Consider the following 80,747-nt stretch of genomic DNA (forward strand, 5'->3'; position numbering starts at 1 on the left):
TGGAGTTGTAGCGCGGCATGCGCCGGGAGGTGAAGGCGAAGATGTCGGAGATGATCCGCATCGACGGCTTCGGCGGGTAGATGTAGGTGTTGCGGACCATGAACTCCTTGAGGATGTCGTTCTGGATGGTCCCGGCCAGCTTCTCGGGCGGTACGCCCTGCTCCTCCGCCGCCACGATGTACAGCGCGAGTACCGGCAGCACGGCGCCGTTCATCGTCATCGACACGGTCATCCTGTCCAGCGGGATGCCGTCGAAGAGCTGCCGCATGTCGTAGATCGAGTCGATCGCCACGCCCGCCATGCCGACGTCACCCGTCACCCGGGGGTGGTCGCTGTCGTAGCCCCGGTGTGTGGGCAGGTCGAAGGCGACGGACAGGCCCTTCTGACCGGCGGCCAGGTTACGGCGGTAGAAGGCGTTCGACTCCTCGGCGGTCGAGAAGCCGGCGTACTGGCGGATGGTCCAGGGCTGATTGACGTACATCGTCGGATACGGGCCGCGCAGGTACGGCGCGATGCCCGGGCGGGTGTCCAGGAAGTCCAGGTCGTCGAGGTCCTGGCTCGTGTACAGCGGCTTGACGGCAATGCCCTCCGGCGTCTCCCACAGGGACTCCTCCGCGCCGGTGGCCTGCTTGACGGCGGTGCTCCATTCGTAGGCGCCACAGGCGGATGCCTGGTTTCCGAGCTCGATCCCGGAGAAGTCGGGGATGGACATCAGGACACTCCCATGCGGTCGAGGGTGGCGGACAGCACAGCGACCGTGTCACAGCCCGCGAAGATGTAGGCGTCGATGCCTGCCTGGTCACGCAGGCCTGCGAGGAACACGTACGACGCCCCGGCGGTCCTCAGCTCCGAGGCCACGGTCGTGGCCTGCTCCTCGTACACGGCGTCACTGGAGCACAGGCACACCTCGCGTGCCCCGCTCTCCTCGAAGGCGCCATCAGTGACCGGCTCGATGCCGCCCGCCTGGAAGAGGTTCGAGGCGAAGGTGAGGCGCGCGGTATGCGCCGCGGCCGGGCCGAGCGCGGCCAGAAAGATCCGGGGCCGGGAGCCGGTGGCGGCCAGATGGGCGTCGGAACGAGCCCGCAGCGCCTCGAATGCCTCGTCTCGCCGCACCCGCGGCAGACCTCCCGAGAGTGGCGTGGGTGCGGGCTCGCGGACGACCGGCTTCTCGGCCAGGAACGGGAACTCGCCGACGCCGGTGATGGGTTCGCGGCGCGTGGCGAGCTTGTTGCTCCGGACTTCCCAGGTGCTGGCGAGACCCTGCCCGAGGCGTCCCGAGCGCAGGGCGGCCGCCTGCCCACCCAGATGCTCGAGCCACTGAAAAAACTCCCAGCCGGCATGGGCCAGTTCGTCCGTGAGCCGCTCCACGTACCAGGAGCCGCCCGCCGGGTCGATCACACGGGACAGGTGCGACTCCTCGATGAGGATGCTCGAAGTGTTGCGGGCGATGCGCCGGGAGAACGCGTCCGGCAGGCCGAGCGCGTGGTCGAAGGGCAGTACGGTCACCGCGCCGGCGCCGCCCACACCCGCGGCCAGTGTGGCGAGCGTCGTGCGCAGCATGTTCACCCACGGGTCCCGGCCTGTCATCATGACCGGCGAGGTGACGGCATGCTGCAGCTGAGCGCTGGGTGCCCCGCAGACCTCGGTCACCCGCGCCCACAGCCGGCGCGCGGCCCGTAGCTTGGCGATGGTGAGGAACTGGTCGGCGGTGGCCGCATAGCGGAACTCCAGCTGTGCACACGCCTCCTCGGTCGTCAGTCCGGCCTCGGTGAGCTCGCGCACATAGGCGACGCCCGTGGCCAGCGAGGACCCCAGTTCCTGGGCGGCCGAGCCGCCTGCCTCGTGGTACGGCAGCGCGTCCACGGTCAGCGCACGCAGCCCCGGGTACTCCGCGGTACACAGCCGCGCCAATGAGGCGATCGGCGTGAACGCTGAGGACGTGCCCGTGCGGGCCTCGTGGCCGAGGGGGTCGGCACCGAGGTTGCCGCGCGCCGCCTCCTTGGCGACGCCCCGGTCCTCGTACTGCCGCAGCAACTCCCGCGCGGCGGGATCCACGTCGGCTCCGGCGTCGAGGACGACGGGGGCCAAGTCGAGGTGCACGCCGTCCAGGACCCGGCCGAGCGAGGACAACGGAATGCCGTGGGCGCCGACGGCCAGCCAGAGTGACGTGACGCCGTTCTCCAGGTCGGACAGGACCGCGTCGCCGTCCGGCGCCGCATGCCACTGCCGTACGTCCCAGCCGCCGACGGTGTTCCCCTGGGCCCTGCCCCCGCGTACGAACGGCGCGAACCCCGGAAGGCCGGGGTCGGGGGCGGCGTCGCTCCCCGTATAGAGGGGCCTGGTGACGAGCCCGTCCTCCAGTGAAGTGGACAGCGCTTCTTCCGCCGCGCTTGCGGAGACCTCCTTGCCGGACTTGTGCAGGACGCTCTCCACGAGAGCCTGCCACTGCTCGTGTGAGGCGTTGGGGAACTCGCCGGCGAGCGAGAGCCCGTCGTCAGGTAGGACGGTCATGGAGGCCTTACCAAAGTCGTCGGACGTTGTTGAGTGTGCGGCCGGCCGCGTCGTCAGGGCATGGTGCTGTCAGCGGCCCAACAGCAGTTGTTCAACGCGAGACCGTGAGGTGTACACGGCCCGGCTCTTGGCCGCCTCGATGGAAGCACCTGGTCAAGACGAGGATAAGAAGCCACTCCCAAAGTGTCAACACTTTTGCTTGGCTCAGGCGGATTCTGGCAGAAGCAGGATTGATTTGCGTGCAAGCGTGAAATGCCGACAGAAAAATGTTGACAGATTCGGTTGAGGTCTCGCTATGGTGCTGGAGGCCGCACCTCGCGCACGACTCCGGCGTCGAAGGCGTGCGCCGCGCTGCCGGCGCCGTCCGCGAGAAGCTCATCGGCCCTGGTCGGCCGGTATGCCCCGACCCTCATCCCGTGCGCTGTCACATGCGCCTGGACCCGCACGCTCAGTCAGAATCGAGTACACCATCGTGCCGATAGACATCAATCGCCTCGCGCAGGCCGAACGCTTCCAGCCTCCCGGCCACCACAATGTCGGACCTGTCCATCTCTTCGGTGGTGAGCAGTACGACGGAGCCGTCACGGTGGCCTTGTCGCACTACCTCCCCGGTGGCCGCGCGGACATGTCGCCCGTGCCGGTGGAGACGCTCTACCTGGTGCTGACCGGCTCACTCACCCTCGCCGACTCCGACGGCGGAGTTCATGTCCTGGACGCCATGGACACGGCACGCCTCACGGCCGGAACCTGCCGCAGCGTCGAGAACCGCACGAACCTCGCCGCGAGCATGCTGGTGATCCGGCCGAACCCGGCGAGTCCGTCGTTCAACACGTCCGAGGTCCGGTCATGACGGGGGCGCTCGGCGAACTGCTCGTCGTCGACCTGACCCGGGCCCTGGCCGGGCCGCAGGCAGCCATGATGCTCGGTGATCTCGGCGCCCGCGTGATCAAGGTCGAGAGCCCCGCGGGGGACGACACGAGGTCCTGGGGTCCGCCGTTCGTCCATGGGGACGACGGCACCCCGGAGGCGACGTACTTCCTGGCGTGCAACCGGAACAAGGAGTCGATCACGCTCAATCTGAAGGATGCCGAGGACAAGCAAGTGCTGGCCCGGCTCATCCGGCGGGCGGACGTCCTGCTGGAGAATTACAAACCAGGCGCCCTGGAGCGCCTCGGATTCGGGACCGAGCGCCTGATGGAACTGAATCCGCGCCTGGTCGTGCTGTCGATCAGCGGGTTCGGTCACGACGGCCCGGAGGCGAGCCGTGCCGGGTACGACCAGATCGCCCAGGGCGAGGCCGGACTGATGTCGCTGACGGGGCCGGATGCCGACCACCCCCAGCGCGTCGGCGTGCCGATCGCCGATCTGCTGGCGGGCATGAACGGCGCGTTCGGCGTACTCGCGGCGCTGCGTGAACGCGACCGCACCGGCCGGGGACAGATCGTCCGCACCTCCCTGCTCGCTTCCGTCGTCGCGGCTCACGCGTTCCAGGGGACCCGTTGGACCGTGGCCGGCGAGGTCGGCCGGGCACAAGGCAACCACCACCCGACCATCGCTCCGTACGGGCTGTTCCGTTGCGCCGGCGGGAGTGTGCAGATCGCCTGCGGGAACGACGCCATGTGGCAGCGCCTGTGCGCGGCGTTCCAGATCACGGCCGATGATCCGCAGCGCTATGCCACCAACGCCGACCGCATAGCCAACCGGGACAGCCTCACCGAACTGCTCGAGGGCGTCTTCGCTCACCACGAGCCGGACGACCTCCTGAGCCGGCTCGCCGACGTGGACATCCCCGCCGGCCGGGTCCGCACCCTGGACGAGGTCTACGAGTGGGAGCAGACCCGCTCACAGCACCTTCTCGTCGACATCGAGCACCAGAACCTGGGGAAGATCACGCTGCCGGGCTCGGCCCTGCGCACCTTCGCCGTCGACGACTCGGGGACGGAGACGGAGACCACCCGTCTCGGCCACCGCCCGCCGCCGGTCCTCGACGGCGACGCCGCCGCCATCCGGGACTGGCTGGACACCTCGCCGCTCTAGTTCCGGCGCTGACAGTCCTACAGAACTGTGAACATTAGTCGCTCTCTGTCCTGTTCGTTGCTTCGATGCACGCGATCGACAGGGCAAACTGTTGACATTTATCCAAAGAAGATTAGGGTCGCGAGCAAGTCTGCGCCCGAGTCACCAGCATCTGACGACACCCATGCACAAGACGTCTGCGCCGGCTGGGACGAGCCGGGCGCGGATCGAGAAGGAGGTTCCGGTGAGAGGTATCGAACCGGTGACGGCGGCTACGCAGCTGCGGCAGGCTTTCGGATGCTTTCCGTCCGGAGTCACCGCTCTGTGCGCCTACCGCGACGGTGAGCCCGTGGGCCTGGCCGCGAGTTCGTTCACGTCCGTGTCGATGGAGCCGCCCCTGGTGTCGGTGTGTATCCAGCACACATCCTCCACGTGGCCGAAGCTTCGGGATCTGCCGCGCCTGGGGCTGAGCGTGCTGGCCGAAGACCAGGACGAGATCTGCGCGCGGCTGGCGAGCAAGGCGGGAGACCGTTTCGCCGGAGTGGAGTGGTTCGCCTCCGCAGACGGCAGCGTTTTCGTGGACGGCGCCACGCTGTGGCTCGACTGCACGATTCGCGAAGAGGTCACCTGCGGAGATCACGACATCGTCCTGCTCGAGATCAGCGGACTCAGTGTCGCTCCGGACGCCTCACCCCTGGTTTTCCACGGCAGTCGATTCCGCCGCCTGGCCATTGACTGACCAGGCAGGACGCCGTCCTTCCCGGGCGGGCGAAGCGGACCGGCACCGGCGATGTGTGTCGGACGACGGTTGTGAGGAAGTGAGGCTTGACGATGAACAACATGCATGCGCCGGGCAAGGCCGACCGGAGAGCCGATCGCACGGACGGCATCGAGTTCCAAGGCCGCGATCCCAGGAGCGCGGCCCAACACGACGCCGACGGAACTGCCGGCGGGGAGCCCCTGGCAGCGATCGTCGACGCTCCCGGCAGTGAACCGCGTCTGGGCCCGGTCCTCCTGCCGCCGCGCACACCCGGCACCACGCTCGTCGCCGTCGTCGCGGCACCGCTGAACCCGCTGGACCTTTTGATCGCCTCCGGCACCTTCCATTCCGCCCGGCACGAGGAGCCCTACGTCCCCGGCCGCGAGTGCGTGGGCATCGTTCTGGCCTCCGACCGGTACCCGCTCGGTTCCTGGGTCTACGGCGAGAGCGAGGCGTCGCCGGGCAGCCCGGGCGCCTTCGCCACGCAGGCGCTCATCGCCGACGAGGACCTCCTCCTGCTGCCCAACGGTCTCGACCCGGTGCGGGCCGCAGCCGTCGGTAACTCCGGCATTGCCGCGTACATGCCGTTGATAGAGGAAGCCGGGCTCCGTCCCGGAGAGACCGTGCTGGTGCTCGGTGCCACCGGCGCGGTGGGGCAGCTCGCCATCCAGGTGGCACGCGGATTCGGAGCGGGCCGGGTGACCGGCGCGGCACGCGATCAAGCGGCGCTGCGCGGCCTCCTCGAGCTCGGCGCGGACGCCGTCGTCGATTTGCGTGCGGACGAGGGCGCCGAGGAGCTGGCAGCGCGGCTGCTGGCGGTGGCCGGCCCCGTGGACGTCGTACTGGACGGCGTGTACGGCATGCCGCTGGAGGCGGCGCTCCGGGTGTGCGCACCTCGGGCAAGGGTGGTCAACATCGGCAATCCGGCCGGAGCGACCGCCCAGGTGCCGGCCGGGCTGCTCCGTGGCAAGCAGCTGACCCTGTCCGGTTTCGCGGGCCTGCACGTCCCGCTGCGGGACAAACGTGCGGCACTGACCTGGCTGTGGACCGCCCTCGCCCAGGGCGAGCTGAAGGTCGAGGTGCGTACCGTCGAGCTGGAGGAACTCCCGCAGGCATGGCGGGACCAGGCATCCTCGCCGCATCACAAGTGCGTCGTCCTGCCCTCCGGTGCGGACCGTCGGACCACGAAGCAGCCGGAGCCGAGCGCATGACCACGACACAAGAGACGAGCCCCGCAATGCCTCTGCGGCCGGTCGTCGACTGCGTGGTCATCGGTGGTGGCCCCGTCGGTCTGCTGAGCGCCCTCCTGCTCGGCCGCGCCGGTCTCCAGGTGTCCGTCATGGAACGCTGGCCCGAGCGGTATCCACTGCCCCGCGCCTGCACCATCGACCACGAGGCGCTGCGTATCCTCCAGGCGGCCGGGCTCATGGCCGACTACGCCCACCTGTTCGAACCCTCTCTAGGGGAGAGAGGCGGCTACGAGTTCCGCAACGGTGAGGGCGAGCTCCTGCAGGCCATCGACTGGAACCGAGCCGCGGAGTCGGGGTGGGCCAACACCAACGGCTTCTACCAGCCCGACCTGGAAGCGGCCCTGGAGGACGTGGCGGTCGCGACGCCCGGAGTGCACGTGCACCGTGGGTGGACCTTCCATGGACTGACCCAGGATCACGAAGGTGTGTCCGTCCAGGTCGCCCCCACCGAGAGCCCCGACGAAACTGTCGAAGTCCGGTCGCGATGGGTCATCGGGGCAGACGGAGCCAACAGTGCCGTTCGCTCGCAAGTCGGCCTCGAAGTCGGGGACTCGGGGTTCGAGGCCGACTGGCTCGTAGTGGACTACCAGCCACTGGTGGAGGAGCAGTGGAGCGCCTTCGTCACGCAGTACTGCGATCCGGCACAGCCGGCCACCGCGGTCAACAGCGGCCCTGGTCGGCGGCGTTTCGAGTTCATGCGCCCCGTGGACATGACCGTCGAAGAGCTCGGCCAGGACAGCACGGCCTGGCGGCTCATGGCGCCGTGGGGAGTGACATCCGAGACCGCCCGGCTGGAGAGGCATGCCGTCTACACCTTCCGCGGTCGCTGGGCGCACACCTGGCGCGAGCACAACGTCTTCCTGGCTGGGGACGCGGCTCACCTCATGCCCCCCTTCCTCGGGCAAGGACTCTGCTCGGGTCTGCGCGACGCCCGAGCGCTGACCTGGCGGCTCGCGATGGTCCACCGCCAACTGGCATCGCCGGCAGTGCTCGACACGTACGGTCCCGAACGCGCGGGACATGTCCGGGAGATCATCGATGAAGCGGTGGCGGCAGGCCGTGTCATCTGCGAAGTCGACGTCGAACGGGCGGCTGCCCGGGACGCCGCGTTGAGGGAGCGGTCACGCGACCCCGAGGCCGCCACCCGCAAGCCCCCGCACCCCCGGCTGGGTGAGCCGTCACTGACGCTGGCGAGCATGGGCACGGACGGACAGCTGGCCCCTCAGGGGCGGATCGAGGTCGACGGCTGGACGGGCCTGTTCGACGACGTCCTCGGCGGTACCTGGCAGCTCATCAGCCGTGCCGGGGACCCCGCCGGCCTGCTGAGCGAGGAAGACGCCGCTTGGTTCCGCCGGATGGGCGGCGTGACCGCTGACGTCTCGGGCCGAGGCTCCGTCCGGGATCTCGACGGTGCCTATGAGCAGTGGTTCACCGAGCAAGGATGCGAAGCGCTCGTTGCCCGCCCCGACTTCTATGTGTTCGCGGCCGGTGCGCACACCGACATCCCGTCCTTCGTCGCAGGACTGCGCCGGGCGCTGGACCCGGCATCCGCGCAGGGGCGGCCAGAGTCCGAACGGCGGAGGGTTCCAGATGGACACGCATGAGGCCGTGACGCTCACCAAGGCCACGGAAGAGGAATCACCCGACAGCGCGGCGGCGGGGTGGCGGACGGCGGCTGCGTCCGCGCTGGGTCTCGCATGCGGCCCCAGCGTGCTCACAGTGATGGCGTTCGGCGCGTTCATCAAACCGCTCGACCGGGAGTTCGGCTGGGGGGTGCCCGCCATCGCCCTGGCCGCTTCCTTCCTGAGCATCACGATCATGGTCATCTCGCCGATTCAGGGCCTCTTGGTCGACCGGTTCGGCGGCAGGCGGGTCATCCTGTACAGCTCTCCGGTCTTCGCGCTGTCGCTGATGGCGATGTACTTCCTGCCCGACAGCCTCACGGTCTTCTACCTGGCCTGGATCCTGATCCCGGCGTGCGGCCTGGGCCTGTGGCCGGTCTCCTATCTCCGGCTCACCGCGGGCTGGTTCGAGCGCAAGCTCGGATTCGCACTGGGGATCGCCAACTCCGGCATCGGGGTGGGCACCGTACTCGTCCCCATCCTCACCGCCTTCCTGATCGGGACCTTCGGCTGGCGCACGGCGTTCTTCGGGCTCGGAGTCTTCGCGCTCATCGCGTATCCCGTCGCGTACTTCCTTCTCGCCGAGCCGAGCGCGCGCAGGACGGCCGCGCAGGCCGGCGGCGACACGCTTCGGGTCGCGGCGACGAGGCGTCCCTTCTGGCTCGTGCTCGGCGCGTTCCTGCTGTTGGGAGTGATCGGTTCCAGCATCATCGTCCACCAGATCCCCCTGCTCCAGGATGCCGGTGTCTCCGAGGACGTCGCCAATCTGGTGCCCGTCGCGCTCGGGGTCGCGCTCATCGTGGCGAGGGTCGCGACCGGATGGCTGCTGGACCGCTTCAAGGTCTCGCTCGTGATGGCCATCTACCTTGTGGGCGGCATCGCCTCAGTGCTGCTGTTCGCCGCGGGACCCAACGTGGTGACGGGCATCCTCGCCGCTTCACTGGCCGGGCTGCTGATCGGCGCCGAGTTCGACGTCCTCAGCTACCTCATCCCGCGCTACTTCGGCCGGCTGGCCTTCGGCAAGATCTACGGAATCGCCTTCTCGGTGTTCCAGATCGGCTCCGCGATCGCCGCTTCGGCCGTCAGCGTCAGCCGCGACGCCTACGGCTCCTACACGCCGGCGATGCTCACCCTGTCCGTCGTCTGCGTCGTCTGCATGGGGCTGTTCCTCAACCTCGGTCCGTACCGTGACGAAGATGCGGAGGAGCACCGCGCCGAACCACCGCCCGTCCCGCTCGGCCCCGAGAACGGGATCAGCCCACAAGGAAAGCACGGAACGTCATGACGGCACTGTCACACTCGCATCCGAGCAGCGAACTCCCGCAGGCCCACCGACCGCGGCCGGGCGGCTCGTTCGACGCGACCGCGATCACCTTCGCGGCGATGGGGCTGTTCGACGCGCTGACGGGCGACCAGCGTGCGCGCGTACTGCTGCCCCACGAGGACCCCGGCCGTACGCACTGGAACTTCCTGCCGGAGTCCGGTCGCGCCGGCCTGCCACTCGGAGAGCTGGACCGTCACCAGGAGGCGCTGGCGCACCGGCTGATCGCAGAGTCGATGTCGATCCCCGCCTACGCCCGCGTGGTTCAGGTCATGACCAACGAGCACGTGCTTCGGGAACTCAACCTTCCCGTCTTCGGGCACATCGCGCCCACCTTCCGCGACGCGCGCGGCTACTTCTTCACCTTCTTCGGCCAGCCGCAGCCGGACACCACCTGGGGCTGGCGACTGGTGGGACACCATCTGTCGGTCAACGTGACGGTGGTCGACGGCGACCTGGTCAACGCCACACCCTTTCTCCTCGGTGCTGAACCGGCACGGTTCGGCCCCTTCCGGATTCTCGGCGAGGAGGAGGACGCCGCCTTCACGCTCCTGGACGGTCTCACCGGCTCCCAGCAGCAGCGGACAGTCATCCACTCCAGGCCGCCGGCGGACTTCGTCACCCGTACCGTCACATCCATCGGCGAGGTGGAGTACCCGGCGTACCACGGTGTCGGCCGCCGCGACGCGATGATCACCGACGAGGACCGCAAGGCCCTGGCCTACTTCAGGGCTCACCCCCGTGGCTGTCGGGCAGGTGACCTCTCACCCACCCAGCGCGGGCACTTCGACACCCTCTTGGCCCTCTTCGTCGAGCGTGCGCGTCCTGGGCTGGTGGGATACGAGATGGACCGCATCGCGGCCGCCGGAGGCGTCGAAAACCTGCACTTCGCCTGGGCGGGCGGCACCTCCATCGAGCAGCCGCACTACTTTCGCATCCAGGGCCCGGTCACCCTCGTGGAGTTCGACAACGCCGAGGACAACGCCAATCACGTGCACAGCGTCTGGCGCGACCCCACGAACGACTTCGGTGCCGACCTGCTGATCCAGCACCACCTCGAGCACGACCACACCGGGTCACACGAGGACCGAGAAGAAGCCCCGGGGCCACATTCCGGGGAACGAGAAGGGGAAGCCACATGAGAATCGTAGGTGTCAAGCGACCGCACGCCGACTCGGGCGTGGAGGTCGCAAGCCTCGCCGAGAAAGGCGATGTCGTCACTGTCATAGCCTCTCTGGCGGACTTCTGGGCCGACCCGGCGGGGCATCTGTCCCGGCCGCCCGCCGGCCCGGTGCTCGCCGCGGACTCGGTCGAATTGGTGCCCCCGGTACGTCCCGACGCCCGCGTCTTCTGCATCGGGCTCAACTACATGCGGCACGCCGCTGAGGGGTCCTTCCGCGACCAGGAACTGCCCCCATATCCCACCCTGTTCGCTCGGTGGACCCAGTCCCTGACCGTGGACGGCGCTGAGGTCCCCGTGCCCTCCAACGAAGAGGGCCTCGACTGGGAGGGCGAGGTCGTTGCCTGGGTGGGCACACCGCTGGTCGACGCCACTCCCGAGGAGGCCCTGGAATCCGTCATCGGCTACTCCACTTTCAACGATCTGACCTCGCGCAAGGCCCAGAAGCTCACCTCGCAGTGGATCCTGGGGAAGAACGGGGACCGGTCCGGGCCGATCGGCCCGATGATCCCAGCCGCGGAGGTCGGCGATCTCAGCCAGGGCCTGAGGCTGCAGACCCGGGTCAATGGGGTAACGGTGCAGGACGACCACACCGATCAGATGATCTACACGGTCGGGGACACGCTGTCCTTGATCTCCCACACTCTGTCCCTGCGCCCCGGCGACATTCTCGCCACCGGCACACCGGCCGGAGTCGGCTACGCCCGGAAGCCCCCGCAACTGCTTCAGCCGGGGGACACCGTCGAGGTCGAAGTGGACCGGCTGGGAGTACTGCGCAACACGGTGGTGGGCAATGAACGTCGGTCCGCTCATGACGTTCCCTCCGAGCGTCGTTTCTTCGACGGTATAGGCGCCTGAGAACTCCGAACCGGAAGCTTCGAACGACGTGGCGCAACCCGCCGGCGGGCATACTGGCTGCCCGTCGGCGGTTCCTCATGCCTCGCGCGCTGGTGAATTTCGCGTCGGCAACAAGAGTGCCGCAACCAGCGAGTGTCGACACCTCCGGCCAAGGATCACGAAAAGTGTCGGCAGCCTGATGCCCGACGTCGGCTACGGTTGTGTGTGCGCGGCTCATCCGAGCGGCCCCGAGAAACCCGAACATCATCTGGGAACGCACGAAAGGTCGGCAAAGTATGACGGCACAGCCAGTCGAGGTGGACGGCCTCGCCCACCCCGACGAGGTGAGCAGAGCCCACCACACGCTGCGGCGTGCGATCATGCACGGCGATCTGCGACCGGGCGACCCGCTGTCACAGGTCGCTCTGGCCCGGCAAATGGGGGTGAGCCGCGGTCCCCTGCGCGAAGCGCTCAGGATCCTGCAGCGTGAAGGGTTCGTCCAGCAGGAGTCGCAGCACCGCGCCCGTGTGACGACGTTCAGCAATGAGGATCTCGATGAGCTGTACGCGATGCGCATCAGTCTCGAAGCGCTCGCGATCGGCATCGCGGTTCCCCGGATGGGCGAGGCAGATTTCCAGCAACTGGACCAGCTGCTCAAGGAGATGGACGAGACAGCGCGCACGGGAGACGTCGAGCAGTGGGAATGCCCGCACGAGCAGTTCCACCGCGCACTGGTGCACCCGTCGGGCCCGCGCCTCGAACGCGAACTGACCCTGCTCTCGGACCACGCCACGCGCTATCGCCTGGCCTTCGTCTCCTGGAATCCGCTCGAGTGGCAGGCGGAGACGAGCACGCAGCACCGCACGATCGCCGAGGCGGTGAAGGCGGGTGACGCGACGGCCGCCTCGCACGCTCTGGCGGCCCATCTGGCCCGCACCGCTCTCGTCGTCCTGTCGATCTCCGCACCCTCCTACGAGCCCGTTCGCATCCGCAGGGCCCTGGCCGCGGCCGGCGTGCAGTAGCCGCTCCCGGGGCCCTGCCACGGAGACCGGTCAGTCTTCGTTGGACGCCGTCGGGAGCTTCGTCTGGATGAGGTCCATGACGGTGGAGTCGGTCAGGGTGGTGACGTCTCCGAGCTGCCGGTTCTCCGCGACGTCGCGGAGCAGGCGGCGCATGATCTTGCCGGAGCGGGTCTTGGGCAGTTCCGCCACCGGCAGGATCCGCTTGGGCTTGGCGATCGGGCCGAGGGTGGCGCCGACGTGGTTGCGTAGGTCGGCGACCAGGGTCTCGGTCTCCGCCGCCGAGCCGCGCAGGATCACGAAGGCCACGATGGCCTGCCCGGTCGTCTCGTCCGCCGCGCCGACCACGGCCGCCTCGGCGACCGACGGGTGGGAGACGAGGGCGGATTCGACCTCGGTGGTGGAGATGTTGTGCCCGGAGACGAGCATCACGTCGTCCACGCGGCCCAGCAGCCAGATGTCGCCGTCGTCGTCCTTCTTGGCGCCGTCGCCCGCGAAGTACTTGCCCTCGAAGCGCGACCAGTACGTGTCGATGAACCGCTGGTCGTCGCCCCAGATGGTGCGCAGCATCGACGGCCACGGCTCGGTGAGGACGAGGTAGCCGCCACCGCCGTTCGGCACTTCATTGGCCTCGTCGTCGACGACGGTGGCACAGATGCCGGGCAGCGCGCGCTGGGCGGAGCCCGGCTTGGCCTCCGTGACGCCGGGCAGCGGCGTGATCATCATCGCGCCGGTCTCGGTCTGCCACCAGGTGTCGACGACCGGGGTGGCGTCGGCGCCGATGTTCTTGCGGTACCAGACCCAGGCCTCGGGGTTGATCGGTTCGCCGACCGAGCCGAGGACGCGCAGGGACGACAGGTCGAACTTCGCGGGGATGTCGTCGCCCCACTTCATGAACGTCCGGATCGCGGTGGGTGCGGTGTAGAGGATGGAGACCTTGTACTTCTGCACGATCTCCCAGAAGCGGCCCTGGTGCGGGGTGTCCGGGGTGCCCTCGTACATGACCTGCGTCGCGCCGTTGGCGAGCGGGCCGTAGACGATGTACGAGTGTCCGGTGACCCAGCCGACGTCGGCGGTGCACCAGAAGACGTCGGTGGCCGGCTTGAGGTCGAAGACCGCCCAGTGCGTGTACGCCGTCTGCGTGAGGTAGCCGCCGGAGGTGTGCAGGATGCCCTTGGGCTTACCCGTCGTACCGGACGTGTACAGGATGAACAGCGGGTGCTCCGCCTCGAACGCCTCCGGCGTGTGCTCGGCGGACTGCCGCTCGACGGTCTCGTGCCACCACTTGTCGCGGGAGTCGTCCCAGGCGACGTCCTGGCCGGTGCGGCGGACGACGAGTACGTGCTCGACGATGCCGGCGCGCTCGGCGGCCTCGTCGACGGCCGGCTTGAGCGCGGACGGCTTGCCGCGCCGGTAGCCGCCGTCGGCGGTGATGACGACCCGGGCGTCGGCGTCCTGGATGCGGGTGGCGAGGGCGTCGGCGGAGAAGCCGCCGAAGACCACCGAGTGGGCGGCGCCGATCCGGGCGCAGGCCAGCATCGCGATCGCCGTCTCCGGGATCATCGGCATGTAGACGGCGACCCGGTCGCCCTTGCGCACGCCCAGCTCCAGCAGGGCGTTGGCGGCCTTGGAGACCTCGTCCTTGAGCTGGCCGTAGGTGATGGCGCGGCTGTCGCCGGACTCGCCCTCGAAGTGGATGGCGACCCGGTCGCCGTTCCCGGCCTCCACGTGCCGGTCCACGCAGTTGTAGGCGACGTTGAGCTTGCCGTCCTTGAACCACTTGGCGAACGGCGGGTTCGACCAGTCCAGGGTCTCGGTCGGCTCCTCGGCCCAGCTCAGCCGGCGGGCCTGCTCGGCCCAGAAGCCGAGCCGGTCGGCCTTGGCCTGTTCGTACGCCTCCGCCGTGACATTGGCGCTCGCGGCCAGGTCGGCGGGCGGTGCGAACCTGCGTACTTCCTTCGCGAGGCTGGCGATCGCCGTACCGTCGACGGCTGCTTCGGCGTCCCGTGATGCCGACATGTCTGCTCTCTTTCTGCCCTGTGAGGGCCCGCAGATCTTCTTGCGCGCACGAGAGGATCCCCGATCACTGACTCGCCGCGTGACACTTTGATGAATGTAGCTTGTAACCGAGTCCTGGTCCAGGTTCGATGAGCTGGCGAGCGGCCCGACCGGGCGCCTCACGAGCTCCAAGGCATATGCGATGTAACAGCTTGCTCGTAATCACCACGCGGGTATTGGCACTGACGCCTGGTAACCGGCATGCTGCTCGCAGGGCACCGCTGAAAGAAGGCGTGACCCTTCCTTGTGCCCACGGCTTTCTGCGTGTAGTGCCGCCCGATCCCGCGGACCGCGCCGCTTCCAGCCGCATTCACTGACCGCAGCCGATCGCTGTCACGTTCGACACCGATCGTCCGCCGTCGCTCGCCCCTGCCGGCGCATCCCCGGCCGGTTCTCCCTTGAGCACGATCAGGAGACATGATGGAACCATCCGGGCACTCATTCTTCGAGGTGAGGCCTGCTTATGCGCCATCACCCCGTCCGAGTCAGGACGACCACGCCTTCGCCGTCCTGCGCGCCGCCGTCGCACGTTCGCGCAAGCGTTTCGTCGTCGTCAACGCCTTGGCGTGGGTGGTGGCCGTAGGAGCTCCCACTCTTGCCGGACTGCCGGTGGGCACGGAGATCTTGGGTGAACTGACGGTCGGCATGGTGCTGTTCGCGGCACAGGCCGGTCTGCTACTCGCCTCTTCGGGGCGACTTGACCGCAGTCAGCGCGAGGCCCACCAGCAGTGGACCCACGGCCAGGCCTCCGTCTCGTTCCCAGCGGGCGGAGAGTACCGATGAGATACCGAGCCGAGCAGTTCCAGGCCGCAGAGGCCTTGGGCGCCGCACCGCTGGTGGCATTCCTCCTGGTCGTCTGCCTGGCCGTACTTCTGTATCTGCTCCACGGAGCGGGGGACCCCGATGACACCACCGACGTCTACGTGGCCGGCAGGTCACTGCGGCCCGTGCGCAACGCCCTCGCCCTGACCGGAGACTACATCTCCGTCATCACCCTGCTGAGCGTCACAGGCCTGGTGGCACTCGCCGCGCACGACGGCATGGCCATGGCCGTCAGCGGCGTCGCGGCTCTCGGAGTTCTGCTACTCCTCGCCCAACCACTGCGCAACGTCGGCCGATTCACGCTCGGCGACACGTGGAGCGAGCGCTTCCCCGGTACGCGGGCGCGGGTCGCCGGAACAGTGGCGACGCTCTGCTTCTGCTTGCCCCTCATGGTCGTACAGCTGGTCGTGGCGGGCGCGGCCGTGTCCTTCCTGCTGGGGCTCTCCGATCTCGGTGCGGCGGCACAACTCTGCACCGCGCTCATCGGAGGCATCATGATTTGCGCCTCCTCCCTCAACGGGATGCGGGGCAACAGCATTCTCCAGGCGATCAAGACGATCGTGCTGCTCCTCGCGATGGCCGTGCTGGCCGGCCAGGTGCTGGACAAGTTCGGTTGGAGCCCCAACCTCCTGCTCGACGCGGCCGGCCGCGGGGCCACGGGGTCCGCGGCCGGCGACGAAACCGGCCCTCTGCACCATGGCGGAGCCTCCGGCACTCTGTCCCAACTCTCGGCGCAGATCACTGTGGTGCTCGGAGCCGGAGTGGCCCCGCACATACTGATGCGGCTCAAGGCCTCCGAACAGGCCGATTCCGCGCGCCGCACGGTCAAGTACGCCATCGGTCTGGTCACCGTCTTCTCCGGGCTGGCCGTGCTGGTGGGTTTGGGTGCGCGCGCACTTGTGGGAGCGCAAGGCATCTCCGCGGCCGACCCGGAAGGCCTGGCCGCGGTCCCGCTGCTGGCCTTGCAGTTGGCTGCCGACGGGTCCAGCGGTGGCGCCATACTCGCTCTGACGGTCTCCATGATCTTCCTTACCAGTCTGACCGTCGTGGCCTCACTGACCTTGTCGTCGGCGGCGTCGCTCGCGCATGACATCTACGCTCCGACCGTTGGGCGCAAGCGCTCGATGACGAGCGAGATCTGGGCGATGCGCTGGTCCAGCGGGGCCGTTGGCGCGCTTGCCGTGGTGCTCGCGGTCGCACTGCAGGGCAAGAGCGTGGGCTTCCTTTCGTACTTCGCCGTCGGCGCCGCGGCAGCAGCCATCTTCCCCGCGCTCGTCCTCGGCTTGTTCTGGCCCGGCTACACACGCGCCGGCATGCTCTGGAGTGTCTACGGCGGGCTCGCCTGCTGCGTGGTGCTGCAACTCTTCGGACCGGCCGTCTCGGGAACGCCCGATTCGATACTGCCCGGCGTCGACTTCGCCTGGTTCCCACTGGAGACGACCGGGCTGGTGTCCATCCCGGTGGGCTTCCTACTCGGATGGGCGGCGAGCCGGGCATCGGCCGCCTCACCGTCAACACATCCTGGACACAGGCAATTTGAGAGGCAGGCCCTGACAGGCAACAGCAGGCTGTGATCGGAAGAAGTACGGTCCTGACCTTGGCTCCGCGGCAGGGTCAGGACATGGAGCCGCGGTCGGTGGACTCCGAACACGCTGGCCGACTTACGAAAAGATCAGTAGCTCGACGTCCTGCCAGCCGCTACGCACACCATCTGATCGCGATGCGTTCCGGGCGAATCCTCGCGCAGGGCACCCCCGGCTGAGGTTATGACAGCCGAAACTATGCGTAAGACTTTCGGTGTCGCAGCCATCGTGATCACCGGAACGCCTCGGCCAACTGGTGCTCGTCGGACTCGGCGTTGACGCCTCGTCGCGCGACACAGACCTGCGGAATCTGGCCGACGAGATCGGGGCACGCGTCACCCACCTGCAGCTGAGCACGCCCACCTTGCACCAAGTGGTCGACGAACTGGCCGAGAGCGCCCGGGGCTCTCAGGTGCGCCTTGTCACCGCGCCCAGCGGAGGGAGTGTGGCCCCTGCCCGTTCGTGGATACGACGAGTGGCCGCGGCCGTCATGTGCTGGTGTGCCGTGGGCCTCGATGCACCGTGCGAGACGCGGCCGCGACAGTGGAGGCGCTGACCGCACGGCTCCGTGAGTGAGGGCTTGGTGACGACGAGGTATCGCTGACTCGGACCGGATGCCTTTTCCCCCGCAGCCTGCACTGACGCCCCATGTGCTCATTCTCCGTCCCCGGATGAAGGTGACGGGAGGGCGACGACCCGGAGGAAGGCCTGGGTGAAGGTTTCGATCGCTTCGTCCGTCGTAGGCAGGTCGATGTCGTGGACCAGGCCGGTCACGGGGCGCAGCAGGAAATGCAGGAAGATGGGGCTGGTCATCTGCTGCGTGAGCAGGAGAAGGGGCATCTCACGAATACGGCCCGCTGCGGCCTCCTCAGCCAGCCACGATCCCACGCCCGCCAGCAGGCGAGGGGTTACGGACTGGAAGACCATCTGTACATTCGCGTCACCGGGTCGCGCGAAGACTTCCGCCAGGAGGGCCGGCAGGACGCGCGGCTCTCGCTGCAAAGCGTCCACGAGCAGTTGGTAGAACCGACGAACGGTGTCCTCCAGGTCGCCGCGCGGCCCGGCCAGGAGCGCCTCCACGTCGACGATGGGGCTATAGCGCTCGAACACGGCGCGCAGGAGCTCGTCTCGCCCCCCGAAGGTCACGTAGAGGCTCGGCACGGAGCACGCGGCTGATGATGCCACGCGCTCGAAGGTGACTGTCCCCAGTCCCTGTGTGCTGATCAGATCCGCTGTGGCCTCGATGGCGCGCTCTCTCACCGGCTTTCGTGCCCCAGAGGCGATGCCGGCGGCCTGCAGGGCCTTGTCCAGGGTGTGCCGGGTGCCACCCAGTCGACGCAGCAGTGTGCTGCGGGAGATTCCGGCTTCCAGGGCGATGTCGCGCAGGGTCACATCTGCTGCTGGCACGCCTTGTGCGGCCGCGGCTCGGAGCGTGGCGTCGATGACTTCCTGGGGAACGTCGAATGATTCAGCGGTCTGGGACTCGTTGGTACGTGGCATGTGGTTTAATGTACTATCTAATCGAGTATCAGTCCAGGATATGGTGCGCGTCTGCGAACGCCGAGCCCTTCCTGTGGTGCGTGGTGCTCAGAAAGACTCCTCATGACCAAGCACTCTGCCACGTCCAACTTTGGACGCAAGCTTGCTCAAGTGGTCCTGGGCTTGACTGCCCTGGTCACCTTGACACTGTGCGCGTTCGCACTGCCCCCGATTCACAGCGGTCCGCATCACGTCCCGATCGGGGTGACGGGTCCTCCGCAGTTCACCGAGGCTTTCCAGGAGAAGCTCGACCGGCACGCATGGGAAGTTCGCCAGTACGAGACCTCCGCTGCTGTCAAATCCGCGGTCGAATCGCGCGACATCGACGGCGGACTCGCCTTCACTGCTCAGGGTGTCGACGTTTGCACGGCGACCGCCGGTGGCCCCTCAGTCACCGGTGCGATCACTGAACTGGGAAACCGCGTCGCCGCGGAGCAGGGGGCCCGAGCCGCCGTTCATGACCTGGTGCCGTTCACCGAGGACGACCCGCGCGGCGCGGGAATTGCCGCCGCGCTCTTGCCCATGATCTTCGGCGGCATGTTCCCGACACTGTTCCTGAATGCCATATTTCCAGGGCACCGCGGTCTGCGGACCCGTCTGTCAGGGGCTCTGCTGTTCTCGCTCCTGACGGGGGCCGTCGTGGCCGCCTTCCTTCAGTTCGTCACACAGTCCGTCGACGGTGACTACGGGCTTACTGCCCTTGGGCTCGTGCTGGGCTTGACCGCGCTGTCCACGACGCTGATCGGGCTGCAAGCCTGCCTCGGAGTCGCCGGCCTCGCTCTCGGTGGGGCACTCGTGATGCTTCTTGGCAATCCGCTGTCCGGCCTGGCCAGCGGACCTCACTGGCTCCCTAGCGGCTGGTCCACGCTCGGTCAGCTGCTGCCGCCGGGTGCCGCCGGCAGTCTCCTGCGCGCCAACGCGTTCTTCGACGGCCAAGGGGGCGTTCTACCCGCCCTTGTCCTCACTGTCTGGGTCGTCGCTGGAGTCTTCCTGATCCTCGTCGCCGACCGGCAGGGACGCATCAAGCCTTCCCATGCCGCCGGTGGCCGCTATGTACCGGTCCAGCCGTAGGGGGGCGAAGTCATGTCGATCAGCTGTCCCCGAAAGTCATCGCTCCGCGCGGTTGAGCTCTGCGGCGAAGAGAGCGGACGCACTCTTCAGGATCGCGTTCGCCTGGCGCAGCTCCTCGTTCTCACGTCGAAGGACGGAGATCTGCTCGTCGTCGACAGCAACGGCGGAACCGGAGTCCCCGACGTCGGCGTGAGCCGCTGTGCGTGGCTGGTCCGCGCCGACGGGACCCAGCCCCGAGCAGCCGTCCAGCAAGCCGGACTCAGCCCCGGCCCGGTGCGCTTCCACCGCCGCTCTCGTACGGTCCTCGTCGCCGAGCGTGATCGCCGCCACCAGCTCCTCGTGTACGGCAAGGCGCTGGTCCAGGTAGTCAGTCGGAGTCGAATCGGCCTCACGGTCGGCACGGACCGTCAGTTCCGCGATGCACTGCATCGTGCCCACATACATGGCACGGGCCAGGTGGTTGCGGGTGATCGCGGCGATGCGTTCGTGCAGGGCCCAGTTGGCCTGGAGGAAGCGCTCCAGATCGCTTCGGGCGTCGCGCAGCGCGTCGAGGCACGCTTCGAGGTCCTCGGCGTCCCGATCCGTCCGGCCCCGAGCCGCCTCGAGCGCGATGAGTTCCTCCAACGAGTCACGCACGGCGATCGCGTCCGCGACCGTCGTAGCTCCCTGCGGCACCCTCAGCAGCGTCTGACGCAACCGGACCACTGGACTGACCTGTGCGACGAAAAGCCCGCCTCCGCGTCCTGGGCGCACCTCCGCGCTCCCGCGTTCGGTGAGCAACCGGACCGTCTCGCCGATGGTCGCCCTGCCGTACCCGGTCTGCTCCCGCAGTTCCTCCATGGTGGCTATGCGCTCACCAGGGCGCAGACCCCGGTTGTCGATCATCTGCTCGATGTCCGAGGCGAGACTCTTGGCCAAGCCAGGTGGTCGCGAATACATGCGAAGGATTCTAGCTCTTGACATGGGGACGGAGGCCTAGCAGGCTCAGAAGCACCCGAAACATACGGGTGGTTAAATCGAGATCTCGTGGGTGGTGTGGCCCCGCGATAGATCAGGACAAGAGGGCTCAATCCGTAGCAGGACCGCCACCGTCATGATGCAGTCCCTCGGCACGAGGCCCGTGGCGTTGAGCGATCAAGGCCCGCGGCTCCTGTGCACGACTCCGAAAGCAGGACTCCATGCTGTGTAAGGGAAGGTTCGCAGGACCGGTCGCCGGCCTGCGATTCGAGACTCCCACGTGCTCGGGCTTCACGGATGGGAACGGGACCTTCGAGTACCGGGACGGCGAGACCATCGCCTTCTTCGTCGGTGCCGTCCTGCTCGGTGCGGCGCGCGGCGCTGAACGTCTCACCGTCGCCGACATCGTCGCGAGGGTCGACGGCAACCTGGACAAACTGGCCGACCCGGGGCTGACGAACATCGCCCGCTTTCTCCAGACACTGGACCGGGACGGCAACCTCGACGACGGGATCACGCTGACGCCGGAGATCCACACGCTGGTCGGCGACCGCGTCATCAACTTCCGCAATCAGACGACGTTGGCGCCCGGGCCGGCCGACCTCATCCAGGCGTTCACCGACGACCCGGCGGTCACGGTCCTGCTCGACGATCTGAACCAGGCGAAGGCCTTCACCGATGCCACACCGCGCAAGCTGAGGTCGGCGGCCGCAGCCCGCAACGAAATCCGGCGCAACGTCCTTGGCATCCGTCGGTACCGCGACGTCAAGATCCCTACACGGAACGGGTCGTTCGTCTACGCCGACGTCTACCGTCCCGATCACGGGGGCCCCGTCCCCGTGATCATGAACTGCGGCGTCTACGGCAGGGCCTTCGTCCACCACTCGATCTGCGGCGAAGAGGACGCCGAGAAGCACGAGCTGATGGAGGAGCGGTACTTCCTGGGCAACCCCAACGGGTACGAGTACGAGAACCACGAGACCGTCAACACGGTGACCTGGATCCCTCGGGACTACGCGGTCGTGCGCGTCGACGGCCCAGGCGCCGGCAAGAGCCCGGGCACCCTGGGAATCTGGGGCATCGACGAGGCGGAGGCGTTCTACGACGCCATCGAGTGGGCCGGGGTACAGCAGTGGTCCAACGGGAACGTCGGGCTGTGGGGCATGTCGTACTACGCGGTCAACCAGCACGCCGTGGCGAGCCTGCGGCCGCCGCACCTCAAGGCGATGATCGCGATCGGGACGGACGCCGACCTCTACGAGGAAGTCGTCTACACGGGAGGGATCCTCAACGAGGAGTTCTTCCCCATGTGGTTCCAGAAGGGCATCGCACCCGCGATCTGCGGTGAGGTCGACGCCAAGGATTTCCTGGCGATGGCCAAGGACAATCCCTTCAAGGACTCCGACCCCGCCCTGGTCTTCGGTCCCCGGTCCGAAGTGCTGATGAATCCGGATCTCAGCGATGTCTCGGTGCCGCTGTGGACCGTCGCCGTGACGACGCACCCTGCCAACTTCCACCAGCTCGGCAGTAGCGAGACGTACCTGAACACTCCCACGAAGAACAAGAAGATCGACTTCTGGGAGGACTGGTTCATGAAGTCCTACCAAGCCTCCACGGTCGAGGACCACGTGGCGTTCTTCGACCACTGGCTCAAGGGCGTCGACAACGGGATCATGGACAAGCCGCCCGTGCGCCTCGAAATCCGGACCGGGCGCGGTGCTTCGTACCTGCAGGAAGAGCAGGAGTGGCCGATCGCCCGCACCGAGTACGTCAAGTGGTACTTGGACGCCCGGCCCTCCGACCTGGAGGGGGGCCTTCCCTGCGACAACGTGCTGAGTCTCGGGCGCGCGGTCCCCGATGCAGAGCGGTCCGTGGACTACTCGGCCGAGGTCGACCCGGCCGCACCGGTCGTACCGCCGGCGCCGATAGCCGGCCGGAAGGAGTGGACCACCGCGTCCTGCAGCCCCGGTGCCACCTTCGTCAGCCCGCCGCTGGAGGCGGACACCGTGCTCGCCGGCTACAGCAAGCTCGTCGTGTGGGTCTCCTCCACCAGTGAGGACATGGACCTCTTCGCGTCCGTGCGGGTGCTGGACGAGAACAACCACGAGGTCGACTTCTGCGGTCCGGCGGTCATTCCCGGCATCCCCACTGACCTCTACCCTCTGGCCAAGGGATGGCTCAAGGTCTCCCACCGCAAGCTGGACACCGAGCGTTCGACCGAGTTCCGGCCGAAGCACACCCATCTGCGTGCCGACCACGCCCCGCTGAGCAGAGGCGAAGTCGTCCCCGTGGAAGTGGAGATCATCCCGAATACGGGCCTGGTGCGGGCCGGACACCGTATCCGGATCGACATCCAGCCCTTCACCGGTGTCGGCCACGGCAGCAGGCATGCGTACGACGCGTCGTATCACGACGGTGCCCGGAACGCGATCTACACGGGCCCGGAGCACCCGAGCTACCTGCAGCTGCCGGTCCTGCCGCCCAAGGAAGCCTGACCGAGCCTCGCCAGGCAGAGGGAGGCGGCTCCACCGCCGATCAGTACTTGCCTGATAAGGCGACCTTCAGGATCACCCCGTACGAAGTACCACTCGAATCAGCAATGGAGAGTGCGATGAATATCGAGGAACTGAGCGCCCGAGCCGAAATCCACGACGTACTGCTGCGCTATTGTCGCGGTCTCGACCGGGTTGATATGAGCCTGGTCCGCGGCGCATTTCACGAGGACGCGTGGGTGCAGTTTCCGGAAAGCCTGCACGTCGGTCCCGTCGACGGTTTCGTGGAATTCCTGACGGGGGAGATGCCGCGCTTCGTTCGGACCATGCACTTCCTCGGCAACAGCCTCATCGAGTTCGACGGTCCTGCCGTCGCGCATGTGGAGACCTACCTCCAGGCCGACCACCAGGGCTCGGAGCGGCACCAGTGGAAGAACGAGACGGTCAAGCTCTGGGCCCGCTACCTCGACAGGTTCGAACTGCGTGACGGGCGGTGGCTGATCGCCCGCCGCAGGCTGCTCGTCGACTGGATGTACAAGTACCCCGCGGACGGCTGGTTCGACGATCACCCCGACGCCTCGGTAGGACGCCGTGACGGGACGGACCCCGGCCTCCAGAAGGTTGCCGGCTTCAGCGGTACGCCGCTGGGAAGTGGCGAATGGCCTGTCTGATCCGAGTTTCTCCGGAAAAGACAACCTAGGAGGTATTGGAATTATGGCGATGACCGCGAAAACGGACGTCGACCGGCCGCAGGCTCAGGAAATCCTGGCCCGCGTCGAGGATATGCAGCCCTGGCTGCGTGAGCAGCAGGCCGCCGCGGAGCGAGAGCGCCGTGTTCCCCAGGAGAGCATTGAACGTCTCGACGCCGCCGGTGTCTTCACCCTGACCACGCCGCGGCGCTACGGCGGTGCGGACTTCACGACACGCGAACTCCATGCCATCTACCGGGCTCTCGGCGCGGGATGCGGGGCGACGTCCTGGATGGTGTGGGCAGCCGCGGGAGGAAACCTGTGGAGCTTCTCCTTCGCCGACGAGGTCATGGCGTCGGTGTACGAGACGCCGTGGGTCGGTAACCGCACCTTCGCGCTGGGCGGCACGAGCCGGCGCATGTCCGGGACCGCGCGCCAGGTCGACGGCGGATGGATGGTCAAAGGCGCGTGGCCCTTCGCCACCGGCAGCGTTCACGCCTCCCACGGCTTTCTCGCCGTCTTCTATGACGCGACCGACGACGCCAAGGTCGGCATGGTTCTCGTCCCGAAGGACTCACTCGTCGCCCGGGATGACTGGGATCCCATGGGTCTTGCGGCCACGGGCAGCCAGACCATGGCGACGGATGGTGAGTTGTTCGTCCCGGACGAGCGCTTCAGCACCCCTCGGGATCTCAACGCCCGCCTCGCCGAGGCCACCGAGCAAGGAGTGGGGCCGCGCCGCGGGGGGATATCCCGCTCGATCGTGACCGGCACCGGCACGGCGCTCGGCATGGCCGATCACGCCATGGAGATCTTTCTCAGCGGGTTGGGGAAGCGGGGCATCCCTTATTCGATCTACTCCAAGCAGCTCGAGGCTCCGATCACCCATCTCACCGTGGGCCGCGCTCACGCGCAGATCCGAGCGGCGGGACGGGTCGCCGAGGCCGCGGCGGCCGAACTGGACCGACTCGACGCCGAGGGCCTGGACCCCACGGAGCGGGAGATCGTTCAGTTCCACACCGACGTCGCTTATGTCTGGGACGCCTGTGCCGCAGCGGTTGAGATGCTCTTCCATGCGTCAGGGGCATCCGCGATCATGAAACGCCAGCCCCTGCAGCTGATCGCCCGCAACTGTCGCGCCGGCAGCCTCCACGCGGCGCACACCATCGACACTTGGATGGAAAACATGGGACGCACGCTGTGCGAGGTCGAGGCCGGCCCGACCTCGACCAGCGTGCTCGAACGACGGGCCTAGGTGTGCTGTTCGGAGAGTTTCGTGACGCGGCTAGCGGGTTTTTGGCCGCCACACTGCCTGCCGTTCGCCGTCGGAGGTGTAGGGCCGCTGGTGGGCCCATTCCTCGAGCGTGTAGGTCCAGGCTATGTCCGTCAGCACGCGTTCGACGGTGATGTTCTGGGCAGCGAACCAGGCAGTGGCCCGTTGCAGGAAGCCGGCGCAGGCGGCGGCGGTTTCGTCGGCCAGGTCTTCGGTACAGGCCAGGCGTGGGTAGCCGTCCAGGGCGGTGTGCAGGTAGGCGTGTCCGGCTCCGTTGCGGTGGTCCTCGTTAGGGCTGCCGGCTGCTTGGCCACGAATCTTGTGCCCGCCGCCGTCGGGGATGCGGCCGCGTTTCTTGACGTCGATGTGGACCAGCTCGCCTGGCCGGGAGCGTTCGTAGCGGCGGACGGGCTCGCCGGTGTCCCGGTCGCAGGCGGCCAGGGAGGGCAGGCCATGGCGGTGCAGGATGCGGTGGGCGGTAGAGGCGGCGATGCCGCAGCGGGCAGCCAGTCGCACCGGGCCGATGCGGTGCTCGCGCCGTAGTCGGACAACCCGTGCCTCAAGGGCGGCCGGGGTGCTCAGGGGCTGGTGGTACGGGCGGCTGCAGCGGTCCCGCATACCCTCGGCGCCCAGTTGCCGGTAGCGGCTCGCCCAGCGGATGGCGGTGGTGTGGCTGACCTGGGAACGTTCGGCGGCCCGGAGCAATGGCCAGTAGTCGTCCACGACGCATCGGGCCAGACGCAGTCGTCCCGTTGGAGTCAGCGGGGCAATACGGTGGGAATGAGGGCCTTCTGTGTGCCGGTGAAGATGTCGCAATCCACACCGAACCCAGAAGGCCCTCACCCGTTCAAGCACCCAGCACGCGTGTCACCAACGTGCCGGGACAGCACACCTGGGCCGCCGGAACAGGGCCTGGCTCTGTTCGCCGTAGCCGGCTCTTGACGCGTGAGAGGGGTGTTCCTTGTCATCCGCTGCATCTCGCAAGTACCTTTCCCCGCTCATCACCCGCGCGTCGCCGGCATGAGGGCGTCGACGCGTACCACTACCGCGATCTCGGCCGAGTCGAGGGCACGTTCACCGGTGACATAGTCCGGGACCGGTCGCGCCTCAACAAGGACGACTACGTCGGTGCCACCGAGGACGGGGCCCTGCGTGAGGGGCATCACCGTCTGAGGCCGGCCGAGCCCGGAGAGGAGTCGCCAGTGGCCGTGATGGCCGCCGCGGCGCACCAGTTGGTCGACACGCTGGACAAGGGCGGTCGGGCCCGACTGTCCTACCCCGGGGACGCGGTCGAACGGCAGACGTGGTCCAACCCCGAGTTTCTCCACTTCGACACCGGACTGCGTTTGGAGTTCCAGCCGGTCGAGGTGCGGCGTCGCACTTGCTCTCGTCGCAGAATGCGCGTGACCGGCTCGAATCTGCGCAAGTTGGCGCGAGAGTCGGCCTCGTACTCCGACCTCTCGAACACCCGCTTCTTCAGGCTCATGCAGCCTCCTTTCGAAACGGCGTGTGAAGCTAGCTTAGAGGTATACTGTAACCGGATGCCGGTCCAGTGAAGCTGAATCCTCTCGCCGGAGAGCGAGGAGTCGGGCACCGCGACATGATGGAGGCACCGGCCCACGAAAGGTGGTGACACCACATGGAGGTGAGCGGGACGGGAAACGGTCCTGTCCTGGCCGGGGTGGCGACCGCGCTGATCGACGATCGTGGCGTCGTGGTCGGTTGGTCGCGTGCCGCAGAACGGCTGCTGGGGCGTCCAGCCGCTGAGGTCCTTCGGCGATCCGTTGGCCGGCTGCTGGCCGAGCCCGATGTCTTCGCCGGCGGTGAGCTGCCCCGGGGCGGCGATGCCGAGTTGCTCCACGACTCCGGGCAACCCATCGCCGTCCGCTATCGCACCGAGAGGCACAAGACCCTCGGACTGTCCCTGATCCTGGCCGTGGCCGTCGATCGGGCCGCCGAGATCGAGTGGGACATGGCGTTGTCGCGGGCGCTGCTGAGCCAGAGTCGCATCGGTTTCATCCTTCGGGACAAGGATCTCGCGGTGGTGCGCTCCAACCAGGTGGGCGGTGCCGTCGCTGGTCTGACGGTTCCCGTGGGCAGCCGGCTCTCCGACGTAATGCACCCGGACGACGCCGCCGGCGTGGAGGAGGCGCTGCGGGGTGTTCTGGAGACGGGCGTGCCCCTTGCCGCCCATGAGCAGCGTGTGCGGTCTGCGCGGGCACCACACGGTGACTGGTCGCTTGCCGTGTCAGCCCTGCGAACGGAGGACACGCATGGCAGGCCCACGGGGGTCGCCGTCCTCTTCACCGACGCCACCAAGCATTTGCAGGCCGATCGCCGGCGCGAGCTGCGCCACCGGGCGTCGGCGGGGATCGGCGGCACACTGGACATCAACCGGACTGCCCAAGAGATCGTCGACATGCTGGTTCCCGACGTCGCCGACGTCTCCTGGGTCAACCTCGCCGACGCCATCTACACCGGAGACGAGCCACCGAAGACGTTCGGCGGCGGCGATCTGCATCTGCGGAGGGCCGCGATGCGTATCGCGACCGGCCCGTGGCCCGCTGCACTCCTCGAACCGGGCGAGCCCATCCCTCACTTCCCCGATCTGCCCCTGGTCCGTGAGCTCCAGGAGGGCCGCACCATCATCGTGGGCCGGGCAGCCCTGGAGCGAGCGCTGGTCGATCACCCTTGGCTGCGACTCGTGGCCCCTCGCCAGGGGCACTCGATGATCGTGGCTCCGCTCTTTGCGCGCGGCCTGGTGCTGGGGGTCGTGACGGCCTGGCGTACTGAACGGGCCGAACCCTTCGAGGAGGAGGACGCCGGCCTGCTCAGCGAGATCGCGGCTCACTCGGCCTTGGGCGTGGACAATGCCCGCCGATACACACGCGAGCATCGGGCCGCCGTTGCCCTACAAGAGAGCCTGCTGCCGAAGGCGTTCACCGCCACCCGGGTCATGGAGACCGCGGGTGCGTACCTGCCCGCCGCGGGTGGGGCCGAGATCGGCGGTGACTGGTTCGACGCGATCGATCTTCCCTCGTTGCGAACCGCCCTCGTCGTCGGGGACGTGACCGGTCACGGACTGCATGCCACCGCGACCATGGGAAGGCTCCGAACCGCCGTTCAGACGCTGGCGGATCTGGAACTGTCGCCCGACGAACTGCTCGCTCATCTCGATGACTTGGTCTCCCGGCTCGCCGACGAGGCGGAACTGTCACAACGTGATTTCATCGGCGCGACCTGCTTGGTGGCTGTGCACGACCCGGTCGAGGAACGCTGCACGATTGCCTCGGCCGGCCATCCGCCACCGTTGCTGGTCTTGCCGAGCGGGGATGTGACCCCGGTGAATGTGCGGCCCGGGCCACCTCTCGGTGTCGGCGGTCTGCCGTTCGAACCCACTACCGTCGCCGTGCCATCCGGCAGCGTTCTCGCTCTGTACACCGACGGCCTGCTTAACCGGTACGGCACGGACATCGACAGCAGCACGCGTGACCTCTCGGACCGCCTTGCGCTGCACTGCCGCTCAGCCGGCGATCTGCGGCCACTTGCGCGGGACCTGATGAGCGGGGCCGCCCAACACCCACTGTCGGACGACGCCGCCCTTCTGCTCGCGCGCACGTCGGCGGTAGAGCCCGCAGACGTCGCCAACTGGGAGTTCCCGGCAGACCCCCGAGCAGTCTCTTCGGCCAGGGAGATGGCCGGAGCCAAGCTCGCGGAGTGGGGGCTGGAGGACATCAGCTTCGTCACCGAACTGATCGTCAGCGAACTTGTCACGAACGCCGTGCGTTACGCGGGTGGCCCCGTGGGGCTGCGCCTGATCCGCGGCGATTTTCTCTGCTGCGAAGTCACGGATCCCAGCAACACACAGCCCCGCATGCGACGGGCCCGTACCTCCGACGAAGGAGGCCGAGGCCTGTTCCTGGTGGCTCAAATGAGCCGCCGGTGGGGGAGTAGGTACGGCCAGAGCGGCAAGACCATCTGGGTCGAGCAGGAGCTGTCCGTGTGAAGCCGGCGTCCAGGAGTGCTGCGGCCGGCTGCCTCAGCCCTTGGCGGGCGGAGCGGGCGCGAAGCGGTCCAGGGTGGTGATCCCCGCGAACTTGTGCGGCTGCGCCCCCGCCATCAGCCTGCCGTAGTTCTCCGAGAGGGCCTCAAGATTGAGGGCTCCGTGCAAGGTGATGACCCGTGCATCGCGCCACGCTCGCTGGATCGGTTCGCTCTCCATGATGGCCGTCGAGCCGGAGTTCCGCTGCAGCAGCTCGATGGCCTCCGCACACCATTTGGCCGCGTACGCGGTCTCGGCGAGCACCCGTGCACTGAACATCTGCATGTACTCGGGATCCGCAGCCTCGCCAGCGGCGGCGGCAGCTCCCAGCCGGTCGGTTTCATCAGCGTTGGCACGCGTCATCAAGGTCGCAGACTGGATCTTTGAATGAACCTCGGTGAGCATCAGATGGGTCAGGGGCGCGTCCAACTGGTTCTTGTAGGTGGTGCCGCGGATGGGGCGGCCGGCGGAGCGCTCCAGGAACCTCTCCAGCGCACCCTGCGCGATGCCGATCGACATCCCCGCCATGAGGCTGAAGGCCCAGCCGAGCGAGGGCGCCTTCCACAACGAGCCCTTGAGGCCGTTGTCGATGTCTCCGCCGACGACGTGACGGAAGTCGACGACGCGATAGTCGGGCACGAAGAGCTCGTCCCGGACAAGGGTGATGGACACGCTGCCAGTTGCGCGCATACCGGCGACGTTCCAGTCGTTGAGGAACCGGAGCTCATCACGCGGAACCTGTACGCCCACCAGGTAAGGACCGTCACCGTCGTCGGCGATGCAACCAAGGTTCGTGTAGGGAGCCCAGAGCGAGTCACTGCCGAACGTCCAGGGACCGCCGGTGATGGCCCAGCCACCCTCGACTCGTTTCGCGCGCCCGCGAGAGGCAGGGAAGTGACTCGATCCGGCCACTCGTGGCCCGGTCCACTCGCATCCGTAGACCTCCTCGACGACGCGAGCGCCCGAGCCGGCGGGAATCCAGTTGGTGGAGGCCCCCACCCACACGGTCCAACCGGACGAGCCGTCCCACTTGGAGACTTCGGACACGACGTCCAGCTGCTGCCGCACGGTCAGCTCATCCCCTCCGAACTCAACGGGATTGCTGATGTTGAACGCGCCGGTCGCGTCCAGATCGGCGATGGTCTCGTTCGAATGACGGCCCGCACGCTCGGCGTCCAGCGCTCGCTCACGCAGGGCGGGGCCCAGTGCGCGGACGTTCTCGAGGATCTTCGTCAGCCTCTCGGAGGTGTCTCGAGTCGCAACCATCGTCGTTATCTCCTGTATGTCGTTCCGTGGGAGACAAGAGCCGGCTCGGCAAGCGCCGCCGGCTCTTGGCGGTATCTCTGGTGAGGCTTCGATGGGGACCGCGGCGACAGCGGTGGCGCTTCCCGGGGGCACGAAGCGAGCCAGGAAGTGTCTGGGCGAGGGAGAGGCAGCAGAGCCGTCGCTGAGTCGGCCGTAGGAGTCCGCAACCTGGAGCGTAGGCCTCGGCGGATAAAGTGTCAACATTAACTACGGCCTGACCATCCTATGAGCGCGAGGAGAAGTGTGCACTCGCTCATTACCCTCGCTCGTACCCGGAAAAGTGTTGACAGCGTTTGGTCCGAGGCTTGACGATGAGCCCACGTGCCCGCCCGGTCGGCGGCTCTCCAGAAGTCGCGGGACGTGACTGTGGCCCTCCTAGCGCCGGGCGGTGCGGAGCCGACGCGGGAGCGCGCCGTGAGGGCTCCGGGGAGGCGGCTGCTTCCGCTTTCCATCATCTGCTGATGCCGGTAAAGCCGTTACTGCACCGATGCGCCCTAATCTTGCCGTCGACGTAAAAGACCCAGAACGCAACATTTAGCATGAGGGACGCGAGCATGATTGAACATGACAAGGCTGCCATCGTCGAGGTCCTGAATCTCTACGGCCTGGCGCTTGACGCCCATCGCTGGGATCTGTTCGACCGCATCTTCACAGAAGACGTGGTCGCGGAGTTCGGCCCGGCCGGAGCTGCCTGGTCCGGCCTCTCCACCTTCAAGAACTCCTTCGCCGGGTTCCACGAGAGCCTGGACAGCCATCAGCACACGATGATGGGCCAGTTGGTGCACGTCGACGGGGACAGGGCAAACGCCTTCAGTTACGGCAACTGGCTCCTCGTGCGCGAATCGGCCGAGGATGGTCCGACGTGGCAGGGGACCGGGTGGTACGACGACGAGCTGGTCCGAACCGAGCATGGCTGGCTCATCCGGCACCGGGTGTGTCGACTCATGTCCTGGACCGGGAACCCCTTCGTGCCCGAGCCGCAGGCGGAGCACAAGCCCGACATGCAGACAAACGTGCTGCGTGAGCACAGTGACGCGGGGAAGGTCGCGTTCCTGAACGCGATCAAGGCCAGGTAGGCGAACCTGCCGGGGTCACGGTCCTCGTCGAGTGAGCTTCTCTCTTGACGAGGACCGGGTACGACTGCGGGCGACCCTCCGTACATGCCAGAGGCAAACCCCGCGTCCTGCCCTTCGGGCTACGGGGACTCACTGCTGCGTCCGGGCTCCGGAGTGAGGAGATAGGCGAGTGCCATGTCTCTGAGCTCGTCCGCGTACCGGTGCAGAGCCGCCTCGCCGGCAAAGCTGTCCGGACGCAGCGAGTTGTGGAAGCAGGCCCCAAGGAGGGCACGGGCCGCGGTATCGAGCGCTGCCTCCGGGACGGGGTGCCGGATCTGATCCAGGTAGGGCATCGCTGCGTCGAGGAGCAGGCGGTGGATTTCTGAGATGGTGCGGGCGCCGCGATCAAGGGCGCCGCCTGCCCGGGTGCGCAGCAGCTCGGTGAAGAGATTGCCGCCCTCGGCGAAGGAGCGGAGCAGCGAGTGAGCGTACGCAGTCAGGACGCCGGACAGCGACGGCTCGGCGGCGCGTAGCTGCTTCGCCACGTACTCCTCGCGTCGATCCAGCATGCGGGCCGTCAGGGCATTGACCAACTGCTCTTTGCCTTCGAAGCGACGGTAGATCGAGCCCACCGACATGCCGGCGCGTTCGGCGACGCCCGCGATGGTCAACTCCTCCAGGCCGACCTCGGAGGCGAGCTCCTCGGCGGCCTGCAGCATCCGAGCCAGCGTCGCGGCGCTGCGTGCCTGTCGCGGCTCCCGGTAGTGCGTGAGGTGGTTCCGATCATCAGTCACGGCACGCATGGTACCGAGGACCGCTTTGGTCATGTCTCTTGACAGGGCGCGCTGGAACGCTCGTAGTATTGCGAATGAAAGTTCACATTCGCACTCGGAGTGGAGTTCCCGGATGACTGACATGCAATCTTCGACGACAGCGGCCGTCCGGCTCGCGTCAGGACCGGCCGGACCCGGGGGCATCGATGACTTCGAGCTCTTCTACTCGCGCCGTGTCCTGAGCTTCCTCAAGGACCGGCTGGGGCGACAGACGCTGCTCGATCTGTTGGCTCCGGACATCGAAGAGGGCAATGCCTTCCTGAGGCAGAGCGCCCAGGACTCCGGAGGCAGCTTCACCTCGGGCACCACGGTGCTGGAGACGCAGGGGCTCAACGCCGGACAGTTCCTTGCCTGGATGGGCAAGGCCTTCGCCGACGAGGACGTGCTCCTCGCCGCCCAGCCCGAGCACTACGCGATGGTCAACAAGGACGACGGCTCGGTCCACGTGACCGAGAACATCGGCCCGTACATCTGCTCCTTCTACCTCGGCGACTGGGCCGCGGAGGCCATGGCTTGGGCCGCGGACGCGGACGAGCTCCTGCCTGAGAGCGCGTTTCCGCACAAGAAGGCCACCAATCTCTTCCTCGCCGACGGCACGATCGTCGGCCGGGTGCTGATCCAGTTCGGGGATACGGACGAGGGCTTCTCTTCGCATCTGACGGTCTACCTGCCCAGCTCCAGCCCGGCTGACATCCTGGAGCACCATCTCCGCCATTTCGCCGTGGAGTTCAGGAACTGGATCATGGCCGCAGCGGTCGACAGCGCCTGAGAGGGCGGCACCTCGGCCAGGGAGGCAGTGAGCGTTGGCGGCGGCGCTCGTCGCCGCCGCTCCAATCAGCCAGTTCCTCCACTGGCCGCACATCCTCGGGGCGACCATCGCAACCCGGTTGCCAACTTCAGGCCGTCATCGACGCCAACAGTCGGCTGCTCGTGACCAGCGGCAGCCGGCCACCCGGCAGCCGACATTGAGGAGGGCGCCGTGGAAGACCTGCCGCTTGACGAGTTGGGGCTGCTGCGCGGGGCAGTAGAGGGATGCGACATCCGCTACTTCAGCTCACTGCGGACGCTCGACCGGGACGCATGTCTGGTACTGCGGGCCGGTCTGATCGCCCTGATCCCGGCAGGCATGCAGCGCGACGACGAATGCCAGTACTACGAAGCCACCGCAGCAGGCCGTGAGTTCTATGCCGCCCATCTTTACGGGCTGGACGAGCATGCCGAGGGCCGAGCGAGCTCATGGCGCGACGATCCGCAGCTTGCGGCTGCGGCGCGGGCGCTGGGCAGGCTGCTGGATGCGGTCGAGCGCCCCACACAACGTGATTCGGCCCGACTCCAGCGCGGCGACGAATGAATAGGGCCAGCTTGCACGAACTGGTTCGAAGAACGTCCACTGCGGCTGAAGACCTGCCAGAGCAGACGGTCTGGCTGGGCCGGGCACGTCCAGCGACAGGCAGCGGGTGACGTGCACCGCAACCAGGCGCCCGTCTGCGTCTCGGGGTGCGGCAGCTCTCCCAGTACCTGTCGCGGCCGCGCCACATCCAGGTCCGCGAGGCAGAGCACGCCATACACCGCGCCGTGTCCGCGCCGGTACCCTGCCGCCGGCGTGAGGTCCACCGGCGTGGCCAGCGGGCCGACCGCGCGCTACCGCGAACGCTTCCCCGAGGGGATGCTGCTGGTGTTCGGCCACCCTGACGGGCTGCTCCTCGACGCCGTCAAGCCCGATCACAACCAAGTGCTCCGCTTCGGATCCGAAACCGGAACCAACCTTGCGGACACCGACGGCGAAGTACGGCGTGGCTACCACCCCGTTCGTCCGGCCGGGTACATCGCCGCCCGGCGACGTCAACCACGCAGTCAGCAGGCCGCTCCGCCTCGACGGCAGAGCGACCTGCTGACTCGTGCGCCCGCCTCAGGCGGTCTTGACCGGCAGTTGCAGGTAGGACGCGTGCTCGCCACCGGTGCGGATGATGTGCTGTCCGCTCTCGGCCGGGGTGTACTCGCGGATTCCGGGCATCATCGTCCCCAGCAGCGAGCGTCCGCTGATGACAAGACGAAGCTGCTCACCCGGGTAGAAGGTGAGCCCCACAGGGAGCAGGTCGATCTCGACGTCGACGACCTCGCCGGGCGAGAGCTTCTCGACCCGGTCGAAGCTGTGGGCGGGGACGTCATCGGTGGACAGCTTCTCGTCCAGGTGGCGCATCGAGACGCGCAGGCGTCCGTCCGATCCCTTGTACCGCAGGATCGAGCCGCCGCGTTCGGTGACGTCGTGGATCCGCGCGCTCTGGTTGGGCACGGTGAACTGCTGCAGAGGCGTGCCATACGCGTCGAGCTTCTGGACCAGGAGAAACAGGTCCATGTCGTCCGCGCCTTCCGCCTCGACCCACAGGTGCGCCTTCGGGTATCCGACCAGCACGGTCTCCTTGTCGAAGCGCGTCACGAACGACACCTCGTCCGGGTTGGCGCCGAGCGTGTAGCCCGCCGACGCCCCGTCGACCGGGGCCGTCGTCCCCAGAGTCCGCGAGCGGCCGTCCAGGTAGTACTTCGTCGGGATGACTTCTGCCGGCGGGAACTCCCCCGCAGGGATGTTGACCTGGTCGCCGCCCTGAAGGTCGAGCAGGGAGTAGCGCACGCGGGGCGTCTCCTCCCATCCGTTGTCCTCGTCCTTGAGGAAGCGGTCGAAGAACCGGCGCAGCTCCTCCCGGTTCGCCTCGTCGTAGTAGTCGGGCCACTCCTGGCTGTTGTGGATGCGCAGCCACTTGTCCTCGGACGCCATGCGGCGCCAGGCACGGAAGGTACCGGCGGTGTGCAGCGTGTTGGAGTAGCTGGCGACGACGTACGCGGGCACGTTGATGTTCTCGAACTGCGGGATCTTGTTCTCCCACAGCTCGTTCATCAGCGGATAGCGATCGGCCTCCGCGATGATGTCCTCCTTGCTGCTGTTGCCCCAGAAGCTGTAGTCCCGCAGCTGGCGGGCGAACCCGTGGTCGGGCAGACCGCCGCGCATCACCAGGTCGCGGTAGACGTCGCTCACGCCCTCCCACGGGTTGATGGCCGCCAGGTGCGGCGGCTGTTCGGCCGCGGTGAACCACTGCGACACCGCGAGATAGGAGGTTCCGCTCATGGCGACCTTGCCCGTGCACCAGTCCTGAACGGCGAGCCACTCGATCAGGTCGTAGCAGTCACGGCCCTCCTGGCGGTCCCACAGGACACTGTCGCCCTCGCAGTGGGCCACGCCCCGGATGTCCGGGTTGCAGATCGCGTAGCCCTGCGCGCACCAGTACGCGGGATCCGGGGCCTCGAACTTCGCGAGCCCGGACATGATGCCGTTGTCCAGTCCGACCAGATTGAACACGCCCATGACGCTGGCCGAGGTCCCCTGGCCCTTGCCGTACGGGCTCCACGCCACGATGACCGGGACCTTCTCGGCGTTCGCCGGCCGCAGGACGTCGACATAGATGGTGACGCCGTCACGCAGTGTGACCGCTACGTCCTTCTCGAGCACGATGTCGACGGGCAGCGGCTTGAACGGCGGCGCGATCTGGAAACCGGCCTCCAGCGTGCGAGTGCCAGGCTCGTAGTTGCTCAGGATCCCGTACCGGTCAATACCCGGCTTCAGCGGGTTCGACGGCATGAGTACCTTCTGGACATCGCTCATGGTGAGCTCCTCACATCTCTTGACCCGGAGTCCGGGGTGGCGACTCTGCGAGCGTACGACCGCCGAACGAAAAACTCAACGTCTGTTGAGATGTTGGTTTCGGGGTTAGATTTGAGCTATGACCGCGCATACGCAATCCGTCTCCACCGGGCGCCGTGGACGCCGACCGGGGACGAACCAGACCCGACAGGCCATCCTCGACGCTGCCCGCGCCCGGTTCGCAGCCGACGGCTTCACCGCGACGACGATACGGCGGGTCGCAGCCGACGCCGAGGTCGACGCGTCGTTGGTGATGCAGTTCTTCCGGTCGAAGGACGAGCTGTTCGCCGCAGTGATGTCCGTCCCAGCAGAGGCTCTGACCCGCTTCAGCAGCGCATTCGAGGGAACGGACGCCCACCTCGGTGAACGCGTGGTCCGCGCATTCTTCGAGGTGTGGGAAGTGGAGTCGTCGAGCTCGAAGCCCCTCATGGCAATGCTCCGGGGCGCCATCGTCAACGAGCAGGCGAACGACCAGCTGCGCGAGTTCCTGCAGGAGCGTCTGCTGGTCGACAACATCGCCTCGCGCGCCGTCGACGACCCGACCCTCCGGGCGGGGATCGTGTCGTCGATGCTCGTCGGTCTCATCGTGGGACGAGGAATCGTAGGCGTGGCGACCCTGACAGAGGCGGAACGCGAGACGCTGATCGCGCTGATCGGGCCCGCCATACAGAGCGTGCTGGTTCCGCTGCCGGCGGCCGCCGACGATGACGAAGACGACGCCTCTGAGGCGCCTCGAACATGACGGCGCCGGACGGCCTCTAGAGCCGGAGCAGTCGCTCGGCGTTCTCGTGCGCGATCTTCTGCTTCGACTGCTCCGGCAGGTCGGCCTCGTCGAAAAAGGTGACGGCACCGTCGTTACTCGCGAAGGGGTAGTCGACGGCGAAGAGGATGCGCTCGAGCGGGACGGTTTCGAGGCAGAACTGGAGTTGTGCCTGGCCGAACAGGCCGCTGGGTGCGATGTAGACGTTCTCGCGGAAGTATTCGCTGAATGAGCGTTCGAGCCGGGTGGCGCGCTGCGGCAGGGCCTCGTCGACTCGGTCCAGATAGAAGGGGATCATCTCGCCCCAGTGGCCCAGGATGATCTGCAGGTCCGGGTACCTGTCGAACACGCCTGAGTGGACGAGGTGCAGGAAGTGGACGGCCGTCTCCTGGTGCCACCCCCAGGCGGCGGTCTGGAGGCGGGTGGCGACGACTGGCGGCAGATCGCCCGAGTAGCAGCTCTCGGTGACCGCGAGCGGGGGGACGGCGGGATGCAGGAACATCGGGACCTCCAGGGCTGCGGCCTTGGCGAGGACCGGGTCGTAGCGCGGCGCGTCCAGGAATTCCCCGTCGGTACGACCGAAGATCATGGTCCCGACGAAGCCCAGCTCGTTGACGCATCGGTCCAGTTCGTCGGCGGCGGCCTCGGGGGCGGCGGTCGGCAGAGAGGCGAACGCGGCGAACCGGTCCGGATAGGAGCGCGTCGCCGCGGCGGCCCGGTCATTGGCCGCGCGGACGAGGTCGGGGGCGACTTCCGCCGGTACCTGCTGTGCGCCGAGGCATGAGAGCACCTGCATCGTGATGCCGCCCGCGTCCATGTCCGCGATCCGCCCCTCGGCAAGGTCCATCAGGACCTCGGCAGGGGGAGAATAGGGAAGGCCGGCCGCTGGGTCGTAGGCGGCCGCGAAGCCTGGGCTCAATGCCTGCGCGGTAGCCGCACCCGCCTTGCTGACGGCCGGATCGGCGAAGTGCTCCTCAAGAGCGATGATCTTCACAGAGTATGTCCCTTTCGAGTCAGCGCTCGTACTCGACGCCGGCGCACCAGACTCGTTCGATGTTCTGGGTGGCGCGGATGTCCGAGACCGGGTCACCGGAGACGAGCAGCAGATCGGCGCGTTTGCCCGGCGCGATCACTCCTCGGTCGTTGAGCCCGAAGTGCTGTGCCGTCATCTCGGTGGCGGCTCGCATGGCTTCAACGGTGGACAGCCTGGCGTCGACGAGCAGTTCCAGCTCATGATGCAGGCTCTTTCCGAAGGGCGGCGAAGCGGGTACGCCTGTCGCGGCGTTCGCATCGGTGCCGGCCAGCACCGGCACACCGGCCCTGTGCAGGGCGGCGACACTCTCACGCGCTGCTTCGTACGACGGGCCGGGTGCGCCGGGGCGGCTGACTGCCTCGACGGTGCCCTCCATCATCGCCAGTGTGGGTACGATCACCCGCCCGTCGGACACCGCCCGTGCCACCTCGCTCTCGGTCAGCACATGGTCCAAGGGAGCGTGGGTGAGGATGTCCGCTCCTGCCTCCTGAGCCATCCGCACGGCTTCCGCGGACGCGGCATGAGTGATCGTGCGCATCCCCTGCTGGTGCGCGGCGAGGACCAGGGCGTCCACGGTCGGCTGGTCGAACCCGGGAAGATCAATGATGATCTTGATGTAGTCGGCCCCCTCGGCAAGCCGCTGCGCCACGAAGTCTTTCGCGTCGTCCGGCCCGCTTACGAGTCCTCCGGAAGGACGCCCCATGCGCTGCGCGTGGGCACTGTCGGGTGACGTGGCGCCCACCGTGCTGCTGCGGATATCGGTGAGTCCAGGGCGCCCCCGCAGCGAGGCGACGAGACTGGCCGGCCAGGTGCCCATGTCCAGGGCAGTGGTGATCCCGTGCGCGGCGAAGGAGTGCAGCGTCGACACATCGCTGAGATGGACGTGGGCGTCGATCAGACCGGAGATCAGGACGCCGCCATGACCGTCAACGTGCCTCGCGCTTCCCGTGCCCGCGGTGGTGCCGATAAGGGAGCCATCGATGACGACGGTGCCTGGGTCCAGGAGCGTGTGGCCGTCGAAGACACGCACATTGGTCAGTACGGTGCTCCCTGCGGATCGGCTGTCGTCCGTGGAAGACCGATCGGATGACACAGTTCTCTCTCCTCGCATGTCATTGACGCCCGCCCCGGTAGCGGGGCAGGAGCCTTCGTGCGTTACCGCTGTCGATGGCGTCGCGGTCTGCGTCCGTCATGGGGCAGCGGTCGTAATGGTCGGTGAAGTAGGCGGCGCCGCGACTGGTGACGTGCGGCCAGTCGGTGCCGAACAGCACATGATCGGGGCCGAAGAACTCAAGCGTGCAGGGCAGGCTGAGCGGGCCGGCCGCTTGTGCGGTCTCCACGTGGAAGGACTTGAGGTCGGCCAACAGGTCCTCGACCGTTCGGTCGCTGTCGTAGCTCATGGTCATGGCCAGGCGATGCGCGGCGAACGGGACGAATCCTCCGCCGTGCGAGAGGACGAAGGTGATGTTCGGCCATCGGCGCACCGCGCCGTTGCGCACCAGGCTCACCGCCGTCCGCGTGGTGTCCAGCAGCGGCAATGTATGCGGGGATCCCGTCGGCCGGGGGCCCGTGCAGTTGGCAAGGGTGCACACATACCACGGCACTGCGTCGGTCCAGTTCGGCCAGCAGCGGCTCGAAGCGTGGATCACCCAGATAGGCGCCGTCGGCGTTGGCGAACAGGACCACTCCGTCGGCACCGAGGTCGTCCAAGGCGTACGCGGCCTCGGTCAGGCTGCCTTCCACGTCCGGGAGGGTGAGGGTGGCGAAGAAGCCGAACCGGTCACGGCGTCGAGCGGCCAGGTCGGCTCCGAACTCATTGACCTGTCGAGCCAGGCTCCGTGCTTGCATGTCGTCGTTGTCCAGGCGGACACCGGGCACCGACAGGGAGACAATCCCGGTTGCGACGCCATGGGCATCCATCGCCTCGAGCGCGAGATCCTCGCTCCACACCGGTGCCAGCCCGCCGGTGGAGATGCCACGCCGGTCCAGAAGAGCCTGGTATTGCGGCGGGATTACGTGCTGATGCACATCGATGCGGCCCGACGACATGGCATACCTCCGATGGTTGATGCAGGGATCGTGGCCTCAGCTGGGGGACCTCAGTGGCTGTCCGGCGTGATTCAACCGGTCAGATCAGGGGGGTGATGTGGTCGTCGCGGCCCAGCAGAGCCTTGCCGTAGACCTCGTAGTTGACGGTGGGCAGAACGACGGCGTGGCGGGCGGCCACGGCGGAGTCGCGCCAGATCCGCTGGAGCGGGTTGACGTCGGCGAAGCTCCCGGCGCCGTGGGCGAAGAGCAGATCGTTGATGGCGCTGGTGATGTTCTCGACGGCCCATCCACTGTCGGCGCGTACTCGGGCGCGGGTGGTGAGGTCGGGGTAGCCGGCCTCGGCGGCGGTCCGGTCGATGTCGTCCGCGGCCCGGTAGGCGTGCAGATGGGCGGTGTCGATCTGGAGCGACGCGCGCGACAGCTGAAGCTGGAAGGCCACCGAGTCGGACTGCGTGGTGTAGTCGGTGTACGAGATCGCCTTCTTCGCGGCCTTCTCCCGCACGATCTGCAGAGCTTTGCGTCCCAGGCCCAGCTGAGGTCCCACCAGAACCAACGTCAGAAGGGGCACGAACGCTGAGCGATACAGGGTCTCGTCGGTGTGTTCGGTGCCGTAGTCGCCGGCGATGGCGGGCGGGACGGACAGGACGCGGTGGTCGGGCACGAACACCTCATGCGCAATCAGGCAGTTGGAGCCAGAGGCCTTCATCCCGGCGACGAACCAGGTGTCCTCCAGTTCCAATTCCTGCCGTGCGATCAGGGCCAGCCCCTGGTCGACCACGTGGCCATCGGCGTCGGTGACAGGGATGCCCAGTACGGCCCAGTCGGCATGCCATGAACCGGAGTTGTAGTACCAGCGCCCCGTGACGCGGTACCCCCCGTCCACCTTCACCGTCTCCGCCGTCGGAGCGAGCACACCGGAAACCCTGTGGTCCGGGTTGTCCGCCCACACCTCGTCCTGCGCTCGTTGCGGGAACAGGGCCGTCATCCAGGCACATACATTGGACAGCGTCACCACCCACGCCGCGCCGCCGTCCGCCTCCGCGACCGCGGCGGACACGTCGAGCATGGTGCGCATCGACGTCTCGTAGCCGCCGTAGCGCTTCGGCTGAGCGATCTTGAAGGCTCCGGCCTCGCACAGCGCCTCGATACTCTCTTCCGGCACCCTCCGTTCGAGCTCGCCCTGAGCGGCGTTCTTCTCCAGGAGTGAATGCAGTAGCCGCACCCGCTCTACCAGCTCGGGGGAGTCGGGTACGGCGTGCGGGGCGGCTGACGTGTCGGTCACCTTGGTCATTGTGATCACTCCTTGTCTGTGATGCGTCGAGTCAGCGAGCGCAAGCGGCGATCTGGTCGACAATCCGAGGGCGTGGGCGCTGGTCGTAGCAGGAATGGGTGCCGAACGTCCGATGGGCGTAGACAAGGGGCGGCAGATCCGTGTGACTCGCGCCCCGTACCAACCCGAACAGCAGAAGATGGTCACCGCCCTCGACGGTTCGGTAGAGGTCGCAAGTCGCCCACCCCGCTGCGCCTTCAAGGCGCGGCAGACCGTTGTCGTAGTGCCATGCCGTCCCGCCGAATCTGTCCTGGCCGCGGGCGGCGAAGAGCATCGCCAGGTCCGCCTGACCGTGACCGAGCAGGTTGATCCCGAAGCGGCCGGCGTCCTGAATCCGGTGGAGCAGCAGAGACCGGCGGTCGAAGGCGACGCTGATCAGTGGTGGATCCAGTGACAGCGAGGCGAAGGAACTGACCGTTGCCCCGAACGGAGAGCCGTCGACACTTGTGGTCACCACGGTCACGGGCGCGCACACCGTCGTCATCAGGTTCCGGAACCGCTGGGGATCTACCGGAGCTCCGCTGTGCAGTGGGTCTTCCGGCGCCTTGATCTTCTCGTATGGCGTGGCCATGACGCGTATTCCTCTCGCGGATGCCGTGGCGTCCGGTCGAGCCGGTGCGACGGCAGCTCACAGCTCCCTTTTCGATTCCCTCGACGGTAGGTAAGGTCGGGTCCCACCGAAATCCACTCTGCGAAGCGGATGGTCCGCTACGCGAACTCCCCGGCCCCGCCAAGCACGCCTACGCTGGGTGAAGAGGTGCTTGGAGGCGAGGACGAGCGATGCGAACGGTTCACTTCGGCGCTACGCCACAATCGGGCGGTCCCATGGAGCTGGCCGGGCAGCCCCCGTGTACGTCCGACGATTTCGACGAGTATCGCGCCCGGGTCAACGACGCGTTCTATCCGGCGCGGATGGAGCTCGTCTCGCCCGGCACGCGTCTTTCCCATGCCTGGATGTCCGCAATCCGGCTGCGGCACCTCACTGTGGGCGTCGTGCGCTTCGGGGCCGACGTACTCGTCGATCCCGGTGATGTCGGCGGTTACCACGTGAACGTACCGTTGGCAGGCTCGGTCGTGTCCCGCTGCGGCTCACGGGAGATCGTCGCCACCCCCGAGCTGGCCGCCGTCTTCAGCCCGGACCAGCACACGGTCCTGCCCTCCTGGAGCGTCGACGCGACGCAGGTCTGCCTCAAGATCGAGCGAGCCGCGCTGGAGGAGGAACTCGCTCGCGTCCTGGGCCGGCCGGTGGACCGGCGCCTGCGGTTCGACCTCGGGTTCGACCTGACCGCTTCGGTGGGGCAGCGCTGGTGGGCCACGCTCAATGTCCTGCTCGACACCCTCAAGGACCCGAGCGCCGTCGCGGGACCAGGGCACGCGGCCCAGCTCGACTACTTGGAGCGCGCCTTGCTCGTCGGGCTGCTGATCGGGCAGGGCCATTCCATGACGCAGGCGCTCGACTCAAGGGCCGTCGACAAGAATCCGACGGCGCTGGGGAAAGCCGTGGACGTGATCCACAGCGCGCCAGGATCCCAGTACAACATAACGGATCTCGCCCATGCCTCCGGAGTGGGCGTACGTCAGTTGCAGAAACTGTTCCGTGATCGCTTCGACATGAGCCCGTCGGAATACCTGCGCCAGGTCCGGCTGGAAGGCACGCGGCGGGAACTGCTCCATGCTCCGACGACGGTCAGTGACGTCGCATTTCGTTGGGGATTCAACCATCTGGGGCGATTTGCCGATCACTATCGGAGAAAGTTCGGTGAGAGCCCGTCGCAGACCCTCCGCGGCGGGGGATCCGATCGCGTCTTCTGACAGCGGGAATGCACTTGGCCGCGCAGGCATCCGGCGAAGGGCCCGTCACCTTCATCAACGTATTCGACATTGCGGCGGAAGAATCAATCGACCTCTTCGTGGCCAAGTGGAAAGAACGCAGCCGCTTCACCGCGACAGCAGACGGATTCGTCTCCGCCGAGATGTTCCGCGCAATTGACTCCGCCACTCGCTTTGACCGCGTGCGAGAAACGGCCCCGGCCGAGTAATGGCGCCCGGGCGGGGCCGAAAATTGAAAAGTAGTGGCTACTCGACCTAGCAGTTGCCGCGACTGCTCCGCGAAAGGCGTACCGGTGGTCAGCGCGGTGATGGGCTTTGATCCGGGTTCTGCGCTGGTGAGGATGCCCCTGCGGCGAACGAAACTGTGATGCCGAGAAGTACCGGAAACGGCTGCTTTCTTGCCAAGCTCAAACAGGTTGCGCGTCTTGCTGCCCTGAAACTGGTCAACGTGTCGTGATTCGTAATGGAATTTCTCACCTCAGTTGTGATGTGGGCAGTTCGCGGGGGCGCCGACCGCAGTCGCCGCTGTAATCGATCAACAGCTATTGGCGCTTGTTTGTGAAAGTTTTACTTTCCTTCATGCGAGAGCGCTCGCTCTCTCAAGTCGTCGCTTCCGTCGAGACTTTGACGTTCTCTGACGGCGGCGACCGGGGCGACGGCCGGCAGCGACACCCTCGCGTCGGCGGGCGGCACGAACCGCGACGGCGCGCCGTACCAGCCGATGGTCTACGAGGCGAAGAAGGTCAACGGCACTGTCGCGCCGGGCGCGTCCACGGCCTTGCGCATCCAAGTGGACGCGGGAACGGCGGTCGGCCTGGGCCGGCAGGCGAGGGTCAGCTACGACCTCACGGGCGACGGCACCGTCGAACGGACGGAGACATACCGGTACTTCGCGACTGATCCCATGACCGGTTGGGAGACGTCCCGCGAAAGCAGCGGCCTCAAGTCGGCGACGGGCTCACTGGGGAACCTGAAGGGTGGGACGGTCCGCCTGGAGGTCTGGCCGGCGATCGGCAACGCCCCGGCAAAGCTTTGGACCGGGACGGCCGATTCGACACTGACGATCCCGTTCGCCAGTACCCGGCACATGACGTCGGCGGGGCTGTCCACACGAGGACAATGGACTGGTACCCCGCCGGCAGTGAGGATATGAACGCACTGCCTGGGCGTTTGACCTCCACCTGACTGACGCTCCGGCTGTCGTTGGGTTGAGTCGTCGACCGCTCGGGAGGTGTTGCCGTGCACGGCGCCGATCGATCCGCATCGGGGTGCGGCCCAAATCCGGCCATCTCCGATAATGCACAGCGGGGAGACCGGAAGGAGTCGGAAAGTGGCCGATACGTTCAAGCGCCGTACGCCGAGCCAGTGGGGTGAGGGGCACGCCCTCAAGGAGGAAATCCTGGCGGCTGCCGCGCGGATGCTGGCAGAGGCGGGCCGTGAGGAAGGGCTGTCGCTTCGGTCCGTAGCCCGAGAGGTCGGAATCTCGGCGCCCAGCATCTCGGCGACCCGCGCATCAGCGCCGACCCTCACAACGCCGGTTATCCGCACGGCAATGAGGGCCGCAAGCGGGCTTCCAGGACGCGTCAGGGGTTCCCCACCATGGACGGCCCCGAGCACGCCCGGATGCGCCGGATGGTGACCGCGCCCTTCGCCGTCAAGAAGGTCGAAGCGATGCGGCCGGCGGTACAGAAGATCGTCGACGATCGCATCGACGACATGCTCGCCGGGCCCAAGCCGAAGGACCTGGTCGGGGAGTTCGCGCTGCCGGTGACCAGCCTGGTCATCTGCGAACTGCTGGGTGTGCCCTATGGCGACCACGGCTTCTTCCAGCACCACAGCAATACCATCGTGCGCCGCACTTCGACGCCGGAAGAACTGCAGGCCTCGACCGCCGCACTCAGCGACTATCTCGAGAACCTGGTGACGGTCAAGCTCGCCGAGCCACAGGACGACCTGCTCTCCACCCTCGCGACCGAGCGGGTCAGCACAGGCGAGATGACTGAGCATGATGCCGCGATGACGGGTGTGCTGTTGCTGATCGCGGGCCACGAGACCAGCGCGAACATGATTGCGCTGGGCACTCTGGCACTGTTCCACCACCCTGACCAGCTTGCCCTTGTGCGGGAAACCGAGGACGCCAAGGTCGTGGCGAGCGGGGTGGAGGAAATGCTGCGCTACCTGAGCATCGTGCACACCGGGCGACGTCGCGCCGCCGTGGCAGACATCGAGATTGACGGCCAGGTCATCCGTGCCGGCGACGGTGTCATCATCGCCACGGACATCGCCAACCGGGACCCGGACGTCTTCGCCGACTCCGGCCGGCTCGACGTCACCCGCGACGCCCGCCGCCATGTTGCCTTCGGCTTCGGCGTGCACCAGTGCCTGGGACAGCCCTTGGCCCGCGTCGAACTCCAGACCGTCTACAGCACGTTGTACTCCCGGATCCCCACCCTGGCGCCGGCCTGCGGCGTTGAAGAGCTGGAGTTCAAGCACGACAGCTTCATCTACGGGGTCTACGAACTGCCCGTCACCTGGTGACCTCCTCATCTCTCTCCGCCCAGCACCAGCACACAGAGTGAGTCCAACCATGCGCGTGGAAGTCGATCAGCCCAAATGTGTCGCCTCCGGCCAGTGCGTCCTGCTGGCGCCGGATGTCTTCGATCAGGATGACGACGGCATCGTCGAACTGCTCAATGCCGAACCCGGCGATGAACTCCACTCGGACGTCAGGGAGTCCGCCGCCATCTGCCCGGCCGCGGCCATCCGTGTGGTGGAGAGGTGACCACCCCGGCCAGGCGCCGCGTCGCCATCGTGGGCGCCTCGGTGGCAGGTCTGACGGCTGCCGAGACACTGCGCCGGGAAGGGTTCGACGGCTCGATCGCTCTCGTGGGCCAGGAACCGCACCTGCCCTACGACCGGCCGCCGTTGTCCAAGCAGGTCCTGGTGGGCGAGTGGCCCACCGAGCGGCTATGGTTTGCGTCCGCTCGCAGTCCTCGAGGGGCTCGACCTCGACCTGCGCCTGGGCGTCGCGGCGGCAGCTCTGTCCCTTCCTGATCGCACGGTCACCCTGGCCAACGGTGACCGCATCGGATACGACGGGCTGATCATCGCCACCGGCGTACGACCTCGGCAACTGCCCCTGTGCGGTACTTCCGGCGTGCACGTCCTGCACGTCCTGCACGACCTGGAGGACACCCTCAACCTGCGCGACCGGCTCACGCGCGGCTGCCGTCTGGTGGTGATCGGAGCCGGCTTCCTGGGCGCGGAAGCAGCCTCCTCCGCCCGAGCTCTCGGCATGTCGGTGACCCTCGTCGAACCGGCTCCCGTCCCACTGGCTCACGCCGTCGGACAGTACGTCGGCAGCCATCTGGCCCAGCTGCACCGTGACCACGGGGTGGACCTGCGCCTGCGCAGTGCCGTCGCCGGCATCGACACGGCCGCCGGACGAGCCACCGGAGTCCGCCTGACAGATGGCACACGGATACCTGCCGACGAAATCCTGGTCGCCGTCGGCTCCGAACCGAACACGGAATGGCTCGCAGGCAGCGGACTGCGCGTGGAGGACGGCGTGGTGTGCGACGCCTACACGGCCGCAGCGCCGTGGGTGTACGCGGCCGGCGACGTGGCCCGATGGCACAACCCCGTTACCTTCTTCGTGGCCTCGCAAGGAGGCTCCCGGCCTTCGGCCCCGGTATGACTTGAGCGCCCAGTCGAGATGATCGAAAAGGTGGTGTCGCCGGTGCCGGAGGCATTGGCAGACCGCTGATTAGAGGCACGAGCGCCAATCCCTCAACCGGGTACGGCAGTCTCTTCGTAACGTGGATGCCGGCACGCTGATGCCGCAGGTGAGGCCGGGGAACAGGCGAGGGCGGGAGCGACGGTCGTGACGGACGACACTGACATCGGCGTCTATCTGGGACTGGATGTCGGCAAGGGAGAACATCACGCCGCCGCCGTCAATCGCGCCGGGAAGAAGGTGTTCGACAAGCCGCTGCCCAACAGCGAACGGAAGCTGCGGGAGCTGTTCGACAAGCTCCGGGCCAAGCACGGGACCGTGCTGGTGGTCGTCGACCAGCCGGCTTCCATCGGAGCTCTGCCCCTGGCAGTCGCCCGTGGTGCAGGCTGCCAGGTCGCCTACTTGCCCGGGCTGACCATGCGGCGGATCGCCGATCTTTACCCTGGTGAGGCCAAGACCGATGCTCGTGACGCGTTCGTCATCGCGGACGCTGCCAGAGCGATGCCCCACACCCTGCGGGCGGTCGATCCCGCCGATGAGACGGTCGCCGAGCTCGCCATGATCGCGGGCTTCGACGACGACCTGGCGGGCGAGTCCACCCGGATCGCCAACCGGCTCCGCGGCCTGCTCACCCAGATCCATCCGTCGCTGGAACGGGTCCTGGGCCCACGGATCCAGCACCCGGCCGTGCTCAGGCTGCTGGACCAGTTCGGCTCACCCGCCCAGATCCGCAAAGCCGGAAGGCGACGACTGGTCACCCTGATACGGCCGAAGGCACCGCGGATGGCCGAGCGACTGGTGGAGGACATCTTCACCGCACTCGACGAACAGACCGTCGTCGTCCCGGGCACCGACGCGGCCGCGCTGATCGTCCCCAGCCTCGCCAGTTCCCTCCAGTCCATCCTTGACCAGCGCAAACTCCTTGCCGCGAGGATCGAAGAGCTCCTGGAGGCCCACCCTCTTTCCCAGGTCCTGATCTCGATGCCCGGCATCGGGGTCAGGACCGCAGCCCGCATCCTCATCGACGTCGGTGACGGCAGCGCCTTCGCCACCGCCGGCCACCTCGCCGCCTACGCCGGCCTGGCACCCGTGACCAGGAACTCCGGCTCCTCCATCCGCGGCGAACACCCCTCCAGACGCGGCAACAAGCAGCTCAAACGGGCCTTCTACCTCGCCGCGTTCGCCTCGCTGTCCCAACCTGAGTCCCGTGCCTACTACGACCGAAAACGCCGCGAGGGCAAACACCACGTCGCAGCCCTCGTCGCACTCGCCCGCCGCCGCATCGACGTCCTCTTCGCGATGCTCCGAGACGGCACCTTCTACCAGTCGCCCACCCCGACTACAGCTTGACGAAGCCAATAGAGGCACGTTACCTTCCCGGCGCCACGATGGCCCTGCTCGGCGGGGGCTTCCTCGACGTCGTGGAGGCAGACGACGGCTGCTGCACGCCGTCGTCGGCGACGTCAGCGGACATGGCCCCGACGCCGCCGCACTCGGTGTCTGCCTGCGCATCGCCCGGCGCTCCCTCGTGCTCTGCGGACACCGCGGCGAGGACCTGCTGCATCTGATGGAACGCACTCTGACCGCCGAACGCGACAGCCAGCAACTGTTCGCCACCTGCACCCTGCTGACCCTCGATCTGAACGGCGCCACCGCCACCCTCCATCTCGCCCGCCATCAGGAACCGCTGCTCACCACTGCCGAAGGAACCCGGGAACTGACCGCCGCAGACGGCATCGCACTCGGTATCGTCCCCGGGCTCCGCAGTTGGCTCTCCACGGCCATCCCGCTGCCGGCCACCGGAGCCCTGACCCTCTACACCGACGGCCTCACTGTGTTCCGCCTCGACTGGGCCAACCGCCGCGACCACCCCTGAACCTGGAGCGACGCCTCGCCAAGGCCGGTGAGCACTGGTTTTCGGACAAGGGGCGGCGTCATGAGGGATTGAGTCGCCAGCAGACTGTTATATCCGTGCTGCGATCAACTAAATTTTGGTCTTGACCAGTTGGAACGCACGAGGAGTGATCCGCATGTCCACCGCCCAACAGGTGCCTGACATCCTCTCACCCGAGTTCGCGGTCGACCCCTATCCGGCGTATCAGGTGATGCGTGAGGACGCGCCCCTGATCTGGCACGAGGCGACGCAGAGCTACATCGTCTCCCGGTATGAGGACGTCGAGTACGTCTTCAAGGACAGGGCCGGCGAGTTCACGACCGACAACTACGACTGGCAGCTGGAGCCGGTGCACGGGAAGACGATCCTTCAGCTGAGTGGCAGGGAACACGCGGTGCGGCGTGCCCTGGTGGCGCCGGCCTTCCGCGGCAGCGACCTTCAGGAGAAGTTCCTGCCCGTCATCGAACGCAACTCACGTGAACTGATAGACGGTTTCCGGCATTCGGGCTCCGCCGACCTGGTGGCCGACTACGCCACGCACTTCCCGGTCAACGTGATCGCGGACATGATGGGCCTCGACAAGGCCGATCACGCCCGCTTCCACGGCTGGTACACGAGCGTCATAGCCTTTCTGGGTAACCTCTCGGGCGACGCCGACGTGACGGCCGCGGGGGAGCGGACTCGGGTGGAGTTCGCCGAGTACATGCTGCCGATCATTCGTGAGCGCCGCAAGCATCCGGGAGACGACCTTCTGTCCGCACTGTGCGCGGCCGAGGTCGACGGAGTCCGGATGAGTGACGAGGACGTGAAGGCGTTCTGCAGCCTGCTGCTCGCCGCAGGTGGTGAGACCACCGACAAGGCGATAGCCAGCATCTTCGCCAACCTGCTGCGCCACCCCGAGCAGCTTGCCGCCGTCCGCGCGGACCGAGGCCTGATCCCGCGGGCCTTCGCCGAGACCCTGCGCTTTACCCCGCCGGTCCACATGATCATGCGGCAGTCCGCCACCGAGGTGGCGCTCAGCGGCGGAACCGTGCCGCCCGGGGCAACCGTCACCTGCCTCATAGGGGCCGCGAACCGTGATGGGAGCCGCTATCGCCATCCCGACCGTTTCGACATCCTGCGCGACGATCTGACCACCACGACCGCCTTCTCGGCTGCCGCCGATCACCTCGCCTTCGCCCTCGGCCGCCACTTCTGCGTCGGCGCGCTGCTGGCCAAGGCCGAGGTCGAGATCGGGGTCAACCAGCTTCTCGACGCCATGCCCGATATGCGCCTCGTCGACGGCTTCGACGCGGCCGAGCAGGGCGTCTTCACCCGCGGGCCGGGGGCCCTCCCTGTGCGCTTCACCCCCGTGACCGCGTAACTCGTGCTGTGATCACCCTGATGGGCCCCGCCCGGGGCCCATCACATTCGCTCTACATCACCACCGGAGTGAACTGCACCGGCAGCGAGGTCAAGCCTCGCATCCAGAGCGACGGACGCCAGACCAGTTCCTCCGGCTCCACCGAGAGGACCAGGTCGGGCAAACGCTCCAGCAAGGTTTCGACGGCGGTGCGCGCCATCACGTCCGCCAGCAGTGGTGCGGGATAGGGACAGCGGTGCTCGCCGTTGCTGAAGGACAGGTGCGCGGAGTTTCCCGAACCGACGTGGTCATACGGCCAGATCTGCGGATCCGTGTTGGCCGCCGCAAACCCGAGCACCAGGCAGTCACCGGCCCGGATCAGCCGACCACCGAGCTGCGTGTCCCGCACCGCCCAGCGCCCGATGAAGTTCTGCGTGGGAGTGTCCAGCCACAGCACCTCGTTGAGCGCGTCGCCCACACTGAGTCGGCCTCCCGACACGTTCACGGCGAACCGCTCGTCCGTCAGTAGCAGACGCAGGGTGTTGCAGATCCAGTTGGACGTCGGCTGCTGCGCCGCCGCGATCACCGAGATGAGGTCCTGGACGATCTCCTCGTCCGTCAGGCCCGCGGAGTTCAGCAGCATGCGCGACGTGACGTCCGGGCCCGGTCGCTGCCGTTTGTCCGCCACCAGCTGCCGCAGCCGCTCGCCCACGCGTGTGTACGCCGCCACCGGGTCGTCGCCCTCCGCCGCGTCCAGCGATATGCGGAGATCGTCGACGAGCTGCTGAGTGTCGGAGCCCGACGTGGGCATCCCGCAGATCTGGACCACCGCTCGCATCGCGAGTGCGTGTGCGTAGTCCCTGACCAGCTCCGCCTGGCCGCTTCCGGCGAACGAGGAGATCAGCTGATCGGCGATGTGCTGGCATTCCTGGGCCAGCTCGAACTGGTCGACACCCTCCAGCGCGTCCGTGATCACCCCGGCTCGACGGCGGTGCTCGTCGCCCTCGGTGAACAGCACCGACGGCTGGTATCCGACGAACGGCAGCAGGGGCCAGTCCGCTGGAATTGCCCCCCACTGATTCCAGCGCCGGGAGTCCCGGGCGAACAACTCGTCGTGACTGGTCACATAGCTGACTTCGGCATAGCCGAGGATCAACCAGGCCGGGATGTCCCCGTCGAGCAGTACGGGCGCGACCGGGCCGCGTTCACGGCGCAACTCCCGGTACAGCTGTGACGGAGACTGCTGGTACTCGAGTCCCGACAGGCTCACGGCGTCGTGCTGAACGGGGCAGCCCGGGGCAGTCGGGTGGGTGGCGGAAGAACCGATGTCGGTCACGGGTTGGCCTCCTGGGCCATGGCCAGTTGGTAGACATGATTGACGAGCGTGATCAGTACGTCTTTGCCGGACTGCCGTACTCGTGCGTCGCAGTCCACCATCGGCACGTGTGCGGGCAGTGCGAGTGCCATACGTATCTCATCCAACGAGTGCCGGGCGGTGTCGTCGTCGAATCGGTTCACGGCCACCACGAAGGGTGTGCGGTGGTGTTCGAGGCGGTCGATGGCGTACCAGGAATCGTCCATGCGGCGGGTGTCCACGAGCACCACCGCCCCCAGCGTCCCCGAGAAGAGCCGATCCCACAGGAACCAGAATCTCTGCTGGCCCGGCGCCCCGAACAGGTAGAGCACCATGCGCTCGGACAGGCTGATACGCCCGAAGTCGAAGGCGACCGTCGTGGTGGTCTTCGCCGACCCCCCTTCGAGCTGGTCGACGCCGGCGCCGGCCTGTGTCATCACCTCCTCGGTGTTCAGCGGCCGGATCTCGCTCACCGAGCGCACCAGGGTCGTCTTGCCGACACCGAAGCCGCCCACCACGACGATCTTCAGGCCAGTGTCGGCCGCGTCAGCCAGGGGCGTGCGGTGGGCAGGCAGCTCAGAGATTGCGGAGTCCATGGAGCACCTCCTGAAGTAGGGCGGTATCGGGGAGGGCGGCACGCGAACGTGCCGGGCGCGGATGGCGAGCGGTGATCCGGCCAGTGTCGAGCAGGTCACCGAGCAGAATCCGTACCACGGTGATCGGCAGCCTCAATTCCGAAGCTATCTCGACCACGGCGGTCGGGTGCCGGCACAGATCGAGGATCCTGGCGTGCTCCGACTGCATCCCCGCCGTCGACTGGGACTCGCTGACGATGAGCGTCACCAGGTCGAAGGTGTCGTCGGCGCTGCTGCGTCCCCGTGTGACAGTGAAGAGACGGTCGGGGTCACCGATGTCCACCGGCTTGCGGCTCACGGCGCGCCCGTACCCGGAACCTGTGCGGACTCTCGGGGCGCGGCGCGCAGATGCTCACCGATCTGCTCGACCATCTCCGTCATCTGGTGACCCACGACGCCCGGATCGGCTTCCTCTCCGGCGAGTACGGCCAGGTGTGCCCCTTCACCGGCCTCCACGATGAACAGCAGGCCGCCGTGGAATTCGGTCATGGAGTGGCGAACCCCACCGGAGCCGTCGCCGAACTCCATCGAGGCGCCCTGGGCGAGGGCCTGGATGCCGGAGCAGATCGCCGAGAGTTGATCGGCCTGGTCGAGTGTCAGGTGCTCGGTCCAGCACAGCTTCAGGCCGTCCCGGGACAGGACCAGCGCGTGGCGGGTACCGGGCGTGCGCTCCAGAAGACTCTGCAGGAGCCAGACGAGGCTGTTGTCTGTGGTCTGCATCATGGGTGATGGGACATTGGTGCCGGACTGGCCGGTCACCTGCCCCTTCCTCCAATCTCGCTAAGTCGGGCGGAAGATGGCCGCGAGGGCCTGCGCCGCCGTTGGGGAATGATGTGGGGCTACGGTCCGACAGGAGGATCGGATTCGGGCTCGGGCTCGGTCCCGGCTCCCGCGTTCTCGGCGCCGGTTTGGCGGCCACGGTGGAAGGCGCCGAACCGGGAACCCGCGTCTCGCCTCGGACGGTTCTCGTTCGCACCGTCGGTCGCTGCTTCGGACCGGCGTTGATCGCGCTCCCGCTCCGCCTCCGCCATCGTGCGGCCGGGAGCCCGGACGGGCAGGCCGTTCGGGGTCGACGTGGTCACGCTGGGACGCCGTTCCGGCTCCGGTGACTCGGTGCGTGTCGAGCGCTGCGTGGGCAGGGTCGGCTGGCGCGGGGCTGGGGGCGGCGGGTTGCGGTAGGCCTGGTGCGGTGCAGGATCGCGCTGCTGGGCAAGTATCTGTGGAGGCAGCAGGACGACGACTCCGGTGCCACCGCGCGACGAGGGACGGTAGTTGACGCTGATGCCGTACTTCTGCGCGAGACCACCGACGACGGCGAGGCCGAGTCGAGTGCCCTGCAGCGAAGCGAGGTCGCTCAACTGGCCGGATACCGCTTCCTCTGCTCGGCGCATCGCCGCGTCCGCCATACGCAGACCGCTGTCCTCTATCGTGACGACGATGCCGGCGCTGCGTTCTTCCACGTAGACCTGTACCTCGTCGATGGGCGGCGAGAAGTTCGCGGCGTTGTCCATCAGTTCGGCGAGCAGATGCATGACGCCCTCGGCGGCGAAGCCCGAAACCGCAGCCGTGGTGGAGGAGTTCAGGCGAACCCGTTGATATGCGGCGATCCGGCCCACGGCGCCACGCAGGATGCTCTCCATGACGATGGGCTTGTTCCAGGCGCGACTGGACCGGCCGCCCATGAGCAACGCCAGCCTGTCGGCCATCAGGCCCAGCTGTGAGGTGCTGTGGTCGAGCTTCAGCAGGTCACCGAAGACCTCTTCGCTGTGTCGGTCCTGCATCTCCCTCAAATCGGCGAGCATGCTGACGGCCTTCGCCTGTACGCGGCTGAGTGCCTTGGCGGACGCGGCCTGTGCAGCGGACGCCCGCCGCTCGCTGCGGGCGAGTTCCCGGACGAAGGACTCGGCCGGTAGGCGAACGACGGGAAGCCGCGGGAGCTCGATCTCCGCGAACACCGTGTCTGCGGAACGGCCCTCCCGAAGGCGTGCGATCGCGTGGGGCAGTGTCTCCCGGGTGAGCTGTTCCAGTTCGGTCACCACCCGCTCCAGCTCATGTGCGACGTGCGCGCGCTCGTCGTTGAGCCTCGAGGCGTGCTTGACGCCTTCCTCGATCGAGGCGGCGAAAGTGTCCACGAGACGCCGCAGTTGCGGGTCGGCCGGTGGCGGCGAACTGGTCAGCGCATCGGCGACGCTCGTGCCGTCCCACAACAGCTTGGCCACCGTGGGCAGCGTCACGTTGAGGGCATGAGCGGTCTCCGCGGACTGCTGCGCCGTTTGCGTCCTGAGGCGTCCGGCCTCGGCCTCGTGTTGTGCGGTCGCACTGCGGGCTTGCCGCACCAGTCTGTGGCTGACGAGGAAGCTCACCGCCACACACGCCCAGGCGGGGACCGTCACCGCCAAGGTCCAAGCCTGAGCGTTGGACGGTCCCAGGGCGGCTGCGGCGCCGGCGGCGACTGCGCTGACCGACAGCACGGCCAACGACATGGCCAACGAAGGGCGCGGCGCTTTGGCGGGGCGCTGCTGGCTGGGAGGTGCAGGCACGGACATTCTGCGGTCCCTCGGTCCATGAGAGTGGAAGAAACAGGCGACCGATGACGGCCGCGGGCCAGGATCGGGGCCACAAGAGGAGGGTGATCTTCCGACCCGGCACGGGCTCATCCTAGTCACATAGTTGAAGGAAGTGATCCGACAAGCTGACTAGTAGCCAGGTCACTCGCATTCGTCGCGATGCCGCCACTCGAACGTATGTACGTGATATTGGTGGGGGTGTGGGTAAGCGGCGGTCTGACGTGCGGCGATGCGTCGGCTTGACGAGCCAGAGCGCTGCGGTGGGATGAAGAGAATCGTTTCTTGAGTGCACGTCCACTCATTCGAGTGAGCGATTTTCAGACAGACGATCGCGTTCCCGGCTAAAGGCACCGGTGACATCGAGCTGGTTGCGCGACTCAAGGCGACGACCACCACGGTCGTCCCGGCGCCCACGCAAGTGGCCGGTCAGCGCCGGCCGGCCGCCTGGGCGGCGCGGCACGCGCACCGCCGCGACGAGAAGGTTGAGCACGCCGCAATGGGCTGAGCGCGAGGCGCCGGTGGCAGGCGTCATGCGGATGAGGAGGCTTGAGGGAACCCGCTCAGGCTCGAGTCGGCAATCACCCGGTTCGAGGTGTAGATGAGATGTCCCGATAAGCGATGCTCGTCGAGAAGGGCGCAGACATGAGGGCAGTGCAATTCGATCAGTACGGGGATGAGGACGTGCTGGAGGTCAGGGACGTCGATGCCCCGGTCGCGGCCCGGGGCCAGATCGTCGTACGCGTGAAGGCGGCGTCGATCAATCCGGGGGAGGCCGCGATTCGAGAAGGCGTGATGGACTCGGTCTGGCCCGCCACGTCCCCTGCGGACAGGGCAGCGATTTCGCGGGCACGGTGACGGTGGCCGGCACGGGCGCGGACTGGCTCAGTCCTGGAGATCCGGTGCTGGGGTGGACGGACGAGCGTGCCGGCCACGCCGAGCTGGTGGGCGTGCCCGCCGGGCAGATCATCCGCAAGCCGCCTTCGCTCAGCTGGGAGGTGGCCGGATCGATGTTCGTGGCGCCGGTGGCGGGATACGCAAGTGTCATTGCCGTCGATCCCAGGCCCGGTGAAACCGTCGTGGTCGCGGCGGCGGCCGGCGGCGTCGGGAGCGTGGCGGCTCAACTCGCACGGAGGGCTGGGGCACTGTCATCGGTCTGGCGGGTGAGGGCAACCACCCGTGGCTGCGTGAGCACGACATCATTCCAGTGGCATATGGCGACGGCCAGGAGGATCGCATCCGGGCAGCCGCACCCCAGGGTGTAGACGCTCTGATCGATGCCTATGGCGGCGGATACCTCGATCTGGGCATCGGGGCTCGGCGTCGAGCCCCGACGTATGAACTCCGTCATCGACTTTGCGGCCGCTGAACGCCTGGGCGCCCTGAGTGTCGGATCCAGCCAGGTCATCAATGCGGAGGTGCTGGCTCACCTCGCAGTGCTAGCTGCTTCCGACGAGCTCGACATCCCCATCGCGGTTACCTTCCCTCTCGCCGAAGTACGGGCGGCCTACCGGCAGCTCGCCGATCGCCACACCTGAGGCAAGATCGTCCTTCTTCCGTAGTCGTTCTGGCTCGGCCCCGGGGCAAGAGCGCGACAGCGGCCGGCCGGCGCCCAGTGAGCGGGTAAAGAAGCGCTGCCTGGATCGGGTCCGTCACCGACGCCTAGTCCGCCGCTCGCCTCTCGGTCTCGGTCTGGCGTGCAAGGGGCTCGCACTGCGCAATCCGTGGCTGGTCAGGGGACTCATCTGCGCCGAAGTCTGTCCTTGACAGGCGGCAGGACCCGGGACTACGTTCTCTTACCACCCTAAACATACGGGTATTTAAGGTGGCGGTGGCACCGGAGTCCGATTCTGATGCTGAGGGCAGAAGGGAAGAAGCTGTGAGCGCGCTGGTAAAGCACCTGATGCATGTGTGTATCACCGTTCCGAACCTCGACCAGGCACTCAACTTCTATCGGGACGTCCTGGGATTTGAGTCCGTTTTTGAGACTCGGAACGACAAGGCAGACGGTCGACTTCTGGGATTCGACACGGACGAAGTAAGTATCAGCGCTCACCACGTACTCACTGTCGGTGCAGACGCGCAAACAGCTACAGCGATCAACCTGGTCGAGCACACTCAACCCGAGACTGTCGTCAATGGCGGCCCATACGATCAAATGAACCACGTGGGCATCACACGGCTGGCACTGCTGGTGGACAATGTCGATGAAGCGTTCGCAAGAATCCGGTCGCACGAAGGGGTCACCATTGTCTGCCCGCCCCGCGGAATTTGCATTCAGGATCCGAAAGTCCCCGTCACGTCGAGGTGGTTCAGCTTTACGGACCCATTCGGAGTGTTCGTCACGATGACCGAACCACTCCCGGACCAGTGCTGAGGAATGGAGAAGAGACTTCGTGGATCGATACGTCAACCGCCTTTTTCACGTGTGCATCGTGGTTCCGGACATCGTGAAGGCGCTCGCGTTCTACGAGGGAGTGCTGGGTCTTGAATCCATTGGGGGCCTCCGGAACGAGAAGTCGGACGGTGCGGTGCTTGGGTTTCCAGGAGAAGAGATCGAAATCCATGCCAACCACCTGCGTGGCAGGCTCAGTGAGAACGCCACCGTTATCGACCTCATCGAGTTCGTGCACCCAGAAACCTCTGTCGGTGACGGCCCCTATCGACAGATGAACCAAGTGGGCATCACTCGGATGGCCTTTGACGTTGATGATGCCGATGCGATTTATGAGCGGCTTCGGGAGCGGGGTGACGTTGAGCTCCTGGGAGATCCCGCGACGCTGCAGGCTCCTACTGGAGGGGAATTCCGGATCGTAAGCTTCAAGGATCCTCACGGAATCGTGCTTGAGCTGATCGAACATCGCCCGGCACCGGCATAGGAAAGTCAGGGCTGAACCGCTCCGTCAGCAGGGAGGCGTGGGGACGCACCGGCACCCTGCTGACGTCCAAGACCGCCCAGCATGGTGGCAACCTGCACAAGGTCCCCGCTGGTCGGGCGACGCCGACCACAACGCGGCCCGGAACGTTTTGCACCTGTACCGGACGGGCTCGCGCTCCTCCCGGCTGCCGGGAGGGCAGTCGTCAGGCGCGCGCAGCGCATCAAGCCCGCTACCGCAAGGTAAGCAGAAATCTACAGACCGCCGACATGATGTACGCGATCGGCGACAATCCCGCCGGACCGTTCTCCGCGCCGACCAGGTTCTACACCGCGCCCGAGTTCGAGGGCGTGGGTCCGGGCCAGCGGTACACGTACAACGCCAAGGCTCACCCGAGCCTGTCGCAACCGGGGAAGCTGCTCGTGTCGTAAAACGTGAACCGCATGCGTGGAGCCACCAACAGCACGGACTACCGGCCCCGGTTCCTCAACCTGGACCTGGGTACGTCGGGCGACTCGACGAACGTGGCGCTGAAAAGGCCGGCGACGGCGTCGTCCGCCGACGACGCGGGCAAGACGGCCCCTCTGCCGTCGGCCTCGGTCACGAGAATGCCGGCCGTACCACCCCTCCTCCAGCGGCACGCCCGGGCGGCCGAAAGTGTGCGGTGAGAAGTGTTATGCCGTGATCCCACACCGGTCTACGGAGGTGTAAGCGTCCCACTGAGGAGTTGAAGCATGCACTCGACCAGGCGTATCGGCCAGGGCGTCGCCATCACCGCGGCATCCGCCGTACTGGCTGCCGCGGCGACGGCCTGCGGGCCGGAGGAGCCCGCGGCGTCCGACGACTACACGCCCGGCCCGGGCCGTTCCGTGTCCGCGCCGCCGCCCCCGTCGTCGTCGGCACCGACCGGTGAGTCGACGTCGAAGGCACCCGGGTCCACGAGGCCCACGGCGTCCGCCACCTCCGGTACCAAGGCCCCGGGGGAGCAGACGGGTTTCGTCTACCCGGCGCCGGGTCAGCGCACCGGTGCGGGTGCGCTGCCGGTGCAGGCGGCCGACAGCAGCTATCTGGGCCGGCAGGACTACGGTCGTGAGGTCGCCCGGGACCTGGGCTTCTCCGGTGTGCTGAACGGGCAGAGCCTGTGGACCTACGGCGACACGCTGGTACCGGACGGCAAGGGCGGCTACCAGTTCACCGCGTCCGGCAGCATCGGGCTCGGCGTCCAGGGCGACCCGCTGAAGATCAAGGACAAGAACGTCAACGACCAGGGCTGGCCGCAGCAGTGGATCCCGCTCACCGAGGAGGAGAACAGGAACGGGGGCCTGGGCAGGTTCGCCGAGGGCGGCACCAACGTCGTCGAGTACGCGCCGAACAAGGGCCTGGTCTGGTACCTGAAGAACGACCGGGGCGAGGGCGGCAAGGGCATCCTGGGTGCGGGCGTGGCCACGGTGACCGCGTCTGCCGAGGGCGTGGTCGCACACCGTCCGCACGACATGATGTGGGAGCCGGACGAGCCGCACTGGGGGGACGTCGGCGTCACCTACAACCCCGGGGACAAGAAGGTATACGTCTACGGTTACGGCCCCGAGGGCTTCGGCCGCGACGTCTACCTGGCACGTGTGTCCGCGGAGCGGGCCACCGACGTGTCGGCCTACGAATACTGGGACCAGTCGGCCAAGTCCTGGACGGACCAGCGCTTCACCAAGGACGGCCGCTCCGGTACCCGGAAGCTGACCAAGGAGATGGCGCTGTTCTCGAACAACGAACTGGGCCAGTCCAACGCGTTCTGGAGCAACCACTACAACACATGGATGTTCGTCGCGGGCGCCAACGTCGGCTACACCGACGTCATGGTGATGACCGCGCCGAAGCTCGAAGGCCCCTGGACGAAACCGAAGACGGTGGCGTCCACCTGCCCGACCGGCAAGTGCAGCAGCATGCGGTACGCCATCGCCCCGCACCCCGAGTACGACCCGAGTGGCAAGACACTCCTGGTCACCTGGACCGACGAGAACATCGTCCACTCCACCCGTATCCGCTGGAAGTAGCCTCCCGGGCGGGCCGTGACGGGCACTGACCGAGTGACCGCGGGCCTTGCGACCCCTTCCCTCTCTCGAAGCGCCGGCCGACCGCTGCCCCACGGCGGCCGGCGCTGTCGGACAGGTGGGGCGGCGTGCCGGCGCTTCGAGTCCAAGGTCACTACGCCGTGATCACCACTGCCAGTTTCCTCGGCTCCGAGGTCCACCTCCTCACCTCGCTCATCGCCATGCGACTTCGAGCGCGTTTGGTCAGTCGCCGACGGGGACGCCGGCCATCCAGCGGGGGCCTGGTGGTACTGACGCCGAACGGGACGGCGCACCCCAAGAGGGCTGGTAACTGCCGTGCGGGAACGACTGTTCGCCTGCCTTCGCCCAGTGGCACGGTGTCCGTCCACCGCCGCTGCCGACGGTGGCGGGGCGGCTCGTACGACCGGCTGCTGGAACTGGCGTGAAAACAACAGGAACGCACACGTAACTGATTGGCTGAAGTGGATGCCCGTCCACGGCTGGGGTGACTTCTCGAAGTCTCCGCTCGCTCCGGCGCCGATGCCGGGTGGTGAGAAGGCGCTCGGATCACGCGATGCTGCGCGCTGACGTGGAAGAACCCTTCCGACTCGCGAGGGTTCTCGTACTCGCTGACGTCGCCACGGACCGGGTGACGTCCTGGGGTGATCGACGGAAGTTTCCGACACGCTTCTACCAATTCCCAACGTACGGGTGCATGCTGTCCGGCGAACAGGCCTGTGCGCCCCCACGTGTGCGCACGGCTCCCCGACTCGCACGGAGGTGTACCTCCATGTACGTTGGCACCGCGCACAGACAACGTTGTCAGAGACGCTCGTTACCAACCCTCCTCGCTGTGTTCGCGCTGCTGTGCGCGGCACTCGCCACCACCGGCGGCACGTCGTACGCTGCCGCGCCCCCCAGCGCGACGATCACCGGCCCCGGGAAGAAGTGCGTCGACGTCGACGGGGACGACTCGGGCGGCAACGGCGCGGCGGTCCAGCTGTGGGACTGCCATGCCCCTGCCCGCGATCAGCACTGGACGCACCGGTCCGACGGCTCACTGAGCACCCTGGGCCGGTGCCTGGACGTCGACAGCAGCGGCACCGCGGCCGGCACCCGGGTCCAGTTGTACGACTGCAATGGAACCGGCGGCCAGGTCTGGCGGGCCAGGGCCGACGGTTCGCTGTTCAACCCGCAGTCCGGGCGCTGCCTGGACTCCCCTGACGGCAACACCGCCAACGGCACGGACCTGCGCCTGTGGGACTGCAACGGCTCCGCCGCCCAGAGGTTCACCGTCACCAACGGCACGATCGTAGGGCCGGGCGACAAGTGCGTCGACGTGGACGGTGACGACGCAGGTGGCAATCTCAAGCCGGTCCAGCTGTGGGACTGTCTGGCGGAGGCCGCCGACCAGCACTGGACGCGCAACGCCAACGGTTCGCTGAGCACGCTGGGCCGGTGCCTGGACGTCGACAGCAGCGGCACCGCGGCCGGCACCCGGGTCCAGTTGTACGACTGCAACGGCACCGGTGCCCAGGCGTGGCAGCAGCGCGCCGACGGCTCGCTGTTCAACCCGCAGTCGGGCCGATGCCTGGACTCACCCAGTGGCAACACCGCGAACGGCACCCGCCTGCAGATCTGGGACTGCAACGGCAGCGCCGCACAGCGCTTCCGAGTGAACGCCGCCGGCGGCACGCAGACCGGGGGCTTCGTGTACCCCGCGCCCGGGCAGACCACCGGCCCCGGCCAACTGCCCCCGGCGACCACGAGGGTGGATTACCTGGGCCGCCAGGACTACGGCACCGAAGTCGCACGTGACCTCGGCTTCTCCGGGGTCGTCAACGGCCAGTCGGTGTGGACGTACGGCGACACGCTCGTCCCGGACGGCAGGGGCGGTTGGATCATCACCGCCAACGACAGCGTCGGCCTCGGCGTGAAGGACAACCCGATCCGGATCAACCAGCGCGTCGGCTCCAACGGCTGGCCGGACCAGTGGATCCCCTACACCGACGCCGAGAGCGCCAACGGTGGCGCGGGCCGCTACGGCATGGGCGGTACGAACGTCGTGGAGTACGCCCCGAACAAGGGCCTTGTGTGGTTCCTGCGCAACAACCGCGGCAGCGGCGGCCAGGGCATCGAGGGCGCGGGTGTCGCCACGGTGACCGCGGACGCGAACGGTGCCAGGGCCACCCGTGTGTCGGACGACCTCATGTGGGCAGCCGACGAACCCTGGTGGGGCGATGTCGGCGTCACCTACAACAGCCAGGACGGCAAGGTATACGTCTACGGCCACGGCGCGGGCGAGTTCAGCCGCAACATCTACCTGGCGCGCGTGCCGGCGAACCGGGCGACGGAGGTTGCCGCGTACGAGTACTGGGACCAGTCCGCCCGGACCTGGAGCACCCAGCGGCTCACCCTCGGCGGCGCGAACGGCACCAAGAAGCTGACCGACGCCCAGTCGATCTTCCCCGACCACATGCTCGGCCAGTCCAACGCGTTCTGGAGCAACCACTACAACACCTGGATGTTCGTCGCCGGTGCGGACGTCGGCTACAGCGACATCATGGTCATGACCGCGCCCAGGCTCGAAGGCCCATGGACCAAGCTGACCACCGTCGGCTCCACCTGCCCCACGGGCACCTGCGGCCTGCGCTACGCCATCGCACCGCACCCGGAGTACGACCCGACCGGCAAGACGCTCCTGGTCACCTGGACGGACGACAACGTCATCCATTCCTCCAGGCTCACCTGGCGCTGACCGGGCCACGACCGGCGAACGCGGCACGCAGCTCCACCGGACGGCGGCGACACCGTCCGGTGGGGCCTGCGTCCTCCGTGCGCGCTCGGGCGCACGAGCACGCTTCCACTCCGACGGGAACGTCGGCCGGTGTTGCGCGTATGCCGTGACCCGCCGCCTTCCCCCGAGCCCTCTCTCGCCGACTCACCCCCACCGCGCGACCGCACGGGTCCTCCCCGCGCACACGCAGTCCACCGCTCCTCTCGCTTCAGGGAGTCCACATGCCCGCAAGACATCCCGTTGCCCTGCTGACCGCACTACTGTGCGCGGCCGCGACCTTGTTACTGGCGGCTCCGGTCGCCGAGGCCAAGGCCGAGTCCGACGGCGGCGTGCGCGTCATGCCCTTGGGTGACTCGATCACCGACGGCTTCAACGTGCCCGGAGGCTACCGGTCCGATCTCTGGCAGTACCTGGCAGCCGACGGACACACGGACGACTTCGTCGGCTCGCAGTCCAACGGCCCGGCGCGCCTCGGCGATCACGACCACGAAGGGCACTCCGGCTGGCGGATCGATCAGATCGACGCCCACGCGGCCGACTGGGTACGAGCAGCGGCACCGCGCACGATCCTGCTGCACATCGGCACCAACGACATGATCCAGAACTACGATCCGGCCGGTGCCCCCGCCCGGCTGTCCGGTCTACTCGACCACCTCACCACCGCCGCACCCGGCGCCGACGTGTTCGTCTCCGACCTCGTCCCGGTGGCCGATCCGGCCGCCGAGGAGCGGGTCAGGCGGTTCAACGCGGCGGTCCCCGGCGTGGTGTCGTCCCTGGCGGCCAAGGGGCGCCGTGTGCACTTCGTGCCCATGCACTCCGCGCTGACCACCTCCGACCTGGCCGACGGCGTACACCCGACCGGCGGCGGCTACTCCAGGATGGCCGCCCGCTGGTACGGAGCCCTGGTCTCCTCGCCGGTCACCCGGTGGGAGGCGGAGAACCCGGACTACGCCAGGGTGCACCACGCCGACCTGCCGTCCAGTCCCACTGCCTCGGGCGGACGGAAGGCCGGCCACATCGACCACGCGGACAGCTACCTCGAGTACACGATCAACGCCCCCTACACCGGTGGCTACCGGATGTACGTGCGCGCCGGCAACGGCATGGGAACCCGTTGCGGGCACCTGCTGACCGTGAACGGGGAACCCGCCGGCACGGTCACCCACCCCTCCATGGGATGGGACGAGTGGACGATGACCGGTGTGGACGTCCGACTGCGTCAGGGTTCCAACACGCTGAGGTTCGCCAAGGGCGACTGCTACGCCGAGATCGACGCGATCGACTTCGCCACCCTGGGCGCGCCGACGCCCTGGATCTGAACCCCGCACGGACCGGGTCCGATCCACGCGGAGCCCACGCGGAGCCTGAACGATGACGGACTCCGTCGGCCAGGCGATGCCGAACTGCGGTTCCAGCGGCTCGGCCCGCAGGAACCGCGGTGGCCGGACTCGGTCCACGCTGTGCGCCATGTCAGAGGGAACGTATTCGGCGGCAAGCGGCTTCGGATCCACTCCGGCGCGTTCGTCGGCGCGGCGTCGAGGGGGGTGCGGCCTGGCCAAAACCTCCGCCCGCGTCTGTCGTCATTTGCTGAAACGCAGCCGCAGGGTGCTCTGGTCGCCGTCCTTCGGGTCGTAGTAGCTGAGGTACTGCGTCATTCCGCCGTCGCGGGCGTACTCCGGGTGGGCGAATAGTGCGTAGGCCGGGTCCGCGCCTTGTGTCGGTACGGTGCCGGCCGTGCGCTCCTCGCTCCACGGACCGTAGGGGGAGCCGCCCACCTGGAACTTCACGTCACTGGTGCCGTAGGGCATGAACACGTTGACGAACGTGCCCAGCGCCTCGTTCCAGAACACGGTCTGGCCGGCCGACCCGGCCGCCACGACCCGCACGCCCGCCTCTGGATCGGCCGACCAGTCGGCCTCGGTGCGAAACCGCCAGGCCGCGCGGTCGGTGAGCGAAGTGAGCGGCACACGGGCGACCCGGCAGGCGTAGTCGCAGTCGCCGTACACGTACGCATGCCCGCCGACGACCGTGACCGCGCTGCTGTAGCCCTGGCCGTCGGGGAAGAACATCGTCGGGTCGGTGCCCTCGACGCTGCCGACCGACGGGCCGTGTTCCGCCGTGAGCCTGGTGACCTCGCCACTGCGCATGTTCAGTGAGGCGATGCCGGTGCCCAGTCCCTTGCCGAGCGTGCCGGAGCAGGGCGTGCCCTCGTCGCCGCCCCGGCACAGCTTGCCGTAGAAGACGAGGAGCCGGCCGCGGGCCTCGTCGGCGACGACGGGCCCCGGCCAGAAGGCGAACGTGGCACCGCAGTACGGGTCCTCCTCGCTCGTACACCCGGTCGCCCTGTCGTGGGCGCGTTCGAACGCGGTCTCGGCGCCGGTGCGCGGGATCAGCTCGGTGGGGCGGCCGGGGACCGTCGAGAAGGCGGTGGCGGAGCGCAGGGAGATGCCGTCGGAGGCGTCCAGGTCGGTGGTTGCGGCACCGGAGTTGGAGACGAAGCCGAATGGGCCCCGCAGGGTGGTGTCGTCGAAGATCCAGACGGACCTGTCGCCGTAGCGGGCGCTCTGACCGTTGTCACGGCCGTCGACCGAGTCGTGCTGGACGAGTGGACGCGGATCGCCGATGGTCGCGCCGGGCAGAGGTGGGACGGAGCCCGAGAAGCGCGGGACGCTGTCGCCGCCGGACGGACGGGGGGACGGAACGGCCGCCGGGCCGGAGGCGGAGGACCGCCGGTGCGTCGCGGAAGGAGAAGGAGAGGGGGAAGGGGAGAGGGAAGGGGCCGGCGTGCCGGCGCGTGGAGCAGTCCCGGTGCTGGGCGTCTCCTTCCCTCCCGGCCCGTCGTCGAGTTGCGTCACTCCGATGAGCAGGCCCGCCGTGAGCACGGCCGCACCTACTGCAGCCGCTGACTTGGCGGGTGCCGTCCCGCTCCTCGCCGCACGGCCGAGCGTCCCGCCGTGTCCGATGCCCGCGTCGTTGTGCGGGGTCGGCGCATCGCCCTGCGGGAGGCCGGAGCCCGGCTCGGCAAGCCGGTCCAGAGCGTGGTGCCCCCAGGCGGACGGGTCGGCCTGGGTGAGCATCCGCGCGTGGGACTCCAGCTGAGGTGGAGGCACGAGCACGGGGATGCCCAGCAGCAGGCGCTCGGGTGCCACGAGCCGTCGACGGGGCGGCACGCACGCGGTGCAGCCGGCCAGGTGGCGGGCTATGCGCTTGCGGCCCAGCGGACTGGGACGGTCCGTGCCCGGTATCGCCTCCAGTCCGGCGCACGGCCGGGTGCGGGAGAGCGCGCGGACCACCGACCTGGCCGTGTCCAGTTGCCGCTTCATCCGCTGGATGCGCACCGCGAGATGTGCCTGGCTGATGCCGAACGACGCCGCCACCTCCTTGCGGGTCAGTTGCCCCTCGACCTCCAGCCACCAGTGGGCGAGCAGGTCGCGGTAGGGCTCGTCCAGCCAGCGGACGGCCTGCGTGAGCTGCCGCTGTTCCTGGGTGAGCGACGCCCGCAGTTCGAGCAGCGCCGCGAGGTCGCCGTCGGAGGCCGGTACGTCCCCGGGCAGCTCGGCTCGTGCCCCGCGCGCGATGCCCGCGCTGCGGCGCGCGTCGGCGAGCTGGCGCATCGCGATGCCCACGAGCCAGGAGCGGTACGAATCGGGGCTGCGTACGTCGGACAGGCCGCGCACGACGCGCAGCATCGTCTCCTGGACGATGTCGTCGACATCGAGGTCGGACTCGGCCGCACGGCCGACCACGTTGTAGACCAGGTGCAGGCTTCCGGCGAGGAGGGCCTCGACGGCATCCGGATCTCCGTCGAGCGCGGCTGCCACGACCGGACCGGCAGGGAAGGGCGGGCTGCTCATATCGTTCCTTCGAGCGGTGCTGGACGCTTCGGGGCACCCCACCGCGAGGGGACGGTGGCGTGTCGAGTCCGTAGACCGGCGACGGGCACGTGCATAACACTTTTCCTGTGGCTGTGTAAGGCCTCGGACCTGGCGTTCCGTTCGGTCGGACGAACGTCGGCGGGGTAGGAACGGAGCGCTCGGTCACCGCCTTGTCAGCGTGACGACAACGGATGTATAACGTTGTAAAACTAGCGCACGGGCTCGGCGCACTGCTCACGGTGACGACACAACCCGCACCGACCACCCGAGTCGGGCGGTTCGGGAAAGGAATGACGTGCGGGTCAGCCTCAAGGACGTCGCCGCGCACGCGGGGGTGTCCATCAAGACCGTCTCCAACGTGGTGAACAATTTCCAGCACGTCACCCCCGCGATGCGCGAACGCGTCCAGCGCTCCATCGACGAGCTCGGTTACCGGCCCAATCTGACCGCCCGGCACCTGCGGGCGGGACGCACGGGCATCATCGCGCTCGCCCTGCCCGAACTCGGCAACCCCTACTTCGCGGAACTCGCCGCGGCCGTGATCGACACGGCGGCCGAGCACGACTACACCGTGCTGCTGGACCACACCGGCGGACGGCGCGAGCAGGAGCTCCTGGTCAGTCAGGGTTTCCGGGCGAGGGTCATCGACGGACTGATCCTCAGCCCCATCGAGCTGGAGACCGAGGACCTGCGCGACCGCGCGGAGAACGTACCGCTGGTACTGCTCGGTGAGCGGGACTACGACCTGCCTTACGATCACATCGCCATCGACAACGTCGCCGCCGCCCGCGCGGCCGTCGCGCACCTGGTCGGTCTGGGACGCCGGGAGGTGGCGTTCATCGGCGCCCGGCGCGGACGCAACGAGCCCGCCCAACTGCGCGTACGCGGCTGGCGCGAGGAACTGACCGCCGCCGGGCTTCCCGTCGACGAGGGGCTCGTCGCCGCTACCGACGGTTGGGGGCACGCCGACGGTGCGGCGGCCATGACCCGCATCCTCGACGCCGGAAGGCGTCCCGACGCGGTCTTCGCCTACAACGACCCCATGGCCATCGGCGCGATGCGGGTGCTTCACGCGCGGGGAGTGAAGGTGCCGGAGGACATCGCCGTGGTCGGGTTCGACGATGTGGTCGAGGGGCGGTTCGGCGCGGTGACCCTCACGTCCGTCTCCCCGGACAAGGGGGCCATCGGCCGCCTCGCGGTGGAATCGGTCCTCGCCCGGCTCGGCGGCGCGGCCCCCGAAGCCCGCCGCGTCTGGGCGGAATACCGCCTGATCGAACGGGAGAGCACGCTGGGGCGCAGCGGTGCGAGCGAGGGCACGAGGGGCTGAAACAACGCGGTCACCGGCCGCCATCCATGCGTTCCGCCATCACCGATGGTGGCAGGTCGGGCGCGACGCCGGCACGCGTCCGGTTCCGGTGACGGCGTGAGCATACGGCAGCCTCCTCAGCGGGCGGACGCCGCCTCACGTCACTCCCCGCCCGACAGCAGCGCGGTGGCGAACGCCGTCAGATGGTCGGCCAGCACGGCGGGGTCGTCGGTCATGCCGCGCTCTAGCCGATCAGCTCGGCGTCCTTGCGCAGTACGCCACGGCGCCGCAGTTCCATGCGGGGGGCGTTGACGTAGATGACACGTGCGGAATCCGGGTGCTCGTCCAGCATGGTCACCAGGGCTGTCATCATCGGCCGCAGCAGCGCGTCGAGGTTCTCCGGCTTTTTGGGGGCCGCCGCCGACACTTCGGCCAGCAGCCAGTCGTTCTGGTCCCGGTGCACGGAGAGCAGCAGGTCCTCGCGGTCGGTGAAGTGGTCGTAGAAGTAGCGCTTGGCCACCTTCGCGCGGGCGCAGACCTCGGCCACCGTGACGTCGTCGTAGGACCGGGCGGCGAAGAGTTCGAGTGCAGCCTGGCTGATCCGTGCCCGCCGGTCGGAGGCACGTTCCTCGCGTGACAGGCCGCCGTACGTGTCGCCCCGCGGGAGTGTGGCCCGTGCCTGCTCGACCACCCTGTTCTCCTTCTCCCGCCGTGGCCTCGTGCCTCGCCGCCACGGCGCGACCGTGCTCTTCTCAGGTCCGACGATAGCCGCCGCCCGGGATGCCGGGAGGCGGCCGGCGGGCCCGAAGGGCCTGAGGAACTTACAGGAGGAGGGAACGGGTGGTGAGACACCGGCCGCGGGCCGGGAGCCCGGCGGCCGGTGCGGGTGGTGCCGCGGCCCGCTCAGCGACGGCCGCGGTTGGAGGCGAGGGACGTGCCGTAGCCCTGGGCGGTCACCTCCAGATCGCCCCGGTGGCGCTCACCGCGCGGGCAGGAGACCGTCACCTCGCGTTCCTCGCCGGGCAGCAGCCACAGGTAGTTGTCGGAGTAGCGGGCGGGCAGCACTCGGTCGCCCGAGCGGTGGTCGCGCAGCGCCAGCCGGACCATGGGTGCGACGGCACGGCCCTTGTTGCGGACCGTCACAGTGAGAGCGATCCGGCCGTCGCGCTGCGAGGTGCGGCCTCCGGTCACCTCCAGTGCGGCCCCCGAGAGGTCGTTCAGCGCCCGCACGTCCTTCGGCTGACCGTAGCGCCAGTACGTGTTCTCCGACAGCGTGCGGCCGTCGGCGCGGGCCAGGCGCAGCCGCACCAGGTGCAGGGGGTGGCCGCCGCCCGGGGCGGTCACCGTGAAGGCCGGGGCCGTCGCGGAGGCCGGGACGTCGAGCTCAAGGCGCTGCGGGTCGGCCAGCCCGCGGCCGGTCAGGTCCAGCACCTCGGCGTGGACGACGGCGCCGCGCAGCGGCTCGGCCGTGTGGTTGACCGCGAGCACCTTCCAGTCGTTCGGGTCGGCCTGCACGTGGTGCGCCTCGCAGCCCGAACGAGCGCCGTAGTAAGTGCCGTTGACGTCCAGGTCGTAGTCGTAGGTCTGCCACACGGTGCTGTGCCACGCCGGGTTGGACATCCACAGCAGCAGTCCGCTCGCGTCCTCCCACAGGCCGGAGTTCCACGCTTCGAAGATGGCCCGCATGGATTCGTAGTTGACGAACTGCGCCTTGGCGCAGAACTCCTCCAGCGAGGCGGACTCGCCGAGGCGTTCGTCGATGGCCGCCTTGTAGCTCTGCGGGTGCTGGCCGCCGCGCTCCAGCCAGTCGTGGTGGTTCCACACCAGGCCGATCGGCCATTCCTTCTCACCGCCGACCAGGTTGCGCATGCTCTCCACGACCGAGACCGTCGGGATGCCGATCTCGGTGTGGAAACCGAAGGTGCCGTGCGCGTACAGGTCGGGGTCGTAGTACCGCTTCGGGTCGACCCAGGAGTACGGGCCGCTGCCGCTGACGACCCCGGAGGCCGAGTTGCTGATGTAGGTGACCCCGGGATGCTCCTCGGTGACGGCCTTGCGGGCGCCCGCGTCGATCTCACCGGACGGCGTGCCCTCGTTGGCGCCGCACCACACGACGATGCTCGGGTGCGAGCGGTAGCGGCGGACGGTGTCGCGCACGTGGTCGAGGTAGAGGGCGTGGTTCGGCGGGTCCAGGAACCAGGCGTTCCAGAAGTCGTTCCACACCAGCAGCCCGTTCTCGTCGCAGCGGGCGTAGAACTCCTCGCGGTTGCTGCTGCCGAGCCAGTTGCGGATCATCGTGAAGTTCATGTCGCGGTGCATCTCGACGGCCGCCTCCATCCGGCCGTCGCCCATGCGGCGCAGCAGTTCGTCCCAGCCCCAGTTGCCGCCGCGGCACAGGACGCGCACGCCGTTGACGCTGATCTGGAGCTGGTGCGGCCGGTTGTCGACCGCCTTCACGTCGGTCCAGTCCTCGCCGTCGTCCGAGACCTGGACGGTGAAGGTGAGGGCGTACGCCGACTCCCACAGGAGGGAGATCCGGTCGAAGTCCTTCGCCTCGCCGAGGTCGACCCGGATCCACTGCTCGTCGGAGTAGGCGGACGACCAGCGGGTGTTGTCGTCGCCGTCGACGGCGGCCGCGGCGGTGTTGGTCGCGTTGTCGGTGGAGGAGGCCGACGCGGGCGCCCGCAGCGCGAGGTCCGTGTCCGGTGCGCCGCTGTCGGTGACCGACAGGCGCCACAGAGAAGCGCCGAAGTTGGTGGCCCGGCGGCCGGCCAGGACGCGGACCCAACGGGCGTGCTGCCGTTCCAATTCGACGACCTGCTCGAACCGGTTGGCACCGGGCTCGAAGACGACCGGGTTCTCGGAGGCGTAGTCGAACTGACGCAGCCCGACGCGCAGCGTGCGCTCGTCGCTGACGTCCTTGCCGACGGAGGCGGTGATCTCCAGGTCGTGCAGAGCGGGGGAGCCGTAGCCGTTGGGCCACCACAGCTCGGGGTCGCGCAGGCGCAGGGCGGGGAAGTCCTCCGGTGCGAAGACCATGTCGGTGCTCGCGCCGCCGTCGATCCGGACGTCCTTGCCGACGCGGGCGCCGGCGAGCCGGGCCACGACCCGCACCGTCCGGGCGTCGGACGCGGCGTTGCGGACCGGCACGGTGAGGGTGACCTCGGCGCGGGAGCGGTCCGGCAGCCGGGGCAGGGCCGTGTCGACGTGCGGGTCGCCGACGACGGCGTCGCCGGTCGCGCGCAGCCGTACGTGGTTCCAGATGCCCATGACCCGGTCGCGCACGGCGGGCATCCAGTCCCAGCCGGTCACCGCCAGGTAGGTCGGTCCGTTGCGCATCATCATGCCCGAGCCCGCGTCGGCGTAGGACACGCCGTTCGATCCCCGGTCGCCCGGACTGCCGGGGAAGGGCATGTGGTCCATGCGGACGGCCAGTACGTGCTCGCGGCCGCCGGCGAGCTGCTCGGTGACGTCGAACGCGCCGCGGGCCGTGGGGTGGGCCATCTCGCCCACCTTGGTGCCGTCGAGCCAGATCTCCGCAGCGTGGTTGATGCCGTCGAACTCCAGCCAGACGCGGCCCCGGCCGCGGGAGGTGAGGCCGCGCGGCACGGAGAACATACGCCGGTACCACCAGGCCGACTTGCCGAGCGCCTCGGGTATGCGCAGGTTGTCCATGCCCTTGACCGGGTCGGGCAGATGCCCCTCGGCGACCAGGGAGGCGAGGATCGTGCCCGGGACCTCGGCTCGCAGCCAGCGGTCGGTGTCCACGCCGGGCGCGGACAGCTTCGCCCCGTCGTCGGTGCCGGCGAACTCGTCGAGGGTCACGTTCCAGCCCGACTCGATCGGCACGGTGCCGTCCTGGTCGAGCTTCAGCGCGGGCACCGGCCGGGCACCGCTGGTCCACTCGGTCCAGCCGCTCGCCGCGGGGCGGCGGGCGGGTGCGGTGCCGTGCACCTGGAAGGCGTTCAGGCCGAGCGGGTTGTCGTTGGACAGACCGGTGCCGACCATACGGACCCAGCGGGTGTCCACCGGCTCGTCCAGGGTCACCTCGACGGTGCCGCCCTGGTCCGTGGTGCCCTCGTACACCGGCTGCCACCGCTTCCCGTCCGGGGACACCTCGATGCGGAAGCTGGTGGCGTAGCTCGACTTCACCTCCCAGCCGGTCGTGTTGACGTTCGGGTTGCTGTCGTCGGCCGGCTCGAAGACGGCGTCGCCCTCGGTCGCCTCGAAGACGAGGACGACGGAGGTCACCCGGCAGGTGCCCTCCAGGTCGACCGCGACCCACTGCGGATCCCCGGTGCCGTCCGCCCGCCAGCCGCTGCCCGTGACACCGGCCCGCCCCATGCGGTCGGTGACGAAGTGGGCGGGGGTGGCGGCGTACGCGGTGGAGGACACCTGTACGGGCCGGTAGAGCGCGAGATCGGCAGCGGCCGCCTCGGCGCCCGCGGTGGGAACCGCGGGTGCGGCCGAGGCACGGCCGGGCAACGCGCCGGCCAGGCTCACACTCGCCAGCACCGTCGCCGACGCGGTGAGGAAGGTGCGGCGCGAGTGGTCCGGGCCCGGTGTGGCGGCGCCTGCCTGTGCTTGGTCTTCGCGCATGGGTACTCCTCGGTGAATGGTTCGGATGCGGTAAGGAGTGGGGGGTGAGAAGACGGAAGTCATGGTTCGCGCGGGGGAGACGGTGGTGACCGGCGGCCTCCCTACGATGGCCGGTGCCGCCGGTCACCAGTCGCGCCCCCGTGCGGGGGAGATAATGGTGTCCGGCGGCCTGCCCAAGGGCGAGGGCCGCCGGACACCACCGGCCTCAGCCGGCCGTCTCCACCCGGACGCCGGCCAGCCAGCCGCCCCAGCCGTCCTCGGGGCGGCTGTCGGAGAAGCGCAGGTAGAGGCCGTCGCCGTCACCGGCCGCCTGTTCGCGCAGGTCGGCGATGTCAAGGCCGCGCTGCTCCCGGTTGGACTGGAACATCACCGGGTCGGGCTCGCGCAGGACGGTCGTCCAGTGCGTGCCGTCGGTGGACGCCTCGACCAGGAACTGGTTGGCGATGTCGAGCGTCACCGTGCCCCGGCTGTCGGCGGGCACGGGCAGCCGGTAGGTGAAGGACCGGTCGGCGTCGGCGTACCGGGCCAGGGCGTCGGAGCCGTCCCCGGTGACCTGCGAACCGTCGTCCGCGACGAGGACACCCTGCTCGGAGTCGGTGCCCGGTTCGATCTCGGTGACGTCGCCGACGACGCGGGCGCTGCCCTGCCCGGTGACGTGCCAGCCGTCCCAGCTCGCTTCGGCCCGGATCCGCCGGGTGCCGGGGGCCGCGTCGTCGGCAGCGGTGACGCGGACGGTGACCGTGGCGGAGCCGCCCGGCGCCAGGTCGCCGACCTGTGCGCGTGCGGGGTCGGCGGTCCAGCCGGAGGGCACGGTGACGGCCAGCTCGGGTGACAGCGTCGTGTCGCCGGTGTTGGTCAGCTCGACGTCCACGGAGGCCGTCGTGCCGGGACGCAGGGCGACGTCGGCGACGTCCACCTCGACCGGCGTCGGGGCGATGGCGTCCCGCGTCAGCAGCTCGGCCTCGGCGAGCGACACCTTCTGCTGCCCGTCGGCGGTCACCATCCGCAGCCGGTACTCCCGCATGCTCGCCGGGTGTTCGACCTTGAAGGGCCGGGTCTGGTTCCGCCAGCGGAACTCCTCGCCGCTGCGGCGGTCCAGCTCCGTCCAGTGCGTCCCGTCGTCGGAGCCCTCCAGCACCCACCCTCGCGGGTCCTGGTCGGCGGACGCGTCGGAGGAGGTGAGCGTGTAGTACGTGACGCCGGTGTCGTCACCGCCGTTGACGCGGTAGCGGACCTCGGGATCGTCGCCGGTGAGCGCGGCGGCGGTCTTCGAGGTGTTGTCGAACAGGGCGGTGACGTCCGCGCCGGTGGAGGACGAGGCGGTGCCGCGGTCCTCACCGGTCACGTCGTGCAGCGGACGGGGACGCTCGCCGGCCGCGGTCGGCGAGTCGGGCACGTCGTTCTCGCCGGTGCCCCAGGAGGACGGCTTCTCGCCCATGGTGAAGCGCAGCCTGCCGCCGTCGGCGATCTCCTCGTGGGAGATGGCCGTGGAGGTGTGGCGCTCGCCGTCGACGGTCAGGTTCTGCACGTAGATGTCGCCCGTGCTGGTGCCGGGCGCCTCGATCACCAGCTTGCCGCCGGGCAGACGCAGGGTCGCCTTCTCGAACAGCGGGGAGCCGATCACGTACTCGCCACTGGACGTCTGCAGCGGGTACAGACCGAGGGCGCTGAGTACCCACCAGGCGGAGGTGGCGCCGTTGTCCTCGTCACCCGGGTAGCCCTGCCCGATGTCCGAGCCGAGCCAGCCGCGGTCCAGCGCCTGCCGGACCAGCTTCTGGCTCTTGGCGGGCTGCTGGGTGTAGGTGTACATCCAGGGGATGTGGTGGGAGACCTGGTTGGGGATGCTCCACTGACCCAGCCGCAGGTCGCGGGTCTCGCGCATCTCGTGGATGGCGCCGCCGTAGGAGCCCGGACGGTCGGCCTTCTCCGGCGTGGAGAAGAACTCGTCCAGTTTGTCCGCGAGCCCCTTGCGGCCGCCGTACAGCTCGGCCAGGCCCTGGCCGTCGTGCGGGGCGGGGAAGGCTTCGTTCCAGCCGTTGGCCTCGGTGTAGTCGTGGTCGTTGCCCCACGTGCGCGGGTCGTAGCGGCCGGGCGCGGTGGTCCACTCACCGTCCGTCGACTTGCCCTGGAAGAAGCCGGTGGCCGGGTCGTACAGGTCGGTGTAGCCGGCGGAGCGGGCGCGGAAGTACTCCGCCTCCTCCCGCAGGCGCTCCCGCTCCTTCGCCGGGGTGCCGCCCTTCTTCGCCATCTCCTCGGCCATCGCGGCGATCGCCGAGTCGTTGACGTAGCCGTCCAGGGACCAGGAGAAGCCCGCGGGCACGTCGTTGGGGACGTAGCCGAGGAACGTGGAGCGTTCCAGGTTGTCGCGGCCGACGCTGCTGTCCGGGGGACGGACGGTCGCGTTCTTCAGGGCGGCGTCGTAGGTGTCCTTCGCGTCGATCCCCGGTACGCCCTTGGTGTAGGCGTCGGCGAAGGCGGCGTCGGAGTTGGTGCCGGTCATCACGCGGGCGTAGCCGGGGGAGGACCAGGGGGAGACCCAGCCGCCGTCGCGGTACTGCTGGACGAAGCCGTCGACCAGTTCGCCCGCGGTGTCGGGCCAGAGCAGGGAGTAGGCGGGCCAGGCGGCGCGGAAGGTGTCCCAGAAGCCGGTGTTGACGAAGACCTTGCCGTCGGCGATCTTCGCGCCGGTCTCGGTCGGGCTGCTCGCCGGCGGCGTCCAGGAGCCGGAGGACTGCACGGCGTGCTGGTAGCGGGGCTTCTTCTTCGTGCCGGTGTTCTCGTAGCCCGAGTTGGGATACAGGTTCATCCGGTACAGGTTGGAGTAGAGCGTGGTCAGCTGGTCCTCGGTGCCGCCCTTGTCGACCTCGACCACGCCGAGCCGCTCGTTCCAGGCGGCCTTGGCCCGTGCGGCGACCTTCTCCAGGGAGTCCTTGGCGCCGATCTCCAGGTCCAGGTTCTTCTTCGCCTGGTCGACGCCGATGAGGGAGGTGGCGATGCGCAGGGTGACGGTGCGCGTGTCACCGCCGTCGAACGACACGTAGCCGGTCGAGGGGCGGTTGCCCTCGGTCAGCATGCCGCTGTCGGTCACGGGCCGGTCGAACGTGCCGTACATGTACATGCGGCTCATGCCCGCCGAGATGGTGCGGACCTCCGACCAGCCGGAGACGGTGCCCGCGTCGGCGTCGATCGTCAGACCGGCCCGGTCGTCGACGTTGTCGAAGACCAGCTTCCGTCCGCCCTTCTCGGGGAAGGTGAAGCGGAGCAGCGCGGCGTGGTCGGACGGTGCCATGTCGGCCCGCAGGCCGTTGGTGAAGGTGACGCCGTAGTGGTGGGGGAGCGCCGTCTCGTCCTCGTGTCGGAAGGCCAGCGCCCGCGCCTCGCGGCCGGCGTCCGGGACGCCCTCGGCGGTGGAGGGCATCACCTGGAAGGTCTGCCGGTCGCCCATCCAGATGCTGGTCTCGTGGCTGGCCGCGAACGCCTGGATCTCGGGCAGGTTCCGGTCGTTGTTCTGCTGGTGGTAGCTGTACAGAGTGCCCAGGGAACCGGCGTCGGTCACCGGGGTCCAGAAGTTGAACCCGTTGGGTACGGCCGTCGCCGGGAAGTTGTTGCCGCGGGAGTATTCGCCGCTGGACTGGGTGCCGCGGGTGGTGACGACCCAGTCGGCGGGGGAGGAGCGGTGCGGCTCGGCCGGCCGGTCGTCGAGGGAGATGTCGTCGAGCCAGCCGCCGACGTCCGACGGCCCGTCCGGGCCGTCGTAAGTGACCAGGATCTTGTCCACCGTCCGACCCGCCGCCACCTCGCCGACGGCCGCCGAACGGCGGTTCCACTGGAGCGGGGAGACGGTCTTGGCGTCGCCCTGGGCGCGGGCGGTCAGCCGGTCGCCGTGCTGGTCACGGACGTTCAGGTCACTGAGCCGTGATCCGTCCGTGAACTGCAGGTCCACGGCGACATAGGTGCCGGCATAGTCGACCTTCTTCTCGTCGAAGTCCGGGAAGAGCAGGTAGGACAACTCGCTGTGTCGGCCTATCCGCACGTCCACGTCGGCCACGACGGTGGTGGCGTGGGCGGCCCCGTCGGCCTCGTGCCGGGCCGCGTAGTGAAGCGCGTTCAGCCCCGTGAACCCGACGTTGGCCTTGGCCGCATAGGTTCGGTCCGGCCCGTCGTCGACGACGGTGCGCAGTCCCGGTTCGCCGGAACCCGGTTGGACCACGCCCAAGACGTCGGGGCCACCACCGGGGCGGGTGGCCGGACTTCCGTCGGGCGCGGGATCGTCCGGCTCGAACGAGGTGTGCCAGTCCGCCGTCTTCTTGGCGGCGGCCACCGACGGGAGCGAGGAGGCGCCGGCGCTGCCCACTGCCGGACCGGTGAGAAGGGCCAGCCCCAGGAGACCGACCGTCAATCTGGAACGCTTGCGGTAACGATTGGGCCGCAACGGATGCGATGACATGGGACCCCCACAGGCGTGCGGTGGAAGCACGCCTGACAACGTTGTCAGAATATGGATGCCTCAGTTTTCACGGAGTCTCGGGTGCGAGTCAAGAGGTGTGCAGTGCCTTGAGGAGTGGAGGGACGCTCCAGGTTGTCGTGAGTAACTTCTCGTCGAAACCGGCGTTTTGGGGAGCGCTTGAGCTGTTGGTGCTGCGCACTTGCGGTGGTTGCTTCCCCATTTGACCGATCGGGTAGCGGCTGGGTGGATGGACGGCGTGCGAGTAAGGTCACAGGTCGATCAAGTGTCCGGGTCTTGTGTCGAACTGGACCGCAGGCGTGGGCGACTCTTGTCCGGAACGCGTGCGGTTCCGCTAGCAGCTCAAGACACTGAGGCCGACCGGCCCGCCACATCGTGCTCCCGGTTCTCGCAGGCTGCTCGCGTCCTCTGCGCTGGGGGTTTACAGCTTCTTGTAGCGATGTAAAACCCTCTTGCGGTACACCGGGCAAAGCTCCGACGCCGGGGGTCGGCTGGTTGCGTTCGTCGTTCGGCTCCCCGATTCCCTTTCAGCGTTCGCCCGGATCGGGGTCACCATGCAGCGCGCCACTCTTCGTCGTTTTCTCCTCACCTCGAACCGCTCCGGGTTCGGTGGAGGTGATGATGCCTCGCTGCTCGTCGGCGGGCTCCTGGCCATACTCTCGCCCTCGACGGCTGTCGCCGCCCCCGTCTACGGGACGTCGGAGGCGGGCAATCCCTTCGTCGACGGCTGGTACGCCGACCCCGACATCGAGATCGGCACGTACCGCGGCGGCGCGAACGGCGTCCGGGTCTTCGAGGCCGCCGCCTCCTTCGACAACGTGGCAGTGGTCCCGGCGCGTTGACGCCCCGGCCGGTGGTGCCGACGGTACCTCACCCGGCGCCCGCGACCTCCGCGGGCGCCGTCGTGCTGGCCTGAGCGGCGGATCATCAAGGTCCGCCTCGTGCGCGACGGTGGGGCCCGGCCCGGAGCGCCGGACTACTGGATGTGCCCGCCTCGACCGTTCACCGGGTCCTCACCCGCTCCCGGCCGACCCGCTTGGCCCGCCTGGACCGGGCCACGGGCCGGGTCACCGCCGCCGTCGCGGCGTCCGTCCTCATCACGGTCGCGTGGGCGGGCTCGCTGCTCGGCGCCACCGCCACCCGCGACCTCAGACCGGGTCCGCGAGCCGGCTGTGCTGCGACTGGTGGGCGCCGAGGCGCTGATGGTGGTCATGGTCGGCGGACTGCTGGGAGCGCCGGTCGCCGGGCTCAACCTGGTGGGCGTGTGGAGCGCGCTGCGCCTGCTCCCGGTGATGACGCGCCCTTCAGACCCGGTGAGGGCCCCTCGCGGCGGTCCTGGGCGCCCGCGTGGTCCTCGCCGTGATCTCGTCGGTCGCTCCGGCCGGCCCCTCCCCGCGCCGCGGTGCAGGGGAGGTGGCGGGCGTAAGCGAGTGACCTCCGACCGATGCCGGCGTGCGTTCGAGGAAGCCGTCCCGCCGGAGCAGGTTCCATTCCGGATCGCCCTCCCACAGCCGTGCTGCTTTACGGGCGGCGGTGAACGCCGGATTGTCCGAAAGCTTGCATCTCGGCGTGCCTCCAGTAATGTACCGACCGATTGGTACACCACCCGGGGTGTGTCATCACCAGCCGAAAGGTTCGTCCCATGACTGAAGGCTCCCTGGCCGGGCGTGCCGGCCTCGTCACCGGAGGCGCTTACGGGATCGGCCGTGCGTCGGCCCGCCTGCTGGCCGCGGCCGGTGCCAGCGTTGCCGTGGTCGATCTTGATGCGGAACGTGTGCGTGAAACCGTCTCGATGATCGAGGAGGCGGGCGGTACCGCACTGGCCGTCGAAGCGAACGTGGCCGACGAGGGCCAGGTCGAGCGGATGGTCGCCCAGACCCTGGAGGCGTTCGGGCGACTGGACTTCGCGCACAACAACGCCGGAATCGCGCCGGCGACGGGGACGACCGTCGAGTGCTCACGGGCGGACTACGACGCCGTCCTGGCCGTGAACCTCACGGGGGCGTTCCTGTGCATGAAGCACGAGATCGCGCACATGGCGGCGGCGGGTGGCGGATCCATCGTCAACACCTCCTCCTCCACAGGTCTGCTCGGGTTCCCGAACCAGCCCGCCTACGTGGCCAGCAAGCACGGCATCATCGGAGCGACGAGGGCCGCCGCCCTGGAGTCCGCGGCCGCGGGGGTCCGGGTCAACGCGGTCTGCCCGGGGACCGTACTCACCGGCCTGACCGAACAGGGCATCGAGCAGGGGCTGTTCGACATGGACGGACTGGCGTCGCTCAGCCCCATGAAGAAGGTGCTCCGCCCGGAGGACATCGCCGACGCCGTCCTCTGGCTGGTCGGCGACGGAGCGAGCTGCGTCACCGGTGCGGCCATCCCCGTCGACGGTGGTGCCACCGCGGGCCTGGCGTCCTTCTGGGGCTGAGGGAGCGGGTGGACGGACCGAAGGCGGGGAGACGGCATGGAAACCGTGAGCTACGAACGATCCGACAGCATCGCCCGGATATGCCTGCGCGGCGGTGCGCGAGGCAATCCGCTCGACCAGGCGACCGTGGACGCGCTCGCCCACTCCGTGCGCCGGGCGCGCGCCGACCAGGCCCACGTCGTGGTGCTCTCCAGTGCGGGTCCCGCCTTCAGCTTCGGCGGCGACGTGTCCGCGATCGCCGCCGCCGAGGACACCGAGCAGACGGTCGAGGACCTGGCCGAATCACTGCACCGGATCGTCAGCGACCTGCACCGGATGGACGCGATCGTCGTCTCGGTCGTGCGCGGCACGGCCGCCGGGGCCGGGGTCCCGCTCGCGGCGGCGGCCGACCTGGTGCTCGCCGGCTCCTCGGCGCGGTTCGTCCTGGCGTACACGAACATCGGTTTCTCGCCGGACGGGGGCAGTTCCCTGCTGACGGCCTCGATCGGGCTGCACCGGGCTCTGCACCTCACCCTGCTGAACCCGGTGCTGTCCGCCGCCGAGGCGCTCTCGATGGGGCTGGTCACCCAGGTGCATCCCGACGAGCAGCTCGATTCCGCGGCCGAGGAGGTGGTCCGCCTGCTGCGCGCCGGCTCCCGTACGGCGCAGGTGGCCTCCAAACGGCTGCTGCGTGAGGCCGCCACACCTGGGGCGGAGGCCGCGCTGCGCAGGGAGACCCTCTCGGTCAGGGCGCGCGCGGCCAGCCTCGACGGCCGCGAGGGAGTGGCGGCCTTCCTGGCCAAACGGGCCCCGGACTTCCCCAGCAGCAGGTGAGCGGTCGTACGCGCCGCAAGCGCGCGTACGACCGCCCGGATCAGACGTCGGTGATGCGCACCCCGGCGTGCGCCTTGTACCGGCGATTGACGGACACCAGGTTGACCGTCAGGGCCTCGACCTGCCGCGCGTTGCGCAGTCGGCCGGCGTAGACACCGCGCAGGCCGGTCAGCCGTCCGGCGAGGGCCCGCACCGTGTCGGTGGCCGCCCGATCGTCGCCGACCACCATGACGTCCCCGTCGAGCGTGTGCGAGAGGTCCTCCAGCAGGACGGCGGACAGGTGGTGGAAGGCGCCGACGACAGTGCTCTTGGGCAGCAGCGCGGCGGCCTGCTGGGCCACCGACCCCTCCGGTACGTCGAGGACGTAGGGGCCCTGCCGGTCGAAGGCCATCGGAACGACGCAGTCGACGACGATCTTGCCCGTCAGCGGACCGGCGAGTGGCGCGAGCGTCCCGGCGTGCCCGGCGAACGGCACGGCGACGACGACCAGATCGGCCGCCTCGGCCACGTCGCGGTTGGAACCGCCGCGCACCCGCGCCCGGACGCCGTCGGCCGCGACGCTCTGGGCGCGTTCGGTGACCTCCGCGCTCACCCAGGCGACGCGCTCGGTGTCGCGGGAGCCGAGCAGCACCCGCTGCCCGGCGGCGGCCAACCGGACGGCGAGGCCCCGGCCCTGCGGTCCCGTGCCGCCCAGGATCCCGACGCTGAGGTGCGCCACCCCTTCGGAGGGCTGCTGCTCGGCACCGGGCGGCTGAGCGGAGATGTTCGCGGCGGTCATGTTCGTGTCTCCGTCATTTCGTGGTCGCGTCACAGCAGTTCGAGGATGGTGGCGTTGGCCTGGCCGCCGAGTTCGCACATGGTCTGGAGGCCGTAGCGGATTCCGTTGCGCCGCATGTGGTGGATCATCGTGGTCATGATGCGGGCGCCGGAGCCGCCGAGGGGGTGCCCCAGGGCGATTGCGCCGCCGTTGGGATTGACGGTCGTGGGGTCGGCCCCGATTTCCTCCAGCCAGGCCAGCGGCACCGGCGCGAAGGCTTCGTTGACCTCGAACACCCCGATGTCGGCGACCGACAGGCCGGACTTTCGAAGG

63 protein-coding genes and 7 pseudogenes (1 of these 70 only partly in view) are annotated in these 80,747 nt (G+C 68.3%); 43 read left to right on the forward strand and 27 right to left on the reverse strand.

Translation table 11 applies throughout. The features are described from left to right. Positions 1 to 712 carry the beginning of a methylmalonyl-CoA mutase gene (gene scpA / locus ACFCZF_RS07110; protein WP_376670798.1) on the reverse strand. 1,466 nt of this gene lie to the left of the window's left edge, so 712 of the gene's 2,178 nt are visible here — the first part of the coding sequence; the start codon lies at positions 710 to 712; the stop codon falls past the left edge of the window. Next, positions 712 to 2,511 carry a methylmalonyl-CoA mutase family protein gene (locus ACFCZF_RS07115; protein WP_376670799.1) on the reverse strand — a complete coding sequence of 600 codons (1,800 nt, stop codon included), beginning with the start codon at positions 2,509 to 2,511 and terminating at the stop codon, positions 712 to 714. Before ACFCZF_RS07115 ends, scpA begins: the two co-directional genes overlap by 1 nt. Positions 2,512 to 2,983: 472 nt before the next feature. On the opposite strand from ACFCZF_RS07115, the gene ACFCZF_RS07120 reads away from it, so the two are divergent. The 9 genes from ACFCZF_RS07120 to ACFCZF_RS07160 all read left to right on the forward strand — a co-directional run bounded on the left by ACFCZF_RS07120 (position 2,984) and on the right by ACFCZF_RS07160 (position 12,519). Then, positions 2,984 to 3,361: a cupin domain-containing protein gene (locus ACFCZF_RS07120; RefSeq protein ID WP_376670800.1), complete on the forward strand. Its 378-nt coding sequence runs from the start codon at positions 2,984 to 2,986 to the stop codon at positions 3,359 to 3,361. Next, positions 3,358 to 4,548 (forward strand): CaiB/BaiF CoA transferase family protein, encoded by a 1,191-nt coding sequence (locus ACFCZF_RS07125; RefSeq protein WP_375916367.1) that lies wholly within the window; start codon positions 3,358 to 3,360, stop codon positions 4,546 to 4,548. Before ACFCZF_RS07120 ends, ACFCZF_RS07125 begins: the two co-directional genes overlap by 4 nt. A 163-nt stretch (positions 4,549 to 4,711) precedes the next feature. After that, positions 4,712 to 5,266 carry a flavin reductase family protein gene (locus ACFCZF_RS07130; protein WP_375916364.1) on the forward strand — a complete coding sequence of 185 codons (555 nt, stop codon included), beginning with the start codon at positions 4,712 to 4,714 and terminating at the stop codon, positions 5,264 to 5,266. A gap of 92 nt (positions 5,267 to 5,358) precedes the next feature. Next, on the forward strand, positions 5,359 to 6,498 hold the full coding sequence (locus ACFCZF_RS07135) for a zinc-binding alcohol dehydrogenase family protein (protein ID WP_376670801.1): 1,140 nt from the start codon (positions 5,359 to 5,361) through the stop codon (positions 6,496 to 6,498). Further along, entirely contained in the window at positions 6,495 to 8,141 is a 1,647-nt protein-coding gene (locus ACFCZF_RS07140) for a bifunctional 3-(3-hydroxy-phenyl)propionate/3-hydroxycinnamic acid hydroxylase (protein ID WP_376670802.1), read from the forward strand. Before ACFCZF_RS07135 ends, ACFCZF_RS07140 begins: the two co-directional genes overlap by 4 nt. After that, entirely contained in the window at positions 8,128 to 9,444 is a 1,317-nt protein-coding gene (locus ACFCZF_RS07145; protein WP_376670803.1) for an MFS transporter, read from the forward strand. Before ACFCZF_RS07140 ends, ACFCZF_RS07145 begins: the two co-directional genes overlap by 14 nt. Next, entirely contained in the window at positions 9,441 to 10,622 is a 1,182-nt protein-coding gene (locus ACFCZF_RS07150) for a DUF3500 domain-containing protein (protein ID WP_376670804.1), read from the forward strand. The genes ACFCZF_RS07145 and ACFCZF_RS07150 overlap by 4 nt, the downstream gene beginning before the upstream one ends. Further along, entirely contained in the window at positions 10,619 to 11,518 is a 900-nt protein-coding gene (locus ACFCZF_RS07155) for a fumarylacetoacetate hydrolase family protein (protein ID WP_375916352.1), read from the forward strand. The genes ACFCZF_RS07150 and ACFCZF_RS07155 overlap by 4 nt, the downstream gene beginning before the upstream one ends. Before the next feature lie 275 nt (positions 11,519 to 11,793). Next, entirely contained in the window at positions 11,794 to 12,519 is a 726-nt protein-coding gene (locus tag ACFCZF_RS07160) for a GntR family transcriptional regulator (protein ID WP_375916349.1), read from the forward strand. A 30-nt stretch (positions 12,520 to 12,549) separates the two neighbouring features. Here ACFCZF_RS07160 and acs read toward each other — a convergent pair whose 3' ends face one another. Beyond that, positions 12,550 to 14,535: an acetate--CoA ligase gene (gene acs / locus ACFCZF_RS07165; protein ID WP_376670805.1), complete on the reverse strand. Its 1,986-nt coding sequence runs from the start codon at positions 14,533 to 14,535 to the stop codon at positions 12,550 to 12,552. Positions 14,536 to 14,991: 456 nt separating this feature from the next. On the opposite strand from acs, the gene ACFCZF_RS07170 reads away from it, so the two are divergent. Further along, entirely contained in the window at positions 14,992 to 15,357 is a 366-nt protein-coding gene (locus ACFCZF_RS07170; protein WP_376670806.1) for a hypothetical protein, read from the forward strand. Continuing rightward, positions 15,354 to 16,970, forward strand: a complete 1,617-nt coding sequence (locus ACFCZF_RS07175) for a cation acetate symporter (protein ID WP_376670807.1) — start codon at positions 15,354 to 15,356, stop codon at positions 16,968 to 16,970. Before ACFCZF_RS07170 ends, ACFCZF_RS07175 begins: the two co-directional genes overlap by 4 nt. Before the next feature lie 663 nt (positions 16,971 to 17,633). On the opposite strand, the gene ACFCZF_RS07180 is transcribed toward ACFCZF_RS07175, so the two are convergent. Continuing rightward, the gene (locus ACFCZF_RS07180; protein ID WP_376670808.1) at positions 17,634 to 18,479 is read right to left on the reverse strand and encodes a TetR/AcrR family transcriptional regulator; all 846 of its coding nucleotides are present in this window, start codon (positions 18,477 to 18,479) and stop codon (positions 17,634 to 17,636) included. Between the two features lie 102 nt (positions 18,480 to 18,581). Here ACFCZF_RS07180 and ACFCZF_RS07185 point away from each other — a divergent pair, with 102 nt between their 5' ends. Next, positions 18,582 to 19,589, forward strand: coding sequence for a hypothetical protein (locus ACFCZF_RS07185; RefSeq protein WP_376670809.1), 1,008 nt, complete (start codon positions 18,582 to 18,584; stop codon positions 19,587 to 19,589). 36 nt (positions 19,590 to 19,625) lie between these two features. On the opposite strand, the gene ACFCZF_RS07190 is transcribed toward ACFCZF_RS07185, so the two are convergent. Next, on the reverse strand, positions 19,626 to 20,528 hold the full coding sequence (locus ACFCZF_RS07190) for a FadR/GntR family transcriptional regulator (protein WP_376670810.1): 903 nt from the start codon (positions 20,526 to 20,528) through the stop codon (positions 19,626 to 19,628). A gap of 239 nt (positions 20,529 to 20,767) precedes the next feature. On the opposite strand from ACFCZF_RS07190, the gene ACFCZF_RS07195 reads away from it, so the two are divergent. The 3 genes from ACFCZF_RS07195 (at position 20,768) to ACFCZF_RS07205 (ending at position 24,982) form a co-directional block, all read left to right on the forward strand. Then, complete coding sequence (locus tag ACFCZF_RS07195; RefSeq protein WP_376670811.1) at positions 20,768 to 23,041, forward strand: CocE/NonD family hydrolase; 2,274 nt, start codon at positions 20,768 to 20,770, stop codon at positions 23,039 to 23,041. 116 nt (positions 23,042 to 23,157) lie between these two features. Further along, positions 23,158 to 23,709 carry a nuclear transport factor 2 family protein gene (locus ACFCZF_RS07200; RefSeq protein WP_375912258.1) on the forward strand — a complete coding sequence of 184 codons (552 nt, stop codon included), beginning with the start codon at positions 23,158 to 23,160 and terminating at the stop codon, positions 23,707 to 23,709. 43 nt (positions 23,710 to 23,752) lie between these two features. Next, positions 23,753 to 24,982, forward strand: a complete 1,230-nt coding sequence (locus ACFCZF_RS07205; protein WP_376670812.1) for an acyl-CoA dehydrogenase family protein — start codon at positions 23,753 to 23,755, stop codon at positions 24,980 to 24,982. On the opposite strand, the pseudogene ACFCZF_RS07210 reads toward ACFCZF_RS07205, so the two are convergent. Beyond that, a pseudogene (locus ACFCZF_RS07210) lies at positions 24,979 to 25,816 on the reverse strand (leucine zipper domain-containing protein). The gene ACFCZF_RS07205 and the pseudogene ACFCZF_RS07210 overlap by 4 nt on opposite strands. Here ACFCZF_RS07210 and ACFCZF_RS07215 point away from each other — a divergent pair. Both ACFCZF_RS07215 and ACFCZF_RS07220 read left to right on the forward strand, forming a co-directional pair. Then, on the forward strand, positions 25,705 to 26,556 hold the full coding sequence (locus ACFCZF_RS07215; RefSeq protein WP_376670813.1) for a DUF3500 domain-containing protein: 852 nt from the start codon (positions 25,705 to 25,707) through the stop codon (positions 26,554 to 26,556). The pseudogene ACFCZF_RS07210 and the gene ACFCZF_RS07215 overlap by 112 nt on opposite strands. Positions 26,557 to 26,639: 83 nt before the next feature. Beyond that, entirely contained in the window at positions 26,640 to 29,006 is a 2,367-nt protein-coding gene (locus ACFCZF_RS07220; protein ID WP_376670814.1) for a SpoIIE family protein phosphatase, read from the forward strand. A gap of 33 nt (positions 29,007 to 29,039) precedes the next feature. Here the strand turns inward: ACFCZF_RS07220 and ACFCZF_RS07225 are convergent, their stop codons facing one another. After that, positions 29,040 to 30,308 (reverse strand): acyl-CoA dehydrogenase family protein, encoded by a 1,269-nt coding sequence (locus ACFCZF_RS07225; protein ID WP_376670815.1) that lies wholly within the window; start codon positions 30,306 to 30,308, stop codon positions 29,040 to 29,042. Between the two features lie 578 nt (positions 30,309 to 30,886). Here ACFCZF_RS07225 and ACFCZF_RS07230 point away from each other — a divergent pair. Further along, complete coding sequence (locus ACFCZF_RS07230; protein ID WP_376670816.1) at positions 30,887 to 31,423, forward strand: nuclear transport factor 2 family protein; 537 nt, start codon at positions 30,887 to 30,889, stop codon at positions 31,421 to 31,423. A gap of 119 nt (positions 31,424 to 31,542) precedes the next feature. Here ACFCZF_RS07230 and ACFCZF_RS07235 read toward each other — a convergent pair whose 3' ends face one another. Next, positions 31,543 to 32,205 (reverse strand): TetR/AcrR family transcriptional regulator, encoded by a 663-nt coding sequence (locus tag ACFCZF_RS07235; protein WP_375912272.1) that lies wholly within the window; start codon positions 32,203 to 32,205, stop codon positions 31,543 to 31,545. A 103-nt stretch (positions 32,206 to 32,308) separates the two neighbouring features. Between ACFCZF_RS07235 and ACFCZF_RS07240 the strand changes: the two genes are divergently transcribed. Together ACFCZF_RS07240 and ACFCZF_RS07245 are read left to right on the forward strand one after the other, a co-directional pair. Then, positions 32,309 to 33,004 carry a hypothetical protein gene (locus ACFCZF_RS07240; protein ID WP_376670817.1) on the forward strand — a complete coding sequence of 232 codons (696 nt, stop codon included), beginning with the start codon at positions 32,309 to 32,311 and terminating at the stop codon, positions 33,002 to 33,004. Between the two features lie 210 nt (positions 33,005 to 33,214). Beyond that, complete coding sequence (locus ACFCZF_RS07245) at positions 33,215 to 33,586, forward strand: hypothetical protein (RefSeq protein WP_376670818.1); 372 nt, start codon at positions 33,215 to 33,217, stop codon at positions 33,584 to 33,586. A gap of 558 nt (positions 33,587 to 34,144) precedes the next feature. Here ACFCZF_RS07245 and ACFCZF_RS07250 read toward each other — a convergent pair. Then, positions 34,145 to 35,890: a CocE/NonD family hydrolase gene (locus ACFCZF_RS07250; RefSeq protein ID WP_376670819.1), complete on the reverse strand. Its 1,746-nt coding sequence runs from the start codon at positions 35,888 to 35,890 to the stop codon at positions 34,145 to 34,147. Positions 35,891 to 36,008: 118 nt separating this feature from the next. Between ACFCZF_RS07250 and ACFCZF_RS07255 the strand changes: the two genes are divergently transcribed. After that, a complete protein-coding gene (locus tag ACFCZF_RS07255) occupies positions 36,009 to 36,671 on the forward strand; it encodes a TetR family transcriptional regulator (RefSeq protein WP_376670820.1) in 663 nt (220 codons plus the stop codon). 16 nt (positions 36,672 to 36,687) lie between these two features. Here the strand turns inward: ACFCZF_RS07255 and ACFCZF_RS07260 are convergent, their stop codons facing one another. The 6 genes and pseudogenes from ACFCZF_RS07260 to ACFCZF_RS07285 all read right to left on the reverse strand — a co-directional run bounded on the left by ACFCZF_RS07260 (position 36,688) and on the right by ACFCZF_RS07285 (position 41,672). Next, on the reverse strand, positions 36,688 to 37,683 hold the full coding sequence (locus ACFCZF_RS07260; RefSeq protein ID WP_376670821.1) for an amidohydrolase family protein: 996 nt from the start codon (positions 37,681 to 37,683) through the stop codon (positions 36,688 to 36,690). 19 nt (positions 37,684 to 37,702) lie between these two features. Then, positions 37,703 to 38,752 carry an amidohydrolase family protein gene (locus tag ACFCZF_RS07265; protein WP_376670822.1) on the reverse strand — a complete coding sequence of 350 codons (1,050 nt, stop codon included), beginning with the start codon at positions 38,750 to 38,752 and terminating at the stop codon, positions 37,703 to 37,705. A gap of 82 nt (positions 38,753 to 38,834) precedes the next feature. Further along, on the reverse strand, positions 38,835 to 39,260 hold the full coding sequence (locus ACFCZF_RS07270; RefSeq protein ID WP_376670823.1) for an amidohydrolase family protein: 426 nt from the start codon (positions 39,258 to 39,260) through the stop codon (positions 38,835 to 38,837). A 46-nt stretch (positions 39,261 to 39,306) separates the two neighbouring features. Beyond that, a pseudogene (locus ACFCZF_RS07275) lies at positions 39,307 to 39,771 on the reverse strand (amidohydrolase family protein); the annotation flags it as partial. Positions 39,772 to 39,850: 79 nt separating this feature from the next. Further along, positions 39,851 to 41,062, reverse strand: a complete 1,212-nt coding sequence (locus tag ACFCZF_RS07280; protein ID WP_376670824.1) for an acyl-CoA dehydrogenase family protein — start codon at positions 41,060 to 41,062, stop codon at positions 39,851 to 39,853. Between the two features lie 31 nt (positions 41,063 to 41,093). Next, positions 41,094 to 41,672 (reverse strand): flavin reductase family protein, encoded by a 579-nt coding sequence (locus tag ACFCZF_RS07285; protein ID WP_376670825.1) that lies wholly within the window; start codon positions 41,670 to 41,672, stop codon positions 41,094 to 41,096. Positions 41,673 to 41,926: 254 nt separating this feature from the next. On the opposite strand from ACFCZF_RS07285, the gene ACFCZF_RS07290 reads away from it, so the two are divergent. From ACFCZF_RS07290 to ACFCZF_RS07330, 9 genes and pseudogenes are all read left to right on the forward strand, one after another. Further along, a complete protein-coding gene (locus ACFCZF_RS07290; RefSeq protein ID WP_376670826.1) occupies positions 41,927 to 42,913 on the forward strand; it encodes an AraC family transcriptional regulator in 987 nt (328 codons plus the stop codon). A gap of 14 nt (positions 42,914 to 42,927) precedes the next feature. Further along, positions 42,928 to 43,140: a hypothetical protein gene (locus ACFCZF_RS07295; RefSeq protein ID WP_376670827.1), complete on the forward strand. Its 213-nt coding sequence runs from the start codon at positions 42,928 to 42,930 to the stop codon at positions 43,138 to 43,140. A gap of 422 nt (positions 43,141 to 43,562) precedes the next feature. Further along, positions 43,563 to 44,003 (forward strand): annotated as a pseudogene (locus ACFCZF_RS07300) (glycoside hydrolase); the annotation flags it as partial. Between the two features lie 425 nt (positions 44,004 to 44,428). After that, positions 44,429 to 45,469: pseudogene (locus ACFCZF_RS07305) on the forward strand (cytochrome P450); the annotation flags it as partial. A 49-nt stretch (positions 45,470 to 45,518) separates the two neighbouring features. Next, positions 45,519 to 45,713 carry a ferredoxin gene (locus ACFCZF_RS07310; protein ID WP_376670828.1) on the forward strand — a complete coding sequence of 65 codons (195 nt, stop codon included), beginning with the start codon at positions 45,519 to 45,521 and terminating at the stop codon, positions 45,711 to 45,713. Then, positions 45,710 to 46,577, forward strand: a pseudogene (locus ACFCZF_RS07315) (NAD(P)/FAD-dependent oxidoreductase); the annotation flags it as partial. The gene ACFCZF_RS07310 and the pseudogene ACFCZF_RS07315, both read left to right, overlap by 4 nt. A 237-nt stretch (positions 46,578 to 46,814) precedes the next feature. Further along, positions 46,815 to 48,017, forward strand: a complete 1,203-nt coding sequence (locus ACFCZF_RS07320; protein WP_376670829.1) for an IS110 family transposase — start codon at positions 46,815 to 46,817, stop codon at positions 48,015 to 48,017. After that, positions 47,978 to 48,501, forward strand: a pseudogene (locus ACFCZF_RS07325) (PP2C family protein-serine/threonine phosphatase); the annotation flags it as partial. The gene ACFCZF_RS07320 and the pseudogene ACFCZF_RS07325, both read left to right, overlap by 40 nt. Before the next feature lie 196 nt (positions 48,502 to 48,697). Beyond that, positions 48,698 to 49,924, forward strand: coding sequence for a cytochrome P450 (locus ACFCZF_RS07330; protein WP_376670830.1), 1,227 nt, complete (start codon positions 48,698 to 48,700; stop codon positions 49,922 to 49,924). A gap of 52 nt (positions 49,925 to 49,976) precedes the next feature. Here the strand turns inward: ACFCZF_RS07330 and ACFCZF_RS07335 are convergent, their stop codons facing one another. The 6 genes from ACFCZF_RS07335 to ACFCZF_RS07360 form a co-directional block, all read right to left on the reverse strand. Next, positions 49,977 to 51,239, reverse strand: a complete 1,263-nt coding sequence (locus ACFCZF_RS07335) for a cytochrome P450 (RefSeq protein ID WP_375912299.1) — start codon at positions 51,237 to 51,239, stop codon at positions 49,977 to 49,979. After that, the gene (locus tag ACFCZF_RS07340; RefSeq protein WP_375912302.1) at positions 51,236 to 51,853 is read right to left on the reverse strand and encodes an ATP/GTP-binding protein; all 618 of its coding nucleotides are present in this window, start codon (positions 51,851 to 51,853) and stop codon (positions 51,236 to 51,238) included. Before ACFCZF_RS07340 ends, ACFCZF_RS07335 begins: the two co-directional genes overlap by 4 nt. Then, positions 51,834 to 52,190, reverse strand: coding sequence for a DUF742 domain-containing protein (locus tag ACFCZF_RS07345; RefSeq protein ID WP_375912305.1), 357 nt, complete (start codon positions 52,188 to 52,190; stop codon positions 51,834 to 51,836). Before ACFCZF_RS07345 ends, ACFCZF_RS07340 begins: the two co-directional genes overlap by 20 nt. Next, positions 52,187 to 52,612, reverse strand: a complete 426-nt coding sequence (locus ACFCZF_RS07350) for a roadblock/LC7 domain-containing protein (protein WP_375912400.1) — start codon at positions 52,610 to 52,612, stop codon at positions 52,187 to 52,189. Before ACFCZF_RS07350 ends, ACFCZF_RS07345 begins: the two co-directional genes overlap by 4 nt. A gap of 119 nt (positions 52,613 to 52,731) precedes the next feature. Then, positions 52,732 to 54,438 (reverse strand): sensor histidine kinase, encoded by a 1,707-nt coding sequence (locus tag ACFCZF_RS07355; RefSeq protein WP_376670831.1) that lies wholly within the window; start codon positions 54,436 to 54,438, stop codon positions 52,732 to 52,734. Between the two features lie 319 nt (positions 54,439 to 54,757). Then, positions 54,758 to 54,991, reverse strand: coding sequence for a hypothetical protein (locus ACFCZF_RS07360; RefSeq protein ID WP_376670832.1), 234 nt, complete (start codon positions 54,989 to 54,991; stop codon positions 54,758 to 54,760). An 86-nt stretch (positions 54,992 to 55,077) separates the two neighbouring features. On the opposite strand from ACFCZF_RS07360, the gene ACFCZF_RS07365 reads away from it, so the two are divergent. The 9 genes from ACFCZF_RS07365 to ACFCZF_RS07405 all read left to right on the forward strand — a co-directional run bounded on the left by ACFCZF_RS07365 (position 55,078) and on the right by ACFCZF_RS07405 (position 63,493). Beyond that, positions 55,078 to 55,314: a hypothetical protein gene (locus tag ACFCZF_RS07365; protein WP_375912313.1), complete on the forward strand. Its 237-nt coding sequence runs from the start codon at positions 55,078 to 55,080 to the stop codon at positions 55,312 to 55,314. Between the two features lie 479 nt (positions 55,315 to 55,793). Continuing rightward, positions 55,794 to 55,994, forward strand: coding sequence for a hypothetical protein (locus ACFCZF_RS07370; RefSeq protein ID WP_376670833.1), 201 nt, complete (start codon positions 55,794 to 55,796; stop codon positions 55,992 to 55,994). Between the two features lie 341 nt (positions 55,995 to 56,335). After that, positions 56,336 to 56,833 (forward strand): VOC family protein, encoded by a 498-nt coding sequence (locus ACFCZF_RS07375; RefSeq protein WP_376670834.1) that lies wholly within the window; start codon positions 56,336 to 56,338, stop codon positions 56,831 to 56,833. Between the two features lie 19 nt (positions 56,834 to 56,852). After that, the gene (locus ACFCZF_RS07380; RefSeq protein ID WP_376670835.1) at positions 56,853 to 57,335 is read left to right on the forward strand and encodes a VOC family protein; all 483 of its coding nucleotides are present in this window, start codon (positions 56,853 to 56,855) and stop codon (positions 57,333 to 57,335) included. A gap of 266 nt (positions 57,336 to 57,601) precedes the next feature. Further along, positions 57,602 to 57,763 carry a hypothetical protein gene (locus ACFCZF_RS07385; protein ID WP_376670836.1) on the forward strand — a complete coding sequence of 54 codons (162 nt, stop codon included), beginning with the start codon at positions 57,602 to 57,604 and terminating at the stop codon, positions 57,761 to 57,763. A 12-nt stretch (positions 57,764 to 57,775) separates the two neighbouring features. Further along, positions 57,776 to 58,000, forward strand: coding sequence for a hypothetical protein (locus tag ACFCZF_RS07390; protein WP_376670837.1), 225 nt, complete (start codon positions 57,776 to 57,778; stop codon positions 57,998 to 58,000). A 66-nt stretch (positions 58,001 to 58,066) separates the two neighbouring features. Continuing rightward, complete coding sequence (locus ACFCZF_RS07395; RefSeq protein ID WP_376670838.1) at positions 58,067 to 59,380, forward strand: DUF4185 domain-containing protein; 1,314 nt, start codon at positions 58,067 to 58,069, stop codon at positions 59,378 to 59,380. Positions 59,381 to 60,230: 850 nt separating this feature from the next. Then, entirely contained in the window at positions 60,231 to 62,135 is a 1,905-nt protein-coding gene (locus ACFCZF_RS07400) for a ricin-type beta-trefoil lectin domain protein (RefSeq protein ID WP_376670839.1), read from the forward strand. Between the two features lie 260 nt (positions 62,136 to 62,395). Continuing rightward, complete coding sequence (locus ACFCZF_RS07405; protein ID WP_376670840.1) at positions 62,396 to 63,493, forward strand: GDSL-type esterase/lipase family protein; 1,098 nt, start codon at positions 62,396 to 62,398, stop codon at positions 63,491 to 63,493. Positions 63,494 to 63,754: 261 nt separating this feature from the next. On the opposite strand, the gene ACFCZF_RS07410 is transcribed toward ACFCZF_RS07405, so the two are convergent. Then, positions 63,755 to 66,028, reverse strand: a complete 2,274-nt coding sequence (locus ACFCZF_RS07410; RefSeq protein ID WP_376670841.1) for a sigma-70 family RNA polymerase sigma factor — start codon at positions 66,026 to 66,028, stop codon at positions 63,755 to 63,757. A 316-nt stretch (positions 66,029 to 66,344) separates the two neighbouring features. On the opposite strand from ACFCZF_RS07410, the gene ACFCZF_RS07415 reads away from it, so the two are divergent. After that, positions 66,345 to 67,376 (forward strand): LacI family DNA-binding transcriptional regulator, encoded by a 1,032-nt coding sequence (locus tag ACFCZF_RS07415; protein WP_375912337.1) that lies wholly within the window; start codon positions 66,345 to 66,347, stop codon positions 67,374 to 67,376. 223 nt (positions 67,377 to 67,599) lie between these two features. Here ACFCZF_RS07415 and ACFCZF_RS07420 read toward each other — a convergent pair whose 3' ends face one another. The 3 genes from ACFCZF_RS07420 to ACFCZF_RS07430 all read right to left on the reverse strand — a co-directional run bounded on the left by ACFCZF_RS07420 (position 67,600) and on the right by ACFCZF_RS07430 (position 76,353). Then, a complete protein-coding gene (locus ACFCZF_RS07420; RefSeq protein ID WP_376670842.1) occupies positions 67,600 to 68,046 on the reverse strand; it encodes a TetR/AcrR family transcriptional regulator in 447 nt (148 codons plus the stop codon). Positions 68,047 to 68,258: 212 nt separating this feature from the next. Then, entirely contained in the window at positions 68,259 to 71,954 is a 3,696-nt protein-coding gene (locus ACFCZF_RS07425; protein ID WP_376670843.1) for a discoidin domain-containing protein, read from the reverse strand. 205 nt (positions 71,955 to 72,159) lie between these two features. Next, positions 72,160 to 76,353, reverse strand: coding sequence for a GH92 family glycosyl hydrolase (locus ACFCZF_RS07430; protein WP_376670844.1), 4,194 nt, complete (start codon positions 76,351 to 76,353; stop codon positions 72,160 to 72,162). 620 nt (positions 76,354 to 76,973) lie between these two features. Between ACFCZF_RS07430 and ACFCZF_RS07435 the strand changes: the two genes are divergently transcribed. The 3 genes from ACFCZF_RS07435 (at position 76,974) to ACFCZF_RS07445 (ending at position 79,657) form a co-directional block, all read left to right on the forward strand. Further along, a complete protein-coding gene (locus ACFCZF_RS07435) occupies positions 76,974 to 77,261 on the forward strand; it encodes a hypothetical protein (protein ID WP_376670845.1) in 288 nt (95 codons plus the stop codon). A gap of 800 nt (positions 77,262 to 78,061) precedes the next feature. After that, a complete protein-coding gene (locus tag ACFCZF_RS07440; RefSeq protein WP_376670846.1) occupies positions 78,062 to 78,844 on the forward strand; it encodes a glucose 1-dehydrogenase in 783 nt (260 codons plus the stop codon). Positions 78,845 to 78,880: 36 nt separating this feature from the next. Next, the gene (locus tag ACFCZF_RS07445) at positions 78,881 to 79,657 is read left to right on the forward strand and encodes an enoyl-CoA hydratase/isomerase family protein (RefSeq protein ID WP_376670847.1); all 777 of its coding nucleotides are present in this window, start codon (positions 78,881 to 78,883) and stop codon (positions 79,655 to 79,657) included. Positions 79,658 to 79,697: 40 nt separating this feature from the next. Here the strand turns inward: ACFCZF_RS07445 and npdG are convergent, their stop codons facing one another. Together npdG and ACFCZF_RS07455 are read right to left on the reverse strand one after the other, a co-directional pair. Continuing rightward, a complete protein-coding gene (npdG, locus tag ACFCZF_RS07450; protein WP_376670848.1) occupies positions 79,698 to 80,435 on the reverse strand; it encodes an NADPH-dependent F420 reductase in 738 nt (245 codons plus the stop codon). 29 nt (positions 80,436 to 80,464) lie between these two features. Next, positions 80,465 to 80,747: pseudogene (locus ACFCZF_RS07455) on the reverse strand (acetyl-CoA C-acetyltransferase); the annotation flags it as partial.

It is taken from the genome of Streptomyces sp. NPDC056296 (assembly GCF_042268605.1).
In the GTDB taxonomy this organism is placed as follows: Bacteria; Actinomycetota; Actinomycetes; order Streptomycetales; family Streptomycetaceae; genus Streptomyces.

Coding starts and splice junctions, on each gene's coding strand:
- ACFCZF_RS07350 (WP_375912400.1), bottom strand. CDS start 52,612: ATGCAGACCACAGACAACAGCCTCGTCTGGCTCCTGCAGAGTCTTCTG.
- ACFCZF_RS07425 (WP_376670843.1), bottom strand. CDS start 71,954: ATGCGCGAAGACCAAGCACAGGCAGGCGCCGCCACACCGGGCCCGGAC.
- ACFCZF_RS07445 (WP_376670847.1), top strand. CDS start 78,881: ATGGAAACCGTGAGCTACGAACGATCCGACAGCATCGCCCGGATATGC.
- ACFCZF_RS07365 (WP_375912313.1), top strand. CDS start 55,078: ATGCTCGTCGAGAAGGGCGCAGACATGAGGGCAGTGCAATTCGATCAG.
- ACFCZF_RS07360 (WP_376670832.1), bottom strand. CDS start 54,991: ATGACGCCTGCCACCGGCGCCTCGCGCTCAGCCCATTGCGGCGTGCTC.
- ACFCZF_RS07410 (WP_376670841.1), bottom strand. CDS start 66,028: ATGAGCAGCCCGCCCTTCCCTGCCGGTCCGGTCGTGGCAGCCGCGCTC.
- ACFCZF_RS07135 (WP_376670801.1), top strand. CDS start 5,359: ATGAACAACATGCATGCGCCGGGCAAGGCCGACCGGAGAGCCGATCGC.
- ACFCZF_RS07395 (WP_376670838.1), top strand. CDS start 58,067: ATGCACTCGACCAGGCGTATCGGCCAGGGCGTCGCCATCACCGCGGCA.
- ACFCZF_RS07440 (WP_376670846.1), top strand. CDS start 78,062: ATGACTGAAGGCTCCCTGGCCGGGCGTGCCGGCCTCGTCACCGGAGGC.
- ACFCZF_RS07200 (WP_375912258.1), top strand. CDS start 23,158: ATGAATATCGAGGAACTGAGCGCCCGAGCCGAAATCCACGACGTACTG.
- ACFCZF_RS07390 (WP_376670837.1), top strand. CDS start 57,776: ATGCGTGGAGCCACCAACAGCACGGACTACCGGCCCCGGTTCCTCAAC.
- ACFCZF_RS07280 (WP_376670824.1), bottom strand. CDS start 41,062: ATGACCAAGGTGACCGACACGTCAGCCGCCCCGCACGCCGTACCCGAC.
- ACFCZF_RS07170 (WP_376670806.1), top strand. CDS start 14,992: ATGATGGAACCATCCGGGCACTCATTCTTCGAGGTGAGGCCTGCTTAT.
- ACFCZF_RS07290 (WP_376670826.1), top strand. CDS start 41,927: ATGGAGCTGGCCGGGCAGCCCCCGTGTACGTCCGACGATTTCGACGAG.
- ACFCZF_RS07145 (WP_376670803.1), top strand. CDS start 8,128: ATGGACACGCATGAGGCCGTGACGCTCACCAAGGCCACGGAAGAGGAA.
- ACFCZF_RS07140 (WP_376670802.1), top strand. CDS start 6,495: ATGACCACGACACAAGAGACGAGCCCCGCAATGCCTCTGCGGCCGGTC.
- acs (WP_376670805.1), bottom strand. CDS start 14,535: ATGTCGGCATCACGGGACGCCGAAGCAGCCGTCGACGGTACGGCGATC.
- ACFCZF_RS07225 (WP_376670815.1), bottom strand. CDS start 30,308: ATGGTTGCGACTCGAGACACCTCCGAGAGGCTGACGAAGATCCTCGAG.
- ACFCZF_RS07385 (WP_376670836.1), top strand. CDS start 57,602: ATGATGTACGCGATCGGCGACAATCCCGCCGGACCGTTCTCCGCGCCG.
- ACFCZF_RS07435 (WP_376670845.1), top strand. CDS start 76,974: ATGCAGCGCGCCACTCTTCGTCGTTTTCTCCTCACCTCGAACCGCTCC.
- ACFCZF_RS07215 (WP_376670813.1), top strand. CDS start 25,705: ATGGCCAGTAGTCGTCCACGACGCATCGGGCCAGACGCAGTCGTCCCG.
- ACFCZF_RS07370 (WP_376670833.1), top strand. CDS start 55,794: ATGAACTCCGTCATCGACTTTGCGGCCGCTGAACGCCTGGGCGCCCTG.
- ACFCZF_RS07240 (WP_376670817.1), top strand. CDS start 32,309: ATGACTGACATGCAATCTTCGACGACAGCGGCCGTCCGGCTCGCGTCA.
- ACFCZF_RS07175 (WP_376670807.1), top strand. CDS start 15,354: ATGAGATACCGAGCCGAGCAGTTCCAGGCCGCAGAGGCCTTGGGCGCC.
- ACFCZF_RS07285 (WP_376670825.1), bottom strand. CDS start 41,672: ATGGCCACGCCATACGAGAAGATCAAGGCGCCGGAAGACCCACTGCAC.
- ACFCZF_RS07155 (WP_375916352.1), top strand. CDS start 10,619: ATGAGAATCGTAGGTGTCAAGCGACCGCACGCCGACTCGGGCGTGGAG.
- ACFCZF_RS07190 (WP_376670810.1), bottom strand. CDS start 20,528: ATGTATTCGCGACCACCTGGCTTGGCCAAGAGTCTCGCCTCGGACATC.
- ACFCZF_RS07220 (WP_376670814.1), top strand. CDS start 26,640: ATGGAGGTGAGCGGGACGGGAAACGGTCCTGTCCTGGCCGGGGTGGCG.
- ACFCZF_RS07355 (WP_376670831.1), bottom strand. CDS start 54,438: ATGTCCGTGCCTGCACCTCCCAGCCAGCAGCGCCCCGCCAAAGCGCCG.
- ACFCZF_RS07150 (WP_376670804.1), top strand. CDS start 9,441: ATGACGGCACTGTCACACTCGCATCCGAGCAGCGAACTCCCGCAGGCC.
- ACFCZF_RS07180 (WP_376670808.1), bottom strand. CDS start 18,479: ATGCCACGTACCAACGAGTCCCAGACCGCTGAATCATTCGACGTTCCC.
- ACFCZF_RS07250 (WP_376670819.1), bottom strand. CDS start 35,890: ATGAGCGATGTCCAGAAGGTACTCATGCCGTCGAACCCGCTGAAGCCG.
- ACFCZF_RS07405 (WP_376670840.1), top strand. CDS start 62,396: ATGCCCGCAAGACATCCCGTTGCCCTGCTGACCGCACTACTGTGCGCG.
- ACFCZF_RS07310 (WP_376670828.1), top strand. CDS start 45,519: ATGCGCGTGGAAGTCGATCAGCCCAAATGTGTCGCCTCCGGCCAGTGC.
- npdG (WP_376670848.1), bottom strand. CDS start 80,435: ATGACCGCCGCGAACATCTCCGCTCAGCCGCCCGGTGCCGAGCAGCAG.
- ACFCZF_RS07185 (WP_376670809.1), top strand. CDS start 18,582: ATGACCAAGCACTCTGCCACGTCCAACTTTGGACGCAAGCTTGCTCAA.
- ACFCZF_RS07340 (WP_375912302.1), bottom strand. CDS start 51,853: ATGGACTCCGCAATCTCTGAGCTGCCTGCCCACCGCACGCCCCTGGCT.
- ACFCZF_RS07125 (WP_375916367.1), top strand. CDS start 3,358: ATGACGGGGGCGCTCGGCGAACTGCTCGTCGTCGACCTGACCCGGGCC.
- ACFCZF_RS07230 (WP_376670816.1), top strand. CDS start 30,887: ATGAGGGACGCGAGCATGATTGAACATGACAAGGCTGCCATCGTCGAG.
- ACFCZF_RS07115 (WP_376670799.1), bottom strand. CDS start 2,511: ATGACCGTCCTACCTGACGACGGGCTCTCGCTCGCCGGCGAGTTCCCC.
- ACFCZF_RS07130 (WP_375916364.1), top strand. CDS start 4,712: ATGCACAAGACGTCTGCGCCGGCTGGGACGAGCCGGGCGCGGATCGAG.
- ACFCZF_RS07330 (WP_376670830.1), top strand. CDS start 48,698: ATGTCCACCGCCCAACAGGTGCCTGACATCCTCTCACCCGAGTTCGCG.
- ACFCZF_RS07235 (WP_375912272.1), bottom strand. CDS start 32,205: ATGCGTGCCGTGACTGATGATCGGAACCACCTCACGCACTACCGGGAG.
- ACFCZF_RS07205 (WP_376670812.1), top strand. CDS start 23,753: ATGGCGATGACCGCGAAAACGGACGTCGACCGGCCGCAGGCTCAGGAA.
- ACFCZF_RS07255 (WP_376670820.1), top strand. CDS start 36,009: ATGACCGCGCATACGCAATCCGTCTCCACCGGGCGCCGTGGACGCCGA.
- ACFCZF_RS07160 (WP_375916349.1), top strand. CDS start 11,794: ATGACGGCACAGCCAGTCGAGGTGGACGGCCTCGCCCACCCCGACGAG.
- ACFCZF_RS07195 (WP_376670811.1), top strand. CDS start 20,768: ATGCTGTGTAAGGGAAGGTTCGCAGGACCGGTCGCCGGCCTGCGATTC.